Annotated in this window: 115 protein-coding genes, 5 tRNA genes and 4 pseudogenes (2 of these 124 only partly in view); 46 read left to right on the top strand and 78 right to left on the bottom strand. The window is 60.4% G+C overall.

Annotation, left to right across the window (positions count from 1 at the left end; genetic code table 11):
- On the bottom strand, window positions 1-637 hold the 5' portion of the coding sequence (locus AMK00_RS09905) for an MFS transporter (protein ID WP_064810260.1). It extends 551 nt beyond the left edge of the window; the window shows 637 of its 1188 coding nt (coding positions 1-637); its start codon is at window positions 635-637; the stop codon falls past the left edge of the window.
- Between the two features lie 212 nt (window positions 638-849).
- On the opposite strand from AMK00_RS09905, the gene gcvA reads away from it, so the two are divergent.
- The 5 genes and pseudogenes from gcvA to AMK00_RS09880 all read left to right on the top strand — a co-directional run bounded on the left by gcvA (window position 850) and on the right by AMK00_RS09880 (window position 6045).
- Entirely contained in the window at window positions 850-1776 is a 927-nt protein-coding gene (gcvA, locus tag AMK00_RS09900; protein ID WP_064810259.1) for a transcriptional regulator GcvA, read from the top strand.
- A 221-nt stretch (window positions 1777-1997) separates the two neighbouring features.
- A pseudogene (locus AMK00_RS33415) lies at window positions 1998-3127 on the top strand (flavin monoamine oxidase family protein).
- Window positions 3128-3144: 17 nt separating this feature from the next.
- Window positions 3145-4182: an alcohol dehydrogenase gene (locus AMK00_RS09890; protein WP_064810258.1), complete on the top strand. Its 1038-nt coding sequence runs from the start codon at window positions 3145-3147 to the stop codon at window positions 4180-4182.
- The gene (locus AMK00_RS09885) at window positions 4169-4843 is read left to right on the top strand and encodes a cupin domain-containing protein (RefSeq protein ID WP_064802344.1); all 675 of its coding nucleotides are present in this window, start codon (window positions 4169-4171) and stop codon (window positions 4841-4843) included. Before AMK00_RS09890 ends, AMK00_RS09885 begins: the two co-directional genes overlap by 14 nt.
- Before the next feature lie 107 nt (window positions 4844-4950).
- Window positions 4951-6045, top strand: a complete 1095-nt coding sequence (locus tag AMK00_RS09880) for a flavin monoamine oxidase family protein (RefSeq protein WP_064811684.1) — start codon at window positions 4951-4953, stop codon at window positions 6043-6045.
- 369 nt (window positions 6046-6414) lie between these two features.
- Here AMK00_RS09880 and ntrC read toward each other — a convergent pair whose 3' ends face one another.
- Genes ntrC through dusB form a run of 3 tightly spaced genes read right to left on the bottom strand, consistent with a single transcriptional unit; the run spans window position 6415 to window position 10033 of the window.
- Window positions 6415-7866, bottom strand: a complete 1452-nt coding sequence (gene ntrC / locus AMK00_RS09875; RefSeq protein ID WP_064802342.1) for a nitrogen regulation protein NR(I) — start codon at window positions 7864-7866, stop codon at window positions 6415-6417.
- Window positions 7863-9017 (bottom strand): two-component system sensor histidine kinase NtrB, encoded by a 1155-nt coding sequence (locus AMK00_RS09870; protein WP_064802337.1) that lies wholly within the window; start codon window positions 9015-9017, stop codon window positions 7863-7865. Before AMK00_RS09870 ends, ntrC begins: the two co-directional genes overlap by 4 nt.
- Window positions 9014-10033, bottom strand: a complete 1020-nt coding sequence (gene dusB / locus AMK00_RS09865) for a tRNA dihydrouridine synthase DusB (protein WP_064810257.1) — start codon at window positions 10031-10033, stop codon at window positions 9014-9016. The genes AMK00_RS09870 and dusB overlap by 4 nt, the downstream gene beginning before the upstream one ends.
- A gap of 144 nt (window positions 10034-10177) precedes the next feature.
- Here dusB and AMK00_RS09860 point away from each other — a divergent pair, with 144 nt between their 5' ends.
- Entirely contained in the window at window positions 10178-11398 is a 1221-nt protein-coding gene (locus AMK00_RS09860) for a bifunctional 2-C-methyl-D-erythritol 4-phosphate cytidylyltransferase/2-C-methyl-D-erythritol 2,4-cyclodiphosphate synthase (RefSeq protein ID WP_064810256.1), read from the top strand.
- Window positions 11395-11895 (top strand): CinA family protein, encoded by a 501-nt coding sequence (locus AMK00_RS09855; RefSeq protein WP_064810255.1) that lies wholly within the window; start codon window positions 11395-11397, stop codon window positions 11893-11895. The genes AMK00_RS09860 and AMK00_RS09855 overlap by 4 nt, the downstream gene beginning before the upstream one ends.
- Before the next feature lie 19 nt (window positions 11896-11914).
- Here AMK00_RS09855 and AMK00_RS09850 read toward each other — a convergent pair whose 3' ends face one another.
- The 15 genes from AMK00_RS09850 to AMK00_RS09780 all read right to left on the bottom strand — a co-directional run bounded on the left by AMK00_RS09850 (window position 11915) and on the right by AMK00_RS09780 (window position 25102).
- A complete protein-coding gene (locus tag AMK00_RS09850) occupies window positions 11915-12367 on the bottom strand; it encodes a type II toxin-antitoxin system RatA family toxin (protein ID WP_064802328.1) in 453 nt (150 codons plus the stop codon).
- A gap of 9 nt (window positions 12368-12376) precedes the next feature.
- The gene (locus tag AMK00_RS09845) at window positions 12377-12955 is read right to left on the bottom strand and encodes an AAA family ATPase (RefSeq protein WP_064810254.1); all 579 of its coding nucleotides are present in this window, start codon (window positions 12953-12955) and stop codon (window positions 12377-12379) included.
- Window positions 12956-13193: 238 nt separating this feature from the next.
- Entirely contained in the window at window positions 13194-14165 is a 972-nt protein-coding gene (lipA, locus tag AMK00_RS09840) for a lipoyl synthase (RefSeq protein WP_064810253.1), read from the bottom strand.
- A gap of 47 nt (window positions 14166-14212) precedes the next feature.
- A complete protein-coding gene (locus AMK00_RS09835; protein WP_064810252.1) occupies window positions 14213-14461 on the bottom strand; it encodes a GlsB/YeaQ/YmgE family stress response membrane protein in 249 nt (82 codons plus the stop codon).
- A gap of 23 nt (window positions 14462-14484) precedes the next feature.
- The gene (locus AMK00_RS09830) at window positions 14485-14739 is read right to left on the bottom strand and encodes a GlsB/YeaQ/YmgE family stress response membrane protein (RefSeq protein ID WP_011425215.1); all 255 of its coding nucleotides are present in this window, start codon (window positions 14737-14739) and stop codon (window positions 14485-14487) included.
- A gap of 76 nt (window positions 14740-14815) precedes the next feature.
- A complete protein-coding gene (lpdA, locus tag AMK00_RS09825) occupies window positions 14816-16261 on the bottom strand; it encodes a dihydrolipoyl dehydrogenase (protein ID WP_064810251.1) in 1446 nt (481 codons plus the stop codon).
- Window positions 16262-16279: 18 nt separating this feature from the next.
- Window positions 16280-16861: a GNAT family N-acetyltransferase gene (locus AMK00_RS09820; RefSeq protein WP_064810250.1), complete on the bottom strand. Its 582-nt coding sequence runs from the start codon at window positions 16859-16861 to the stop codon at window positions 16280-16282.
- Between the two features lie 2 nt (window positions 16862-16863).
- Complete coding sequence (locus tag AMK00_RS09815; RefSeq protein ID WP_064802314.1) at window positions 16864-17505, bottom strand: SGNH/GDSL hydrolase family protein; 642 nt, start codon at window positions 17503-17505, stop codon at window positions 16864-16866.
- A gap of 19 nt (window positions 17506-17524) precedes the next feature.
- Complete coding sequence (locus AMK00_RS09810; protein WP_064810249.1) at window positions 17525-18871, bottom strand: pyruvate dehydrogenase complex dihydrolipoamide acetyltransferase; 1347 nt, start codon at window positions 18869-18871, stop codon at window positions 17525-17527.
- Between the two features lie 15 nt (window positions 18872-18886).
- Window positions 18887-20284, bottom strand: a complete 1398-nt coding sequence (locus tag AMK00_RS09805; protein ID WP_064810248.1) for a pyruvate dehydrogenase complex E1 component subunit beta — start codon at window positions 20282-20284, stop codon at window positions 18887-18889.
- A 16-nt stretch (window positions 20285-20300) separates the two neighbouring features.
- Complete coding sequence (gene pdhA, locus AMK00_RS09800; RefSeq protein ID WP_011425209.1) at window positions 20301-21347, bottom strand: pyruvate dehydrogenase (acetyl-transferring) E1 component subunit alpha; 1047 nt, start codon at window positions 21345-21347, stop codon at window positions 20301-20303.
- 145 nt (window positions 21348-21492) lie between these two features.
- Entirely contained in the window at window positions 21493-21813 is a 321-nt protein-coding gene (locus AMK00_RS09795; protein WP_064802306.1) for an FtsB family cell division protein, read from the bottom strand.
- Window positions 21814-21947: 134 nt separating this feature from the next.
- Window positions 21948-23222, bottom strand: a complete 1275-nt coding sequence (eno, locus tag AMK00_RS09790; RefSeq protein WP_064802304.1) for a phosphopyruvate hydratase — start codon at window positions 23220-23222, stop codon at window positions 21948-21950.
- A 141-nt stretch (window positions 23223-23363) separates the two neighbouring features.
- A complete protein-coding gene (kdsA, locus tag AMK00_RS09785) occupies window positions 23364-24209 on the bottom strand; it encodes a 3-deoxy-8-phosphooctulonate synthase (RefSeq protein ID WP_064810247.1) in 846 nt (281 codons plus the stop codon).
- On the bottom strand, window positions 24206-25102 hold the full coding sequence (locus AMK00_RS09780) for a VOC family protein (RefSeq protein WP_064810246.1): 897 nt from the start codon (window positions 25100-25102) through the stop codon (window positions 24206-24208). The genes kdsA and AMK00_RS09780 overlap by 4 nt, the downstream gene beginning before the upstream one ends.
- Before the next feature lie 198 nt (window positions 25103-25300).
- Between AMK00_RS09780 and lexA the strand changes: the two genes are divergently transcribed.
- Complete coding sequence (lexA, locus tag AMK00_RS09775; RefSeq protein WP_064806107.1) at window positions 25301-26020, top strand: transcriptional repressor LexA; 720 nt, start codon at window positions 25301-25303, stop codon at window positions 26018-26020.
- Here the strand turns inward: lexA and AMK00_RS09770 are convergent.
- Window positions 26001-28256, bottom strand: a complete 2256-nt coding sequence (locus AMK00_RS09770; protein WP_237350461.1) for a ComEC/Rec2 family competence protein — start codon at window positions 28254-28256, stop codon at window positions 26001-26003. The two genes, lexA and AMK00_RS09770, sit on opposite strands and share 20 nt — an antisense overlap.
- On the opposite strand from AMK00_RS09770, the gene AMK00_RS32955 reads away from it, so the two are divergent.
- Together AMK00_RS32955 and gltA are read left to right on the top strand one after the other, a co-directional pair.
- Window positions 28233-28454, top strand: a complete 222-nt coding sequence (locus AMK00_RS32955; RefSeq protein WP_237350460.1) for a hypothetical protein — start codon at window positions 28233-28235, stop codon at window positions 28452-28454. The two genes, AMK00_RS09770 and AMK00_RS32955, sit on opposite strands and share 24 nt — an antisense overlap.
- Window positions 28455-28720: 266 nt before the next feature.
- Entirely contained in the window at window positions 28721-30010 is a 1290-nt protein-coding gene (gene gltA, locus AMK00_RS09765) for a citrate synthase (RefSeq protein ID WP_038688692.1), read from the top strand.
- A 27-nt stretch (window positions 30011-30037) separates the two neighbouring features.
- Here gltA and lpxB read toward each other — a convergent pair whose 3' ends face one another.
- The 18 genes from lpxB to AMK00_RS09675 form a co-directional block, all read right to left on the bottom strand.
- Window positions 30038-31207 (bottom strand): lipid-A-disaccharide synthase, encoded by a 1170-nt coding sequence (gene lpxB / locus AMK00_RS09760; RefSeq protein ID WP_064810244.1) that lies wholly within the window; start codon window positions 31205-31207, stop codon window positions 30038-30040.
- On the bottom strand, window positions 31204-32085 hold the full coding sequence (locus AMK00_RS09755) for an LpxI family protein (protein ID WP_064802294.1): 882 nt from the start codon (window positions 32083-32085) through the stop codon (window positions 31204-31206). Before AMK00_RS09755 ends, lpxB begins: the two co-directional genes overlap by 4 nt.
- Window positions 32086-32088: 3 nt before the next feature.
- The gene (gene lpxA, locus AMK00_RS09750) at window positions 32089-32907 is read right to left on the bottom strand and encodes an acyl-ACP--UDP-N-acetylglucosamine O-acyltransferase (protein ID WP_064802292.1); all 819 of its coding nucleotides are present in this window, start codon (window positions 32905-32907) and stop codon (window positions 32089-32091) included.
- Window positions 32904-33371, bottom strand: coding sequence for a 3-hydroxyacyl-ACP dehydratase FabZ (gene fabZ, locus AMK00_RS09745; protein ID WP_064802290.1), 468 nt, complete (start codon window positions 33369-33371; stop codon window positions 32904-32906). The genes lpxA and fabZ overlap by 4 nt, the downstream gene beginning before the upstream one ends.
- Window positions 33364-34428, bottom strand: a complete 1065-nt coding sequence (lpxD, locus tag AMK00_RS09740; protein ID WP_064810243.1) for a UDP-3-O-(3-hydroxymyristoyl)glucosamine N-acyltransferase — start codon at window positions 34426-34428, stop codon at window positions 33364-33366. The genes fabZ and lpxD overlap by 8 nt, the downstream gene beginning before the upstream one ends.
- 50 nt (window positions 34429-34478) lie before the next feature.
- Window positions 34479-36818: an outer membrane protein assembly factor BamA gene (bamA, locus tag AMK00_RS09735; protein ID WP_064810242.1), complete on the bottom strand. Its 2340-nt coding sequence runs from the start codon at window positions 36816-36818 to the stop codon at window positions 34479-34481.
- 202 nt (window positions 36819-37020) lie between these two features.
- Window positions 37021-38148 carry an RIP metalloprotease RseP gene (gene rseP / locus AMK00_RS09730; RefSeq protein ID WP_064802281.1) on the bottom strand — a complete coding sequence of 376 codons (1128 nt, stop codon included), beginning with the start codon at window positions 38146-38148 and terminating at the stop codon, window positions 37021-37023.
- A gap of 27 nt (window positions 38149-38175) precedes the next feature.
- Complete coding sequence (locus AMK00_RS09725) at window positions 38176-39006, bottom strand: phosphatidate cytidylyltransferase (protein ID WP_064810241.1); 831 nt, start codon at window positions 39004-39006, stop codon at window positions 38176-38178.
- Window positions 39006-39749 carry an isoprenyl transferase gene (locus AMK00_RS09720; RefSeq protein WP_064802274.1) on the bottom strand — a complete coding sequence of 248 codons (744 nt, stop codon included), beginning with the start codon at window positions 39747-39749 and terminating at the stop codon, window positions 39006-39008. The genes AMK00_RS09725 and AMK00_RS09720 overlap by 1 nt, the downstream gene beginning before the upstream one ends.
- A gap of 37 nt (window positions 39750-39786) precedes the next feature.
- Complete coding sequence (frr, locus tag AMK00_RS09715; RefSeq protein ID WP_004678618.1) at window positions 39787-40347, bottom strand: ribosome recycling factor; 561 nt, start codon at window positions 40345-40347, stop codon at window positions 39787-39789.
- A gap of 163 nt (window positions 40348-40510) precedes the next feature.
- On the bottom strand, window positions 40511-41233 hold the full coding sequence (gene pyrH, locus AMK00_RS09710) for a UMP kinase (protein ID WP_011425194.1): 723 nt from the start codon (window positions 41231-41233) through the stop codon (window positions 40511-40513).
- 95 nt (window positions 41234-41328) lie between these two features.
- Window positions 41329-42255, bottom strand: a complete 927-nt coding sequence (gene tsf / locus AMK00_RS09705; protein WP_064810240.1) for a translation elongation factor Ts — start codon at window positions 42253-42255, stop codon at window positions 41329-41331.
- Window positions 42256-42492: 237 nt separating this feature from the next.
- Window positions 42493-43260, bottom strand: a complete 768-nt coding sequence (gene rpsB, locus AMK00_RS09700; RefSeq protein ID WP_003573382.1) for a 30S ribosomal protein S2 — start codon at window positions 43258-43260, stop codon at window positions 42493-42495.
- Window positions 43261-43492: 232 nt separating this feature from the next.
- Window positions 43493-44599 (bottom strand): substrate-binding domain-containing protein, encoded by a 1107-nt coding sequence (locus AMK00_RS09695; RefSeq protein ID WP_064810239.1) that lies wholly within the window; start codon window positions 44597-44599, stop codon window positions 43493-43495.
- Window positions 44599-45216 carry a 5-bromo-4-chloroindolyl phosphate hydrolysis family protein gene (locus AMK00_RS09690; RefSeq protein ID WP_064810238.1) on the bottom strand — a complete coding sequence of 206 codons (618 nt, stop codon included), beginning with the start codon at window positions 45214-45216 and terminating at the stop codon, window positions 44599-44601. Before AMK00_RS09690 ends, AMK00_RS09695 begins: the two co-directional genes overlap by 1 nt.
- Before the next feature lie 7 nt (window positions 45217-45223).
- Window positions 45224-46792 (bottom strand): substrate-binding domain-containing protein, encoded by a 1569-nt coding sequence (locus tag AMK00_RS09685; protein ID WP_064811683.1) that lies wholly within the window; start codon window positions 46790-46792, stop codon window positions 45224-45226.
- Window positions 46793-46806: 14 nt separating this feature from the next.
- Complete coding sequence (locus AMK00_RS09680) at window positions 46807-47883, bottom strand: toxic anion resistance protein (protein ID WP_064802266.1); 1077 nt, start codon at window positions 47881-47883, stop codon at window positions 46807-46809.
- Window positions 47884-48080: 197 nt separating this feature from the next.
- Window positions 48081-48917: a cell envelope integrity EipB family protein gene (locus AMK00_RS09675; protein WP_064802264.1), complete on the bottom strand. Its 837-nt coding sequence runs from the start codon at window positions 48915-48917 to the stop codon at window positions 48081-48083.
- 136 nt (window positions 48918-49053) lie between these two features.
- Between AMK00_RS09675 and AMK00_RS09670 the strand changes: the two genes are divergently transcribed.
- The 4 genes from AMK00_RS09670 to AMK00_RS09655 all read left to right on the top strand — a co-directional run bounded on the left by AMK00_RS09670 (window position 49054) and on the right by AMK00_RS09655 (window position 51986).
- The gene (locus AMK00_RS09670; RefSeq protein ID WP_064810237.1) at window positions 49054-49524 is read left to right on the top strand and encodes a RidA family protein; all 471 of its coding nucleotides are present in this window, start codon (window positions 49054-49056) and stop codon (window positions 49522-49524) included.
- Window positions 49521-50237 carry a glycerophosphodiester phosphodiesterase gene (locus tag AMK00_RS09665; RefSeq protein ID WP_064802261.1) on the top strand — a complete coding sequence of 239 codons (717 nt, stop codon included), beginning with the start codon at window positions 49521-49523 and terminating at the stop codon, window positions 50235-50237. The genes AMK00_RS09670 and AMK00_RS09665 overlap by 4 nt, the downstream gene beginning before the upstream one ends.
- 78 nt (window positions 50238-50315) lie before the next feature.
- The gene (locus AMK00_RS09660) at window positions 50316-51506 is read left to right on the top strand and encodes a GNAT family N-acetyltransferase (protein WP_064810236.1); all 1191 of its coding nucleotides are present in this window, start codon (window positions 50316-50318) and stop codon (window positions 51504-51506) included.
- A 54-nt stretch (window positions 51507-51560) separates the two neighbouring features.
- On the top strand, window positions 51561-51986 hold the full coding sequence (locus AMK00_RS09655) for an HIT family protein (protein ID WP_064802258.1): 426 nt from the start codon (window positions 51561-51563) through the stop codon (window positions 51984-51986).
- A 75-nt stretch (window positions 51987-52061) separates the two neighbouring features.
- Here AMK00_RS09655 and clpA read toward each other — a convergent pair whose 3' ends face one another.
- From clpA to AMK00_RS09625, 6 genes are all read right to left on the bottom strand, one after another.
- Window positions 52062-54551 (bottom strand): ATP-dependent Clp protease ATP-binding subunit ClpA, encoded by a 2490-nt coding sequence (clpA, locus tag AMK00_RS09650; RefSeq protein WP_064802257.1) that lies wholly within the window; start codon window positions 54549-54551, stop codon window positions 52062-52064.
- 10 nt (window positions 54552-54561) lie between these two features.
- Window positions 54562-54915, bottom strand: coding sequence for an ATP-dependent Clp protease adapter ClpS (gene clpS / locus AMK00_RS09645; protein WP_008526939.1), 354 nt, complete (start codon window positions 54913-54915; stop codon window positions 54562-54564).
- A 277-nt stretch (window positions 54916-55192) separates the two neighbouring features.
- Window positions 55193-55564, bottom strand: coding sequence for a phasin family protein (locus tag AMK00_RS09640; protein ID WP_064802255.1), 372 nt, complete (start codon window positions 55562-55564; stop codon window positions 55193-55195).
- Between the two features lie 272 nt (window positions 55565-55836).
- Entirely contained in the window at window positions 55837-56040 is a 204-nt protein-coding gene (locus tag AMK00_RS09635) for a DUF3126 family protein (RefSeq protein ID WP_011425185.1), read from the bottom strand.
- A gap of 136 nt (window positions 56041-56176) precedes the next feature.
- Window positions 56177-57010, bottom strand: coding sequence for a serine O-acetyltransferase (gene cysE, locus AMK00_RS09630; RefSeq protein ID WP_064709189.1), 834 nt, complete (start codon window positions 57008-57010; stop codon window positions 56177-56179).
- 128 nt (window positions 57011-57138) lie between these two features.
- A complete protein-coding gene (locus tag AMK00_RS09625) occupies window positions 57139-57924 on the bottom strand; it encodes an alpha/beta fold hydrolase (RefSeq protein WP_064802253.1) in 786 nt (261 codons plus the stop codon).
- Window positions 57925-58079: 155 nt separating this feature from the next.
- Between AMK00_RS09625 and AMK00_RS09620 the strand changes: the two genes are divergently transcribed.
- Window positions 58080-58325 carry a zinc-finger domain-containing protein gene (locus AMK00_RS09620; protein ID WP_064802251.1) on the top strand — a complete coding sequence of 82 codons (246 nt, stop codon included), beginning with the start codon at window positions 58080-58082 and terminating at the stop codon, window positions 58323-58325.
- A 29-nt stretch (window positions 58326-58354) separates the two neighbouring features.
- Window positions 58355-59509, top strand: coding sequence for an FAD-dependent monooxygenase (locus AMK00_RS09615; RefSeq protein WP_064810235.1), 1155 nt, complete (start codon window positions 58355-58357; stop codon window positions 59507-59509).
- Window positions 59510-59648: 139 nt separating this feature from the next.
- Here AMK00_RS09615 and AMK00_RS09610 read toward each other — a convergent pair whose 3' ends face one another.
- A complete protein-coding gene (locus AMK00_RS09610; protein WP_064810234.1) occupies window positions 59649-60839 on the bottom strand; it encodes a cystathionine beta-lyase in 1191 nt (396 codons plus the stop codon).
- A 348-nt stretch (window positions 60840-61187) separates the two neighbouring features.
- On the opposite strand from AMK00_RS09610, the gene AMK00_RS09605 reads away from it, so the two are divergent.
- The 5 genes from AMK00_RS09605 (at window position 61188) to AMK00_RS30675 (ending at window position 66151) form a co-directional block, all read left to right on the top strand.
- Entirely contained in the window at window positions 61188-62213 is a 1026-nt protein-coding gene (locus AMK00_RS09605; RefSeq protein ID WP_064802245.1) for an amino acid ABC transporter substrate-binding protein, read from the top strand.
- A 94-nt stretch (window positions 62214-62307) separates the two neighbouring features.
- Window positions 62308-63510 (top strand): amino acid ABC transporter permease, encoded by a 1203-nt coding sequence (locus AMK00_RS09600; protein ID WP_064802243.1) that lies wholly within the window; start codon window positions 62308-62310, stop codon window positions 63508-63510.
- A 1-nt stretch (window position 63511) separates the two neighbouring features.
- Entirely contained in the window at window positions 63512-64657 is a 1146-nt protein-coding gene (locus tag AMK00_RS09595) for an amino acid ABC transporter permease (protein ID WP_064810233.1), read from the top strand.
- 17 nt (window positions 64658-64674) lie between these two features.
- Complete coding sequence (locus tag AMK00_RS09590; protein ID WP_038688615.1) at window positions 64675-65448, top strand: amino acid ABC transporter ATP-binding protein; 774 nt, start codon at window positions 64675-64677, stop codon at window positions 65446-65448.
- 391 nt (window positions 65449-65839) lie between these two features.
- Window positions 65840-66151 carry a hypothetical protein gene (locus tag AMK00_RS30675; protein WP_082240290.1) on the top strand — a complete coding sequence of 104 codons (312 nt, stop codon included), beginning with the start codon at window positions 65840-65842 and terminating at the stop codon, window positions 66149-66151.
- 251 nt (window positions 66152-66402) lie between these two features.
- Here the strand turns inward: AMK00_RS30675 and AMK00_RS09585 are convergent, their stop codons facing one another.
- The gene (locus AMK00_RS09585) at window positions 66403-66795 is read right to left on the bottom strand and encodes a hypothetical protein (protein ID WP_041678636.1); all 393 of its coding nucleotides are present in this window, start codon (window positions 66793-66795) and stop codon (window positions 66403-66405) included.
- A 748-nt stretch (window positions 66796-67543) separates the two neighbouring features.
- Here AMK00_RS09585 and AMK00_RS31870 point away from each other — a divergent pair.
- Both AMK00_RS31870 and AMK00_RS09580 read left to right on the top strand, forming a co-directional pair.
- Window positions 67544-67747, top strand: coding sequence for a hypothetical protein (locus AMK00_RS31870; RefSeq protein ID WP_123876194.1), 204 nt, complete (start codon window positions 67544-67546; stop codon window positions 67745-67747).
- Window positions 67748-67982: 235 nt separating this feature from the next.
- Window positions 67983-70103, top strand: coding sequence for a right-handed parallel beta-helix repeat-containing protein (locus tag AMK00_RS09580; protein WP_064810232.1), 2121 nt, complete (start codon window positions 67983-67985; stop codon window positions 70101-70103).
- A 281-nt stretch (window positions 70104-70384) separates the two neighbouring features.
- Here the strand turns inward: AMK00_RS09580 and AMK00_RS31865 are convergent.
- The 4 genes and pseudogenes from AMK00_RS31865 to AMK00_RS09565 all read right to left on the bottom strand — a co-directional run.
- Window positions 70385-70486 (bottom strand): annotated as a pseudogene (locus tag AMK00_RS31865) (IS66 family transposase); the annotation flags it as partial.
- Between the two features lie 24 nt (window positions 70487-70510).
- Window positions 70511-70822, bottom strand: a complete 312-nt coding sequence (locus AMK00_RS09575; protein WP_064810231.1) for a hypothetical protein — start codon at window positions 70820-70822, stop codon at window positions 70511-70513.
- Between the two features lie 202 nt (window positions 70823-71024).
- A tRNA-Arg gene (locus AMK00_RS09570) sits at window positions 71025-71101 on the bottom strand.
- 57 nt (window positions 71102-71158) lie between these two features.
- The gene (locus tag AMK00_RS09565; protein WP_008526983.1) at window positions 71159-71464 is read right to left on the bottom strand and encodes an ETC complex I subunit; all 306 of its coding nucleotides are present in this window, start codon (window positions 71462-71464) and stop codon (window positions 71159-71161) included.
- 669 nt (window positions 71465-72133) lie between these two features.
- On the opposite strand from AMK00_RS09565, the gene AMK00_RS09560 reads away from it, so the two are divergent.
- Window positions 72134-72210, top strand: a tRNA-Pro gene (locus AMK00_RS09560).
- Window positions 72211-72282: 72 nt separating this feature from the next.
- On the opposite strand, the gene AMK00_RS09555 is transcribed toward AMK00_RS09560, so the two are convergent.
- The gene (locus tag AMK00_RS09555) at window positions 72283-72768 is read right to left on the bottom strand and encodes a DUF192 domain-containing protein (RefSeq protein ID WP_064802234.1); all 486 of its coding nucleotides are present in this window, start codon (window positions 72766-72768) and stop codon (window positions 72283-72285) included.
- Between the two features lies 1 nt (window position 72769).
- A complete protein-coding gene (locus tag AMK00_RS09550; RefSeq protein WP_064802232.1) occupies window positions 72770-73348 on the bottom strand; it encodes a cold-shock protein in 579 nt (192 codons plus the stop codon).
- Window positions 73349-73542: 194 nt separating this feature from the next.
- On the opposite strand from AMK00_RS09550, the gene gloA reads away from it, so the two are divergent.
- The 5 genes from gloA (at window position 73543) to AMK00_RS09525 (ending at window position 75900) form a co-directional block, all read left to right on the top strand.
- Complete coding sequence (gene gloA / locus AMK00_RS09545) at window positions 73543-73983, top strand: lactoylglutathione lyase (RefSeq protein WP_064810230.1); 441 nt, start codon at window positions 73543-73545, stop codon at window positions 73981-73983.
- A gap of 187 nt (window positions 73984-74170) precedes the next feature.
- Window positions 74171-75226 (top strand): YcbK family protein, encoded by a 1056-nt coding sequence (locus AMK00_RS09540; RefSeq protein ID WP_406869902.1) that lies wholly within the window; start codon window positions 74171-74173, stop codon window positions 75224-75226.
- A 198-nt stretch (window positions 75227-75424) separates the two neighbouring features.
- Window positions 75425-75499 (top strand) — tRNA-Glu (locus AMK00_RS09535).
- A 75-nt stretch (window positions 75500-75574) separates the two neighbouring features.
- Window positions 75575-75649: transfer RNA gene (locus tag AMK00_RS09530), tRNA-Glu, on the top strand.
- 176 nt (window positions 75650-75825) lie between these two features.
- Window positions 75826-75900, top strand: a tRNA-Glu gene (locus AMK00_RS09525).
- A 48-nt stretch (window positions 75901-75948) separates the two neighbouring features.
- Here AMK00_RS09525 and recJ read toward each other — a convergent pair.
- The 5 genes from recJ to AMK00_RS09500 form a co-directional block, all read right to left on the bottom strand.
- Window positions 75949-77751 carry a single-stranded-DNA-specific exonuclease RecJ gene (recJ, locus tag AMK00_RS09520; RefSeq protein ID WP_064810228.1) on the bottom strand — a complete coding sequence of 601 codons (1803 nt, stop codon included), beginning with the start codon at window positions 77749-77751 and terminating at the stop codon, window positions 75949-75951.
- 80 nt (window positions 77752-77831) lie between these two features.
- Window positions 77832-78077 (bottom strand): hypothetical protein, encoded by a 246-nt coding sequence (locus AMK00_RS09515; RefSeq protein WP_064810227.1) that lies wholly within the window; start codon window positions 78075-78077, stop codon window positions 77832-77834.
- A gap of 155 nt (window positions 78078-78232) precedes the next feature.
- Window positions 78233-79558, bottom strand: coding sequence for a homoserine dehydrogenase (locus tag AMK00_RS09510; RefSeq protein WP_064810226.1), 1326 nt, complete (start codon window positions 79556-79558; stop codon window positions 78233-78235).
- A 62-nt stretch (window positions 79559-79620) separates the two neighbouring features.
- Complete coding sequence (locus AMK00_RS09505; protein WP_064802220.1) at window positions 79621-80838, bottom strand: LL-diaminopimelate aminotransferase; 1218 nt, start codon at window positions 80836-80838, stop codon at window positions 79621-79623.
- A gap of 222 nt (window positions 80839-81060) precedes the next feature.
- A complete protein-coding gene (locus tag AMK00_RS09500; protein ID WP_064802219.1) occupies window positions 81061-81474 on the bottom strand; it encodes a hypothetical protein in 414 nt (137 codons plus the stop codon).
- A 146-nt stretch (window positions 81475-81620) separates the two neighbouring features.
- Here AMK00_RS09500 and AMK00_RS09495 point away from each other — a divergent pair, with 146 nt between their 5' ends.
- Both AMK00_RS09495 and AMK00_RS09490 read left to right on the top strand, forming a co-directional pair.
- The gene (locus AMK00_RS09495) at window positions 81621-83471 is read left to right on the top strand and encodes a PHA/PHB synthase family protein (RefSeq protein ID WP_237350471.1); all 1851 of its coding nucleotides are present in this window, start codon (window positions 81621-81623) and stop codon (window positions 83469-83471) included.
- Between the two features lie 207 nt (window positions 83472-83678).
- A complete protein-coding gene (locus tag AMK00_RS09490; protein WP_064810225.1) occupies window positions 83679-85013 on the top strand; it encodes a DUF2778 domain-containing protein in 1335 nt (444 codons plus the stop codon).
- A gap of 43 nt (window positions 85014-85056) precedes the next feature.
- On the opposite strand, the gene AMK00_RS09485 is transcribed toward AMK00_RS09490, so the two are convergent.
- Window positions 85057-86214: a pyridoxal phosphate-dependent aminotransferase gene (locus AMK00_RS09485; protein ID WP_064810224.1), complete on the bottom strand. Its 1158-nt coding sequence runs from the start codon at window positions 86212-86214 to the stop codon at window positions 85057-85059.
- 204 nt (window positions 86215-86418) lie between these two features.
- Here AMK00_RS09485 and AMK00_RS09480 point away from each other — a divergent pair, with 204 nt between their 5' ends.
- The 6 genes from AMK00_RS09480 to AMK00_RS09455 all read left to right on the top strand — a co-directional run bounded on the left by AMK00_RS09480 (window position 86419) and on the right by AMK00_RS09455 (window position 91256).
- Window positions 86419-87177: a DsbA family protein gene (locus AMK00_RS09480; RefSeq protein WP_064802212.1), complete on the top strand. Its 759-nt coding sequence runs from the start codon at window positions 86419-86421 to the stop codon at window positions 87175-87177.
- A gap of 160 nt (window positions 87178-87337) precedes the next feature.
- Window positions 87338-87775 (top strand): type II 3-dehydroquinate dehydratase, encoded by a 438-nt coding sequence (gene aroQ / locus AMK00_RS09475; protein ID WP_064810223.1) that lies wholly within the window; start codon window positions 87338-87340, stop codon window positions 87773-87775.
- Between the two features lie 20 nt (window positions 87776-87795).
- Complete coding sequence (gene accB, locus AMK00_RS09470) at window positions 87796-88272, top strand: acetyl-CoA carboxylase biotin carboxyl carrier protein (protein WP_064810222.1); 477 nt, start codon at window positions 87796-87798, stop codon at window positions 88270-88272.
- Window positions 88273-88282: 10 nt separating this feature from the next.
- A complete protein-coding gene (accC, locus tag AMK00_RS09465) occupies window positions 88283-89632 on the top strand; it encodes an acetyl-CoA carboxylase biotin carboxylase subunit (RefSeq protein ID WP_064802207.1) in 1350 nt (449 codons plus the stop codon).
- Between the two features lie 7 nt (window positions 89633-89639).
- Window positions 89640-90254: a leucyl/phenylalanyl-tRNA--protein transferase gene (aat, locus tag AMK00_RS09460; RefSeq protein WP_064802205.1), complete on the top strand. Its 615-nt coding sequence runs from the start codon at window positions 89640-89642 to the stop codon at window positions 90252-90254.
- A gap of 75 nt (window positions 90255-90329) precedes the next feature.
- A complete protein-coding gene (locus AMK00_RS09455; protein WP_064810221.1) occupies window positions 90330-91256 on the top strand; it encodes a DUF2167 domain-containing protein in 927 nt (308 codons plus the stop codon).
- Window positions 91257-91326: 70 nt separating this feature from the next.
- Here the strand turns inward: AMK00_RS09455 and AMK00_RS09450 are convergent, their stop codons facing one another.
- The 5 genes from AMK00_RS09450 to gatB all read right to left on the bottom strand — a co-directional run bounded on the left by AMK00_RS09450 (window position 91327) and on the right by gatB (window position 94870).
- Window positions 91327-91767, bottom strand: coding sequence for a DUF2155 domain-containing protein (locus AMK00_RS09450; protein ID WP_064802201.1), 441 nt, complete (start codon window positions 91765-91767; stop codon window positions 91327-91329).
- Between the two features lie 114 nt (window positions 91768-91881).
- Window positions 91882-92280: an NADH:ubiquinone oxidoreductase subunit NDUFA12 gene (locus AMK00_RS09445; protein WP_064810220.1), complete on the bottom strand. Its 399-nt coding sequence runs from the start codon at window positions 92278-92280 to the stop codon at window positions 91882-91884.
- 102 nt (window positions 92281-92382) lie between these two features.
- Window positions 92383-92856, bottom strand: a complete 474-nt coding sequence (locus AMK00_RS09440) for a GNAT family N-acetyltransferase (RefSeq protein WP_064802197.1) — start codon at window positions 92854-92856, stop codon at window positions 92383-92385.
- Between the two features lie 4 nt (window positions 92857-92860).
- Entirely contained in the window at window positions 92861-93364 is a 504-nt protein-coding gene (locus tag AMK00_RS09435) for a GNAT family N-acetyltransferase (protein WP_064810219.1), read from the bottom strand.
- A gap of 3 nt (window positions 93365-93367) precedes the next feature.
- Entirely contained in the window at window positions 93368-94870 is a 1503-nt protein-coding gene (gatB, locus tag AMK00_RS09430; RefSeq protein ID WP_064802192.1) for an Asp-tRNA(Asn)/Glu-tRNA(Gln) amidotransferase subunit GatB, read from the bottom strand.
- A gap of 145 nt (window positions 94871-95015) precedes the next feature.
- On the opposite strand from gatB, the gene AMK00_RS09425 reads away from it, so the two are divergent.
- On the top strand, window positions 95016-95327 hold the full coding sequence (locus AMK00_RS09425) for a DUF1294 domain-containing protein (RefSeq protein ID WP_064810218.1): 312 nt from the start codon (window positions 95016-95018) through the stop codon (window positions 95325-95327).
- 2 nt (window positions 95328-95329) lie between these two features.
- Here AMK00_RS09425 and AMK00_RS09420 read toward each other — a convergent pair whose 3' ends face one another.
- The gene (locus AMK00_RS09420; RefSeq protein ID WP_064810217.1) at window positions 95330-95839 is read right to left on the bottom strand and encodes a GNAT family N-acetyltransferase; all 510 of its coding nucleotides are present in this window, start codon (window positions 95837-95839) and stop codon (window positions 95330-95332) included.
- 313 nt (window positions 95840-96152) lie between these two features.
- Between AMK00_RS09420 and AMK00_RS30665 the strand changes: the two genes are divergently transcribed.
- Window positions 96153-96260: a BBE domain-containing protein gene (locus tag AMK00_RS30665; protein WP_082240350.1), complete on the top strand. Its 108-nt coding sequence runs from the start codon at window positions 96153-96155 to the stop codon at window positions 96258-96260.
- Between the two features lie 58 nt (window positions 96261-96318).
- Here AMK00_RS30665 and AMK00_RS30660 read toward each other — a convergent pair.
- From AMK00_RS30660 to AMK00_RS09375, 11 genes and pseudogenes are all read right to left on the bottom strand, one after another.
- Window positions 96319-96486: pseudogene (locus AMK00_RS30660) on the bottom strand (NADP-dependent phosphogluconate dehydrogenase); the annotation flags it as partial.
- A 127-nt stretch (window positions 96487-96613) separates the two neighbouring features.
- The gene (locus AMK00_RS32950) at window positions 96614-96799 is read right to left on the bottom strand and encodes an ankyrin repeat domain-containing protein (RefSeq protein ID WP_237350459.1); all 186 of its coding nucleotides are present in this window, start codon (window positions 96797-96799) and stop codon (window positions 96614-96616) included.
- Between the two features lie 20 nt (window positions 96800-96819).
- On the bottom strand, window positions 96820-96984 hold the full coding sequence (locus tag AMK00_RS32945; RefSeq protein WP_237350458.1) for an ankyrin repeat domain-containing protein: 165 nt from the start codon (window positions 96982-96984) through the stop codon (window positions 96820-96822).
- Window positions 96985-97666: 682 nt separating this feature from the next.
- Window positions 97667-98293: an Imm52 family immunity protein gene (locus AMK00_RS09410; protein WP_123876192.1), complete on the bottom strand. Its 627-nt coding sequence runs from the start codon at window positions 98291-98293 to the stop codon at window positions 97667-97669.
- Window position 98294: 1 nt separating this feature from the next.
- Window positions 98295-100310, bottom strand: coding sequence for an RHS repeat-associated core domain-containing protein (locus AMK00_RS09405; protein WP_064810215.1), 2016 nt, complete (start codon window positions 100308-100310; stop codon window positions 98295-98297).
- 357 nt (window positions 100311-100667) lie between these two features.
- Entirely contained in the window at window positions 100668-101141 is a 474-nt protein-coding gene (locus AMK00_RS31860) for a hypothetical protein (RefSeq protein ID WP_123876191.1), read from the bottom strand.
- A gap of 279 nt (window positions 101142-101420) precedes the next feature.
- Window positions 101421-101696, bottom strand: a complete 276-nt coding sequence (locus AMK00_RS09395) for a hypothetical protein (protein WP_064810213.1) — start codon at window positions 101694-101696, stop codon at window positions 101421-101423.
- A 26-nt stretch (window positions 101697-101722) separates the two neighbouring features.
- Window positions 101723-102217 (bottom strand): GNAT family N-acetyltransferase, encoded by a 495-nt coding sequence (locus AMK00_RS09390; RefSeq protein ID WP_064810212.1) that lies wholly within the window; start codon window positions 102215-102217, stop codon window positions 101723-101725.
- Complete coding sequence (gene gatA, locus AMK00_RS09385; protein WP_064810211.1) at window positions 102208-103689, bottom strand: Asp-tRNA(Asn)/Glu-tRNA(Gln) amidotransferase subunit GatA; 1482 nt, start codon at window positions 103687-103689, stop codon at window positions 102208-102210. The genes AMK00_RS09390 and gatA overlap by 10 nt, the downstream gene beginning before the upstream one ends.
- 59 nt (window positions 103690-103748) lie before the next feature.
- Window positions 103749-104036, bottom strand: coding sequence for an Asp-tRNA(Asn)/Glu-tRNA(Gln) amidotransferase subunit GatC (gatC, locus tag AMK00_RS09380; protein ID WP_009992749.1), 288 nt, complete (start codon window positions 104034-104036; stop codon window positions 103749-103751).
- A gap of 69 nt (window positions 104037-104105) precedes the next feature.
- Window positions 104106-104810 (bottom strand): metal-dependent hydrolase, encoded by a 705-nt coding sequence (locus AMK00_RS09375; protein WP_064810210.1) that lies wholly within the window; start codon window positions 104808-104810, stop codon window positions 104106-104108.
- Between the two features lie 112 nt (window positions 104811-104922).
- Here AMK00_RS09375 and ruvX point away from each other — a divergent pair, with 112 nt between their 5' ends.
- A complete protein-coding gene (ruvX, locus tag AMK00_RS09370) occupies window positions 104923-105417 on the top strand; it encodes a Holliday junction resolvase RuvX (RefSeq protein ID WP_064802172.1) in 495 nt (164 codons plus the stop codon).
- Here ruvX and AMK00_RS09365 read toward each other — a convergent pair.
- The 3 genes from AMK00_RS09365 to AMK00_RS09360 all read right to left on the bottom strand — a co-directional run bounded on the left by AMK00_RS09365 (window position 105354) and on the right by AMK00_RS09360 (window position 106663).
- Window positions 105354-105686: a DUF6105 family protein gene (locus AMK00_RS09365; RefSeq protein WP_064810209.1), complete on the bottom strand. Its 333-nt coding sequence runs from the start codon at window positions 105684-105686 to the stop codon at window positions 105354-105356. The genes ruvX and AMK00_RS09365 overlap by 64 nt on opposite strands.
- A complete protein-coding gene (locus AMK00_RS32515) occupies window positions 105683-105856 on the bottom strand; it encodes a hypothetical protein (protein ID WP_164517783.1) in 174 nt (57 codons plus the stop codon). The genes AMK00_RS09365 and AMK00_RS32515 overlap by 4 nt, the downstream gene beginning before the upstream one ends.
- A 147-nt stretch (window positions 105857-106003) precedes the next feature.
- A complete protein-coding gene (locus AMK00_RS09360; protein WP_064810208.1) occupies window positions 106004-106663 on the bottom strand; it encodes a TetR/AcrR family transcriptional regulator in 660 nt (219 codons plus the stop codon).
- A gap of 237 nt (window positions 106664-106900) precedes the next feature.
- Between AMK00_RS09360 and map the strand changes: the two genes are divergently transcribed.
- The 6 genes and pseudogenes from map to sthA form a co-directional block, all read left to right on the top strand.
- Window positions 106901-107737 (top strand): type I methionyl aminopeptidase, encoded by an 837-nt coding sequence (gene map, locus AMK00_RS09355; protein WP_064802166.1) that lies wholly within the window; start codon window positions 106901-106903, stop codon window positions 107735-107737.
- A gap of 7 nt (window positions 107738-107744) precedes the next feature.
- Entirely contained in the window at window positions 107745-108569 is an 825-nt protein-coding gene (gene radC, locus AMK00_RS09350) for a RadC family protein (protein WP_064811682.1), read from the top strand.
- Window positions 108570-108634: 65 nt separating this feature from the next.
- On the top strand, window positions 108635-109996 hold the full coding sequence (locus AMK00_RS09345; RefSeq protein ID WP_064810207.1) for a hypothetical protein: 1362 nt from the start codon (window positions 108635-108637) through the stop codon (window positions 109994-109996).
- Between the two features lie 262 nt (window positions 109997-110258).
- Window positions 110259-111446, top strand: coding sequence for an alpha-hydroxy acid oxidase (locus AMK00_RS09340; protein WP_064810206.1), 1188 nt, complete (start codon window positions 110259-110261; stop codon window positions 111444-111446).
- A 4-nt stretch (window positions 111447-111450) separates the two neighbouring features.
- Window positions 111451-111582: pseudogene (locus tag AMK00_RS30650) on the top strand (JAB domain-containing protein); the annotation flags it as partial.
- 117 nt (window positions 111583-111699) lie between these two features.
- On the top strand, window positions 111700-111834 hold the start of the coding sequence (gene sthA, locus AMK00_RS09335; RefSeq protein ID WP_064802151.1) for a Si-specific NAD(P)(+) transhydrogenase. It continues 1272 nt past the right edge of the window; the window shows 135 of its 1407 coding nt (coding positions 1-135); the start codon lies at window positions 111700-111702; its stop codon lies beyond the right edge, outside the window.

Genomic DNA, 111834 nt, shown 5'->3' with positions numbered 1-111834 from the left:
GCGCGGTGAGGATTTCGGATAATTTACGTCCGCCATCGCCTCGACCGGCCCTCGCGGCAGGGCTCGTGCTGCGGTAGGTCAGAAGCAGTGGGATTGCGAGGAGCGCCAGACCTGCCTGGCTGATAAAACTGCCGGCGAAGGGAAAGCCGGGCAATGAATCACGCGTCCAGATAACGAGCTGAGGCCCAATGATAGCGGCAAGCAGGCCACCCACCATCACCCGGGAAATGGCCTTGTCGCGCTGCGCCCCCGACATCTCATCGCCGGCTGCGAACCTGTAGCTTTGAACATAAGAGCCGTAGAAGCCGGCCGCCATTGTTCCCAGGCAAAACATCAAGAACAGCTTTGCGACGATCCCCACTGCGGCAATCAGACCGCCGGCGATACCCAGAAAGGCTCCCAATATATATGCATTGCGTCGGCCAAGACGGCGCATGAAGTAAGCGGCTGGAAGAGTGCCGAGCGCCAGACCGACATTGTAGAGACTGACGGGAAGCGTCGCGAGCGCCGGGTTGGACGACAGATGCTGTCCGACCAATCCACCCAGGGAAATCACAATCGGACCATTGGCGCCACCAAACACCTGGCTTGCCCCCAGGATGTACGTGTTTCGGTTCTTGGCGCGGTCATCGATCATGGTTCACCTGCAATTCGTTAGGCCAGGCAGCTTATTGCGACGCATTTGCCGGGCTTGTCTGGAATAGAAAAACTGACCCATAATGCAAGGAGGGGCGACACCTCCTCAGCCGACAATGCGGCCCGCCGCCATGGGACGGCCGAGGCAATTTAAAGTTTCACTCCACGCTGACAACATCGAAAAACTCCGCTCGCGGCAAAGAAAAGGTTTCCATGAAATCGCCCGTTTATCTCAATGCTCTGCGCGCGTTCGAGGCCAGCGCCAGACATGGCAGCTTCGTCGAAGCCGCCGCCGAGCTCCACGTGACGGCGCCTGCCGTCGGGCAGCTCGTGCGCGGCCTTGAAGAATGGATAGGGGCGCCCCTCTTTTATCGAACGGCGACCGGCAAAACCCGGCTGATGCCGACGGAAGCAGCAAATCGAGCCTTGCCTGACATCCGGGAAGGATTGGATCGACTGAGCCTCGGACTTGAGCGCCTGAAGGAAGGATCAGTTGGCCGGGTTCTCACGGTCACGGTCAGTCCCGCTTTTGCGGCAAAGTGGCTGCTTCCGAGGCTCGAGCGGTTTCAAGCGAAAGTGCCGGACGTCGATATTCGCCTGGACACCAGCCTGAAGCTCGCCGACTATGCTGCGCAGGGCATCGATATCGGGGTCCGGTACGGCGCCGGCGACTGGCCCGGGCTGGTTTCGGAAAAGTTGATGGAGGAAGAGGTTTTTCCGGTATGCTCTCCAGCGCTGAAGGCTTCCCTGACATTGTGGCGGCCGGACGAACTGGCTGCCTGCACGCTTATCCACGACGTCTCGGTCGATCCGAATTCCGGGTTCATGACATGGGATTTGTGGTTCAAGACGATGGGCCTCAGTCAAACGGCGCAGTCGAGGGGCTTAACGATCAACAATTCGGCTGCCGTACTCCAAGCCGCGATCGATGGACGCGGCGTCGCTTTGGCCCGGAGCATCCTGGCTCATGATGACCTGGCGGCCGGGCGGCTGGTCAGGTTGTTTCCCGACCGATCCGTCGCTTCGTCACTGGCCTACTACGTCACTTATCGCCCTGATTTTGCCGCACTGCCGCGTCTTGCCGCATTCCGGGACTGGCTTTTCGAAGAAGCGCTCAGCGAGCGTTCCTTACCTGAATAGTTTTTCTTTCCCATAGACGAAGAACTTCGCGTTTGCGAGTTGGTGAGCTTCAGTCAATCCTGACATCGAAGGCGTGTCTCCCACGGGCATAAGGCGTTGCGTCTTGGCAGTTGCGATTTGCGGAGACCGAAAGTTTTTCTTTCGATCAAACCCTCCCCTTGCGCGGCGGGTTTCGGGAAAGCGGATATGTTGAACAAAGAGACCTATCTTCGAGGCGGCCGATGAGCCTTCCAGTCATGATTGTCGGCGGAGGTATTTCGGGGCTGACGCTTGCTCATGCCATGCATTCGGCCGGCATCGAGTTCGTTCTCATCGAAGGGCGCGACCGACTGGGAGGCCGGATCTTTTCGGCGGGGATCGATGGACTGCCATCCGAAGACGGATTCGATCTCGGCCCATACTGGGTTTGGCCGGAGATGCAGCCTGTCCTCTGTTCTCTGGCGGAGAGTTTGGGCGTCCAGCTTTTTCCGCAGAACGAAGAGGGCGACATCGTCTTTGAACGGTCGGCAAGCGTCGCGCCTCAACGCTTTCCAGCCTTTCAACGCGAACCGCGTTCCATGCGGATTGCGGGTGGCACGGCCTCCGTGATCGCGGCGTTGAAAAGCCGAATTGCCGCTGAACATATGCGGCTCGGCACTGGAGTGACCGGGCTTGCGCGTAGGGGCGGCTTGGTGTCGGCAACGGTTGCGAGGCCGGATGGAACGGCCGAGACGATGGAGGCGGCGATCGTGGTGCTCGCAATGCCGCCCCGCCTCATCGATCGTTCGATCAAGTTCGAACCGCCCGTCGATCCTGCGCTGGCCCGGCGATGGCGTTCGACGCCGACCTGGATGGCTCCGCATGCCAAGTTTTTCGCAATCTACGACGAAGCATTTTGGCAAAGAGATGGGCTCTCCGGTGCGGCGCAGAGTATGATTGGCCCCCTCGGGAAATACATGACGCGACGACATCGTCCGGCAAGGCAGCTCTGTTCGGCTTCATCGGCATAAATGCCGCAGAGCGTCGACGGATTGGGCCGGAACCAATCATTCAAGCAGCGGTTCAACAGATCGTCCGGCTGTTCGGAGACAAGGCTCGGACACCCGTGGCGACCTTATACAAAGATTGGGCCGCCGACGCGTTGACGGCAACCGAGGACGACTTGATTGCCACCGGCCACCCCCTCCCCGATAGCCGACCATGGGTATCGGGAGACTGGGCGCCAGTGCTGATGCTGGCTGGTTCCGAAACCAGCATGACGAACCCGGGTTATTTGGAAGGCGGAGCTGAAGCGGCTCTGCGTGTTGCGGCAGACATCGAACGCATGTGGCCAAGCTTTTCCAAGCGCTCGGCATCGGGATCCCACTTGTGAAATCCCTGGAGGTTCAAATGAAACGGACATATCGCGCGATGCAGGTGACGAGTCCAGGCGCGCTTGAGCTGGTGGAAAGAGCTATTCCGACGCCGGGCGATGGCGAGGTGCTGATCGAAGTCGATGCCTGCGGAATCTGCGGTGCGGACGCCAAAGACATTGAGGGGCCGGACACCAATGGCCGTTTGCCTCGGGTCCCGGGTCACGAGGTGGTCGGCAGGATTGCGGCCATAGGACGGGGGACACCCGGACGATGGAAAATCGGCCAAAGAGTTGGAGTCGGCCGCCTTGGCGGTCACTGCAACGAATGCGACCAGTGCCGACGCGGCCAATTTCAGCTGTGCACGAACCAGCCGATCGTCGGCGCGACCTGTGACGGCGGCTATGCCGAGATGATGATCGCCCGCAATACCGGGCTTGTGGCGATCCCCGACGAACTCACGGCCGAGGAGGCAGCGCCGATCCTGTGCGCGGGGCTGGCGACCTTCAACGCACTGAAGAAATGCGGCGCGGAAGCCGGCGACGTCGTGGCCATTGTCGGCATAGGCGGTCTTGGCCACATGGCGCTGCAGTATGCCCGCAAGATGGGTTTCAAGGTGATTGCCATCGGACGGGGCGACGACATTGCCGACGACGCCAGATCGCTCGGAGCTCATGATTATATCGATACGGCGAGGGAAAACGCAGTAGAATGTCTGCAGCGCCTGGGTGGTGCGAAGGCCGTTATTTCCACCATTGGAGATCTCCAGGCGGTTTCGGCACTCATGCCAGGTGTCGCGGCTCAAGGCCGGCTTGTCGTCCTTGGAATCGGAAAGGACCCTTTGGCGGTGTCATCAGGACCGTTGGTCGGCGGTGAGCGCAGCGTGTTGGGTTCGATCACCGGGACGCCTTTCGAGAACGAAAAAACCTTGGACTTTTCCGTCCTCGTTGGCGTGCGTCCCCAGTTCGAGACGATGCCGTTCGAACAGGCCACGAGCGCCTTCGAAAAGATGAAGTCCGGTGGCGTCAAGTTTCGGGTGGTGTTGACCATGGAGAAAACCGATGCGTCTGAATGATGATTTCACCAAGCCGACGGTCGTGCACGCCGCGAAACTGGATTGGGTCGCCAGTCCGGCTCGCGGGGTCGATCGCCGGATGCTTTATCGCGTCGGCGAGGAAGTGGCTCGGGCGACGTCGATTGTCCGCTATGCCGCAGGCAGCGTATTTCCGTCTCATACACACACGGGCGGTGAGGAAATATTGGTGCTCGATGGCATATTCGAGGACGAACACGGTCGCTTCCCGGCCGGATCATACTTCCGCAATCCGCCGGGTACGTCGCATGCGCCTGCATCCGCTGACGGGTGCACCATCTTCGTCAAGCTCTGGCAGTTTCGCGAGGGCGACGAGGCTCAAATCGTGCGCAGACCGGGTGAAGGAGAACCTGGATTTCAAAACGATGCCGTTACCGCAACAATCCTGTTCGATGACGGCCATGAGCAGGTCTATCTGCAAAGGTGGGCCAGCAGCGCCTCGATCAATCTTTCGAATCATCGTGGATTGGAGCTGCTGGTTCTCGAAGGCGAGCTGTCCGTCGGCACGCAACGGCTTGTATCCCAGAGCTGGATGCGGCTGCCCGCAGGCGAAAACCTGATGACAAACGCCGGGGTACAGGGCGCCTATGCTTGGATCAAGGACGCGCCATTGCAGCATGCCGATGTTTTGAAACTCCCCTAGCAAGGCAACCTCTTTCTTTGACTAGACGCCGGCCCGTGGGGCCCTGTAATAAGCCCGAGCTGAATTCGCCCGCATCCGCATTCTGCCGGCAAGCCAGAGGTATGTTGATGAAAAGATGCCAAGTCGCGATCGTCGGTGGAGGGCTCGCTGGGCTCTGCGCCGCACGGGCCTTGAATTCGAAGGGCGTCGACTTCCTTTTGTTTGAAGCGAGAGATCGACTTGGCGGTCGCATCCTGACGACAGATGAACATGGGATTCCCTCCGACAACGGGTTCGATCTCGGTCCGTCCTGGTTCTGGCCGATGATGCAACCGGAGCTTGCCGACCTGGTGCTGGAACTTGGGCTTTTGTCGTTCGCGCAAGCCAACGACGGCGATGTGATCTTCGAGCGAATGTCGCGTGAAGGACCGCAGAGGTATCGCCCTGTCGAACAGCAAGGAAAATCTCTTCGCTTGATCGGCGGGTCGGCGGCGCTGGTGCGTGCTTTGGAACGAGACATTCCTGCCGGCAGAATTCGACTCAATACCCATGTGTCGGCGATGGCGCTTACCGGTGACGGTGTCGAGATTACCTCGAAGGCTGCCGACGGCACGGCCGCAGTGATCAACGCGCAGCAGGTCATTTGCGCCCTGCCGCCTCGACTGCTTGAGGCGAATGTGACTTTCACGCCGCAGCAGGACCAATCCACCTTGGCTCGCTGGCGGGATACGCCGACCTGGATGGCGCCGCACGCCAAGTTTTTCGCGATCTATGATCGGCCTTTCTGGCGCGACGGCGGGTTATCGGGAACCGCCCAGAGCATGGTTGGCCCCATGGTCGAAATGCATGACGCGACCCTCGCGGATGGAAAGTCAGCCCTCTTCGGCTTCATCGGCACCGGCGCGGATCAGCGAGCGGCACTCGGCGAGGAGGTGTTGAACAAGGCCTGCATTGCTCAGTTCGGGCGAATTTTCGGCGCTGGCGCATTGGAGCCGCTCAGCACTATTTTGAAAGACTGGGCAGCCGATCCATTGACTGCCACAAGCCGTGACCGCGTCGCGGCGGGACACCTATCGGCCGAGGATACGAATTGGGTGTCGGGACCGTGGAGCCGGCGGCTGGCCATGGCCGGCAGCGAGACGAGCGCGATTGAACCCGGCTTCCTTGCCGGGGCCGTAGCCGCTGCGAAACGGGCGGTTTCAGCGGTTGTCACGTCACGCTGATCGCGAAGAACTACATCCTCAATGGCCTAAGCCGACGGAAGCAACGGCGATGACGCGACTTGGAACGGATTAGCAACATCCGGGCGAAATCGGACCGCCTTCGCCCGCTGACCGGCCCATGTCATCCACCTGTTATCCACAGCTTATCCACAGGCGTGGTGGCGGCGACCGCAGCAACTTCAATGACATTGCCCGGCGGCAAACAATAGCTCGCAAATACTATGTGACTATCAAATGACACTGCGCTTTTGTTTGCGGGCGCAGATACAAACCGCGATCGGGCTCGGATAGATTTACTCTGTTCCCGACCGTGGCGGCGGATACTGGGAGGAGGAGGCGGTGGGCCAACGAGGGGCTCACCGCCTTTTTTCAGGCGGTGCGGGAGCTTCTGTAAACAGAGACGCCGAGTTCCCTGATCTTCTTGCGCAAGGTGTTGCGGTTGAGGCCGAGAAGATCGGCCGCCTTGATCTGGTTGCCGCGCGTTGCCGTGAGCGCCGCGAGGATCAGCGGATATTCCATTTCGGTCAGAACCCGGTCATAGAGGCCCGGCGGCGGCAGGTTTTCGCCGAAGCTGGCGAAGTAGGTGCGCATGTTCTCCTCGACGGCTTGCGCGATCGTCATCGAGCCGTTGCGGATCGGCCCCTTGTCGATCGGGCTGTCGGGCACGTCGGAACGCAGCTCTGCATCAATGATCTCGCGGGTGATGACATCCTGCGGATAGAGCGCCATCAGGCGGCGGATGAGATTTTCCAGCTCGCGGACATTGCCCGGCCAGGCATAGGCCTTCATCAGCTCCAGCGCTTCCTGATCGAAGCGTTTGGAGCCGAGCCCCTCCTTTTCGGCCTGCTGGATGAAGTGGCGCACAAGATCTGGAATGTCCTCGGCACGGTCGCGCAGCGGCGGCAGGCGCAGCGGCACCACGTTGAGCCGATAATAGAGATCCTCGCGGAACAGGCCTTGATTGATCGCCTGCTTCAGATCCTTGTTGGTGGCGGCAACGATGCGCACGTCGGTACGGATCGGCGTGCGGCCGCCGACGGTGGTGTATTCGCCCTGCTGCAGCACGCGCAGAAGCCGCGTCTGGGCGTCCATCGGCATGTCACCGATTTCGTCGAGGAAGAGCGTGCCGCCTTCGGCCTGCTCGAAGCGACCGGTCGAGCGGGTCTGCGCGCCGGTGAAGGCGCCCTTCTCATGGCCGAAGAGTTCGGATTCGATCAGATCGCGCGGGATCGCCGCCATGTTGATTGCGACGAACGGGCCGTTGCGGCGCTTGCCGTAATCATGCAGGGCGCGGGCGACGAGCTCCTTACCGGTGCCGGACTCGCCGGTGATCATCAGCGTCAGATCGGTCTGCATCAGGCGGGCGAGCACGCGATAGATTTCCTGCATCGCCGCCGAGCGGCCGACCAGCGGCATGCCGTCCTGCATGTCCTCTTCGAGTTTGGCGGGCTTGCGCTTCGGCTCGGCGAGCGCCCGGCCGATGATGCCGATCAGTTCGGTCAGGTCGAAGGGCTTCGGCAGATAATCATAGGCGCCCTTCTCGGACGCCTTGATGGCGGTCATGAAGGTGTTCTGCGCGCTCATGACCAGGACCGGGAGATCGGGACGGGCCTTCTTGATGCGCGGCAGGAGGTCGAAGGCGTTCTCGTCGGGCATCACCACGTCGGTGACGACAAGATCGCCCTCGCCCGCCGAAATCCAACGCCAGAGGGTTGCGGCGTTGGAGGTGATGCGAACGTCATAGCCGGCGCGGCTCAAGGCCTGGTTGAGCACGGTCCGGATGGCCGCATCATCATCTGCAACGAGGATCGTGGCTGTCATCGAGAAGGTCCTGTCGAGCTTACGGAAGAGGCATCCTCGAGCGAGGCGTCCTTCGACGCCGGCATGAGAACGCGGAAAGTCGTGCGGCTGTTCTGGCTGTCGCATTCGATGATGCCGCCGTGATCGCCGATGATCTTGGCGACCAACGCCAGGCCGAGACCGCTGCCGTTCGTCTTGGTGGTGATGAACGGATCGAAGAGGTGCGGCAACAGATCGGCGGGAACGCCGGGGCCATTGTCGTGGACGCAGAACTCCAGCGGCAGCGAGATCTTTTCACGCGTGCCGGCGACCGAGAGACGAATGCCCGGACGATAGGCCGTCGTCAGCATGATCTCGCCATCCGGCCGGTCGCCGACTGCTTCGGCGGCGTTCTTCACCAGGTTGAGGAACACCTGAACGAGCTGGTCGCGATTGGCATAGACGGCCGGCAGCGACGGATCGTAACTCTCGGTGATGCGGATATTGCGGGCAAATCCCGCCTTGGCGACCGCCTTCACATGATCGAGTACGGAATGGATATTGACCGGCATGCGGTCGACCGGCCGTTCGTCGGAAAAGACTTCCATGCGATCGACCAGCGAGACGATGCGGTCGGTCTCGTCGCAGATCAGCCGAGTCAGCGCCCGGTCGTCATCGATCGCCGATTGTTCGAGCAGCTGGGCGGCGCCACGGATGCCGGAGAGCGGGTTCTTGATCTCATGCGCCAGCATGGAGGCAAGCCCGGTGACGGAACGGGCGGCGGCGCGATGCGTCAACTGCCGGTCGATCTTGTCGGCCATCGAGCGTTCCTGGAAAACGATGACGACGGCGCCGGGTTCACTCAGCACCGGAGCGACATAGAGATCGACGAGCTTGTCCTGGCCGAGGCGCGGCGAACTCAGGTCGACACGGTATTCGTTGACCGGCGCCTTGCGCTCACGCACCTGGTCGATCAGGGCGAGCAGCGGACTGCCGAAGGGGATGAAAGTCGAGATCCGGTATCGCGCCAGATGCGAGGCGCTGGCGCCGAAAAAGGCCTCCGCCTCCCAGTTGGCGAAGGCGACGAAACCGGATTCGTCGACCATGACGACGGGGTTCTGGATGGCGTTCAGCACGGCCATGGCGACGGTTCCGCCGGCGTGGTCGGGCGGAGATGTCATATCTTTCGTCATGCCGCCTCCCGGCTGTCGACAGTGGCTGTATCGAGTGCATCGTGAAGGCGCGCAGCCACCTCGCTCGGGTCGCGCGAGGTCATGATGTCAGCCTTCTCGCCGCCGGCAAGGCCGGGAGCAAACCGCTCGAGATACCAGCCGAGATGCTTGCGGGCATGGCGGATCGCCACCGCCTCGCCGTAAAAATCGAGCATCATCCGATAATGTTCGACGGCGATATCGGCAATATCTTCGCGTCGCGGTTCCGCTGCTCCGGCGAGGACGCCGGCATGCCACGGCCTGCCCTGGCAGCCTCGGCCGATCATGACGGCATCGGCGCCGGAGCGGCGCAGGATTTCCTGCGCGTCGTGCGCGCTCTCGACATCGCCATTGGCGATCAGCGGAACGGAGATCACCTCGCGGACCGCACGGATCGCGTCCCAATCGGCGCGGCCTTCATAAAATTGCATGCGGGTGCGGCCATGAATGGTCACGAGCTGGATGCCGGCCGCCTCGGCGCGGCGCGCAATGTCGGGCGCGTTGATGGAATTCTCATCCCAGCCGAGGCGCATCTTCAGCGTCACCGGAATGTCGACGGCGTTGACCGTTGCCTCAATCAGACCGAGCGCATGATCGGGATCGCGCATCAGCGCCGAGCCGGAATAACCGCCGATCACCTTCTTTGCCGGACAGCCCATGTTGATGTCGATGATATCGGCGCCATGATCGGCCGCGATCTTCGCCGCTTCCGCCATCCAATGCGCCTCGCGCCCGGCGAGCTGCACCATATGCGGCCGAAAGCCGGCAGCCTTGAGCCGCGACCAGGATTCGGCGGTGTCGTTGACCAGCTCGCGGCTCGCCACCATCTCGGTGACGACGAGGCCGGCGCCGAAGCGCCAGGCAAGCTCACGGAAGGGCATGTCCGTGACGCCGGACATCGGCGCCAGCACAACGCGGTTCCGCACGGACACGGGTCCGATTCGGAAAGACGCTGCGAGATTCTTGCAAATCAAATGATTATCTTTCAGGCACACCATAGAACTGCATTATTTTTAGCCATAGATCCATGCCTTTGCCAAGGGGGCTCGGATCGGAATCGATATTTTTCGGGGCAGACGCTGGAAAAGGCCAAAGCAAGAGGTTAGAGCACTCCGGTCAATTCCGCATAATTTAGGGGATTTATGCTGCAAATGCCGTCCAAGCAACCGATATCGGCTGGAATTGTCATCGTTGCCGCCGGTCGCGGCGAGCGCGCCGGATCCTCCACGGAAGGCCCCAAGCAATATCGCATGATCGGCGGCAAGCCGGTTATCGTTCATACGCTTGAAAACTTGATGACATGGGAAGCCGCCAAACAGATCGTCGTCGTCATTCATCCCGACGACGAGGCGCTGTTTGCGAGGGCGTTTCGCCATATCATTTCGGCAACGCCGATCGAAACGGTACATGGCGGTGCGACAAGGCAGGAGTCCGTGCTTGCCGGCCTGAGACACCTCAAGGACAAGCATGTCAGCCATGTGCTGATCCACGACGCAGTGCGGCCGTTCTTCGACCATGTTCTTCTCGACCGCATTGCCGAGCGCCTTGGCGACGGCGCGCCGGCGGTGCTGCCGGCGATGCCGGTCACGGATACGCTGAAACGCGCCGACAGCGCCGGCACAGTACTGACAACGGTCTCGCGCGAGCACCTCTACGCGGCGCAGACGCCGCAATCCTTCGCCTTCGCAACAATCCTTGACGCGCATGAGAAGGCGGCGGCGAGCGGGCGAAGCGATTTTACTGACGACGCCTCGATCGCCGAGTGGTCGGGCATTCCGGTGACGATCGTCGAGGGCACGCCCGATAACGTCAAGCTGACGGTCAAGCGCGATATCGCCATGGCCGACGACAAACTCTCGGCTTCGCTGCTGCCCGACGTGCGCACCGGCAACGGCTATGACGTGCACCAGCTCGAGCCGGGCGACGGCGTGACACTCTGCGGCGTGTTCATTCCGCACGATCAGAAGCTCAAGGGCCATTCCGATGCCGACGTGGCGCTGCATGCGCTGACAGACGCGCTGCTTGCCACCTGCGGCGCCGGCGATATCGGCGATCATTTCCCGCCGTCCGATCCGCAATGGAAGGGAGCGGCTTCGAAGATATTCATCGAGCATGCCGCTCGGATCGTACGGGAACGCGGCGGCACGATCATGAATGCCGACGTCTCGCTGATAGCCGAGGCGCCGAAGGTCGGTCCGCATCGCGAGGCCATGCGGGCGAACCTGTCGGAATATCTCAGCATCGATCTCGAGCGCTGCTCTGTCAAGGCGACGACCAATGAGAAGATCGGCTTCGTCGGGCGGCGCGAAGGCATCGCGGCGATCGCCACGGCGACCGTCGTCTATCGGGGAATGAAGCGATGAGTCTTTTTCCCGCGGATATTCATTCGGCGGCAGAAGCGATTATCCGCGACTTCACGGCTGTCGGGCTGATGATCTCGACGGCCGAATCCTGCACCGGCGGACTGATCGCCGGAGCGCTGACCGAAATATCGGGTTCGTCGGCCGTCGTCGACCGCGGCTTCGTCACCTATACGAACACGGCGAAGATGGAGCTGCTCGGGGTGCAGGAACAAACGCTGCTCGGCTTCGGGGCGGTTTCCGAGGAGACGGCCCGGCAAATGGCGCATGGCGCCCTCTTCCGCTCGCGGGCCGCGATTGCCGTCGCCGTCACCGGCATTGCCGGTCCCGGCGGCGGGTCGGCGGAGAAACCAGTCGGGCTCGTGCATCTTGCGGCCGGATCGCGGACCGGCGCATTCATCCACCGAAAGATGCTATACGGCGATATCGGCCGCAGCGCGGTCAGACTGGCAACGGTGCGGACGGCGCTGGAATTGGTGCATTCTCTGCTGCCCGCCTGACGCCGGTTGCGATCGTCTATCACACCGAGGCGTAGATCCTGTTCGCCCTTGTCTCGAAGGCTTCGGTGAACATGCGGAAAGCGCGATCGAACATCGAGCCCATCAGCGCGCCCAGAATGCGGCTCTTGAACTCATAATCGATGAAAAAATTGATGGTGCAGCCGCCGGCCGGCGTTTCGGCAAAATGCCACCGGTTTTCGAGATATTTGAACGGGCCGTCGATATATTTGACTTCAATGACACGCTCGGCCCGGTTCAACAGCACCTGGGTCGTGAAGGTCTCGCGGATCGCCTTATAACCGACCGTCATATCGGCAAGGAGCAGGATCTTGCCCTCGCGCTCCTTGCGGCTCCTGACCGAAAGCGCTTCGCAGAGCGGCAGGAATTCGGGATAACGCTCGACATCGGCAACGAGATCGAACATCTGGTCGGGCGTATGCGGGACGGAACGGTGCGTTTCGAATTGAGGCATAGGCGGCACTTAAGCGGGCCGATCCAGAAGATCAAGGAGTTCGCGCATCCGGCGGCGGGATTTTAGCTGAAGAACCGGCACATCGGGACCATGTTCGGCGATCCCGGCGGCATAATTGCGAACTGCAGCCTCAATCAAGGGGACGGCGTCCCGCTCGAAATTCCAGATATAAGTGAGTAGTTCCAGCGAAAGGCGTTCAGGGCAGCCGGCAGGCAGCTCTGGACGGCTACGCCCGAAATAACGGAACGTTCTTGAGATGGCTCCGTACAAGCACGCATATCTTGGCAGACGCAGCCAAATGACGGCTTCGGCACGCGGCAGGCGGAGATGGAAGGAACTGAGACCGGTTCCATCCATGATCCAGCGCTCTTCCGTAACGGCTTCGGCGATCAAGCGGTAGATCTCATCGCGCGGCCTCTTTATCCAGCCCGGCAGCCAGTAGAAGTCGCGATCCATGGAGATGTAGCGAAGATCAAGCGATCGCGAGAGCTGTTTTGCGAGCGTGCTCTTGCCGCTGCCGGGGCAGCCGATCACCAGGATACGATCGGCTTCGGCCAGCACCGCTTTCGAACTGGATGTGCCATTCATCGGCGGCAGCCCGTGGAAAAAACCGCGATAAAACCGTTGCGGTCAGTTTGGTAACTAACGTGCTCTCTACTTGGCGTCATCCTCGGCCTTGTGCCGAGGATCTGCTGCCCTCTCGACTAGGAGCAGATGCTCGGGACAAGCCCGAGCATGACAAAAGAGAGGTTGGCAGGCATTGTCTACCAGCGGTCTGACCACAGCGAAAGATCGCCAGAGCCGCTTCCCTAAGCAAACGCCGATCTTACTCAGCAGCCATCAGCAGCTTCTTTTCGCGCGCCGCACGCAGCCGGGCGAAATCGTCGCCAGCATGGTGTGACGAGCGGGTCAGCGGGCTGGAGGCCACCATCAGAAAACCCTTGCTGTAGGCGACCGTCTCATAGGACTTGAACTCTTCGGGCGTGACGAAGCTTTCGACCTTGTGGTGCTTGCGGGTCGGCTGCAGGTATTGGCCGATCGTCAGGAAGTCGACATCGGCGGTGCGCAGGTCGTCCATCAGCTGAAGAACTTCATTCCGCTCTTCGCCAAGGCCGACCATGATGCCCGACTTGGTGAACATGGTGGGATCAAGTTCCTTAACCCGCTGCAAGAGCCGGATGGAATGGAAATAGCGGGCGCCGGGACGGACCGTCAGATAGTTGCCGGGGACCGTTTCCATGTTGTGGTTGAAGACGTCGGGCTTGGCGGCGACGACGCGCTCCAGGGCACCCGGCTTCTTCAGGAAATCAGGCGTCAGGATCTCGATCGTCGTTGCCGGCGAGGCGGCACGGATTGCCCAGATCACCTTTTCGAAATGTTCGGCGCCGCCGTCCTCGAGATCGTCGCGGTCGACCGAGGTGATGACGACGTGGGACAAGCCCATCTCCTTGACCGCCTTGGCGACGTTCTCCGGCTCGGCCATGTCGAGCGCGTTCGGTTTGCCGGTGGCGACATTGCAGAAGGCGCAGGCGCGGGTACAGATCTCGCCCATGATCATGAAGGTGGCGTGCTTCTTGTCCCAGCACTCGCCGATATTCGGGCAGCCGGCCTCCTCGCAGACGGTGACGAGCTTGTGCTCCTTCACGATCGCCCGTGTCTCGGCATAACCCTTGGAGGTCGGCGCCTTGACGCGGATCCAGTCCGGCTTGCGCATGACTTCCGTATCCGGCCGATGCGCCTTTTCGGGATGGCGCACGCGCTTGGCGTCGGGATTGATCGTGTCGAGAATGGTCACCATTGCAGTTTCAGCTTTCCGTCGCCCTTAAAGCGGCATCATCTCTTGATCTAGCGCCGCACCAGCCGCGCAACGAATATCAGCAGGCAGGCGCCAAGGAAACCCGTCACGAAATAACCGAGCCGTCCGCCGGCCAGTTGGACGTGAAACTGGGCGAGGATGGCAGTGGCGACGACCGAGCCGACAATGCCGAGCACGATGTTGAGGAAAATCCCGTATCGTGCATCCATCAGCTTGCCGGCGAGCCAGCCTGCAAGTCCGCCGATGATGATTGCCGAAATCCAGCCCACGCCTTCCATGCCTGTCCTGCCCTCAAACTGCCCTAAGCGACCGCCCTTGCGACCAGCACCACGATGATGGCGCCGACGGTGGCGTGGATGATCTGCACGACCAGCGCATTTTCAATGCCCAGCGAAATGCCCAGCGCGCTGAACAGATAGCCGCCGACGAAGGCGCCGATGATGCCGCTCAGCAGGCATCTGATCAAACCGCCGCCACCGACGACGAGACTTGCCAGGAAGCCCGCAACAAGGCCGATCAGCAAAAACACCAGCAACGCCTGCGTCTCCATAGACATGATGATTTCCTTTCGCTTTTTCCACCCTGCCGGAGTGGCTTTCCATTCCGGGAACAGGGCGGCGCCCCGAAAATTCTCAAGCGTTCAGCACACGACCATAAGCATCGAGCACCGCTTCCTTCATCGTCTCGGATACCGTCGGATGCGGGAAGATCGTATGCATCAGCTCTTCCTCTGTCGTTTCGAGGTTCATCGCGACGACGAAGCCCTGGATGAGTTCGGTGACTTCGGCGCCGACCATGTGGGCGCCGAGCAGCTCGCCGGTCTTCTTGTCGAAGATCACCTTGACCATGCCCTGATCTTCACCGAGAGCGATCGCCTTGCCGTTTGCCGCGAAGGAGAAGCGGCCGACACGGATGTCGCGGCCAAGCTCCTTGGCCTTGGCTTCGGTGAGGCCGACGGAAGCGACCTGCGGATTGCAATAGGTGCAGCCCGGGACCTTGCCCTTGTCGGTGGGATGAACATTCGGCAGGCCGGCGATCTTCTCGACGCAGACGACACCCTCGTGCTCGGCCTTGTGGGCCAGCATCGGCGGGCCGGCAACGTCGCCGATCGCATAGATGCCGGCGACATTGGTCTTGCCGTAACCGTCGGCGACGACGCAGCCGCGGTCGGTCTTGATTCCGAGCGCCTCGAGGCCGAGATTTTCGATGTTGCCCTGAACGCCGACGGCCGAAATCATCCGGTCGGCGGTGATCTGCTGGACCTTTCCATCTGCAGTCTCGACATGGGCGGTGATGCTGCCGGCACCCTTCTCGACCTTCGTGACCTTGGCGCTGGTGAAGATCTTGAGGCCGCGCTTTTCCAGCTGCTTGCGGGCGATGGCGGTGATTTCGGCATCCTCGACCGGCATGATGGTCGGCATGACTTCGACGACCGTGACATCAACACCCATCGAACGATAGAAGCTTGCGAATTCGATGCCGATCGCGCCCGAGCCCATAACGATCAGCGACTTCGGCAGCGCATCCGGCTTCAGCGCCTCGAAATAGGTCCAGATCAGCTTGCCATCGGGCTCGATGCCCGGCAGCGCGCGCGGACGGGCGCCGGTCGCGATGATGATGTGCTTGGCGGTATAGGTGCCCTCGCCCTTGACGTTCTTCGGCAGTGGGTGCTGCGGCTCGACCACCGGTTTCGACGATTTGCCGACGACGATCTCGCCTGGCTTGGTAATTTTTGCTTCGCCCCAGATGATGTCGATCTTGTTTTTCTTCATCAGGAAGCCAACGCCGGCGTTGAGGCGGGCGGAGACAGCGCGCGAGCGGCCAACGACGGCCTTGGCATCCGGCTTGACCGTGCCTTCGAGAACAAGGCCGAAATCCTTGAAGTGATTGGCGTGATCGAGCACCTCGGCCGAACGCAGCAGCGCCTTCGTCGGGATGCAGCCCCAGTTCAGGCAGATGCCGCCCATATGCTCGCGCTCGACGATCGCGGTCTTGAGGCCGAGCTGAGCTGCGCGGATGGCGGCGACATAGCCGCCGGGGCCGGAGCCGATGATGATGACGTCGTAGGATTCAGCCATGTGTTTCCTGCCCTTTTGTTACGCTGCGCTGCGGGTCATGAGCACCCACGCGTGTCTCTTGCTGTTTTCGAAGAGCGGCACGGCATCAGCGCGCGCAGCCTCCAGGAATCCGTTTCTTGCATAAAGCGACAGAGCCGCCTCGTTATCACTTGCGGTAATGAGACTGACGGGGCGGTAACCCGCCCTTTCGATCTGATCGCCCAGCAGCCTGCGGCCGATGCCAATGCCGCGCATATGGCGGTAAACGCCGAGACTGCCGATGAACCAGCTCCCCACAACCGTTTTCTGCAAGGCGAGCATCGGCTCCGTCGCCGCGATCGTCGCCTCGATATCGCTTGTGCCTTCATCCAGCGCATGACCGATCGCGACACCTGCGACCTCGCCATAGGCCTCGGCGATGACCGCATCCCGCCAGCCCCCGACGGCTTCCTCCTCGCTCATCTTCAGCCTGCCCCGCTCCAGCGGCGTATCGCTGACGTCTTTCGCGACATCGGCGAACCAGAGCCAGGAGGCAAAACCGTGCGATGCGATATCCGCCAGGATCGCCAGCTCCGAGGCATCCCGCCGTGAGGCCTGCCGCAGCGCGATGAAGGCGGTCATGCTCAGATCCCCAGCATCATCCGCACGATCGATTCCAGCCCGCGTCCGAGTGCGCGGGTATTTTCCGCATCAAGGTGAATGCCGTCGATCGGCGTGGTCTTGGCGACGGAATTGCCGTCGAAGAAGCCACAACCGAGCTCGTCGGCAAGATCGCGATAGAGTGTCGCAAGCTTTGCCGATTCCTCGATGCCGCCGGGAAAGGATGCGGCGAAGGGCACATTGCCGGTCGCGCAGATCGCCGGCGGCGCCACGATCAGGATCTCCGGCCCGTCGAATTCGAAGGGCCAGGCGTGATTGCGGATCAGTCGCACGAGGCGGCTGATGCCCTGGCAGGCGGCAAACGCGGAGCCGGCCACAACGGGCTTCATGTCGTTGGTGCCGAGCAGCAGGATGACGAGGTCGAGCGGCGCATGCGTCTGCAGGATCGTCGGCAGGACGCGCGCACCGTTGCGGTCACAATCGGCAAGGTGGTCGTCGAAAGCGGTGGTGCGACCGTTCAGCCCTTCGGCGATAACACGCGCCTCGCTGCCGAGCGCTGCCTGAAGCACGCTCGGCCATCGATTCTTGTACTCATGACGGCCGATTGTCTCGGGGTCATGACCCCAGGTCAGCGAGTCGCCATAGCAAAGAACGGTCTTGGTCATTTCCGCCTCCGTTTCGCTATCAGACAAGCATGCCCATCGGGTTTTCGATGTAGCCCTTGAAGGCCTGGAGCAGCTCTGCGCCGAGGGCGCCGTCGACGCAGCGATGGTCGGTCGACAGCGTCACCGACATCACCGTGGCGATGGCCATCTCGCCATTCTTGACCACGACCCGCTGTTCCCCGGCGCCGACGGCCAGGATCGTCGCATGCGGCGGATTGACGACGGCGGCGAAGTTCTTCACGCCCATCATGCCCATGTTCGAAACCGAACTGGTGCCGCCCTGATATTCCTCGGGCTTCAGCTTGCGGTCCTTGGCCCGCTTGCCGAGATCGCGCATCTCGTTGGAGATGACAGACAGCGTCTTCTGCTCGGCCTTGCGGATGATCGGCGTGATCAGGCCGCCGGGGATCGAGACAGCGACGCCGACGTCGGCGTGCTTGTGCTTGACCATGTTATTGTCGGTCCACGACACATTGGCGTCCGGAACATCGCGCAGCGCCAGCGCCATGGCCTTGATGACCATGTCGTTGACCGAGAGCTTGTAGGCCGGAGCGTTGTCCTTGCGCGGAGCCGCATCATTCAGCTGGGCGCGGAGCGCCATCAGAGCATCGAGCTCGCAATCGACGCTGACGTAGAAATGCGGGATCGTCTGCTTGGATTCGACCAGCCGCCGGGCGATCGTCTTGCGCATGCCGTCATGCGGCACAAGCTCGTAGGAGCCCGGCTCGAAGAGCTTGAGCACGGCGTCCTCGGAGGCACCCTTCGCAGCGGCCGGAGCCGGCGCGGCAGCCTGTGAAGCCAAAGCAGCGGCAGGCGCCGGAGCGGGCTTGGCGCCGCCGGCAAGAGCAGCTTCGATATCGCTCTTGATCACGCGGCCATGCGGACCGGAACCGGCGACATTAGAGAGGTCGATACCGGCTTCCCTGGCCAGGCGGCGTGCGAGCGGCGAAGAGAAGGTGCGGTTGCCACCAGCCGAAACGGCCGCGGGTGCGGCAGGCGCCGGTGCCGCGGCCGGAGCGGCCTCAGCCTTCGCCGGTGCAGCGTCGGCCTTCGGCGCAGGTGCGGCCTCTGCCTTGGCCGGAGCGGCGGAACCTGCGGCGCTCGCAGCAGCGGAAACATCTTCGCCATCGGCGGCGAGAACGGCGATCAGCGCATTGACCTTGACACCTTCGGTGCCGGCAGGAACGACGAGCTTGGCGACCGTGCCTTCGTCGACGGCTTCGACTTCCATCGTCGCCTTGTCGGTCTCGATCTCGGCGATCACATCGCCAGACTTGACCTTATCGCCTTCCTTGACCAGCCACTTGGAAAGATTGCCTTCTTCCATGGTCGGAGAGAGGGCGGGCATCGTGATATTGATCGGCATCGAGATACCCTCCCCTTATTTGTAGCAGACAGCCTTCACCGCATCGACGACTTCGCCGACGTTCGGAAGTGCCAGCTTTTCAAGATTGGCGGCGTAAGGCATCGGCACGTCCTTGCCGGCGATCGTCAGGATCGGCGCATCGAGATAATCGAAGGCCTGCTGCATCACGCGGGTGGCGATTTCAGTGCCGACCGAAGACTGCGGATAACCTTCCTCGACGGTTACCAGACGGCCGGTTTTCTTCACCGATTCGATAACCGTCGGCAGGTCCATCGGGCGGATGGTGCGAAGGTCGATCAGTTCGACGTCGATGCCGAGCTGTTCGAGTTCGGCGGCCGCCTTCGTCGCATAAGTCATGCCGATGCCGAAGGACACGACGGTGACGTCCTTACCCGGACGATGGATGCGCGCCTTGCCGATCGGCAGGACGAAGTTATCGAGCTTCGGCACGTCGAAGTGCTGACCGTAGAGAATTTCGTTCTCGAGGAAGATGACCGGGTTCGGGTCGCGGATCGCAGCCTTGAGCAGGCCCTTGGCATCGGATGCCGTGTAGGGCATGACAACTTTGAGGCCGGGGATGGCGCTGTACCAGGCGGCATAGTCCTGGCTGTGCTGGGCGCCGACGCGGGCGGCAGCACCGTTCGGGCCGCGGAAGACGATCGGAGCGCCCATCTGGCCGCCGGACATATAGAGCGTCTTGGCGGCCGAGTTGATGATGTGGTCGATCGCCTGCATGGCGAAGTTGAAGGTCATGAATTCGACAATCGGGCGAAGGCCGGCCATAGCGGCGCCGACGCCGACGCCGGCAAAGCCGTGTTCGGTGATCGGCGTATCGATGACGCGGCGGGGGCCGAATTCCTGCAACAACCCTTGAGTGACCTTGTAGGCGCCCTGATATTCGGCAACTTCCTCGCCCATGACGAAGACGTCGTCACTGGCGCGCATTTCTTCGGCCATGGCGTCGCGGAGCGCTTCGCGCACAGTCATCGACACCATTTCGGTGCCGGCCGGGATTTCCGGGTCGTTCGGAACGGCAGCCTTGGGCTCTGCGGGGACGGGAGCAGCAGCCGAACCGGAATTTGTCGGCTTTTCTTCCTGAGCAACCTGCGGAGCAGCGACCGGAGCCGGCTGAGCAGCAGCAGGAGCGGCAGAAATCGCGTCGGCCGATTCGCCGTCCTGCAGCAGCACGGCGATCTTGGTGTTGACCTTGACGCCTTCGGTGCCGGCATCGACCAGCAGCTTGCCGATGACGCCTTCGTCGACGGCTTCGACTTCCATCGTCGCCTTGTCGGTTTCGATTTCGGCGATCACGTCGCCGGAAGTGACCTTGTCACCTTCCTGCTTCAGCCATTTGGACAGCGTGCCTTCTTCCATCGTCGGAGAGAGGGCGGGCATGAGGATATCGATAGGCATGGGTTCCCTCCCCCGATTAGAGCAGAATGTCGGTGTAGAGCTCGGATGCATCCGGCTCCGGATCGGCCTGGGCGAAGTCGGCGCTGTCGGCGACGATGTCGCGGACATCCTTGTCGATCGCCTTCAGATCGTCTTCGGAGGCCCAGCCCTTTTCGATGAGGCGTGCCTTTACCTGCTCGATCGGGTCCTGCTCGGAGCGCATCTTCTGCACTTCTTCCTTCGTGCGATATTTCGCCGGATCGGACATCGAGTGGCCGCGATAACGATAGGTCAGCATTTCGAGAATGATCGGACCCTTGCCGGAGCGGCAATGTTCGAGCGCCTCATCGGCCGCGGCCTTGACGGCGCGAACATCCATGCCGTCGACCTGAATGCCGGGGATGCCGAAGCCGGATCCGCGCAGCGAGTAGTTCGACTGAGCCGTCGCACGGGCGGTCGAGGTGCCCATGGCGTAACGGTTGTTTTCGACGATATAGACGATCGGCAGCTTCCAGAGAGCCGCCATGTTGAAGCTCTCGTAAACCTGGCCCTGGTTGGCAGCGCCGTCGCCGAAATAGGCGATGGCGACATTGCCGTTGCCGCGGTAATGGTTTGCAAAAGCAAGCCCTGTTCCGAGCGAAACCTGGGCGCCGACGATGCCGTGACCGCCGTAGAAATGCTTCTCTTTCGAGAACATGTGCATCGAGCCGCCCTTCCCGTGGGAATAGCCGCTGCGGCGTCCGGTCAGTTCCGCCATGACGCCGCGCGCCTCCATGCCGGTTGCCAGCATGTGCCCGTGGTCGCGATAGGCGGTGATGACCTGATCGCCTTCCTTCTGTGCCATCTGCATGCCGACGACGACAGCTTCCTGACCGATGTAGAGATGGCAGAAGCCGCCGATGAAGCCCATGCCGTAAAGCTGACCGGCCTTCTCCTCGAAGCGGCGGATCAGTAGCATCTCGCGATAGGCCTTGAGTTCCTCATCCCGATCGAAGTCGGCTACCGGGCCTCCATTCGATGCTTTGGCTGCTGGTTTTGCTGCAGTTTTGCGGCTGGAAACGGTCGCGGTCTTTCGCGGCGCCATTCAACCCTCCCTATGGGTTTGTCGTTTCTCGGTGGCGCGTACCATAGGGAAGAAATATGACCACAGCAATGCCATAATTGCATGGCTCGTATTCGGCGCTAAATTATTGGAAATAAATCAGAAATTCCAATTAACCGAATTCCGGTTAATTGGAATAATGGTTGAATATGACGATCTCGTCCGCACGCGACATATTCAGCTGATATCGCGCCTTTTCGTCCAGCATATCCTTGTCGAGCGAGCCATCACTCAGCAGCGCCACCTGGCTCTCCAGATGTTCGCGCTTCGCCTTCAAGACGGCAAGCTCTCGTTCGCGCGCGACGCGCTGACGCTCGAACGTCTCCGTCGCCCGCAGGCCATAATCGCCATGGATGCAATGATAACCGAAATAGGAAAGGAAGGCGACCGTCATGGCCGGAATGACGAAGCGGCCGAGCTTTCTCTTCTTATGATGCTTTGTCCACATACACGCATGCTCTTGAACGCATTACCAATTCGTTCAGCATAACGCACAGAGATTAACCGTTCATTGACCGTAAAAAGAGCGCAAGAAAAAACCCGCGCCGGGAGGCGCGGGTCGAGCCGTAAAAATCGGAAGGATCAGCCTTTGATGATCGAGCGACCGGCGTACTGCGCCTGAGGGCCGAGGCCTTCCTCGATGCGGATCAGCTGATTGTACTTGGCAAGACGGTCGGAACGCGACAACGAACCGGTCTTGATCTGGCCGCAGTTGGTGGCGACGGCGAGATCGGCGATGGTCGAATCTTCGGTTTCGCCGGAGCGGTGCGACATGACGGCGGTATAGGCCGCCTTGTGCGCCGTGTTGACAGCATCGAGCGTTTCCGTCAGCGAACCGATCTGGTTGACCTTGACGAGGATCGAGTTGGCGACGCCCATGCGGATGCCATCGCGAAGGCGCGCGGAGTTGGTGACGAAGAGATCGTCGCCGACGAGCTGGGTCTTGTTGCCGATCAGATCGGTCAGTGCCTTCCAGCCATCCCAGTCGTCTTCGGCCATGCCGTCTTCGATCGAGATGATCGGGTATTTGCCGGCAAGCTCGGCCAGATATTCGGCCATGGCGCCTGATTCGAGCGTGCGGCCTTCACCTTCGAGAACATACTTGCCGTCCTTGAAGAATTCCGTCGAGGCGCAGTCGAGGCCGAGGCACATGTCGTCGCCCGGCTTGTAGCCGGCTTTCTCGATCGACTTCATGATGAAGTCGAGGGCTTCGGGCGCGCTCTTCAGGCCGGGGGCGAAGCCGCCTTCGTCGCCGACATTGGTGTTGTGGCCCTGCGCGGCAAGCTCCTTGCGGAGCGTATGGAAGACTTCCGAACCCATGCGCACGGCTTCGGCGATCGAATCGGCGCCGACCGGCAGGATCATGAATTCCTGGAAGTCGATCGGGTTGTCGGCATGGGCGCCGCCGTTGATGATGTTCATCATCGGCACTGGCAGGAGGCTCGCGGAAGCGCCGCCGACGTAACGGTAAAGCGGCAGGCCGGATGCCTGGGCGGCAGCCTTGGCGACGGCGAGCGACACGCCGAGGATGGCATTGGCGCCGAGGCGCGACTTGTTCGGCGTGCCGTCGAGCTCGATCATGATGTTGTCGATCTGGATCTGGTTTTCGGCGTCGATGCCGCCGATCGCGTCGAAGATCTCGGTGTTGGCCGCCTCGACCGCCTTTTCGACGCCCTTGCCGAGATAGCGCTTGCCGCCGTCGCGCAGCTCGACCGCCTCATGCGCGCCCGTCGAGGCGCCCGAGGGAACGGCCGCGCGGCCCATGCTGCCGTCTTCGAGATAGACGTCGACTTCGACGGTGGGATTGCCACGGCTATCGAGGATCTCGCGGGCGATGATATCGGTGATTGCAGTCATGGGTTCTTCCTGCTCGGTGGGTGATAAGTCGTTCGAAGCTTGTCATAAGCGAAGGCGTGCAAATTACAATGCCGCAATTACCAGCCTTCGAATCGGCGTTCCCAAGTGGCCTAGACCACGATCATGTCATCCTGTTGAAGGTCAGGCCTTGGCGACCGCATCAAACGCAAGCAATTTCTCAAGCAGCCGCGGCATATCCTTGAGATAGACCATGTTCGGGCCGTCGGATGGTGCGTTGTCAGGGTCCTGGTGTGTTTCGAGGAAGACGCCGGCAATACCCGTCGCCACTGCCGCGCGTGCCAGCGTCTCGACGAATTCGCGCTGACCGCCCGAGGATTCGCCCTGCCCGCCCGGCTGGGCGACGGAGTGGGTCGCATCGAAAATGACGGGCGCGCCCATCGCCGCCATGATCGGCAGCGAGCGCATGTCGGAAACCAGCGTATTGTAGCCGAAGGAGGCGCCGCGCTCGCACAGCAGCACGTTCGGATTGCCGCTGGCATTGAGCTTCTTCAGGACGTTCTTCATATCCCAAGGGGCGAGGAACTGGCCCTTCTTGACATTGACGGCGCGGCCGGTCCTGGCGGCTGCGATCAGAAGGTCGGTCTGACGGCAGAGGAAGGCCGGGATCTGCAGGACATCGGCCACCTTGGCCACCTCGGCGCATTGCTCGGCCGTATGGACGTCGGTTATGACGGGAAAACCGAATTCCTTCTTGAGGTCGGCAAAGACCTCCATGCCTTTCTCCAGGCCGATGCCGCGCTCTGCCGAGAGCGAGGTGCGGTTCGCCTTGTCGAAGGAGCTCTTGTAGACAAGGCCTATGCCGAGCTTGCCGCAAAGCTCCTTCAGCGTGCCGGCGACCATAAAGGCGTGATCGCGGCTCTCCATCTGACATGGGCCGGCAATCAGCGACAGGCGGGCGGTATTGGAAAAGGTGACCTGGCCTTCGCCTTCGCCGATCCTGACTTCGGAATTCGTGTCGGTGCTCATCGTTTTTCCTCGAAGGCGAAGAGCGCACCCTGCCCGGGCGTGGGCTTCACCAGAATGCGGTTGTTCTTGCGCGTGTAGGTCACCCCGTTAGCAGCCAAATGCGCTTCTGTCACGGCAAGATCGGCGACAGTGAAGAGGATTGCCCGGCCGCGCAGGCCACGATCGGCGGAGGAGACGACAAGCTCGAAATAGGCCTCCAGCCCTTCCGGCGTCATCAGGCTGATCTTCGCATTCGATGCCGCGATATTCACGCCGAAACCGGTTTTCTCCGCCGCCGCCTGCCCTATCGCAAGTCCGACGAAAGCGGCGAATGCCGCCGGGTCCGGCGCACAAAGCGCGATCTCGGCAATACCGATCACGCCATTGGCATGCGTCTCCAGCGCGGCGCGATCTGTCGGGAACGAATTGATGCGCTGGCAGGTAAAGAGAAAGAAATCGGGGGCGCGCAAATCAGCTGCAAAGGCCAGCTTGAAGCTGCCGACGCTCTCCGAACCATCCGGCATCCGCATCGGCCGGCTGAATTGCAACATCTCACCGGCGCTCGCGCCGTTGCCGACGAAGCGCTTATGATCGACGCCGGCATCCTCGCTGAGGAAGGCCAGCGCAGAAAGTCCCTCCTCGCCGCAGCGGAAACGAAAGGCGCGATTGCGGGCAATGAAGACATTGCCCTGGCGGGCCGCTGCCTCGCTCTCCTCGATGCTCGCAACGCCAAGCGGCTCCAGATAGGTCTTGTCGGCGAAAAAGACGCAGGCATTCTCCGTTCCGAAGGGATGGCGCGCATCAGCGGCGACGGTGAAACCGAGCTTGCCGAGCCTTTCACGCGCCAGATCGATATTGACCACGGGCAGCACGACATGATCCAGCGGGTGTGATTTGGCGGAATGCGCGTTCATGAATATCCCTCCTGAAACCGGCAAGAGATGTGCGACAGCACCTCGCTCAATGCAAGACATGTGCACCAATCCGGCGAATGAAAATAAAAATCTCGACGAGTTGCCACGAAGTTTTACGGAAATTTAGCTACTTGCGGAACACATATGGAACATATAGTGTCTGTTCTGGATTTGTTTCAATCACGGGGTCTGACGTCGATGCTCACGCGCAAACAACAGGAGCTTCTCCTTTTCATTCATGAGCGCATGAAGGAATCCGGCGTCCCTCCCTCTTTCGACGAAATGAAGGATGCCCTGGATCTCGCCTCGAAATCCGGAATCCACCGGCTGATCACGGCGCTCGAGGAGCGCGGCTTCATTCGCCGCCTACCGAATCGCGCCCGGGCGCTTGAAGTGATCAAACTTCCGGAGGCCTATAACCCCAGCCTTCAACAGCGCCGCGGTTTTTCGCCGAGCGTCATCGAGGGCAGCCTCGGCAAGCCCCAGCCGGTCGCCGCCCCCGCTGCGCCAAAGCCGGTCGCCGACAATGGCAACTCCATCTCCGTGCCGGTCATGGGACGTATCGCCGCCGGCGTTCCGATCTCGGCGATCCAGAACAACACCCACGACATCGTCGTTCCCGCGGATATGCTCGGCTCCGGTGAGCACTATGCGCTGGAGGTCAAGGGCGATTCGATGATCGATGCCGGCATCTTCGACGGCGATACCGTGATCATCCGCAACGGCAGCACCGCAAGTCCCGGCGATATCGTCGTTGCCCTCGTCGACGACGAGGAAGCAACGCTGAAGCGTTTCCGCCGCAAGGGTGCCTCGATCGCGCTCGAGGCCGCCAACCCGGCCTACGAGACCCGCATCTTCGGACCCGACCGCGTCAAGGTGCAGGGCAAGCTCGTCGGCCTCATCCGTCGCTATCACTGACGCCGGATGGGCCGGAATCGGTAAAACGATCGTTGCGCCAATCATAGGCGCGATGGCGCATCCATGGTCGCGACAAAGCATCGAAGGCGGTGGTGACCTCCAGGTCGGCACCGGCGAAGCGCAATTCGACGGAACCGGTCCTGCGCAGCGTCTCGCCGGTGAAAAGCGTGCCGCCTGAACGGCAGCTGTCGAAGCGCAGACGGACCGAGGTCACGACGATATCGGCCGTATCGCAGGCCGGACCGAGATAGGCGGCATTGTCGATGACGGTGACGATATGGCCATTGCCGAGTCTTGATGTGCACCAGGCCTTCTTGACGCAGGAAAAGCGGTTTGCTTCACCGCCTGCTGCGGCTGCCCGCATCGCTGCGCTCGCTTCGTTCTGCTGATCGCGGGAAAGCCTGACACGGCGGTCTTCTCCTTCCGGCGGGATAGCCGGACCATCCAGCATCTTCGGCGGATCATGTGTCGGCAGGACCAGCGCTCGCTGCCACTGGTCGAAGATGAAATCCGGCGGGTTTTCACGGTTGGAAGCTATTGCCTCAGCCGCGACGACCGCAACCAGACTGCCATCCTCCGAAATCACCAGATCCGGCGGCCGGGGAAGCGGCAGAAGCAGCACGATGAGCGTCGAGATGGCGATGATCGATGTGCCGACATGGCGCAGCCGGGTGCGCAGCAGCGTCAGCAGCAGAAAGCCTGCCACCGCCACTGCGAAATACCAGGCGGGCAAGCGGCCGACGCCGATATCACCGCCCCAGCCGGACACCGTCTTGGCGACCGCAATCACCAGATCGAGGCCGAATCCCACCACCTTCCAGAGTGGAGCGTCCACACCGAAAGGCATGAGCAACATCGCCAGCAACCCGGCCGGCATGACGATGAAGGAGATGATCGGCATCGTCGCAAGGTTTGCCGGCAGGCCGTAAGCCGTCAGGCGATGAAAATGCTCGATCGAAAACAGTGCGGTGGAAAAGCCGCCGATCAGCGAGGTCAGGAAGACGCCGCCGAAGAAACCGGCGACGGCAACCACCGGCCTGATGATCGGCAGTTTCAGAAAAGCGCTTTCGCGGACACGCCTGTCCTTCCACAGCTGATAGCCCGATACCAAAGCCAATGTCGCGGCAAAGGACATCTGAAAGCTCGGTCCCAATACTTCAGAAGGTGAAATGGCGATGATGATGAGCGCAGAGAGAACGATATTGCGCAGGCTGATCGACGGCCGATCGAAGAAGACGGCAATCAGCATAATGGCCATCATGATAAAAGCGCGCTCGGCCGAAACCCCGAAACCGGAGATCAGGTAATAGGCGGTGACGGCGATGAGCGCGCCGGCGGCGGCGATCTTCTTTGTCGGATAGGCTTGGGCGACACCGGGAAAGAGACTGAGCAGCATCCGGAAACCGACGAAGAAAATGCCGGCCGACAGCGCCATGTTGAGGCCCGAGATCGCGACGATGTGGGCAAGGCCGGACTGGCGTAGCGCCTCCGTCGTCGTCTTCGAGATGGCGCGCCGTTCATCCGTCACCAGGGCAGCGGCAAAAGCGCCGGTGTCGCCGGGCAGGATCGATCTTATGCGGTCGCCGATGCTACTGCGCAGCCGGTAGAGCCATTCGAGCAGCGCGTCCGTCGACCTGTCCGCCTGCGGGCCTGCCTCCAAGTCGAGTTTCTCCGGCGCACCGTAGAAGAAACCGTTGGCGCCGATGCCGTCGAAATAGGCACCGAAGGAGAAGTCGTTGAGCGCGGGAAGTGCGGGGCCGGCCGGCGGCGTCAGCCGTGCCTTGCCGGTAATGATGTCGCCGATCTCGAAAGGCGCATCGGCGCCCCGGACGATCGCGGTGATGCGTCTCGGCGGCCGTTTCAGCTCCGGCGCCTCGGTGCCGGTGACGGCAAGAATGTAGCGCCAGCGCCCGCGGCCGTCGCCTTCCCGCCGTTCGACACGGCCGGTCACCGTCGTCGTCACGGATGAATCGAGGATCACCGTCGAAGCCCGCCAGCTCTCGAACTGAGCCGAGAGCATGCCGCCGGCGAAAAGTGCCAGCGCCATGAAACTTGCGCGCAAGATCGGCCGGCTGGGACCGGTGAGGAAAACCGCGGCCGCCGACACCAGCAGGCAGAGCAGCGATGCAACGAGGGGAAAATCCGATCTGCCGAGAAACCAGAAGGCCGAGCCGGCTCCGAGGAAGACCGGCGAGAACAGCAGCAGGCGGCCATGATCGGCCTCTTCGCCCAGCATGCAGGCTCCGGCACGCAGCGATTGCCGGGCGGTGGCCAGCAGCCGACGACGCAATGGGGTCTGCGACTGCGTCCTTACCGATTGAGTCACTACCGCAGGCGCAGGAAAATCCGGCGGATCGGCAAGGCCGACGCCCGCTTGCGGCCGCAATTCGGCTGTCGTCAATTCCTGCATGCCCCGCCCAAGATCACCCTGTAAAGTCGCCAGAATGCAACCTTCAAGCAAATCCGGCAAGGATAATCGATTGAAATATGAGGGAAAATCTTAAGCGGCAAAAGACCAGTCGAATCATCGGCTTCCGCTATGCGTGCGGCTCATCGCTGCAGTGCCTAAAAGGTGATGCCGCAATGCACAAAATGCCGTCACGGTAACTTGGCATTAGCGTTGCGATCATATAGCTATCGGAAAGGACGCTTAACCCCTATGGCGCTTTTGTGGCGCCACCGACATTTCGGAGGATCAGCATGACGGATCAAAGCGCTACAATAAAAATCGGTGACAAATCAGTCGACCTCGCCGTTAAAAGCGGCACGATCGGCCCGAGCGTCATCGACATCGGTGCTCTCTACAAGAACACCGCTTCCTTCACTTACGATCCGGGCTTCACCTCGACCGCATCCTGTGAATCGAAAATCACCTATATCGACGGTGACGAAGGTGTGCTGCTGCACCGCGGTTATCCGATCGAGCAGCTCGCAGAGCATGGCGATTTCCTCGAGGTCTGCTACCTCCTGCTCTACGGTGAATTGCCGACGGCCGCGCAGAAGAAGGATTTCGACTATCGCGTCACGCACCATACGATGGTGCATGAGCAGATGAGCCGCTTCTTCACCGGCTTCCGCCGCGATGCGCACCCAATGGCCGTCATGTGCGGCTGCGTCGGCGCCCTGTCGGCCTTCTATCATGACTCCACAGACATCACCGATCCGCACCAGCGCATGGTCGCCAGCCTGCGCATGATCGCCAAGATGCCGACGCTTGCCGCCATGGCCTACAAGTACCATATCGGCCAGCCCTTCGTTTACCCGAAGAACGACCTCGACTATGCCTCGAACTTCCTGCGCATGTGCTTTGCCGTTCCGTGCGAGGAATACGTCGTCAATCCGGTTCTGTCGCGCGCCATGGACCGTATCTTCATCCTGCACGCCGACCACGAGCAGAACGCTTCGACCTCGACAGTCCGCCTCGCCGGCTCGTCGGGCGCCAACCCGTTCGCCTGCATCGCCGCCGGCATCGCCTGCCTCTGGGGCCCCGCTCACGGCGGCGCCAATGAAGCAGCGCTCAACATGCTGACGGAAATCGGCACGGTCGATCACATTCCGGAGTATATTGCCCGCGCCAAGGACAAGAACGACCCGTTCCGTCTGATGGGCTTCGGTCACCGCGTCTACAAGAACTACGATCCGCGCGCCAAGATCATGCAGAAGACGACGCATGAAGTGCTGGGCGAACTCGGCATCAAGGACGATCCGTTGCTCGAAGTGGCGATGGAGCTGGAGCGTATCGCGCTCACCGACGAATATTTCATCGAGAAGAAGCTCTATCCGAACATCGACTTCTACTCCGGCATCACGCTGAAGGCTCTGGGCTTCCCCACCACCATGTTCACCGTGCTCTTCGCGCTTGCCCGCACCGTCGGCTGGATTGCGCAGTGGAACGAGATGATCGAGGATCCGGAACAGCGCATCGGCCGTCCCCGCCAGCTCTATGTCGGCGAGCCCAAGCGCGACTACATCCCGGTTTCGAAGCGCTGATCGCTTCAGAGCTCAAAAGAAACCCGGTCAGGAATGGCCGGGTTTTTTCTTTTTCAAAACGTCGAGAAGGATTTCGGCGGCATGTTCGCCGGGCGGCTTTTCCGTCTGCATGCGCTGCCAGATGAGCTCGTAGCCTTCCTTCATCGCCTTCAGCTGATAGGTGTCGGCCGACAGCCTTTCCATCCAGCGTGCAAGGCTTGCGCCGCGAACGACATCGTTCAAATATTCCGGCACGACCGGGTAATCGGCAATCAGGTTCGGCAGCGCGCCGGTCCAGGTCTTGATGCCCGATGTCAGCATGCGCATGATCCAGTCGACCTTGTAGGCGGAGACGACGGGAACGTCGGCAAGTGCGAGCTCGAGAATAACGGTTCCGGACGCCGCCATGGCTGCATCGGCCTCGGCAAAGGCCTTCCATTTTGCTTGCGCGCCGACGACGATCTCCGGCTTTACCGCCCAGCCCGCCGTGATTTCGCGGACAAGCGCTTGCCTGTGTGTCACCGTCGGCAGAATGAAGCGCATGGACCCGTTGCGGGCGACGAGTTCATTCGTGGCGACCTCGAAGTAAGGCAGAAGCTTCTGGATTTCGGAGGAGCGCGAGCCGGGAAGAAGCAGGATCGGGCCGTTGCCTGGCTGCCTTCCCAGGCGCAGGCGACGTGTCTCCAGCAGTGCTGGGTCGGCGACCAGACGATGCCCGACATAGGTTGTCGCCGGACCATTGAGGTGCTGCATGGCTGCCGGTTCGAAGGGCAGAACGGCAAGCACGTGATCGACATAGCCGAGCATTCGCGTGGCGCGATATTCCTTCCAGGCCCAGACGCTCGGACAGACGTAATTGACGACGGGCAGATCGGGTAACGCCGTGCGCACGCGCTTGGCGACGCGATGGGTGAAATCGGGACTGTCGATGATGACAAGGATATCCGGCTTTGCGGCGATGATCTCAGCCGTGGTTCGACGGATCAGGCCAAACAGCCTTGGCAGCCGGCTCAGCACCTGGGTGACGCCCATGATCGACAGCTCGGAAAAATCGAACAGGGATTTCAATCCCTCCGCCTGCAGCCCCTCGCCGCCAACGCCGACAAGCTCCACCGGTCCGCTGTAATTCCGCTTGAGGGCCGCGATGAGATCGGCGCCGAGCAGATCGCCCGACACTTCCCCGGCAATGACGGCGATCTTCAGCGGCGCCCCATTCATTCGAGCCCCCATGCCGGCAGACCGCGATCGATGCCGCAGACGAACAACCCAGCCTCGTCGGCGGCGCTGATGACTGCGGTCCGATCAAGCACCAGCGAGCGACCGGCTTCGATTGCGATGCCAGCTAGGCCGGCTTTCGCAGCATTCTGGATTGTGGCAACGCCGATCGCCGGCAGGTCGGCGCGAATGTCCTGTTGCGGCTTGCAGAGCTTGACGAGCACGCCGCGGCGGCGCGGCGAGATCCGTCCGGCGGCCCTGAGGCCGGCGACACGGTCCAGCATCTCATCTGTGCCCTCAAGTCCTTCCAGCGCGACGACGCGCTCGCCGATGCTGACGGCACCCTGCCCGACATCCAGCCGGCCAAGCGTCTCGGCGGCATTGGCGGCTTGGCTGATATCGCGTCGGTCTTCCTCGCCGGGCGCGGCGGCACCAAGCGGGCCAACGGAAGCGAGCAGGTCGGGGGCGATCTCGTGGGCGCCGACGACGCGCCGACCGTTCCCCTCGATCAACCGGATCACCATCTGCAGAACGGTATCGTCGCCGCCGGAGAGCAGTGTGCGAATGGCGGCCGGGACCTTCATCAGAATGCGCAGCGTCGGGCGCACCTCGCGCCATTCCGGCCGGCGGCGCACACTTCCCGACATCACCACACGTCCGACGCCATATCGGTTGAAGAGACCCTCAAGGGCGGCGAAATCGCCGATGCCGATAACGGCGTGATCATAGCCTTCCCAGCGTGGATCACTCTCGTCCTTCAGCGCGACGATAACGGGATTTTCGCCAGCCGCGCGCGCGGCTTCGGCGACATAGGAAGGCAGAAGGCCACCGCCGGCGATGATCGCCAACCGGCCCGCAGCGGTGTCGCCTGTTAAAGCCACGGACTAGCCCTTCTGCCCCCGCGTCGGCGAGGACAGTGCGCGGTCGCTCTCGGCTGCAATGAAGTCGAGGATCTGCACGACCTGCTCGCAATCGGCATATTCATCACGGATCGCGGCGGCGTTTTCGCGCACTGAGCCCGTTCCTTCGAAGATCGCCTTGTAGGCGCGGCGCACCCGGTGGATGACGGCGCGGTCGATGCCGGCCCGCGTCATGCCGACGACATTGAGGCCGCCCAGCAGACCGGGATTACCGTTCAGCATGCCATAGGGAATGACATCGTAACTCACCGCCGACAGGCCGCCGACAAAGGCGTGGCGGCCGACGCGGGTGAACTGGTGAACAGCCGAGCCGCCACCCAGGATGACGCGATCCTCGATGACGACATGGCCGGCGAGCATGACGTTGTTCGACATGATCACATGGTTGCCGACCCGGCAGTCATGCGCGACGTGAGAATTGGCAAGGAAAAGGTTGTTGTCGCCAACGATCGTCCGGCCGCCGAAATCGGCGGTGCCGGTGTTCATCGTCACACCTTCACGGATCGTGCAATTGGCGCCGACCGTCAGCGTCGTTTCCTCGCCGCCGTGATGCACGCTCTGAGGATCACCGCCGACGACGGCCATCGGAAAGATGCGCGTGCCCTTGCCGATCACGGTGCGGCCAGTGACGACCGCATGCGCCAGGAGCTCAACATTCGCATGCAGGTCGACATGCGGCCCGACATGGCAGAAAGGACCGATTTTGACGCCCTCGCCGATGGTAGCCCCGTCTTCGACGACAGCCATCGGATGAATACGGGCGCTTTCGGCGATATTGCTCATGCCTGATCCTTACGAACGATCATCGCGCCGATATCAGCTTCGGCGACAAGTGCGCCGTCAACCTTGGCGTCGCAATGGAATTTCCAGATATTGCCGCGTTGCTTGTTCTTCTTGACGTGGAATTCGACGCGGTCGCCGGGCACAACCGGCTTACGGAAGCGCGCATTCTCAATGGTCATGAAATAGACGAGGTTGCCGGTTTGACCTTCCTTCTTGGCGCAGATGGCACCCGCCGTCTGAGCCATACCCTCGATCAGCAAAACCCCGGGCATGATCGGCGCTTCCGGAAAATGGCCGGTGAAATGCGGTTCGTTCACCGTGACGTTCTTGATGCCGATTGCCGTGTTGTCGCCGTCGATCCCGATGATCTTGTCGACCATGAGAAACGGATAGCGATGCGGCAGCAGCTTCATGATCTCGGTAATATCAGCCGAAGAAAGCGTCGTCGTGGCTTCCTCAGTCATTTTGCTTGCCTCCAGGGTTCCTCCCGCGCAACTTGGACTTCGACACCTGTTGCGCGGCCTCTCTCAAATAGTCTTTTAGCGGACGGGCAGGTATACCGCCATATTGTCCGCCCGCGGCAAGGTCAGTCATGATACCGCTTTTGGCAGCTATCTGCACGCCATCGCCGATCGTCACATGTCCCTTGATTCCCACCTGGCCGCCGATCTGCACGCCATTGCCGATCTTCGTGCTGCCGGCGATGCCGACCTGCGAAACAATGGCGCAATGGCGGCCGATCTGGACGTTGTGGCCGATCTGGACCTGATTGTCGATCTTGGTCCCCTCGCCGATTACCGTGTCGTCCATGGCGCCGCGGTCGATGGTGGTGTTGGCGCCGATCTCAACATTGTCCTGGATGATCACCCGGCCGATCTGAACGATCTTGATCATGCCGCGCGGACCCGGTGCATAACCAAAACCGTCCTGGCCGATCCGAACGCCGTTGTGGATGATGACGCCATTGCCGATCAGCGCACAAAGAATGCTTGCTCCAGCCGCAATCGAACAATCCCGGCCGATCTTGACATTCGGGCCGATGACACTGTTCGCGCCGATACGCGTTCCCGCCCCGATCTCGGCATGCGCACCGATGACGGCCAACGGTTCGACGATCACGCCCTTTTCAAGTTTGGCGCTCGGATCGATCACTGCGCTCGCAGCAATCTCGCTTTCACCCGAAAGAGCGATCGGACGCAATGCTGCGGGATAGAACAGGCCGCCCGCGATTGCGAAGGCGGCATGCGGATTGGACGAGAAGATAACCGGAAGATGCGGAGGAATGAGATCGGCAAGCGCCTTGTCGCAGATCACCGCCGAGGCCTCGCAGGTCGCAAACTCCTCGCGATTACGGCGCGACAGGATATAGCAGACATCGCCCGCCCGCGCCCGGCTGATCGGTGCGACGGACCTGACGATGACATTGGCATGATCGGAATTGGCGAGTTCCGCCCCAAGAAACTCTGCCAGCTCAGCGAGCTTCAGACCTTCATGGGGCAGAAAAAAAACGTTTTGCTCCATCGGCAACGCTCCAGAACGGAATTGAGTCTTACAGTTCCGGACTGCCGATATCAGAATTGGTTGTTGATGCCAAACTTGAAGTTTTGCGTCTTGTCGAAGTCTTCCTTGAGGACCGGGATTGCGTAATCCAGACGCAATGAACCGAAAGGAGACTGCCAAACGACACCGACACCGACGGAAGCGCGCAGCGAGGCGTCTTCGCCCTCAATGCCGTCGCCCCTCAGGTCAACGTCATTGCCGAACAACGTGCCGGCGTCGGCGAAGACCGCGCCGCGCAGGTTGAAGTCGCGCGGGAAGCCCGGCATCGGGAAAGTCGCTTCGGCCGATGCGGTGAAGTATGTTGTACCGCCCAGCGGATCGTCGTTGTCACCCCTGACGCGCGGGCCGATACCCTTGTTCTCGAAGCCGCGAATGTCGCCATTGGTCAGCGTGAACTGGTCGAAGACATTCAGGTGCTCACCGAACCCGACGACATAACCTGCCGAAGCCGAAACCGAACCGATGATATCGGCATCGTCGGCGAGCAGGTGGTAGTAGCGGGCCTTGCCGTAGATCTTGTAGAACTGCGAGTCGCCCCCGAGGCCGGCAATTTCCTGCGTCGCCGTCGCATAGATGCCTTCGCGCGGCAGAACCGTGTCATCGAGCGTGTTGTAGGTCAGCGTCTGCGAGACGGAAGAACGTGTCCACGGGCTGTCCTCAACCAGGTGCTGATACGGAGCGGACAGATCGGAAAGATCGCTGTTGTCAGCGTCGTACTTCATCTGCTTGTAGTTATAGCGGAAAGTCGTCGCCAGATCTTCGGTGATCGGCGCCGTGACGCGCAGAACGACGCTGGTTTCCTCATAGTCGTAATTGTCGTTGCTCGACGTCTCGCTGTGGTTGACGTCGAAGCCCGCCGCCAGGCGGTAGCCGAGGAAATAGGGTTCGGTGAAGCTGACGCCATAGGCGCGCGATCCTTCCTGGCCGCCGCCGGCCGAGATGCGGATGTACTGACCGCGACCAAGGAAGTTCTTTTCTTCGATCGATGCTTCGAGCAGCAGACCGTCGCCGCCAGCGGCATAACCCGCGCCGACACCGAACGAACCGGTCGACTGATCCTGCACGTCGACCACCACCACGACGCGGTCCGGGGAGCTGCCCGGCTGCGTGGAGATATTGACGGAAGAGAAGTAACCGAGCGCTTCCAGGCGGCGCTTGGCCTTGGTGATCATCTGCTGATTGAAGGCGTCGCCTTCGCTCATGTCGAATTCGCGGCGGATGACGTAATCGCGCGTACGGCTGTTGCCGCGGATCTCGATGCGCTCAACATAGGCGCGCTCGCCCTGGTCGACGAGATATTCGACGCCGATCGTGTTGTTGTTGAGGTCGCGGTTACCGCGCGGCGTGACGCGCGCAAAGGGATAACCGGCGGAGGCCACCTGATCGGAAATCGCTTCGATCGACTTCTGAACTTCCTTGGCGCTGTAGAGGTGGCCTTCTTTCGTGCGCACCAGCGGCAGCAGCTGATCCGAGCCGACGCCCTCGACGGTGGACTGCACGGTCACCGGTCCGAAATTGTAGCGCTGGCCCTCCTCGATATTGAAGGTGAGCGTGTATTTGTTGGTCGCCTCGTCAAAGCTGGCATCGGAAGAGACGATGCGCATGTCGGCATAGCCGCGATTGTAATAGAACTGGCGCAGCGCTTCTTCGTCTGCGTGGAGCTTGTCTTCGTTGTAGACGTCCTTGCGGGTCAGGAACGAAAGGAAGTTCGAACGCTTTGTCTGAATTACGGCAGCAAGGCGGCCGGCGCTATAGGCGTTGTTGCCGACGAAATTGATCGAATCGATCTTGGTGCGATCGCCCTCGTTGATGACAAAGGCGAGATTGACGCGGCCTTCGCCGAGCGGCACCACCTGCGTCGTCACCTCGACTTCGCTGCGGCCGGTGGCGGCATAGGCATCCTTGATCGCCTGGATGTCGGACTGGATCTGCGTGTCGCTGTAAGGACCGGCAGCATGCGTCTGGACGATCGTCGCGAGCTTGTCGTCCTTGATCTTGCGGTTGCCGTTGAAGACCACCTGATTGACGAGCTGAGCCTCCTGGACGTTGACGACGAGCGTGCCGCCGGAAACCGAAATCTTCACATCGGAGAAGTAGCCCGTGCCGTAAAGCTGTTTGACCGAGTTATCGATATCAGTGTTCGAGAAACTCTTGCCGGGCGTGATGGTGAGGTTCGACCGGACGGCTTCCGCGCCGACGCGGCTTGCGCCACGCACATCAATGCGCTGGATGACCGCGGCCTCGGCGGCCGTAGCGGAAACGAACGTCAAAGCACCTGCGCCCGAAGCAACAACACTAGCAGACAGCGCAACCGCCGATACTGCGTTCAAAAACTTTGAACCAGCCTTCATTTCACCTATTACCTTTTTTCCCTCGTCCCCGTCCCCGGGAGAACCCGATTCCGGTCACGTGTGTCGTTTTACCCGCTTTTGACATACAAGCAAGGGAGGGCGTTAATTTCTGTTTACTTCATTTCCAAGCGTGACCCATTCGCCACTACAGCCTTGAAACATCGTAAATAAATAGTAATTCCCTTGCCTTACGCGTTTACCTTCAGCTCAGGCTGATGTCGTTCCAGGTCGTGAAAACCATCAATGTCAATATCATTGCCAGGCCTATACGAAATGCAATTTCCTGTGCCTTGGCACCCAGCGGTTTTCCTCTGACCGCTTCCACCGCATAGAACATCAGGTGGCCGCCATCAAGTACCGGAACCGGCATCAGGTTAAGCAATCCTATCGAAACCGACAGCACCGCAGCAAGCTGCAACACTGCCCCCAGGCCAAGCTTCGCCATCTGGCCGGTAGCCTGCGCCACACGGATCGGTCCGCCCAGCTGATCGGCCCGCATCGATCCGCTGAAGATGTTGCCGATATATTTGAAGGTGTCCGTGACGATTTGCCCGCTGGCGATCACGCCCTCACGCAGCGCCTGGAGCGGAGTGTAGGTCTGCAGCCGGAAATTGCCGGAGTTCTTGTCGGTAGCGATGCCGATCTGACCGACTTCCATCTTGTTGCCGAACTGATCGGTCTGGTCGACGCGCTGCGGCACCATCGGCACATCAAGCTTCTGGCCGCCGCGCTCGACTGTAACGACAATCCTTTGGCCGGGGCGCATGCCGACATAGCGGCGCACATCTTCAAACGTCTCGACCTTGCCGCCATCGATGGCAACCAGGAGGTCGCCGGGAAGGATGCCGGCGGCGGCCGCCGAGCTCTCCGGCTTGACCTCGGCAACGACCGGGTCGGCGATCATGCGGCCATAGACGGTGAAGAGAACAGTAAAGATGGCGATCGCCAGCAGAAAATTGGCGATCGGACCTGCTGCGACGGTCGCGGCACGTTTCCACAGCTTGGCACCGGCAAAGGAGCGTGCCCTCTCCTCCTCGGACATGGCGGCGAGCTTGTCGCTGTCCGGTTTGCTCGACGCATCCTCGTCGCCGAAGAAGCGGACGTAACCGCCAAGCGGGATTACGGAGATCTTCCAGCGTGTTCCATGGCGGTCGGTGAAGCCGAATAGCTCGGGACCAAAGCCGACCGAAAAGGCAAGGATACGGATTCCGCTCCAGCGCCCGACAAGGTAATGGCCCATCTCATGCACGAAGACGAGCAGCGAGAGCACCAGGATGAAGGTGACGATATTCCCCATCACAAATGCGTATATGCCGGTCATCACGTCCATGGTTCCTTCCGTCGGGCTACCGCGTCATCAGAGGCCAAATAATGCCGCTCCGAGCGACGTCATGCCAGCTCCCTTTATCAGGGAAAATGATACAGCAAGCAAGAACGCAGCAAAACAGGCGAAAATCAGTCCGTCGACGCGGTCCATGACGCCGCCATGGCCCGGAATGAGACGGCTCGAATCCTTGACGCCGAATTTTCGCTTGATGAAGGATTCGAAAAGATCGCCCGACTGGCTGCAGACTGACAGGATGAGCGCCACGCCGGCGGCGACGACTTCGGCGCCCGGAAGGAGGAAATGGGCGAGAAGGACGCCGGCTGCGACCGCGAAAACGGCGCCGCCGATAGCGCCAGACCATGTCTTTCCCGGCGAGATCGACGGGGCAAGCTTCGGTCCGCGGAGCGCCCTGCCGACGAAATAGGCGAGGATATCGGTCGCCCAGACGACGGCAAAGACGAAAAGCATGGCGTAAAGACCGGGCTGGTCGTTGCCTCTGATCGCGGCGAGCGCCAGGCCTGTGGCGCCGGCATAGAAGAGGCCGACCGGCAGCCAGCGACTCGTGCCGTGCAGGATGATCAGGGCTATGCCGACGGCGGTGACGCCGGCCAGCATGCCGGCGGCGAATTCGAAATTGCCGACAAGCACGAGGAAGGCGATCGCCGCTTCGCCGATCCAACCGACCACATTGGCCACCCAATCCCGCGCAATGCCGGTTATCTTAGACCATTCATAGTAGATCAGCAGACCGATCACCACGGCCAAGGTGCGAAAGGCAAGGCCGCCATACCAGGTGGCGACAAGAACGATGACCGCGAGAATCAATCCTGAAACGATGCGGAGCTTCAATTCCCTCTGCATCAGGTGCCGACCGCGGCTGCCTGCGATGACAGGCCACCGAAGCGCCGGTCGCGGGAGGCGAATTTTTCCAGCGCGGAGCGGAAAATCTCCGGACTGAAATCGGGCCAATATTCCGGGATGAAGATGAATTCCGAATAGGCGGCCTGCCAAAGCAGGAAGTTGGAAAGCCGTTCCTCGCCGCTGGTGCGGATGATGAGATCCGGATCCGGGATGCCGGCCGTGTCGAGACGGGCGTTGATCAGCGCGGGGGTGATGTCCTGTGCCCGCAGGCGGCCGGACTCGACATCCCTCGCGAGACTCACCACGGCGCGCGAGATTTCATCACGCGAGCCGTAATTGAAGGCGATGACCAGCGTCAACGCCGTGTTGTTCCTGGTGGTCTCCTCCGCCTCAAGCAGCAGGCCGAGAATGTCGCTGCGCAGGCTGTGGCGGTCGCCGATCACCTTGATGCGTACATTCTGGCGATGAAGCTCGGCAAGGTCGCGACGAATGAAAGCCTTGAGCAGACCGAGCAGATCGGAAACCTCGGCTTCGGGCCGGCGCCAGTTCTCCGAGGAGAAGGCGAAGAGGGTGAGATATTTTATGCCGGCCGCGCCGGCGGCGCGTACTGTCTCGCGGACCGCCTCGACGCCCTTGCGATGGCCCATCGTGCGCGGCAAGCCGCGCTGCTTGGCCCAACGGCCATTGCCGTCCATGATGATGGCAACATGCTCTGGCACAGTCACAAATACAGATTCCGACATTTCCCGTCCGGTCTTTCCAGGCAAAGGCACAGGTCCACTAGACCTGCATGATTTCCTTTTCCTTCTCGCCAAGCAAGCGGTCGATTTCGGAAATCGTCTCGTCCGTCATCTTCTGTACGCGTTCGGATTGCGCACGGCTCTCGTCCTGGCCGATTACACCGTCCTTTTCGGCTTTCTTGAGGCCGTCCATGCCGTCACGGCGGACATGGCGAATCGCGACCTTGCTCTTTTCGGCATAGTCGTGCGCCACCTTGACGAGCGACTTGCGGCGCTCCTCGTTCAATTCCGGCAGCGGAATGCGCAGGCTCTGGCCGTCGACGATCGGGTTGAGGCCGAGATTGGATTCGCGGATGCCGCGTTCGACGGCGCTGACCATCGACTTGTCCCAGACGGAAACCGTCAGCATGCGCGGCTCGGGCACGGTGATGTTGGCGACCTGATTCAAGGGCACGCGCGAACCATAGGCCTCGATCGTGACCGGATCGAGGATGTTGGCCGAAGCACGGCCGGTGCGCAGCGATGCGATGTCGCTCTTGAATGCGGAGACCGCGCCGTCCATCCGGCGCTTCAGTTCCTTGATATCGATACCTTCACTCATGTTGATGCTCCCGTTTAGAGCGATGCCGAAAAGTCAGCGGTTTTCGGAACGTCTCAGGCTCTAATTCTTTAATGTAGAACATGTTTCAGATTTCAGGCCAACCGGACCTAAAGCTCAATCATGTTCTAGCGAGGGCTGCGCCGAAACCGCGGCGCGGCTTGTATCAGTTGTCGGAGACGATGGTCTTGAGGCCACCGCCCGTCAAGATTTCAGCAAAACCACCCTTCTCGTGGATCGAGAAGACGATGATCGGAATGGAATTTTCCCTGGCAAGCGCCACGGCGGCAACGTCCATCACCGCAAGCCCCCTGTCCAGCACTTCCTGGTGCGTCAGGCGGTCGAAGCGGGTCGCATCGGGATATTTCTTCGGGTCGGCGGTGTAGATGCCGTCCACCTGCGTGCCCTTGAAGATCGCTTGCGCGCCCATTTCGGCGGCGCGCAGCGCGGCGGCGGAATCGGTGGTGAAGAAAGGATTGCCGGTGCCGCCGGCAAAGATCACCACGCGTCCCATCGACAGATGATAAAGGGTCGCTCGCTGCGAGAAACTCTCGCAGATTTCCGGCATGGAGATGGCCGAAAGCACCACCGTATCGATGTTCAGCTTGCGCAGCGAGGTTGCGAGCGCCAGCGCGTTGATGATGGTGCCGAGCATGCCCATATGGTCGCCGGTCACCCGGTCACCACCTTTGGATGCGACTGCGACACCACGGAAGATATTGCCGCCACCGACGACGACGCCGACTTCCACGCCCATATGCCTTGCCTCGGCGATATCGGATGCAATGCGATCCGCCACCGTGACATCGATCCCGAAACCCTGGGCACCCATGAGCGCTTCGCCGGAAGCCTTGAGCAGCACGCGTTTATAGACAGGCTCTAAAGACATCTTGGCTCCTCGTAAATTGCCGTGAATGCCCGATACACGAAGGGCACCGCGTTGTCACGCGATGCCCTGGCGTTTTCCCAATTATGGCTGAAAGATCAACCCTTGACGGCAGCCGCAACTTCAGCTGCGAAATCGGTCTCTTCCTTCTCGACGCCTTCGCCGAGCAGGAGACGTGCCATGCCGGCAACTTCGATCGGGGCGCCGACGGCCTTTTCAGCTTCCTTGATAGCGGCTGCAACGGTGAGATCCGGATTGATGACGAAAGACTGCGAGAGAAGAGCGACTTCCTCGAAGAACTTGCGCATGCGGCCGTCGACCATCTTTTCGATGATGTTGTCGGGCTTGCCCGAAGCGCGCGACTGCTCGATGAAGACGTTGCGTTCGCGTTCGGCGACGGCAGCATCGACTTCTTCCGGGCGGATCGCCAGCGGCGCGGTCGCTGCAATGTGCATGGCGACCTGGCGGCCGATTGCGTTCAGGGCTTCTTTGTCACCGGTCGACTTCAGGGCGACGAGAACGCCGAGCTTGCCGAGGCCGTCGGAAACCGCATTGTGGATATAGGTGGCGACGACGCCGTCCTCGACGGAGAGAGCAATCGAACGGCGCAGGTTCATGTTTTCGCCGATCGTTGCGATCGCATCCTTGATCGTGTCGGAAACGGACTTGCCGGATGCCGGATAGGTCGCGGCAGCCACGGCGTCGACCGTGCCGTCAGTGGAAACGGCGACCTTGGCGATGCCGCGGACGAGATCCTGGAAGGCATCGTTACGGGCGACGAAGTCGGTTTCGGAGTTGACTTCGACGACGACGGCCTTCGTGCCTTGGCTCGAAACGCCCACGAGGCCTTCAGCGGCGGTGCGGCCCGACTTCTTGTCGGCCTTGGCGATGCCTTTGGCGCGCAGCCAGTCGATCGCCGCTTCCATGTCGCCGCTGGTTTCAGCAAGAGCCTTCTTGCAGTCCATCATGCCTGCGCCTGTCTTTTCGCGCAGTTCCTTCACCATTGCAGCCGTAATCTCGCTCATTATCTTCCTCTTGTCGGTTCAAACGGTGGACCGCAAAGCGGCGCGACACCGGATTGAGGCACGAAATGTACCTGTATGTATGACAGCGTGATGAAGACGCGCCATAACGAAACTTTACTGGCGGAGCGCCTGACGCCTCCGCCTTGAAACAGGTAAGGCCGCCGAACTTCGATGAGTCGCGAGCGGCCTTCCCAGTCTATGCAAGCTTCGACGGAGTTTTGTCTCCGCCCGCCTTCATCAGCCTTCGGCTGCTTCCTCGAGAGCCGGCTCGACCGGAACTTCGGAAGATGCGCCGAGATCACGGCCGGAAGAGCTCTGCTGGCGCGCAATGCCGTCGATGGCAGCGCGGGAGATCAGCTCGCAGTACAGGGCGATGGCGCGCGATGCGTCGTCGTTGCCCGGGATCGGATAGTCGATCAGGTCCGGATCGCAGTTCGAATCGATGATGGCGACGACCGGGATGCCGAGGCGCTTGGCCTCGTCGATCGCGATCTTTTCCTTGTTGGTGTCGATGATGAACATCAGGTCGGGCGTGCCGCCCATATCGCGAATACCGCCGAGAGCCTTGTCGAGCTTTTCACGCTCGCGCTCGAGGTTGAGGCGTTCCTTCTTGGTGAAGCCCTGGGCTTCGCCGTTGAGGATCTCGTCGAGCTTGCGCAGGCGCTGGATCGAGTTGGAGATCGTCTTCCAGTTCGTCATCATGCCGCCGAGCCAGCGCGAGTTGACGTAGTACTGTGCCGAGCGCTTGGCGCTGTCGGCGATGATCTCGGACGCCTGGCGCTTGGTACCGACGAAGAGAACGCGGCCGCCGCGGGCGACGGTGTCGCTGACGACCTGAAGAGCGCGCGACAGCATCGGAACCGTCTGGGCCAGATCGATGATGTGAATGTTGTTGCGATCGCCGAAGATATACGGCTTCATCTTCGGGTTCCAGCGATGGGTCTGGTGGCCGAAGTGGACGCCTGCTTCAAGAAGCTGACGCATAGAAAAATCAGGCAATGCCATGCCTTGTTACTCCTTTTCCGGTTGAACCTCCGCAAGACGAACAGCACCCTCTTCGAGAATGCCACCGGCGGAACAGCCCGGATTTCTCCCGGACGATCCCAAGCCTTACGTGTGGAATGCCGGTGCCCATACATTCGGTTCGGCATAAAAGCAAGGAAAACATTCCATTTGGCCTAAAAACAAGGATCATGCCGAACTTCCGGCCGACTGCCCTGCCCTTAAAACGCGCCGCTCAGCTTGCCAGCGTCGGCAGCAGCGCCAGCATGACGCCGGCGTCGGGCATCGGCAGGACGGCGTCGATCTCGGCGGGCAGCAGGCTGGCGATTGCGCTGTCGGCGTTTCCGGTCGGCGTCCCCAGCGGACCGCGGAAGCCGTGTCGCGTCCAGGCGAGTTCCTGCAACCGCGGGCTGATCAGCGCCTCGATCAGCCGATTGGCATTTTCATCAACGACGATCAGCGGATGCGAGGAGTAAACGGTCGGGCGCGGATAGAGCACGACCGGCTTCGCGCTTGCGCTCGTCTTGATGCGGTCCCAGCGTTCTGGATCGGCGAGGATCCATTCGACCAGCTGATTCTCGTAGCCGACGATCATCGGTTCGCCGCCGAGGCCGCCTGCCAGATACTGCTCGAAAAGCTTGCCTGATGACGGCGACTTGAAGCCCATATTGCGGAAGATCGCCTGGACCTTGCCGCCTGATGCGGAAAGATCAGCCGATGTCGCGACATTGCCGCTAAAAAGGCTCAGCACGAGGCCGGCAAACATGAAGCAGGAATTGGAGCGGTTGGGATCGGTCGAGACGATGCGGGCGCGGCCATAGAGCGAGTTGACACCCAGTTTCGACCAGTCGGCGCCGGCCAGGATCGCGTCGAGCAGCGCCTTGAGATCGAGCTGATGGTGGCCGTCCTTCGTGACCGTTACCAACCCCGCCTTCGTCAGCCCATCGACCACCGGTTGCCAGGAATAGACGACGATCGGCGTGTTCAGTACGACGCGGTCGTTGCGGACACCGATCCCGTTCTGTCTGGCGATATCGACCATGATCGAGGAGGACGGCCAGAGGAATTGCGGATGCTGCGACAGCAGCGCCTGTTCGCGCACCATCTCGACGGAGCCGGCGACGCGGCTGTCCATCGTCAACCCGTATGCGCCAAGCGCTTTGATCACGTTGAGGTCGGCGACGAAGGCCTCCTTTTCGCCGCCGACGAAGCCGAAGAACGTCGTGCGGGCGCCAAGCAGGCCCTGCAATTCCGGCCGGTCCCGGACAGCGAAATAACCGCCGGTGCCGACGATGCCGGCTCCAAGCAACCCCACTCCGAAGGCGCGACGAGAAAGGGCCATCAGCGTCCAATATCCTCTTTGAGCGATGCCTGGATGAGGCGCAGGTCGGTGTCGAGCGTGCCAAGTTCCTCGTCGACCAAGCTGTCGGCGTAATGAATAAACGCCTCCTCGAGCTTCACCAGAACGCCGCGCACCTCCCCCAATTGCTTCGGATCTGGAACACGCTTGGCTTCTATCACGGCAAAACCTTCCGCCACCTCGGCGGCACGCGGCAGATAATAGGAGAGAAACCGGCGAACGGCGTTGGCGCTTTCGGGCTTGGCCTCGACCTTGCGAAAGACATCGGCGGCGATTTCGGCAAGATGCCGGGCAGCCCCGGCCGCAGGCTTGTCAACGATCGCGTCAGCGGCGGTCTCCAGCCGTTGCGCAAAGGGAACGGCCGTCTCCAACAGATCGCGGGCAAAGGCGACCCGCCCGCTGCCGATGCGCTTGAGATCGACACCTTCGAACAGCCGGCGCGGCGCGAGCAGAATGACGAGCCCGGCAAAGATCAGAAGGGCGATGATGGCGGCGATCCAGAAGGGCATGCCGGCGGCAAGACTCAACAGCGGCACGGTGATCGCCGCGGCCAGTCCCGCCACGATCCAGTTGCCATCATTGCCGAGCCAATTGTGCATGCTCGTCCTAATTATAGCCGCGCGCGGTGCGGAAGGCGGTCGGGAGATCGGAACCGCCGTCGAACACGCGCGCCGAGGTCAGCTTGGCAAGGCTGTCAAGCTGGGTCTTGTCGGCGTCGCCGAATGTGATGCCGAAGATCGGCACGTGCGGCTCGGTCGCGTTCCATTCGCTTATGAAGGCCTGGCTTCGATCGTCTGACTTGCCGTCGGTCATGATGACGATGGCAGGCAGATAAGTCGAGAGCTTGTCGGTTCCGGCGATCTGCTGCAGAGCCCGTTCGGCGCAGGCATACATATCAGTGCCGCCGCCCGCTCTTTGCAGCGAAATCTCCTTCAGCAAGCCTTCCTGCTCCAGCGGGTTTCCGCTTGCCATGAAGGCGTTGCGCACGCTGCCGTCGAAGGGAATGACGATGATCTGGTCGGCGGGTGACCATTGCACCAGCACCTTGCTCGCCTCATCTGGCGTCAGCAGGAAACGCATCGCCTTCTGCAACTGGTCCTCGCCATTACCCTGCATCGAGCCGGAAAAATCGAGGCAGAGCGCCGTCAGAGACGGTTTGCGCAGCGCCGCCTGGTAAAGGGTGAGCGCCTGGCGGATGACGCCGGGCTCCGGCATGCGGATTGCCGTCACCAGCCGGGTGGGATCGAAATTCCACTTCGGCTCCGGCTTGGCGGCAACGCCGGTCAGCGGGATGCGCCGGCCGGTATCGGCGATGCGCTGCTGCACGGGGCCTGAGCTCAAATAGGCAAGCAGATCGTTGAAGAAGCTCTGGACTTCGGGCCCGCGGCCATGATCGACGAAACCGATCGGCGAATCCGCCATGGCGACACCATCGGCCGGATAGATCGCGTAAAGCGGCTCCCGCGACAGGGCGGCCAGCTTGTCGTTGGTTTCCTTCAGCACCGCCTCGTAATTCCACATCGCGTCGTAGACGGTGCCCTTGCCGGCGGAATCGACATAGAGATCGGCAAGCCAGCCCGATGAGCCGGAAGAGCGCACGACGCCTGAAAGCAGCGCCCTGACGCTGTCCTGGACGTTCTTGTCATCGAGATCGCCGGGCTCGATCACCGGCTTGTTACCGAGCGCGCTCGACAGCATGGCGAGATAGGCGCTGGCGCCGGAATTGGATTGCGTCGCCGAAGTCATCAGGAATTTCAGCGATCCGCTCTGAACGGCAGCCAGAATGTCCTTCGTGAACACCTCCCTGCCGACCCAGCCGAGTTCCTCGGCCTTCGACCTGCGCACCCCCAATACCACGGGCGTCTGCGCGATCGAGGTCAAGTTCTTGACGCGGCGCCTGGTGTCGAACATGTCGACCCAGACGCTGGAGGCCGGCCAGACAGCATCCTGTGCGACGCCCTGGTCGCTCTGCAGCGCCAGGCCGATATCGAGCGTGCCTTCGTATTTGAAGGTGCAGGTGGCGTTCTTCTGCTTGCAGAATTCCTCGACGATCGGCTGCAGGACGGTGTTCTCCGAGCCTGATACGATGGAGAACTCCGGCCCTTGGTCGAAGGGATTGCAGCCGGCAAGGGCCAGAGCGGCAAGAAGTGCCAGACCTGAGAGCAGCGCTCGCATCGTCATCCTGTCGATCACGCCTCAGTCATCGCCTTCTTGAGCTCGATCGTCATCTGCTCCATCTGCTGCTCGGCGAGCGCCCGCTTCCGACGTCCCTCCTCCTGAACCCGAAGCACGCCTGAGATAGTATCGATCAGATCCCTGTTCGCCTTGGCGAGGGTGTCGATATCAACGATGCCGCGCTGCGACTGCTGCTCGATTGATATCGCCTGGCCCTTCATCATCTCTGATGCCTGGCGGATCATGTCGTTGGTGGCGTCCGTTACCGCCTTCTGCAGGTCGAGCGCCGATTTCTGCCGCGTCAGGCCAAGCAGAATCACCATCTTCTGCTTCCATGCCGGCACCGTCAGCGCAGACGTCGCCTGCAGGTTCTCGATCAGCGTCTCGTCGCCTGCCTGAACGATGCGGATTTGCGGCAATTGCTGAATGCCGAGCTGACGCGCCTGCTGCAGGTAGAAGACCCGTTTTTCCAGCCGATCAAGCGCCTGCAAGCTGTCCTGATAGGTCTGCGCCTCCAGCATGCCGCCGCCCGGGCCGGTCGTCGCCGCTTCGGCTTGCGCCTTCAGCTTCGGCAGGTCGACGCTGCGGAAACGTTCGGCGAAGGTTTTGCCGGCCTCAACATAAGAATCGAGCCGCGTGATCGATTGCCTGGTTTCCTCATGCAGGTCGTCGAGCAGCGCGATGTCGCGCCTCAGCGTGTCCTTGTGACGGTCGAGCTCCAGGCCGATCCGGTCGATCTGGCCGGCGACGTCCTCGAACTCCTGCTTAAAGCGTTCGAGCCGCGCTTTTGCGGAGAGGAACATGCGGCTGAGGAAGCCCTTGTCTTTCAGCGATGCCGGATCGAGGCTCTTCGACTTGAGGATGATGTCGGTCAGCAGGCGACCGACCTCGCCGAGATCCTTGTTGCGGACCTCGCGCAGGATCCTGTCGGCATAATCGCTGACAGCCTGCTGGGCGCGGTCGCCGTAGACCGAAATGCCGGCTCGATCGGTGATATCGATACTATCGGAAATGCGGGCAACTTCCGCCGGATCGGCGGCGACAACCGGCAGGGCGGCGTTCTGTACAGTCGCGAGATCGGTATCGGCCATAGTGAGGCTTTCCAGGCTTGCGGCGCGTGATGGTCTGGAGGCCTATTTCGCAACTGCAGGCCCCGTCGCATTGGACTGGCCGCTGGAGTCGCACCGATCACAAGAGCAGGACGACAGAAGGCGACTCAATCATCGCTGGTCGCCGACACAATAATGAACTTTATGATACAGTTTTATGACAGCGGAGAAACCGCGGCCTACTTGCAGACCTCAGCCTTGTGATCCAGCAGCTCGAGCTTGGCGAGCTTCCCGGTCAGGACAAAATCGCCATAATCCATCGTCAGGTCGCGGGTGATGCCGTTCTCGTAAAGCTTGAACGACATGCGATAGACCGGCAGCGAATCCGATTTTGCATTCTCGTTGAAATAGGCGATGGTCACCGGCCAGAAGGCCGTCTTCGAGAAGGCGCCGGCATTGCCGGCATCGGCCTCCTCGGCAGCGGGCGTTTCCTGCTTGCCGACGATCGTCGTCGTCACCAGCGACTTATCGCCGTCATCGGAACCATCGAAAACGCGGGCTTCGAAGAAACGTTTTCCCTCCTTGGCGTTCTGGATCACATCGAGCATATGTTCTGTCGGAAAGCGGCTTTCGCCAAGCTGCAGCTCACGGCTCGCCGGCTGCTTGAGATCGACCTTGACGCCATTGGCCTGATTCTCGGCCGCTCCGTTGACCTCCTTGTCGAGCTGGTCGTCGGTGAAGGATTTGGTGTCAAAGGTAAACTTGCGGTCCTTCAGGTTCTCGAAGGTCTTTGTCTGCTGATCGCTGACGCGCACGCTGTCGCCGGTGTCGATCTGCGTCACGAAGCGGAAATTGGTGGTGAAGCCCTGGCAATAGCTGCCGTCGAATTCATAGACCATGCGGCCGTACATCGAGGCGATGCCGGAGCGGTCCGACGCATCCTTCAATTCCAGATCGTAGACCGCGCGATGGGCGACGAGACCGGTCGCGATCGCAGCGCTTGCCGCAGGCGCACCCGCCCATGCATTGGCGGATACGCTGGCAAGAAGCAGAGCGGCAAGCGACGATCGGAACATTCATTCACTCCTGTTGGACTCAGCCGCGATGTTATATGAACTCTTTCGGCCAAATCGAGGCTCGAAGCTGTCATAATAAAGATTCTAGTCTTGATGCATAATTTTTGAAACATTGACAACAAAAGCGGAGACGAAAATGTCCGACAAAATTGCAGAGCGCCTGACTGAGATGGGGATAACCCTGCCCGAAGCCGCAGCACCTGCCGCAAATTACGTTCCCTATGTCATCAGCGGCAATCTTCTCTATATCTCCGGGCAACTGCCGCTCGACGGCGGCAAAGTCGCCGTATCCGGCCATCTCGGCAAAACGGTCGACGTTGCGAGCGGCCAGCGCGGCGCCGAGCTCTGCGCCATCAACATCCTCGCCCAGGCAAAAGCTGCGCTCGGCGGCGACCTCGGCCGCATCCGGCGCGTCATAAAGCTGAACGGATTCGTCGCCTCGGCGCCCGACTTTGTCGAGCAGCATCTCGTCATCAACGGCGCGTCGAACCTGATTGCCGGCGTGCTCGGCGAGGCGGGCAAACATGCTCGCGCCGCCGTCGGCATGGCCGCTCTGCCGCTGAACGCCGCCGTCGAGATCGACGCTATCATGGAAATCGCAGAATGACCAATGCGGACTGGATCAAGGACGTGCCGGTCGCCCATCGCGGCTATCACGACCTGAATAAGCTTGTCTGGGAAAATACGCTTTCGGCCTTCTCGCGCGCTGTCGAAGCCGGCTTTGCGATCGAATGCGACCTGCATTACGCCTCCGACGGCGTGCCGATCATCTTTCACGACGAGGATCTTCAGCGTCTGTGCAATCTGAACGGCGACGTCCGCGAGCGTACCTCCCGGGAACTCGGGCTGATCGCCGTCGGCGGCACGGGAGACAAGGTGCCGACGCTCCGCCAGCTCCTTGACCTCGTCAAGGGCAAGGTTCCGCTGGTGCTGGAGCTGAAGGGCCGTGAGGCCGACGACGAAGGCTTTGCCGAATCCGTGCTCGAAGTGCTCGAAGGCTATGAGGGCAAGGTCGCGCTGATGAGCTTCGACCATTGGCTGTTGCGCGATCTGAAGGCGCTTGGCTCGCCCTACCCGCTCGGGCTGACCGCCAATGGCAACACGCCGGAAGAGTTTGAGACCCATGCCAAGGCAATGGAGATCGGTCTCGACTTCATCTCCTATTATTATGACGACCTGCCGAATGCCTTCATCACGGGCGAACGCGACAAGGGCATTCCGGTGATGACCTGGACGGTGCGTGACGAAGAGGCGCGCCGGCGCACTTTCGCCAATGCAGACCAGATGACCTTTGAAGGTTTCGACCCGCGTGCGGTTTGACGCTCGCTTTTTGGCCAAGATCATGCGCAGACTGAAACAGAGCCGAAACCCTCCTCCCACAGGCTTCGCATCCGCCGCATGACCGATGAATTGTCCATTCGCGTAGAACGCTCCTTCACCGCGATTTCCCCGGAGAGCTGGTCCAGGCTTTCCGGGGCGTCGAAAGCTTGCAGCACGCTCGCCTATAATCCTTTCGTTTCGCACGCCTTTTTATCGTCGCTGGAAGAATCCGGCTCGGCCACGGCCGAAACCGGTTGGCTCGGCCACCATCTGTTACTCGAAACAGATGGTGGCGAGCTGATCGGCGCCCTGCCCGGCTACCTCAAGAGCCACAGCCAGGGCGAATATGTCTTCGACCACGGCTGGGCCGACGCCTTCGAGCGGGCCGGCGGGCGTTATTATCCCAAGCTGCAGTGCTCGATTCCATTTACACCCGCGATCGGCCCGCGTCTTCTCGTCGCCGAAGGGTTGCAGCGGCTGCCGATCCAGAGCGCGATCGCCGAAAGCCTCAAAGAGGTCGTGCGCCGGCTCGGCATCTCCTCGGCGCATATTACCTTCGTGCCTGATGAAGAGATCGGCGTCTTCGAGATGGATGGCTATCTGCACCGCACCGACCAGCAGTTCCATTTCATCAACGACGGCTATGCCAATCATGACGAGTTCCTCGAAACGCTCGCTTCGCGCAAACGCAAGGCATTGCGCAAGGAGCGCCGCGCCGCGCTCGAAAACGGCATCAGCATCGACTGGCTGACGGGGCGCGATCTGACGGAGCGGATCTGGGACCAGTTCTTCAAATTCTACATGGATACCGGCGGCCGCAAATGGGGCCGGCCCTATCTCACCCGCAAATTCTACTCGCTGATCGGCGAGCGCATGGCCGACGATATCCTGCTCGTCATGGCCAAGCGCGACGGGCGCTATATCGCCGGCGCGATCAATTTCATCGGCGGCGATACGCTCTACGGCCGTCACTGGGGCTGCATCGAGGACCACCCGTTTCTGCATTTCGAGGTCTGCTATCACCAGGCGATCGACTTCGCCCTGGCGAAGGGGTTGAAACGGGTCGAGGCCGGCGCCCAGGGCGAACATAAGCTCGCTCGCGGCTACCTGCCGGTGACGACGCATTCCGCCCATTATGTCGCCCATGCCGGGCTGCGCCGCGCGATCGGCGATTATCTCGCGCGCGAGCGCGCCGATGTCGAACAGATGAGTGAATTGCTGAGTGAGCACAGCCCCTTTCGCAAGGGTGAGCGTCAGCAGGAGGATTGACGCGGCCCCGGCGAGCGCGCTACCCGATCAAATGGAACGTGAGGAGATTTTGCGATGACCAGCGCCTATGACGACAACAATATCTTCGCCAAGATCCTGCGCGGCGAAATTCCCTCGCACCGAATCTTCGAGGACCAGCATACGGTGGCGTTCATGGATGTGATGCCGCAAGCGCCGGGCCACGTGCTCGTCGTTCCGAAGGCGCCTTCGCGCAATATCCTCGATGCCGATCCCGCCACCCTCGTCCATGCCATTACCGTCGTTCAAAAGGTCGCCCGGGCGGTCCAGGAAGTTTTCGACGCCGATGGCGTGTTCATCGCCCAGTTCAACGAACCGGCGGCTGGACAAACGGTGTTCCATCTGCATTTCCATATCATTCCCCGCCATGAGGGCGTGGCCCTCAGGCCGCATTCCGGCAAGATGGAAGACGGCGCTGTGCTTGCCGCCCATGCCGAAAAGATCCGGGCGGCCCTGGCGTAACACGGATCTCTGCCGACGAGGGGAAGCAAAAAAGGCCGCGGGTGACGCGGCCTTTTTTAATTCGGTGACGAGGTCTCACTTCTTGCGCGGAACCTTGGGAACCGTGCTTCCCTTCTTGGGGGCGTCGCGGACCTCGGGCTCGGCCTGCGGGACCGTCTTGGCGCGGGTCTTGCGGGCCGTCTTCGTTTTCAGCTCGCCATCATCCTCGTCGTCGGCTTCGGGATGCACGACCTCGGCTTCCGGCTTCGGCTTGATCGGCGCCGTATCCGGAATGGCTTCCAGCAGGATACCGGGCTTGCCGTCTTCCTTCGGGCCGACGGTGACGTTGACGACGCCGCCCTTCTTCAGCTTGCCGAAGAGGATTTCGTTGGCGAGCGGCTTCTTGATCGTGTCCTGGATCACCCGGGCCAGCGGGCGGGCGCCCATCTTCTCGTCGTAACCCTTTTCTGCGAGCCAGGCGATCGCATCCTCGTGCAGGTCGAAGGTGACATTCCTTTCGGAAAGCTGGGCCTCCAGCTGCATGATGAACTTCTGCACGACCTTGTGAATGACCGCCGTCGGCAGCGCCGCGAACGGAATGATCGCGTCGAGACGGTTGCGGAATTCCGGCGTGAAGAGACGGGTCAGCGCTTCCTCGTCCTCGCCGGTGCGCTTGGACGAGCCGAAGCCGATCGCGGCCTTGGCCATTTCGGAGGCGCCCGCATTCGTCGTCATGATCAGGATGACGTTGCGGAAGTCGATCTTCTTGCCGTTATGGTCGGTCAGCGTGCCGTGGTCCATAACCTGCAGCAGGATATTGTAGATATCCGGATGCGCCTTCTCGATTTCGTCGAGCAGGACCACGCAATGGGGATGCTGATCGACGCCATCGGTCAGGAGACCGCCCTGGTCGAAGCCGACATAGCCGGGAGGTGCGCCGAGCAAACGCGAGACCGTGTGCCGCTCCATATATTCCGACATGTCGAAGCGCAGGAGCTCGACGCCGAGCGACGCAGCCAGCTGCTTTGCCACCTCGGTCTTGCCCACACCGGTCGGACCGGAGAAGACATAGGCGCCGATCGGCTTGTTCGGCTCGCGCAGGCCGGCACGCGCCAGCTTGATCGAGGTCGAAAGCGCTTCGATCGCGATGTCCTGTCCGTAGACCACCGAACGCAGTTCCTGCTCGAGATTGGCAAGCACCGCCTCGTCGTCCTTGGAGACGGTCTTCGGCGGAATGCGGGCCATCGTCGCGATCGTCGCCTCGATCTCCTTTTCGGTGATCAGCTTGCGGCGCTTCGACGGCGGCAACAGCATCTGGGCCGCACCCGTTTCGTCGATCACGTCGATCGCCTTATCAGGCAGCTTGCGGTCGGAGATGTAGCGGGCCGAGAGTTCGACGGCCGACTTGATGGCATCGTTCGAATAGCGCAGGTGGTGATACTCTTCGAAATAGGGCTTCAGGCCCTTCATGATCTCGATCGCATCATTGATCGACGGCTCGCTGACGTCGATCTTCTGGAAACGACGCACCAGCGCCCGGTCCTTCTCGAAGAACTGGCGGTATTCCTTGTAGGTGGTCGAACCGATGCAGCGGATGGCGCCCGACGACAGGGCCGGCTTCAAGAGGTTCGATGCATCCATCGCCCCGCCCGAGGTGGCGCCGGCGCCGATCACTGTATGGATCTCGTCGATGAAGAGGACGGCGCCCGGATATTCTTCCAGCTCCTTGACGACCTGCTTCAGACGTTCCTCGAAATCGCCGCGGTAGCGTGTGCCGGCAAGCAGCGTGCCCATGTCGAGCGAGAAGATCGTAGCATCGGCGAGCGCCTCGGGAACCTTGCCTTCGACGATGCGCTTGGCAAGACCTTCGGCGATCGCCGTCTTGCCGACCCCGGGATCACCGACGTAGAGCGGATTATTTTTCGAACGGCGGCACAGGATCTGGATGGTGCGGCTGACCTCGGCATGACGGCCGATCAGCGGGTCGATCTTGCCGCCCTTGGCCTTCTCATTGAGATTGACGCAATAGGCTTTAAGCGCATCCTGCTGCTTCTTGGGCCCGCCCTCTTCCTCGCCGCCGCGCGCCGTCGGCTTGCTCTCGGCCTCTTCCTCGGCGCCGCGCGGAGTGCGGGTCTCCGACGCGCCCGGCCGCTTGCCGATGCCGTGGGAGATGTAGTTGACGGCATCGTAGCGGGTCATCTCCTGCTCCTGCAGGAAATAGGCGGCATGGCTTTCGCGCTCGGCGAAGATCGCAACGAGCACGTTGGCGCCGGTCACTTCCTCGCGGCCAGATGACTGCACATGGATAACGGCCCGCTGGATGACGCGCTGGAAGCCGGAGGTCGGCTTCGAATCCTCGTCGTAACCCGTGATCAGATTGGAAAGTTCGTTATCGACATATTCGACGAGCGTCTTGCGCAGCGCATCGAGATCGACATTGCAGGCGCCCATGACCGCGGCCGCATCGGCGTCGTCGATCAGTGCGAGCAGCAAATGCTCGAGCGTCGCATATTCATGATGCCGCTCGTTGGCAAAGGTCAGTGCCTGATGGAGCGCCTTCTCTAAGCTAGGCGAAAATGTTGGCACGTTCAGATCCTCACTTCTTTTCCATGACGCATTGCAGCGGATGCTGGTGCTGCCGGGCGAAGTCCATCACCTGGCTGACCTTCGTTTCCGCTACCTCGTATGTGAATATTCCGCACTCGCCGACGCCGTGATTGTGGACATGGAGCATGATGCGGGTGGCACTTTCACGGTCCTTCTGAAAAAAACGCTCCAGAATATGAATGACGAATTCCATGGGCGTATAATCGTCATTCAAAAGCAGCACGCGATAGAGGTTGGGCTTCTTGGTCTTTGGCTTGGTGCGCGTGATGACCGAGGTTCCGCGATTTCCGTTGTCCCCGTTCCTTTCGCTGTCGTTCTGCATCCGGATCGGCTTTGCGATCATTGTCATTCATTCCTCGATCAATCCGGCGGAGCATGGGAGGGTGCTTTTCCCGCCGAATATCTGAAACACTAACTTAGTTCATAATGGGCCGATTTTAAGCCCCCTGTCAGACACTGCAATCAAGAAATGCCGGCATGCACGGGAAAGACCAAAAAAGTCCCCGGGGCCGATCCGAGCGGACGCTGTGGCGAAGGTGGAAACAAAAAAGACCGGCTACAGATGCGTAGCCGGTCCCGGTATTTCAATATGTCGCGCAGGTTGCGCCGGCGCAATCAACTCATGCGGCGGCAGGCGTTGCCGCCGGCGCCTGCCTGCCCGTCTTGGCGACGGCAGCGGCGATCGGAGCCTCGTAAGGCTTATAGGCAGACTTGGCGAGATCGGCGTACATTTCGCCGAGCTTGGTGGCTTCGGAAACGAAGCTCTCATAGCTGGACTTGACGTAGCTGGTCTGCAGTTCGAACACGGCCTCGAAGCTCTTTGCCCCGGCCAGCGTTTCGAAATGCGTCACCGCATCCTGAAAGGACTTCTTCGAATAATCAGCAGCTTCGGCGGCGATTGCCTGAAAGCCCCTCGCCGTATCGGAATAGGTTCTCAACGCCGTATCGACGGCTTCCTTGCTCTTCCTGTTTGCTTCGTCAAAGTTGAACATGGCCGTCCTCCGTTGGGCTGTTGGATGGCGGCAGGGTAGCCGCAACGCACAAATAGTCAAGTAGTCTTGTGCGGCGCAAAACATCTCCAGGTTGCGCTACAGTGATAAGACAAAGCGGGCGCGCCTGTGAACGTACCTCTTTAACGGTTTTTGCTAATATATATCACAATGCCACAACCACGCGTTTTAAAAAAAATTTGATTCGGCAGCAAAAAAAACAAAAAAGACCGGGCGGATGCGCCGCCCGGTCCACTTCAAGTTCTCATGCGCGATCAAAGATCGACGTCGAGGATCGCCATCGAAAAGTTGTAGGAGCGATCGCCGTCTTCGTCGTCGACATAGACGACGCCCAGAAATTCTTCGCCGAGATACACTTCCGCGGAATCGTTCTTGCGCGGACGCGCCTTGACGATGATCTGCGGGTTGAACATGCGCTTGAAATAGGCGTCGAGCTTCTTGATTTCTTCAGGCTTCACTCTGTCATCTCCGTAAGCGGTCTTGATTGGCCGCTTCTTGCACAGGAAAAGCAGCGGTGTAAAGGCGGGCTGCTGCTTGGGCAGTGGCTGTCCCCGCTCGGTTCCTGCCGGTTTTCCTTTCCTTTCGAACAGGCGCTCAGATATCGGCGCCGATCACCTGGTCCATGTTGCGCGACGGTTCGGAACAACCGGCCTCGCCGACGACCTTGGCCGGCACGCCTGCGACCGTCTTCTTGGGGGGCACCGCCTTCAGCACGACAGAGCCAGCGGCGACGCGCGAGCAGTAGCCGATCTCGATATTGCCGAGGATCTTGGCGCCGGCGCCGATCATGACGCCGCTGCCGATCTTCGGGTGGCGATCGGCGCCCTCCTTGCCGGTGCCGCCGAGCGTCACGCCGTGCAAGATCGAGACATTGTCGCCGATGACGGCCGTCTCGCCGACGACGAGGCCGGTGGCGTGATCGAGGAAGATGCCCTTGCCGATACGCGCGGCCGGATTGATGTCGGTCTGGAAGACGCTGGAGGAGCGGCTCTGCAGGTACAGCGCGAAATCACGCCGGCCACGGTTCAACAGCCAGTGGGCGAGACGATGCGTCTGCAGCGCATGAAAGCCCTTGAAATAAAGCACCGCTTCCATGAAGCGCAGGCAGGCGGGATCGCGGTCGTAGATTGCCTGGATATCGACGCGCAGGATCGAGCTCCACTCCGGCCAGTCGAGCAGCATTTCCTCGAAGGTCTGACGCAGCAGGTTCGCCTGCATATCCGGATGATCGAGACGTTCGCAGATGCGGTGGATGACGCATTCCTCAAGCGAATGGTAATTGATAACCGTCGAGTAGAGGAAGGCGGCGAGAACCGGATCCTTTTCGGCCGCGATCCGTGCTTCCTCGCGCAGGCTGTCCCAGATGGGATCCATCACTTTCAGCGGATGGCCGGTCTCAAAAGCACGGATATCTGTCTTGGCGACCATCGCCGCTCTCCTCGTTGCCAGCCGGAATGCCGTTTTCGGAATACCGATATATAGAGGAAAACGGCAATAACATAAATGGGTGCCGTCGCCATGGTTTTTTAGCATGGTTTTTCGGCATCACGATGATGTCACCGCTCGGCGACCCTTGCGTAGAAGGCCAGCACCGCCAGCTTGAAAACCTTATCGCCGACGGCGAGCATATGATCGCGGCCGGGAATATCGAGCGCTTCGGCCTCGGGCATCAGGGCAGCCAGTTCCTGCGGCGAGCCGGCGATATCGTCCTTGGTGCCGACGCCGATCAGGGTCGGCATGTCGAGCTTGCCCATATCGGAGCGAGCGACGAGGTCGCGCGAGCCGCGGATGCAGGCGGCAAGCGCAGTGCGGTCGCTCTTAGTCTGTTCGGCGAAGGCGCGGAACATGCGGCCGCGCTCATGCGTCACGACCTCCAGCGACGGAGCCAGCAGCGCATCGGCGATCGGGTCCCAGTCGCCGACCCCGTCGGTCATGCCGATGCCGAGGCCGCCGAGCACCAGCGAGCGGACGCGGTGCGGATTGGCGAGTGCTGCAAAAACGGAAATGCGCGCGCCCATCGAATAGCCCATGAGATTGGCCTCAGGGATGCCGAGATGATCGAGCAAGGCGATCGCATCGCCGGCCATGACCCAGGGGCGATAGGCTTCGGCATCGTGCGGCTTGTCGCTCGCGCCATGGCCGCGATTGTCGATGGCGATCACCCGATAGCCGGCATCTCCCAACGTCTTCAACCAGCCCGGATGCACCCAATTGACGTTCGCCGTCGAGGCAAAACCATGGATCAGCAGGACAGGCACGCCGGACGGGTCGCCCTCATCGAAAAAGGCGATCTCCAATCCGTCATGAGTGAAGCTTGAAAATGCAGGTGTATTCAGGTTCATCGGGCCTTCCTTTTGGCGCGACCATAGTCGAGCCGCCTCTCGGCGTGAAGCCAAAATAGTGGGTAAAAACTGTGTCCGGAGCGGCGCTTTGGCTCTACACATTTGCGGCGAAGGCTTATAAGGTCCGCGCACTTTCAAAGCATTCGGAGAGCGACATGGCCGGCCATAACATTCCCCACTTCCAGAACGACGGCGGTCATCGCGTCATCGAAGTCGGCGTCAAGGAATTCATGTGCACCGGCGCATCGGTTCCGTTCGACCATCCGCATATCTTCATCGACATGGGCGACGACAACGAGAAGGTCTGTTCCTACTGCTCGACGCTTTACCGCTATAATCCTTCTCTCAAGCCGAGCCAGACCAATCCGGCCGGCTGCGTTTTCCACGTGAAGGCGGCGTAAACCGTCCAGAATCCGGATCGGACTTGATAATGCCGGTCGAACATGCCGCCATCATCGGCGCCGGTATTGCCGGGCTGACCGCTGCGCTTTCGCTTTCGCGGCGGGGCATCAGCTCGGAGATTTTCGAGCAGGCGGATGAACTCGCCGAGGTCGGCGCAGGATTGCAGGTTTCGCCGAACGCCTCCCGCATCCTGGCAGAACTCGGCGTCCTCGAGGGACTTTCAAAAGTATGGCTCGAACCGGAGGCGATCCGGCTGATGTCAGGCGGTTCGCTGCGCCAGCTTGCGGCCGTGCCGGCCGGCAAATTCGCGCGGCAGCGCTGGGGGGCACCCTATGGCGTGCTGCACCGCGCCACATTGCAGAATGCGCTTCTCACCGTAGTCGAAGCCGATCCGCTCTGCCGGCTTCATCTCGGCGCGCGAATGGAATCGAATTCGCCACCTGTCGAACGGGCCGCCGATGTGGTCATTGGCGCGGACGGCGTCTGGTCGAAACTCCGGCACTCCATACCCGGCAGCCCCTCACCGCGCTTTTCCGGCAACATCGCCTACCGCTTCACCATTGCCGAAGACGAGGCGCCGGGTTTTCTCGACCGGACAAGCGTTTCGGCCTTTCTCGGCGGATCGGCGCATCTTGTCTGCTATCCGCTGAAAGAGACCGGCAGCATCAACATGGTGGCGATCACCGCCGGCAATGCCGCGCCGCAGGCTTGGGGGAACGAGCCGACGGCAGAGCAGCGCGCGCGGCTCCGGGCGCAGCTTTCCGGTTGGAACAGCGCGATCATGTCGCTGCTCGAAAAACAGCCGAAGCTGACGTTCTGGCCGCTCTTCGAAACCACGTCGGGCGCGTGGCAGGACGGCCGCGAGACGGTTCTGATCGGCGACGCCGCGCATGCGATGATGCCCTTTGCCGCCCAGGGAGCGGCCATGGCGATCGAAGACGCCTACGAACTTGCCGCGGTTCTTTCAAACCGTCCGGTGGCGGAAGCACTGGCGCTCTTTGAAAGGCATCGTGCGCCGCGCATTGCAAAGCTTCGCCAGCGCGGCGCCTTCAACAAATTTGCCTATCATGCGAAGGGGCCGATCCGGATCGGCCGTGATCTGGTGCTCGGCCTCAAGCCGCCGCAAAGCCTGGCGGCCGATCTCGACTGGATCTACGGCTACCGGGCTCGGAGCACGCTGTAAGGCGCCGCAAGCGGCCGCAGCCCCTAAAGCGCATCGCGATCTTTCAGATCCGCTCATTGCGCTTTAGGTATTTGTTCTACGCATTCGTTGCCGCAAAACCGCTGCACATTTTTGCGCGACATACTTTAGCCGCAACTGCTCAGACGGCGCTTGCCGCCGCGAAACCCCGTTCGATATCGGCCTTGAGGTCGGCCACATCTTCTAGGCCGATCTGCAGGCGGATGACCGGCCCCTCCTTCGGCGCCTTGGCGACCTTGCGGTCGTTCAGATTGGCCTGTAGCGCGAGGCTTTCAAAGCCTCCCCAGGAATAGCCGAGACCGAAAATCCTGAGCGCGTCGAGGAAGGCGTGGGCCTTCGCCTTGAATTTCTGGGGGCTCTCCACGGCAAGCACGAAGGAAAAGATACCGCTGGCGCCCGTAAAATCGCGTTTCCAGATAGTGTGAGAGGGGAAACTCGGCAGCGCCGGATGCAGCACGCGGGCGACATCCTCCCTGCCCTCCAGCCATTCGGCGATATCAAGCGCGCTTTGATAATGGCGCTCGAGGCGCAGGCCCATGCTGCGCAGTCCGCGCAGGATCTGATAGGCATCGTCGGGCGCGCCACAGATACCGAGCACGCCGTTCGCCTCCTTCAGCCGCTCCCAGTGCTCGGCATTGGCCGACACCGTTCCGAGCAGGATGTCGGAATGGCCGGATGGATATTTGGTCGCTGCATGGATGGAGATGTCGACGCCGTGATCGAGCGGCCGGAAATAGAGCGGCGTCGCCCAGGTATTGTCCATCATGACGACGGCGCCATGGCGATGGGCGACCGCCGAGATCGCCGGAATATCCTGCATTTCGAAGGTATTGGAACCGGGAGCCTCGGTATGGACGAGCCTGGTGTTCGGCCGGAACAGCGTCTCGATGCCGCTGCCGATCGCCGGATCGTAATATTCCACCTCGACGCCGAGCCGCTTCAGCATCGTATCGCAGAAATGGCGGGTCGGGCCATAAACCGAATCGACGACGAGTGCGTGATCGCCGGCGGCGACGAACCCCAGGAACGGAATGGTGACGGCCGCCAGCCCGGAGGGGACGAGGATCGTGCCGGCAGAACCTTCGAGCGCATCGATCGCCTCGCAGAGCGCGTCCGTCGTCGGTGTGCCGCGCGTTCCATAGGTGTATTTCTGCGAGCGCGTGTCCATCGTCGCCGCATTCGGAAACAGGACCGTCGAGGCATGCACGACCGGCGGATTGACGAAGCCGTGATAGTCGAAGGGGTCGTTGCCGATATGGGTCAGGCGGGTGTTGATGCCGGCGGTCTGCAGCAAGCTGTCTTTGTCTTTCATGTCGGAAATAGCCTTTGGCGAGGGGCGCAAAACCAGACTTTTGGACGCCTCGACCGGTCCGGTCAACCCCTCGAGGAGGGGGACACCAGTCGCGAGGTTTTTCTAAATTCGCGTTATTTTTCCGCAATTGGGCGCTCATTTCCTAGCCAACCGCCTTCGAATGTGGCGCAATCCGGCAAAATGCTGAATTTTGCCGCAATTATTGATGGCGACACTTGACCATGGTGACATTTGCGACTGTGATAGGGTACTCGCGCCGGGAGGGTGTCGAGACGATGGGGGTGGCAGAGTTTTCCGCCGGAACGCCCCACAAGAAAATATAATACAACGGAAAAGGTTGGGAAAAAAATGAAGAACAAGCTTCTGTCCGCCGCGATCGGCGCAGCAGTTTTCGCTCTTGGCGCCTCGGCTGCTTCGGCCACGACTCTCGGTGATGTAAAGGCAAAGGGTTTCATTCAGTGCGGCGTCAACACCGGTCTCGCCGGCTTCGCAGCGCCTGACGCTTCCGGCAACTGGGCGGGCTTCGACGTCGACTTCTGCAAGGCTGTCGCTTCGGCCGTGTTCGGCGACCCCACCAAGGTGAAGTTCACGCCGCTCAGCGCCGCCAATCGCTTCCCTGCCCTGCAGTCGGGCGAAATCGACGTCCTCGCCCGCAATACGACCTGGTCGATCAACCGCGATACGGCACTCGGCCTGAACTTCCGTTTCGTCAACTATTATGACGGCCAGGGCTTCATGGTCCGCAAGAGCCTGAACGTGAAGTCGGCATTGGAACTCTCCGGCGCATCCGTGTGCGTCCAGTCGGGCACGACCACCGAGCTCAACCTCGCCGATTATTTCAAGGCGAACAATCTTCAGTACAATCCGGTCGTCTTCGAAAAGCTGGACGAGGTCAACGCCGCCTATGATGCCGGCCGTTGCGACGTCTACACCACCGACCAGTCCGGTCTGTATTCGCTGCGCCTGACGCTGAAGAACCCGGACGAACACGCGATCCTGCCGGAAATCATCTCCAAGGAACCGCTCGCCCCGGCTGTTCGTCAGGGTGACGACCAGTGGTTCGATATCGTCAGCTGGGTCGGCTATGCCATGATAAATGCTGAAGAATTCGGCATCACGCAGGCCAATGTCGACGACATGAAGAACTCGCCGAACCCTGACATCAAGCGCTTCCTCGGCGTCGAGGCGGATACCAAGATCGGCACCGATCTCGGTCTGACCAACGACTGGGCTTACAACATCGTCAAGAACGTCGGCAATTACGGCGAAGTCTTCGAGCGTAACATCGGCCAGGGCAGCCCGCTCAAGATTGCGCGCGGCCTTAACGCCCTGTGGAACAAGGGCGGCATTCAGTACGCTCCGCCGGTTCGCTGAGCGGCATCACGCATGAAGCCGGAAAGGCGGGCGACCGCCTTTCCCCTCCAATAAAAAAGCTCCGAAAAGGAGCGTAATGGGGAATTGGCCAAGCATGACGCATCAGGCTTTGGATTCAACACGTGTATCCAGGAGCGGCTGGAGCCTTCAGTCCGCCCTCTACGACCCGACAATTCGGGGCATTTTCTTCCAGGTTCTCACCATCGTCCTGCTGGTCGTCTTCGTCTGGTGGGTCGCGCACAACACTGCCGTCAATCTGGCGCGCGCCAACATCGCGTCGGGCTTCGGTTTTCTGAACGGCCGTGCCGGGTTCGAGGTCGGTCAGTCGCTGATCGCTTATTCAAGCGATTCGACCTACGGCCGGGCGCTGGTCGTCGGCCTTCTGAATACGATCCTGATCGCCGTTACCGGCATCATCACCGCCACCATCATCGGCTTCATCATCGGCATCGGCCGCCTGTCGAGGAACTGGCTGATTGCCAAGCTGTGCACGGTCTACGTTGAAGTCTTCCGCAATATCCCGCCACTGCTTGTCATTTTCTTCTGGTATTCGGGCGTTCTGGCGGTTCTCCCGAATGCGCGCGAGTCACTGCATCTGCCGCTCGGGGCGTATCTGAACAACCGTGGGCTTTCTTTCCCCAAACCGATTTTCGGCGAGACTTTCTGGCTCGTCGGCGTCGCCTTCGTCGTCGCGATCATCGCCGTTATCGTCACGGTCCGATGGGCGCATCGCCGGCAGGCAGCGACAGGTCAGCCGTTCCATACGATCTGGGCTTCGATCGGCCTGCTGATCGGCCTGCCGCTGATCGTCTTCCTGGTCGCAGGCGCGCCGCTTTCCTTCGATTATCCGATCGCGGGCAAATTCAACCTCACCGGCGGCTCCGTCGTCGGGCCTGAATTCATGTCGCTCTTCCTGGCACTTTCCTTCTACACCGCTGCCTTCATCGCCGAAATCGTGCGCGCAGGCATTCGCGGTGTGCCGAAGGGACAGACCGAAGCTGCGGCCGCACTCGGGCTTCACCCCTCGTCGATCACCCGGCTGGTCGTCATTCCGCAGGCCTTCCGCATCATCATTCCGCCGCTGAGCAGCCAGTATCTCAATCTGACCAAGAACTCGTCGTTGGCGATCGCCATCGGTTTTGCCGATCTCGTCGCCGTCGGCAGCACGACGCTGAACCAGACCGGTCAGGCTGTCGAGGTGATCCTCATCTGGATGGTCATTTACCTCAGCCTCAGCGTCGTAACTTCGTTGTTGATGAACTGGTTCAATGCCAAGATGGCGCTGGTGGAGAGGTAAGATGAGCAACGCTTTCGTCAGAACCGCCATACTGGCGCCGGAACCGCCGCCCTCGGCAGAGAAAGGCCCGGTCGCTTGGATTCGGCGTAACCTGCTTGCGACGCCCAAGGACATGGTCCTAACCGTCCTGGCGCTGGTCTTTGTCGTTTGGGCCCTCCTGCACGCGCTCGACTGGCTCTTCGTGCAGGCGGTTTGGAGCGGCCCGGACCGCACCTTCTGCGCCACTGCCGTACAGGGTGGCATCCAACCGGATGGCTGGAGCGGTGCATGCTGGGCCTTCGTCAATGCCAAATTCGACCAGTTCATCTTTGGACGTTATCCGCTCGACGAGCGCTGGCGCCCGACGCTGGTCGGCATTCTTTTCGTACTCCTGTTGGTGCCGATGCTCATCCCTTCGGCGCCGCGTAAGGGCGTCAACGCCCTCCTGCTCTTCGGCGTGCTGCCGATCGTTTCCTTCTTTCTGCTTTACGGCGGATTTGGCCTGGAAATCGTCGAGACCCCACTCTGGGGCGGGCTGCTGGTGACGCTGGTGCTCTCTTTCGTCGGCATCGCCGTCTCCTTCCCTCTCGGCATCATCCTGGCGCTCGGAAGGCGCTCGCAGATGCCGGTCATCCGCACGTTCTGCGTCGTTTTCATCGAAGTCGTCCGCGGCGTGCCGCTGATTACCGTCCTGTTCATGGCGAGCGTCATGCTGCCGCTTTTCCTGCCGGCCGGCTGGACGGTAGACAAGCTCTTGCGCGCGATCATCGGGGTATCGATCTTCGCCTCCGCCTATATGGCGGAAGTCATCCGCGGCGGCCTGCAGGCTATTCCCAAGGGCCAGTTCGAGGGCGCGGATTCGCTCGGGTTGGGCTACTGGCAGAAGATGCGGTTGGTGATCATGCCGCAGGCAATCAAGCTGGTGATCCCCGGCATCGTCAACACCTTCATCGGCATGTTCAAGGACACCTCGCTGGTATCGATCATCAGTATGTTCGACCTTCTCGGCATCGTTCGCCTCAACTTCGTCGATCCGAACTGGGCAACCGCAGTAACGCCGCTGACGGGGCTGATATTCGCTGGCTTCGCCTTCTGGCTTTTCTGCTTCGGCATGTCGCGCTATTCAGCATTCATCGAACGTCACCTCGACACCGGCCACAAACGATAAGAATGAGGGAAATAATCATGGCTGAAGCTCCAGCTAAGAAGCTCACCGTTTCCGCAACGGAAGTGGCGATCGAAATCATCAACATGAACAAGTGGTACGGCGATTTCCACGTGCTGCGCGACATCAACCTGAAGGTCATGCGCGGCGAACGCATCGTCATCGCCGGCCCGTCCGGTTCGGGCAAATCGACGATGATCCGCTGCATCAACCGTCTCGAAGAGCACCAGAAGGGCCAGATCATCGTCGACGGCACCGAACTCACCAACGATCTGAAGAAGATCGACGAGGTGCGCCGCGAGGTCGGCATGGTATTCCAGCACTTCAACCTCTTCCCGCACCTGACGATCCTCGAAAATTGCACGCTAGCGCCGATCTGGGTGCGCAAGATGCCGAAGAAGCAGGCGGAAGAAATCGCCATGCACTTCCTGAAGCGGGTCAAGATCCCCGAACAGGCCAACAAATATCCGGGCCAGCTTTCCGGCGGTCAGCAGCAGCGCGTGGCCATCGCCCGGTCGCTCTGCATGAACCCGAAGATCATGCTGTTCGACGAGCCGACTTCGGCGCTCGATCCGGAAATGATCAAGGAGGTGCTCGACACCATGGTCGGCCTCGCGGAGGAAGGAATGACCATGCTCTGCGTCACCCACGAAATGGGTTTTGCCCGCCAGGTCGCCAACCGCGTCATCTTCATGGATCAGGGGCAGATCGTCGAGCAGAATTCGCCAGCCGAATTCTTCGACAATCCGCAGCACGAGCGCACCAAGCTGTTCCTCAGCCAAATCCTGCACTGACCCCGAATGCTGAACTTGTTGGAGGCCCGCCGCACCTTTTGGGTTCGGCGGGTCTTTCATGTTCAGCGGGCGGCGGCGGCCTGCAACAGATTGCAGACACCGGCAGGACGGGAATCGCCGCCGCCCGGCGGAAGGTGCGGGCCGATCTCCTGGATTGATCCATTGAGAGGCCGCCGCGCTGGCGGTCCCGGCCATGCCGAGAGCGGTTCAGCTTTTTCATGGAAGCGCAGAACCGCTCTAAGTTTTTGTTTTTACCCAATTCCGGGACGGAAACCGTTTCACACTTTTCCTGGAATTGCTCCAGCACCCCATCCCTCTTGCCCGCAGGCGTTGAAACAAATAACCTCCCGCTCGATTACTTCGATGATCAACCAGAGGAGAACTAAACCAAATGAGATTGATGGCAGTCGTTGGCGTTGCACTTAGCCTGGGCTGTATTTCGGCCGCAGAATCTCCTTCAAACTATCAATCCTACAGCGGCGTACGGGTCGACACAGACCCTGCCCTCCTCTCTCGATACGACAAAGCTCTTCAGTGGTGCGTGCCGGAGGCAGGCTCATGGCGACGCGGGTCGCCGGATCCGCAGAGCCTGCACTATAACGCGGCGCTCAGAAATTGCCTCTACAGGCGCGGCTTTGTCGATCGAGGCGTCTACGCTTACCCCATCCCCAAGATTTACTTCGATCATTTCCTGGATCGCTGAGAAGAACCGAACGGTTCTAGTTTGCCATAGGACTTCAAAAGCCGGGAACACAAGCCCGGCTGTATCGGTGTGGCTTGTCGACGGCGGCCGCATATCAGCTTTTGGCGCTGTCGGATGGCCGGCCCTTGCCGTCCGGCATTTACCACGGGGATGGTGGAAGCTGCAGCGCGGCTTTCAGGGCAACCGGAGCAGCGGGATTGGACCGAGCTCCATAAGTGCGGGGATCGGGAGCTGCGGGATGGATGCGAACCTCAACCGACGGTCGACACCGCATGTACTTTCATGTCATCTCGAACTTCGTAGAACTTGCTGCCGTCGATATAGATAAAATGGCAGCTTGGCTTTTCGCCTTTGCCGGCAGAACAGGCCTTATCCCCCTTGAAGGTGAGTTTCGTTTTCACGTCGATCGTTTTGCCGCCGACATCGGCCTTGCCGGTAATGGTCCCCTTCTTCCAACTCCAAACGAGTTCGGCGGTCACAGGCTTTTCGAGATCGACAATCTCTACCTTCACATGCTTGCCATCAGCAAAAGCTTTGAACTCGTCCATAGTAGCCTTTTTGGCCCCTGCAGGAAGATCAACCGCGTAGGCATTCATTGCAGTTAGAAATGCAGCGGCGCTGATGCTCACAAAGATCGTTCTCATACTCGCCCCCTAAGAATTGACCAGGGAGGGTATACGTTGTCGACGGCAGCAGCATCCCACCTATTGCGGCTAGAGGCAGTATAGCGCAGATCGAACATATATAATCCCACGATATTTCAACTTTCTGGCGACATCCTCAGAATTTCTGTCTTTGTCTTGGCTGCAACGCACCACACGAAATAACCCACTTGCGATGATTACTTTGCCGTCTTGGGTAATATTATTCACGTCTGCGATGTATCAAAGATGATCTCCATAAAACTGCTTGCCGCCTGCATGACGACGTGACAGCCAAACCGAAATCGTCATGGCTCCGGTATCGGAAAGCCAGCCACGAAGAAGATGGATCTTTCCCTCGCTATACAACAACTGCGAGGCCGAGAGCGTCTGAACATCTCCGTGCCGTTCGATGTGCCGCCAAAGGACCCCGCGCCGCAATTGGGTTCGGCCGCCTCCACGCCAGATGAGGTGTCCGAGCAAATTTCCCTTGTAATCTAGCGATGTGACCCCGAGCCATGGATGAATTGCCCCGCCCACCTTCTCCAAAATGGCGGGGTTCGAGTTCAGGATTGTTCGGGATACGCCACCACCTGAGCGGTGTCTTTCGGCGCGATCACACGCATTCGATGCCGTTGCGCTGAGTATAGGCGTCCGCCAGAGCCTGCGCTTCGAAGGCGAATTTCACCTGCTGGCATGTGTCTGCGGAGGAGCGGTGTGCCCATTATCTAATCAGTCTTGAAAGCGACTCATGATCGAATCGAGCACCCCGGAGAGGGTGCTGGCCTTGCCACGGCCATGTCAATTAGCCCCAATCGTGAAGGCGAAGCTGCCAAAAATTGAAAAATTCAGAAAAAATGTTGATGCCGCCTTGGCGGCAGGATTCCAGTCACGTCCATCAGATTTTCCTAATCTTTTCAATGGGCGGGCGTCGCCCTGGTTGCAGAAAGAATAATTCGCGGGAAGCGAGATATATATTTTGTCCCAATTTGGGCGAATCGGATTTCCGCAAATATTTCAAAATGTAACTTGGGAGTGATCTGGATATTGTGGCAGCAATATGGCTATGTTTCTCAAGTACTTACTGTTTAGATGCTGTTGCGCCCTTCAGAACCTCGTCCTATAAACCCCGCCGCAAGACATGATTAACCACAAAATATTAGACAACGCTGAAGTTGAGGAACAAAACCATGACAACATACTACGTAGCTTCGAGCAGCAGCGGCGGCGGTAACGGCAGTGCCTCCTCTCCTTTTCGCACGATCAGTGAGGCGATGGCTTCGAACCTTAAGCCTGGCGACGAGGTCGTGGTGAAACCGGGGACGTACAACGAGAGCATCAACATCGACAAGGACGGCTCGGCGGCAGCCGACATCACGCTGCGCTCGGAAGTGCCCGGCGGGGCGCTGATCCGGGCCCCCGCGGGCTCCTGGAACGCGATCAGTGTCAACGCCAACCACGTGGTCGTCGACGGCTTTGATATCAGCGGCGCCAGCGGCGACGGCATCGAAGCGAGCGGTGTCCACCACGTCCAGATCCTCAATAACAAGGTCCACGGCAACGGGGAGTCGGGCATCCAGTTCAACCAGTCGGACTTCATCCACGTCGAAGGCAACGAGACCTATAATAACGCGTCGTCGGGCTGGTTCTCGGGCATCTCGCTCTACGAGAACCGGAACATCACCGGTGATACCTCGACGGATGGCTACCGGAACATCGTGCGCAACAACATCTCGCACGACAACGTCACAAAGTCTGGTGAACACACCGACGGCAACGGCATCATCATCGACGATTTCCAGAGCACGCAGGCGAGCGGTAATCCGAACTACACGTTCAAGACCCTGGTCGACAACAACCTCGTCTACGGGAACGGCGGCAAAGGCATTCAGGTTACCTGGAGCGACTCCGTCACCGTGAAGAACAATACCGCCTACCACAACAACCAGGACCCGCAGAACACCGGCACCTGGCGGGGCGAGCTGAGCAACTCGGCGTCGAGCAACAACACCTGGGTCAACAACGTCGCCGTAGCCGACCCGTCGCTGAACAAGAACAATACTGCGATCGATAATACGTCGACCGACGCCTACACCAACAAAAACGTCGTCTGGGCCAACAACATCACCTACAACGGCACGGCCGGCCAGGCCTCGGTTAAAACCGATGGCGGCAACGCGATGCCTAGCTCGGCGGACGGCAACAAGCTCGGCGTTGACCCGAAATTCGTGGGGGCATCGAGCGACGACTTCCACCTCGGCTCCGGCTCGGCGGCGGTTGACAGCGGAACCACCAAGTACGGCGTCAGCTCGGTCGATCTGGACGGCGACGCGCGCGTCGTAGGAACTGTTGATATGGGTGCTTACGAATCCGGCTCCGCCCCGGCATCGGGAACACCGACCGCACCAACGCAACCGACAACGCCAACCACCGGTACGCCGACTACGGAGACGCCCACTACGGAAACGCCCACCACGGGAACGCCCACCACGGGGACGCCGACCACGGGGACGCCGACCACGGGAACGCCAACTACGCCGACTACGGAGACCCCCACCACGGGAACGCCAACCACAACCACGAAGCTGTACACCGGCACCAACGGCAATGACATCATGCCGCACACCGGTCAGTCCAACGGCGGCAACGAAACCTTCAAGGGTCTCGCCGGTAATGACATGTTGAAGGGCGGCGCCGGCGCGGACGTGCTCGACGGCGGCAATGGCAACGACACCGCCAGCTATGCGGGCTCCAGCGCGGGGGTCCACGTCGACTTGGCGACTAAGGTAGCATCGGGCGGGCACGCCACCGGTGACAAGCTCGTCAGCATCGAAAACGTGACCGGCTCCAGCTACGACGACGTGCTGACCGGCGGCAATAACGGCGGCAACGTTCTCAATGGCGGGGCCGGCGCGGACAAGCTGAACGGCGGCGCCGGCGCAGACGTCATCATTGGCGGTGCCGGGAAGGACATCATGACCGGCGGCACCAGCTCGGATACGTTTGCCTTCAAAACGGCGACGGAAACTGGGTCCGGCTCGAACCGCGACGTCATCACCGACTTCCAGCATGGCGTCGATAAGATCGACCTCTCGGCGATCGATGCGAATGGATCTGCGCAGGGCGATGCAGCCTTCCATTTCCAGGCGCAGGAGAATGCCTTGTTCGACAAGAAGGCTGGCGCGCTCGCGTGGCACTACGAGGACGACCATACCGTTATCCAGGCCGACTTGAACGGCGACGGCGTTCACGACTTCGAGATTCAGCTGCAGGGCCACGTCCAGCTGGGGGCAGGCGATTTTCTCCTGTAATCATACCCGTTGCGGCGGTCGCCCGACCGCCGCAACAATCGTGCCAACGAGGGCGGAGTAAAATCCGCCACACAGCACGCAAACTTCGGTTACTTCAGCGCGTGGATGAGCAAGCTGGGAGGGCGTAGCCCGAGCGGCGATCCCCTCCGCGCGCTGTCATTTTCGGCCGGTGTCGGCCGGCCTTTCCGGTGCCGCTTTGCGCGAGGCGATAGCGGTCCCCGTACATCTCGCGATTTTTGACGCGGTCGAGTGGAGCGCCGGTCAGGCGCCCAAGGCGCCGGCCTTGGACCGTCGACGGTATCGCGGAATAGCCAACTGTTTCTGGCTGTGGCAATAACTCGGATGTCGCGTTTCAGAATGTTATTATCGGTCGGCATCCTGCCATGGCAGCCAAATCCGCATGACCGCTACTGATGCTGCCCGTTGTCCATTCCTTCATCCCTGATTTCGCGCCAAATAAAAAATGTTAACAATTTGTTCTTGCGCACGAATTCTCTATTGGCCTTATCCTTGCGAAATTCCGGCCACGACCGCGAAAATAAATAACTCATGAGGCCTGGCAGAAATAGTACAGCAAGAAGTGTCCAAAGAATGTTGTAGGTATATCTGGTGGAGCCATGCATATACTCCACACCGCCGCTGAAAATTCCTAGGGCAATCACGCCTACGAAACAGAGGATGAAACCTACTAGGCAGATGATACTTGCGCGCTTTGTCACCTTCCCTCCATAGAAATTAGTACTAGGGTGTCCGCGAGTTCATGGCCGATAAATGTTAAACAGACTGCGCGCCCATTTCGGTGAGATTTGCCCAAAAGCCGATTACCAGCATTGCCGGATGCATATTAAAAGCGTAGCCCTCAAAACAACTCCGATAAGGGGTTTCTCAAAAACTGCGTAAAAACAGATATCTGAAAGATGGTGGCGACCCCTGCAGGAATCGAACCTGCGACAACCTGCTTAGAAGGCAGGTGCTCTATCCAGCTGAGCTAAGGGGCCGTCCGCTGGCCGCGTTTACGAAGCGCGACCGAATGCGCCATATGTGGACGAGAAATTTCAATGCGTCCAGGGTTGCGTGCGGGTATAGCGGAAATTATCCGGATAGGCCACAACCTGACGGGCTGGGTCCTTCGGCGCGATGACGCGGTATTCGATGCCGTTGCGCTGGGCGTAGGCTTCGGCAAGTGCCTGCGTTTCGAAGGTGAGCTTTACCTGCTGGCGCATGTCACCCGAGGAGGTGTAGCCCATGATCGGATCGATCTTGCGCGGCGACTCCTGATCGAATTCAAGCACCCAGAGATGGGTCTTGGCCTTGCCGGACTGCATGGCGGTCTTAGCAGGACGATAGATCTTGGCAGACATGACTGCGGCATCTCCGAATATGCGAGGACAGAGCGCCCCGCCTTTCATGGTCTCAATCCCGTTGCCGGGCACTTGCTTCGTCGTTTGCGATAACGCGAAGAGTTGAATTTTGCTTATCCGCGAATCCCCGTTTTTTCAAGAAAAAAGCGGATCGCGACGCCGCCGCCACAGCCGCACCGACAATACGCCAATGTGTTGGGGAGCAAGGCTTATCGTTAACTCGGGCGGCTCAGCACATTCATCCCTCATGTCGCTTCCCATCCACCTAAATCCGCAGGAATTCCAGACCATTGCGCAATATTACCAATTGTCTCATGTTGTGATCACAAGCTGATTGCCGCAGCCGGCCATGGGCACTAGTTTGCGGCTCAATCGGCTTCAGTGGATGCACGCATGATGAGACGTTCGACAGAGTTCAATGCCATTATGATAGGAGCTGGCATCACCGCTTTCTTCTATATCGCTATCAGCTATGCCCAATATATCGGCCTGATCGCCCGCGGCTAAGGCTGATCGCCCTGACGTCCAATTGCGCCTCACAGGTAAATTGACGGCCGACCCGAGATTTCCCCCTGCGTCCACAGACATGGTGAGAAATCTCCGGCGACCGCTGGATTTATGGGTTGCGACGGCGAAGCGAACCGTGTATTCCCGCTGCCAATCACGGCACGGAGTGTAGCGCAGTCTGGTAGCGCATCTGGTTTGGGACCAGAGGGTCGGGAGTTCGAATCTCTCCACTCCGACCATTCAATATCCTGATATCCATCAATTTCTTGATACCTGCATCGCAGCTGGTGCACCCGCGAGCTTACGTACCGTCACTTCGCCTTCGTCGTCGTGGCGCTGACGATTCTGTCGCCTGGCTTGATTCCGAGTTTGCCGACGATGCCGGCATTGAGTTCGACGACGTATTTCACCGGGCTCATCGAATCGATGATGTCGCGTGAATAGGGTTTTGCGTTTTCCTTGATGTGGCGGATCGTGCCGGTGTCGTCGGCAAAGAGCATGTCGAGCGGCAGGATGGTGTTCTCCATCCACATGGCAACGCGCCGTGTTTGCCCGAAATCGAAAATCATGCCGGCGTCATCAGCCATCGACTTGCGAAACATCAGCCCGCGGGCGCGCTGATCACCGGTGGCGGCGACCTCGACGGTAAAATGCAGCATCTTGCCCGCGGCTGTCTGGATGAGCAGCGGCTCCTTGTCGAACCGCATCTCCTCCTCAGCCAAAGCCGGCAGGGCGACCAAGAAAAAAAGCGCCATGACGGCGCTTCTGATCGCATGAAACAGGACGATGCCGCGCATGTCAGTGCGACCGGCTTGCCGGGCTCGGAACGTCGGGATGGATCTCTGCGGCCATCAGGCCCTTTTCGCCATCGCCGAAGCGGACGAGGACCACCTGGCCGGGGCGCAGCTCCGTCAGCCCGAAGCGGCGCAGCGTTTCCATGTGCACAAAAATGTCTTCGGTGCCCTCACCGCGCGTCAGGAAACCGAAGCCCTTGGTGCGGTTGAACCACTTGACAAGCGCACGCTCGAGCCCGCTCGTGGCGGTGACCTGCACATGGGTGCGCACCGGCGGCAACTGCGAGGGATGAATGGCAGTCGACTGATCCATCGAGAGGATCTTGAAAGCCTGGTAGCCGCGCTCGCGGCGCTGGACGAGAGCGACGATGCGCGTGCCCTCGAGGATCGTTTGGTAGCCGTCGCGGCGCAGGCAGGTCACGTGCAGGAGAACATCCTGCATGCCGTTATCAGGCACGATGAAGCCGAAGCCCTTGGCGACGTCGAACCACTTGACGACACCGGTGATTTCGACAAGATCGACCGCTTCTGACGACAGCTCGTCGACATCGGTGTATGCGTTCGATGAAATCCTATCAGCCATTATCGCCAGCCCCTCGAATACGCGTCACACTGTTACGGTTAACTGATTCTTGAAATCAAGATTAACATCTTGGTAACGGATAAGCGCAAGTCCTAGTTTTCGGTTATTCCCAGCTGCACATTTTATAAAGATGACTTGCCCGAAGCTGACCTCGGCTCGCCAAAAAGGCCAGCCCCTATAAAGGAGTAGATAGAATGCGTTATCTTCATACGATGGTTCGCGTCAAAGATCTGGACGCTTCGCTTGCCTTCTATACCTCGCTGTTCGGACTGGAGGAGATTCGCCGCCACGAAAACGAGAAGGGCCGCTTTACCCTGGTTTTCCTGGCCGCTCGCGACGATCTCGACCGTGCGCGCAGCGAAAAAGCCCCCTGCCTCGAGCTCACCTACAACTGGGATACGGAGGATTATAGCGGAGGACGCAATTTCGGCCACCTCGCCTATGAGGTGGATGATATTTACGCGATCTGCCAAAAGCTGATGGATAACGGCATTACCATCAACCGGCCGCCGCGCGACGGCAACATGGCCTTCGTGCGCTCGCCCGACGGCATTTCGATCGAAATTCTGCAGAAGGGAAGCCCGCTTCCGGCCGCCGAACCTTGGGCTTCCATGGGCAATACCGGCGCCTGGTAAGGGTTTTGGCCGCAAGGCTTTTGCGAAACTTGCGGCTTTTGCGATTTCGGGTCCGGCCGGCGCCTTGGCGCTTGCCGCGACCCGGCCCCGCAGGCAATCTTCCGGTGAATCGAAGCGGAGGATGGCGATATTTCGCTGTTTTTCGCATCAACCGGAGACAGATTGCTTGGGTAATATTGAGACGCGGATGCCCATTACCGGCGCATTGCTGATCGCCACCTCGATATTGGCGCTGTCGGGCTGCGTATCGAACAAGAAGACGCTCGATTCCGCAGCGGCGACTCCTGCGGTTCCGGCGACGGTGGCTGCAGCGCCACAACTTGGCGCAACGGCGCCGGTGAAATCTGCCCCGCGCTCGGTCTATACCGACCCCCGGCTCGTCAATGTCTCCGGCGCCCAGGCCGCGCCACAGGTCGTGGCAGGGGATGCGAATGCCGCCGTCCCGCCGGCCGATCCGGGAATGGCGGCGCCTGCCAATCTAGGCGGGCTCGTCATGCAGTCGACACGGATCAACGCCCAGGCGATGAGCATCTTTTCGGATCACCAGCCGCCGCCGCAGAACAACAGCACGTCTACCGTCATCCAGCCGCAAGCCTTTGCGCCGACGGAAGGAGTGGCACCCGCAAAAAGCAGCGTCTACAGCCAGCCGATCATGCCCTCGCAGCCGGCAGCGCCGGTGCTGCCGCAGCAATCGTCTGAAAATTCCGGTACGCAGCCTGCGCCCGTACAAACAGCCTCGCTGGCGACGGGCGGTATCCCGGCCTCGACGACAAACGCGCTTTACAGCGCACCGAAGCAGAACCTGCTCGGCAGTCTTTCCGGCCTCCTGCACAAAGCCGCCCTGCCCGGCATGACGCGAGTTGCGCCGAACGGGCTGCACGTCCAGAACGACAATGTCGAGGTCGGCTGCTTCAAGCCGGACCTGCTGAAAGTGATCAAGACGGTCGAGAACCATTTCGGCCGGCCTGTCATCGTCACATCAGGCTATCGCGACGAAGAACATAACCGCCTGGTCGGTGGTGCTGATGAATCGATGCACAAGAGCTGTGAGGCCGCAGACATTCAGATCGACGGCGTGTCCAAGTGGGATATCGCCGCCTATATCCGCTCCTTGCCGGATCGCGGCGGGGTCGGCACCTATTGCCACACCGACTCGGTCCACCTCGACACCGGCAAGACCCGCGACTGGAACTGGGGCTGCGGCGGCAAACGGGCGCCCGTAACCACCGCAAGAGCGATCTAACATCGTCGGCGCGAAGTTCCATCACCTAAGGTCAACTGAACTTCATCTGCTTCTGGGAGGCCGTACAAGCCTTTGATTCGGCAGCAGTAATCTGAAATACCACGGCCGTCGGAATATCTGTCATTTTTTTGAAAAGAATCGAATTTGCCGCTTGCGGCTTTCGAAGGTGCTGACTATAAGGGCGCCACCACGAAGGAAGCGCCCTTCGTCTATCGGTTAGGACACCAGATTTTCATTCTGGGAAGAGGGGTTCGACTCCCCTAGGGCGTGCCACTTTCCCTCCATATAGAAGCCATCACATCCGCTTGCAGAAGCCGGCGCGTACGCCTATTTTAACGAGGCTGGCCTGCGCCCTTCGTCTATCGGTTAGGACGACAGATTCTCATTCTGTAAAGAGGGGTTCGACTCCCCTAGGGCGTACCATCGAGCTTATGATGTGCCGCCAACCACCCGTCGGTTCGATATTTCCAGCCATCCGCCGCCCCGTAGCGCCATGGTTTTCCACAGCTAAAAAAAATCGGCAAAAACTGTGATTTTTTCGCGCCTTGGCGCTTGCGGCTTTCGAAGGTGCTGACTATAAGGGCGCCACCACGAAGGAAGCGCCCTTCGTCTATCGGTTAGGACACCAGATTTTCATTCTGGGAAGAGGGGTTCGACTCCCCTAGGGCGTGCCACTTTACTTCCTTATATTCGTTCATCCGACGGCGGCTTTCGCAAGCGTGCTATCTCGCTGGCGCTGCGTCGCAGACGCGCAGTTGGATGCGGCGCGCGCCTTGATAATGTTCGGCGCCGAGCGAGCCTGCGACATGGAGGCTGGCGCCGCGTGAATTGATGAGAAGATTGCCGAGGCCGGTATCGGCGGCGCGGAAGGCGATTCCATCGAGCCGCGACCCGTCCATCGCCTCCAGCGTCACCTTCACATGTTTCTCGCCGACCAGGCGCGCATCTCGTACCCGATGCGCCGGTACCGCAAAAAGCGGCTGGGCGTGGCCGGAGCCATAGGGGCCGGCGGCTTCCAGGCGGTCAATGAGTTCAAGCGTGGCGCCGCTTGCGCCGATTGCGCCATCGATCTTCAATGTCTCGTTGGCGACGAGGCTCGCCACTGTCCGTGCGGCCTTCTCGGTAAAGAAGGTTCTCAACCTGCCGAGGTCGGCGCGCTCGACCGTCAGCCCCGCCGCCATGGCATGGCCGCCGCCCTTGACCAGGATGCCCTCCTCGACCGCAGCCCGCACCATCCTGCCCATGTCGAAGCCATTGATGGAGCGGCCTGAGCCGGTGCCGCGGCCGGAGGGATCGAAAGCGATCGCGAAGGCGGGCCGTTTGAATTTCTCCTTCAGCCGCGCGGCGATCAGCCCGACGATGCCTGGATGCCACTTCTCATGGGCGGTGACGATGACGGAGGCGCCCTCGCCGTCGCCGTATTCGGCAAGCGCCTCGGCTTCCGCCTCCTGCAGCATCATCGCCTCCATCGCCTGGCGTTCACGGTTGAGCTCGTCGAGGCGCTGCGCGATCACCTCCGCCTCGCCGGCATCATCGAGCGTCAGCAGGCGGCTTCCGAGTGCGGCGTCACCAATCCGTCCACCGGCATTGATGCGCGGGCCGATCAGAAAGCCGAAATGATAAGGCGTCACGGGGCCTGCGAGCCCCGCCTTGCGGAAGAGTGCGGCAAGCCCGGCATTGCTCTGGTGCCGGGCAGCAACCAGCCCCTTGACCACATAGGCGCGATTGAGCCCCTTCAGCGGCACGACATCACAGACCGTCGCAAGCGCCACGATGTCAAGCCATTGCAGCAGGTCGAGCGCCAAGATGTGTTTGTTGCCGGCCGCGCGCAGCAGCCGCAATGTCGCGACCAGCACCATGAAGACGACGCCGGCCGCGCAAAGATGCCCCTGCCCCGACAGATCGTCCTCGCGATTGGGATTGACGAGCGCATGGCAGGGCGGCAGCTCATGTGTCACCTGGTGGTGATCGATGACGACGACATCGATATTGCGCGCAGCAGCGGCGGCAAGCGCGTCGTGACTGGTGGAGCCGCAATCGACGGTGACGATCAGCCGGGCGCCATTGTCGATCAGCTGGTTGATCGCCGCCGGATTGGGGCCATAACCTTCAAAGATGCGGTCGGGAATGTAGATGTTCGCCTTGACCCCGAAATGGCTGAGAAAGCGGAACATCAGCGCCGAGGAGGCCGCCCCGTCGACATCATAATCGCCGAAAATCGCCACGCTCTCGCCGCGCTCGATCGCACGCACGAGGCGGGTTGCCGCCTTCTCGCAATCGGTCAGTGTGTGGGGATCGGGCATCAAGCCGCGGATTGTTGGGTCGAGGAATTCGATCGCTTCGTCAACCGGGACGCCGCGTCCTGCGAGAACCCGGGCGATCAGATCCGGCAGCCCGTGAACCTGCGCCATGGCGAGCGCCCGGTTCTGGCCGGCCTGGTCGAGTCTTGCAACCCAGCGATTGTCGAGTGCGGATTTCTCCACGCCAAGAAACGCGCGCTGTACCGGATCGACGAGATCTGCCATTCCAAACTCCGCTGACTTCATCTGTTCTTTCTACAGGAGCAGCGGAGATAACATAGCGACGGATTTGCAGACACGCATTTTTACCAGAAGATCAGCCAGACGATCACGGCGATGCCACCGATCTGCACCAACAAGACCGAAAACAGCGTCAGCAGAATGGCCCAGTTGCGGCCTTCCGTGTGTTCATCGTCAAGGGCCTCGTCATGGCTGTCGTCCCTAATGTCAGGACGCATCGGCTTGAGGATGTCTGCAAATATATCAGGGCGGGCTGGCGGCACCTTGCTCGGGCTGCCATGCTCCTTTCCGGCGTGGCTGTCCTTGCTCATGAAATACTCCACGCCGGCGACTCACCATCTGTGGTTTTATTTATATCAATATTTCGGCATTTGGTAATATAGACTTCCGCAGGGAGGCTGAACGATTAACAGAAAAAGCCGCCCTGCCAGAGACAGAGCGGCTCATACTCCCAAGCGAAAAATGCTTAAGCTTCTTCTTTCGGCCGTTCGATGCGAATCACCTGCGGCTCGCCGAAGAGATAGCCTTCCGACTTTATCGAGGCGACCGCCTTGCGCACGGACTCTTCCATCGTTGCATGGGTGACGAGGATGATCGTCTGGTGATGCGATGGGGCCAGGTGCTGTGTAGAGCGCTGGACGATCGATTCGAGCGAGATGTGGTTTTCCGCCATGCGGGTGGCGACGCTTGCAAAGACGCCGGTGCGGTCGAGCACAGTCAGGCGGATAAAATATCCGCCCTCGTGGCTCTGCATCTGCGCCTTGCGGTAAGGCTCCAGCGCCTTTGCGGGATGGCCGAGCACCGGCACGCGCTGAGCGCCCGGCTGGCTCTTGGCGATATCGGCGATATCGCCAAGCACGGACGAGGCCGTCGCATTGCCGCCGGCGCCTGGACCGACCATCAGTAGTTCGCCGAGCACGTCGGACTCAATTGCTACCGCATTGGTAACGCCGTCGACTTGCGCGATGACAGAATCGACCGGGACCATGGTCGGGTGTACACGCTGTTCGATGCCGGTCTCGGTGCGCTGGGCAACGCCGAGCAGCTTGATGCGGTAACCGAGTTCGGCGGCGGCGTGGATGTCCTCGATCGAGATATTGGTGATGCCTTCGAGATAGATGTCGTCGGCCGCGATGCGATTGCCGAAGGCAAGCGTCGTCAGGATGGCGAGCTTGTGGGCGGTATCGTTGCCCTCGATATCGAAGGCGGGATCGGCTTCGGCATAACCCAGCCGCTGCGCTTCCTTGAGGCATTCGGCGAAGGAAAGCCCCTCCTTCTCCATCTTGGTCAGGATGTAATTGCAGGTGCCGTTCATGATGCCATAGATGCGCGAGACGGCGTTGCCGGTCAGCGATTCGCGCAGCGCCTTGATGACGGGGATGCCACCGGCGACCGCCGCCTCGAAATTCAACAGCGAGCCCTTCTCTTCCGCGATCGTCGCAAGCTCGACACCGTGATAGGCGAGCAGCGCCTTGTTGGCTGTCACCACATGGAGACCACGCTGAAGTGCGGCGCGCACCGAGACGTTGGCAGCCCCTTCGGCGCCGCCCATCAGCTCGACGAAGACGTCGATATCACCCTTTTCGGCCAGATCCTCGGGCCGATCGAACCAGGTGACGGCAGAAAGATCAACGCCCCGGTCCCGCGTTTTGTCGCGCGCGGAAACCGCGGTGATCGTAATCGGACGTCCGCAGGTGACGGCAAGCTCGTTGCTCTTCTGCTGAATGATGCGGACAAGCGAGGCGCCAACGGTGCCTAAGCCCGCAATGCCGATTTTGAGGGCGTCTGCCATGGATCGATCCTGAAATGTCTGTGTGGCGGCAGCCGCCGAACGCGGCTGCCCAAGAGTTGGAATTAACGGTGGGCGTTGAGCGAGATGACGTTATGCATCGTCTCGTCTGCCGTCGACATGAACTTCTTGATGTTGCGCGCAGCCTGACGGATGCGGTGTTCATTCTCGACAAGCGCCAGACGGACATAGTCGTCGCCCATCTCGCCGAAGCCGATGCCCGGAGCAACGGCGACGTCCGCCTTCTCGACCAGCAGCTTGGAAAATTCCAGCGAACCGAGATGACGGAACTTTTCCGGGATTTTCGCCCAGGCGAACATGGTGGCCGCCGGCGGCGGCACTTCGAAGCCCGATTTACCGAAGCTTTCGACCATGACGTCGCGGCGGCGTTTATAGACATTGCGCACTTCGGCAATGTCGGAGCCGTCGCCGTTCAGGGCATGCGTCGCCGCAACCTGGATCGGCGTGAAGGCGCCGTAATCGAGGTAGGACTTGACGCGGGTGAGTGCAGCGATCAGCCGCTCGTTGCCGACGGCAAAGCCCATGCGCCAGCCAGGCATGGAAAAGGTCTTCGACATTGACGTGAACTCGACCGTCACATCCATTGCGCCCGGCACTTCGAGAACCGACGGCGGCGGAGCGCCGTCGAAGTAGATCTCCGAATAGGCGAGGTCGGAGAGCACGATGATGTCGTGCTTCTTGGCGAAGGCGACGACGTCCTTGTAGAAATCGAGCGTCGCGACAAAGGCCGTCGGGTTCGAGGGATAGTTGAGGATCAGCGCCAAAGGCTTCGGGATCGAATGGCGGACCGCGCGCTCGAGCGGCGGGAAGAAAGTCTCGTCCGGCTCCACCGACATCGAGCGGATCACGCCGCCGGCCATCAGGAAGCCGAAGGCGTGGATCGGATAGGTGGGGTTCGGGCAGAGAATCACGTCGCCGGGAGCGGTGATCGCCTGCGCCATGTTGGCGAAGCCTTCCTTGGAGCCCAGGGTGGCGACCACCTGCGTATCCGGGTTGAGCTTGACGCCGAAACGGCGGGCGTAATAGGCGGCCTGGGCGCGGCGCAGGCCCGGAATGCCCTTGGAGGACGAATAACGGTGCGTGCGCGGGTCCTGCACGACCTCGCACAGCTTGTCGACGATCGCCTGGGGAGTGGGAAGGTCAGGGTTTCCCATGCCGAGATCGATGATATCGGCGCCGCCCGCTCGCGCGCTTGCTTTCAAACGGTTGACCTGTTCGAAAACATAAGGCGGCAAACGCCGGACTTTGTGAAACTCTTCCATTTCATTCCCCATGGAAAGGCGGCATTTCGGGCCGCAGTCGAAGTTCGTTCCGTCTTCCGGCGGCTGCGACACGAACTTCACAATCGCAGCGCCGTATTCATCAGACCCAAGCCAAGCGGCAAATCTTTGACGGAAAGGCCGCACAACCACGCATTATCGGCAAAATCGCATCTTCCGATCCATCCGGAAGGCTTTGCGTCCAATTTGCCTGAAAGGCAAGGCTTATTTGGAGATTTCAGAGAGCGTCTGCGCACCGTGCTCGGCGGCAAGGCGGCGCATTTCGGTGACCTTGGCCTGATATTCGGCTTCCGAGATCGTGCCCGCCTTGCGCCGAGCTGCAAGCGCAGTCAACTGATGCTGCAGTTCGGCCGCCTGCTCATCGCTCATCTGGACATTGGCGGCCGTCAGCGGCGCGCCGAAATTCGGATAGCCGTCCGGTGATTTCATCAGACCGCCTTCAACCGCCTCGCCCTTGGTTGCCGGCATGACGACGGCGGTCGGCGCCGCTCGCTTGGCGGCGGCGGCGGCTTTTTCCTCCGCCGTCAGATTGCATCCGGCAAGGGTCATCGCCGCCGCGGCGCAGATCAATGCGGTGCGGTTGAAGGTTGCGATGCGCCGAATGTCGTTCTCGATCATGCCTCAAAATCCAGTTCTGATTGCTTCGACTGTTAAATTTGTCGCAGCCACAAAGCAATAGCACGAGCCGATGCGGGTGGAACTTGTTTTCTCGTTCGGTCACGATGTACAACAAACGGATAAAAAGAGTGCTGCCGCCGGAGGAAATGGTGACCGACAGCAAGCAAGAGAGTGGCGGCCAGAAGAATGGCGACAAGACCGGTTTCGACGCGACCGATCTCGAACCCTATCTGTTGAAGGATCCCGAGACCATGGCGATGAATTTCGCCCGGGCGCTCGAAAATCTCGGCCAGGCCGCCTCGGCCTGGCTTGCGCCGCGCGAACGCGGCGAGATCACCGAAACCGCCATCGATCCGATGACCGACATGGTCAAAACGCTTTCCAAGGTCAGCGAATACTGGATTTCCGATCCCCGTCGCACCTTCGAGGCGCAGACCCAGCTGATGTCCTCGTTCTTCGGCATCTGGATGCGCTCGATGCAGCGCGTGCAGGGCGAACCCCTGCCGCCCGAGCCCGACACCCGCAAGGACAAGCGCTTTTCGGACGAGGATTGGCAGAAAAATCCGTTCTTCGATTTCCTCCGCCAGGTCTATTTCGTCACGAGCGACTGGGTGGACAAGCTAGTGTCGGAGACCGACGGCCTCGACGAGCATACCAAGCACAAGGCTGGATTCTACGTGAAGCAGATCACGGCAGCCCTTTCGCCGAGCAACTTCATCGCTACCAACCCGCAGCTTTACCGCGAGACGATCGCAAGCAACGGCGAAAACCTGGTGCGCGGCATGAAGATGCTCGCCGAGGACATCGCTGCGGGCAACGGCGAGCTTCGCCTTCGACAGACCGACATGACAAAATTCGCTGTCGGCCGCGACATGGCGCTGACACCGGGCAAAGTCATCGCCCAGAACGATATCTGCCAGATCATCCAGTACGAAGCCTCGACCGAAACAGTTCTGAAGCGGCCGCTGCTGATCTGCCCGCCCTGGATCAACAAGTTCTATATTCTTGATCTCAACCCGCAGAAATCCTTCATCAAATGGTGCGTGGACCAGGGCCAGACCGTCTTCGTCATATCCTGGGTCAACCCGGATGCGCGTCACGCCGAGAAGGACTGGGGCGCCTATGCCCGCGAGGGCGTCGATTTCGCGCTCGATACGATCGAGAAGGCGACCGGCGAGAAGGACGTCAACGCCGTCGGCTACTGCGTCGGCGGCACGCTGCTGGCGGCAACTTTGGCGCTGCACGCCAAGGAGAAAAACCGGCGCATCAAGACCGCCACGCTCTTCACAACGCAGGTTGATTTCACCCATGCCGGCGATCTCAAGGTCTTCGTCGACGAGGAGCAGCTTGCCGCGCTCGAAGAGCATATGAAGGCGGCCGGCTATCTCGACGGCACGAAGATGTCGATGGCCTTCAACATGCTGCGCGCTTCCGAGCTGATCTGGCCTTATTTCGTCAACAGCTACCTCAAGGGTCAGGAGCCCCTGCCCTTCGACCTGTTGTTCTGGAACGCCGATTCGACCCGCATGGCGGCGGCAAACCACGCCTTCTACCTGCGAAACTGCTATCTCCGCAATGCGTTGACGCAGAACGAGATGATCCTCGACGGCAAGCGCGTATCGCTGAAGGATGTGAAGATCCCGATCTATAATCTCGCCACGCGCGAGGACCACATCGCGCCTGCAAAATCGGTCTTCCTCGGCAGTCAGTTCTTCGGCGGCAAGGTGGAATTCGTCCTCACCGGCTCGGGACATATCGCTGGCGTCGTCAACCCGCCCGATAAGAAGAAATACCAGTTCTGGACGGGTGGCCCGGCCAAGGGCGACTACGAGACCTGGCTCGAGCGGGCCACCGAGACGGCGGGGTCGTGGTGGCCGCATTGGCAAGCCTGGATCGAGACGCAGGACGGCAGACGCGTTGCGGCCCGCAAACCCGGCGGCGATGCGCTGAACGCGATCGAAGAAGCACCGGGAAGTTATGTGATGGAACGCACCTGAGACGCCGGCAGGCATCTCTTTTTGAGACATCCCAAGAAACAGCGATATCGCGTAAACAAATTAGAAACCATAATTCGTCATCCTCGCGAAACAGTCGGAAGTCGCAAGCGGCCTAAATTCGGCCCCTTTGCGCCCTTACCGGCCCGGCGAAGTTTTAGTCAGTCAGTGCCGCCGGCCTGCGTAGCGAGTTTGAAAGACGAGTGTAGTATGGCGTTTGCGGTAGGGACGTTGGATCACGTCGCCCCTCTTGGCGGATCTGCTTTGCGTTCGCACAGATCTCGCGGTTTTCTTTACGGTGTCATCGGCGCCGGGCTTTTAACCTCAACATGGCTGATCGCGACCTTGGCAACGATGCATTCGGTCGCGGCGCCCTTTTCTCCAGCCGATAGCCTGGCACAGATCCGGGCCGCCTCGAAGGCGGCGCCGTCAACTCGCCTTGAGAGGTTGATCCATGTCGGCAAGGGTGACCGGCTGACCGCCTTCAACGCGAAGCCGAAGATGCCGCTGACGGCGAGCCTCATCCAGTCTCACGCTGAAAAGACGGCCGCTGCCGCAACGGCATTGGCGGCTCTTACGAAGAACAATCGGCTCGTCATGGCTGCCGAGCAACCGGTCGTCGCCGCGATTTCCGACAGTGCCAAGTTCCGCAAGGATGATGCGATCGCGCCGCCGGTCGAACTCGCCTCGGCAGAGATTGAAGAGGACGACGGCAACCGGATCATCGTTCCGTCAAAGGAGGCCGTCGCCGCGGCCCAACTCCAGGCAATGCTCGCGCTTGCTGATGCCGACCCCCGGCAGATCGCGCCCGCCCCGATCGAGCCGGCCGCGTCTCCTGTCAGGACCGCCTCGGTTCCTGCAACAGAATCCGCACCCGTGGAGGTCGCAGCGGCAGAGGATCAACCCTTCGATCTCGTCCTGTCGCCCGATGCAGGTTCCGTGCCGTTGCCGATGGCGCGTCCGGACGGACTCGTCGGCAAACCGGCGCCGGCCGTCAAGGGTGCACAGCGCTCTGCCGGGCCTGTCCTGGCCTATGCCCAGCCGAACTCGCCGATCGAGGACGATCAGGACGATGCCGTGCCGCGCTACGACAAGCCGGTCTTCTCGCCAAAACTGCGGGCAGGTGTCGCGATCTATGACATCGAAAACAGCACCGTCTATCTGCCGAACGGCGAACGGCTGGAGGCTCATTCCGGTCTCGGCAAGATGCGCGACAATCCGCGTTACGTGGACAAGAAGATGCGCGGACCGACGCCGCCGCATACCTATGTCCTCACGATGCGCGAGGCCCTCTTTCACGGTGTCGAAGCACTGCGCTTGACACCGGTGGAAGGCTCGGATGCCATCTATGACCGCGTCGGCCTGCTTGCCCACACCTATATGCTCGGCAAGAACGGCGATTCCAACGGCTGCGTTTCCTTCAAGGATTACAAACGCTTCCTGACCGCCTACAAACGCGGCGAGATCAAGCAGCTCGTGGTGGTGCCGCGGCTGAACAACAAGCCCGCCTCGACCCTCGCCTCGCTGTTTTCGTCGCGCAGCTAATTTAAGGAGCAGGTGGGCAAGCAGCCGCTTGCCCCCCGCAGCCCTACTTCAGCCAGACTGCTATCCGCTCCACCGCTTCGGCGATCTCTCCTTGCGAACCCGCATAGGAGAGACGCAGGGTTCGGTGTCCCTCCAGAGGATCGAAATCCAGGCCCGGCGTCGCCGCGACGTTGATTTCGGCCAACATGCGTTTGGCAAAGCCCATGCTGTCATTGGTGAAGCGCGAGACATCGACATAGGCGTAGAAGGCGCCGTCCATCGGCGAAGCGGGCGCAAGGCCGATCCTGGGCAGGCGGTCGAGCAGCAGCGCGCGGTTTGCGGCATAGCTCGCCCTGACATGATCGAGCTCTTCGCTTGCGCCAAGCGCAGCCACCGCTGCGATCTGGGAGAGCTCGGGCGGCGAGATATAGAGGCTCTGCGCCACCCGCTCGATCGGCCGCACCAGCCGTTCCGGTAGCACCATCCAGCCGATTCGCCAGCCGGTCATGCAGTAATATTTGGAGAAGGAGTTGATGACGATCGCCTCGTCCGTCAGCTCGAGCGCGCTCGCCTCCTCTCCCGCGAAGGTCAGCCCATGATAGATCTCATCGGAGATGAAGGCGATGGATTGGGCCGCGCAGTAATCCGCAAGCGCCTTCAACCCGTCACGGCCGGTCACGGTGCCGGTCGGATTGGCGGGGCTTGCAAGCAGCACACCTTTGAGCCTGACGCCGCTTTGCTGCTGCACCGCCTCGAGGCTCTCGGGTGTCAGGGTGAAGTGGGTCTCGGCCGTCACCGGCACTTCGAGAACCTTCAGCCCCAGCGCGCCGAGAATGTTGCGATAAGCGGGATAACCCGGTCTTGCGATCGCCACGGCATCGCCGGCATCAAAAAGCGTGAGGAAGGCGAGATTGAACCCTGCCGAGGAGCCTGTGGTTATGGCGATGCGCTTGGGATCGATCTCCAAGCCGTGACGGTCCCTGTAGTGCCAGGCCAGTGCGGATTTCAGCCGCGCCGTCCCCAGCGCATCCGTATAACCGATCCGGCCTTCGACAAGGGCGGCGCGTGCCGCTTGGAGCGCAGCTTGAGGCGCGGGATGCGAGGGCTGGCCGACCGCCATCGAGATGACGACGTGGCCGGCTGCCCGCCGCTTCGTCGCCTCCGCCAACACGTCCATGGCATGAAAAGGCTCGACTTCGCTGCGTTTCGATATGGAAAACAAGATCGCTTCTCGCTCGGCTTCTTCGCTATTGGCCAGACAATTGCCGCATTAATCGGCTCATCACAATCCCGCGAGGGCGGCGCAGGGATGAAAATTCCTGTTTGAACAGAACTCGACACCCCGTACCTTGACGCGACGCGTTCAAGTCCATAACCCGGCGACGGTTTTCTCGACCAAGACCACATCGCCGATGACGAGGATATCATGGCCTTCTTCTCAAAAAGCTTCACCGCACTGGCGCTCGCCGCATCGATCGCGCTCCCGTTTCCGGCGGCAGCGCTCGACGATCAGCAGAAGAAGGAATTCGGCGAATTCATCAAGCAATATCTGATCGAAAACCCGGAGATCATGCTCGACGTCCAGGACGCGCTGCAGAAGAAGCAGGAGGCCGCGCGGCTGGTGAAGGCCAATATGGCGATCGAGGAGAACACCGCAAACATCTTCAATTCAAAGGATGACGTCACGCTCGGCAATCCCAAGGGCGATGTGACCGTCGTCGAATTCTTCGATTATAATTGCACCTACTGCCGCCACGCGCTTCCCGACATGCAGGCGATGCTGAAGAAGGACACGAACGTCCGCTTCGTCCTCAAGGAATTCCCGATCCTCGGGCCGGATTCGGTTGCCGCCCACAAAGTGGCCGACGCCTTCCGCAGGCTGGCGCCTGCCAAATATGCCGATTTCCATGTCGCCCTTCTCAGCAGCGAAGGCCGTGCCTCGGAAGACAGTGCGATCGCTGTCGCAGGCTCTCTCGGCGTCAGCGAAGACAAGATTCGCGCCGAGATGGCGAAGAGCCCGAACGATGGGATCGTTCAGGCGACCTATCAGCTTGCCTCCAGCCTCGGCATCAGCGGCACGCCCTCTTATGTGATCGGCAACGAGCTGGTCCCGGGCGCCGTCGGGCTCGACGATCTCGAAGCCAAGGTCAAGAACATGCGCAGCTGCGGCAAGACCGCCTGCTGAGGAATCAGGCAGCCGACCGGCCGCTCATCAAATCGCCAGAATCGAAGCGTTTCAGCCATGTGGACAAATGTGGCGCGATTCCTGTCGGCCAACCCGTAAGGGCTTTCATTCAGCCCTCGCGGAGTCTATAGGTTGCCGTCGTGCATTTACGGAACATTCGATGACGCAAACGATTTTTGTCCTGAACGGCCCAAACCTGAACATGCTGGGTAAACGAGAGCCCGGCATTTATGGCGGCAAGACGCTCAAGGACATCGAGGCAGACTGCAAGGCAGCCGGGCGCGCACTCGGCTTTGATATCGACTTCCGTCAAAGCAACCACGAAGGCACGCTTGTGGACTGGTTCCACGAGGCCGACGAAAAGGCTGCCGGCGTCGCCATCAATGCAGGCGCCTATACGCATACGTCAGTCGCGCTGCACGACGCGATCCGCGCTATATCAATCCCCGTCATCGAACTCCACATATCCAACGTCCATGCACGGGAAGAATTTCGCCACAAGTCGATGATCGCGCCGGCATGCAAGGGCGTGATCTGCGGCTTCGGGCCTCACAGCTACATCCTGGCGCTCCATGCGCTGAAGAACATCACGGCATAAGAAGAAGACAGGGCAACACCATGGCTGAAAAGAAATCGGGTATCGATCAGGCACTGATCCGCGATCTCGCCAATATTCTCAACGAGACGGATCTGACGGAGATCGAGGTCGAGCAGGACGACTTGCGCATCCGCGTTTCGCGCGGCGGCACGCCGCAATACGTCCAGGCGCCGATTGCTGCACCGGCCTTTGCCGCCCCGGCCGCAGCCGCCGCTCCCGTAGCCGCCGCTGCCGCGCCCGCCGCAGCACCCGGCCGCAACCCGGCGAATGTCGTCAATGCGCCGATGGTCGGCACCGTCTACATGGCGCCGGCTCCGGGCGCACGTCCCTTCATCGAAATCGGCGCCACCGTCAAGGAAGGCCAGACGCTCATCATCATCGAAGCGATGAAGACGATGAACCAAATTCCTTCGCCGAAGTCAGGCAAGGTGACCGAGATCCTCGTCGACGACGGACATCCCGTCGAATACGGCCAAGCCCTCGTCGTCATCGAATAGGCCCAAGCCCATGATTTCGAAAATTCTCATCGCCAATCGCGGGGAAATCGCCCTTCGCGTGCTTAGGGCCTGCAAGGAGCTCGGCATTGCCTGCGTCGTGGTGCATTCCACCGCCGACGCCGATGCCATGCATGTGCGCCTTGCCGACGAAAGCGTCTGCATCGGTCCGCCCTCCTCGCGCGAGAGCTATCTCAATATCCACCAGATCGTCGCCGCCTGCGAGATCACCGGCGCCGACGCCGTGCATCCGGGCTATGGCTTCCTCTCCGAGAATGCCAAGTTCGCCGATATTCTCGACGCCCATGGCATCACCTTCATCGGGCCGACGGCGGATCACATCCGCATCATGGGCGACAAGATCACCGCCAAGACGACGGCGCTCGAACTCGGCATTCCCGTCGTTCCTGGCTCGGATGGCGAAGTGAAGACCGAAGAGGATGCGCTGCGGACAGCGGCCGAAATCGGCTATCCCGTGCTGATAAAGGCAACGGCCGGCGGCGGTGGGCGCGGCATGAAGGTCGCCAAGAGCGAGGCCGATCTGATCGAGGCCTGGTCGACGGCGCGCACGGAAGCGGCAGCCGCCTTCGGCAACGATGCCGTCTACATGGAAAAATACCTCGGCAAGCCGCGCCACATCGAAATCCAGGTCTTCGGTGACGGTGAAGGCAACGCCATTCATCTCGGCGAACGCGACTGTTCGCTGCAGCGCCGCCACCAGAAAGTCTGGGAAGAAGCGAATTCGCCTGCGCTCAATGTCGAGCAGCGCATGAAGATCGGCCAGATCTGCGCCGATGCCATGAAGAAGCTGAAATATCGCGGCGCCGGCACGATCGAATTCCTCTACGAGAACGGCGAGTTCTATTTCATCGAAATGAACACCCGCCTGCAGGTGGAACATCCGATCACCGAAGCGATCACCGGCATCGACCTGGTGCACGAGCAGATCCGCGTCGCCTCCGGCGGCGGTCTTTCCGTGACGCAGGACGAGGTGCATTTTTCCGGCCATGCGATCGAATGCCGGATCAATGCCGAGGACGCGCGCACCTTCGTGCCCTCGCCCGGAACGATCACGCATTTCCATGCGCCGGGCGGCCTTGGCGTGCGCATCGATTCCGGCGCCTATCAGGGTTATAAGATTCCGCCCTATTACGACAGCTTGATCGGCAAGCTGATCGTGCACGGCCGCACCCGTGTCGAATGCATGATGCGCCTGCGCCGCGCGCTCGACGAATTCGTCGTCGACGGCATCAAGACGACGCTGCCGTTGTTCCAGGATCTCGTCTCCAACCAGGATATCGCCAACGGCGACTACGATATCCACTGGCTGGAACATTACCTCGCCAACACGCCGGCGGCATAGGACAGGAATGGCAGGATCGCGCAGGAAGTCACCAGGCATAACCCCTGACATCCTCCTGCGCGCCTATTCCATCGGCCTCTTTCCGATGGCCGAGTCCGCCGATGACCCGGAGATCTTCTGGGTCGAACCGGAATTGCGCGGCGTCCTGCCGCTCGATGATTTCCATATCTCGAAAAGCCTCGCAAAAACGGTGCGCAGGAAACCCTTCGAAATCCGCTTCGATCACGATTTCGACCAGGTGATCGCGGCTTGCGCGGAGGAAACATCGGGACGCCCGAGCACCTGGATCAACCAGACGATCCGATCGCTTTATTCCACGCTGTTCGAAATCGGTCATGCCCATACCGTCGAAGCCTGGGACGGCGATCAACTGGTCGGCGGCCTCTACGGCGTCTCGCTTGGCTCGGCCTTCTTCGGCGAAAGCATGTTTTCACGCCGGACGGACGCCTCGAAAATCTGCCTTGTACACCTGGTCGACCGGCTGAGGGAAAAGGGCTTCACGCTGCTCGATACGCAATTTACCACCGAGCACCTGAAGACGTTCGGAGCGATCGACGTGCCGAAGACCGAATATGCGTTGTTGCTTGCCAACGCGATGGAATCGCCACACCTGAAGTTTTAAATGTGATCGTTTCATCCTTGCGTTGATTTTCGGGCCGATTTGAATAGGCTCGGCCATGCAACGGGGGATAGAATTTTGAAACGATATTTTGCGGCCGCAATCCTTTTCGCCTTGTTCACGGGTCAAGCCGGGGCACGCCCTTACCAGGAGATGTTCTCTGCCAGGGCTTTTTCGGACGCAGAAAAACCACTGCTGCAAAAGCTCGATTTTCAACAGGGTGCAATCAAGCTGCCTGCTGCAAAGGCAATGCTGAACGTGCCCGAAGGCTTCTACTATCTCAATTCCGCAGATACGAAGAAGGTGCTGGTCGATATCTGGGGAAATCCGCCGCAGGCGGCTGAGGGAACGATGGGGATGATCTTCCCGGCGAAATACGCGCCGACCGATATCGCGGCCTGGGGTTCCATTGTCGAATACAGCGCCGACGGCTATGTCTCAGACGCCGATGCCGCCACGACCGATTACGATGAACTGCTGCAGAACATCAAGGATTCCATTCGGGAAAACAACGTCGAGCGCGAAAAGCAGGGTTTTCAAAAGATCACGCTTGTCGGCTGGGCCTCGACGCCGCATTACGACAAATCTGCGCATGCGATGCATTGGGCGCGCGATCTGCTGTTCGGTGATGATGCGCAAGCCCCACATACGCTTAACTACTCCGTGCGCGTTCTTGGTCGCCAGGGCGTATTCGAGTTCGATTTCGTGGCCGGCCTGAACCAGTTGAAGGAGATCGAGCAGGTCATTCCGACCGTCACGACGCTCGTGCAGTTCGACAAGGGAATGGCCTATACCGACTTCGTCGAAGGCGACAAGATCGCGGCCTACGGAATGGCCGGCATGATCGCCGCGGGTGCGGGCGCCAAGATCGCCGCAAAGGTGGGGCTTCTGGCGCTTGCCGCCGCCTTTCTGAAAAAGGCCGGTATCCTTATTGTCATCGTGCTTGGCGGTGCGCTTCGGTTTGCCAAAGGTCTTTTCACGCGAAACAAGACACCCACGGCATAGGCTCGCGGCTTAACCAGGAGACGGCGCCGAAATTGTGAAGCTTTTTTGGCGTCTGCCTAGCTGATATCAATCAGCGAGCCGGCGCCTTGGCGCTGTCGGGTTCCGGGACGTCCGAGCTTGTCTTGCAGTCCTTCAGCCAGACGTCGTAGATCGGATGCTCGACGGCGTTGAGGCCGGGGCTGTCGGCGAACATCCAGCCGGTGAAGATGCGGCGGATCTTGCGGTCGAGGGTGATTTCGTCGACTTCGACAAAGCCGTCGATCTTCTGCGCTTCCGCCTGGTCGCGCGAATAGCAGGCCTTCGGCGTCACCTGCAGGGCGCCGAACTGTACCGTCTCATTGACATAGACATCGAACGTCGTGATGCGACCGGTGATCTTGTCGAGACCGGAGAAGACGGCAACCGGATTGTCAATGCGGGCGGCATGCGCCGCAACCGGTGGAAGCAGAGCCGAGAGCGCCAGCAGCGATCCGGCGCCACGCAGGACCATGTACCGCGTGAAGAGCTTCATATGCACCCGTCTCCAGACATTTTCGGTTCACGGCCGCGGTCAAGCGCGGCCAACCTGCGGGTAAAGGTCAATTGTGGCCAAAAGCCGGGCTTGCGATCGCCCGGTCGGGCCGTCTCAGTTGCCGGGCGTCCAGGCGTCGTAATCGCCGGTGACACGCGGCCGCTCGCCCGGAACCGCGAGCGAGCCCGGCGGACGGTAAGCCTGCGGCGAACCGGTGAGGTTCGGACGGTGCGTCTTCTGCCATTCCTTGGCGACGTAGTTTTCCTTGGACGGCGGAACATCGGTGCGATGATGCATCCAACCATGCCAGCCCGGCGGAATGGCGGAGGCTTCGGCATAACCCTTGTAGATCACCCAGCGCTTCGGCAGGCCATAGGAAGACATGCCGCCTTCATAATAGACGTTGCCGAACTCATCCTCGCCGACGCGCTTGCCAAAACGCCAGGTCGCAAAACGCGTGCCTATCGTCTGACTGTTCCACCAGGTGAAGATTTGAACCAGAAGATTCCGCATGTCTTTTCCTTGTGCCCGCCAGTGCGGGCCAAACCAGAATTTAGCTCCTCGCTTATGCCGTCGCCAAGCCGAATTGTCCAGCGATTCCACGAGAGGCAAGGGTCATTTCAAGGCCATCTTGAAGCCGAGATGCGAAGGCTTGAAGCCAAGCCTTTCATAGAAACGATGGGCATCCTTGCGTATGGCATTCGAGGTCAGCTGTACCAGCCGCACGCCGCGGCCTTTTGCCTCTGATATGGCGAATTCGATCATTCCAGTGCCGATGCCCTGCCCGCGCATGTCGGCCCGCGTCTGCACCGCCTCGATGATCATCGTCGAAGAACCACGGCCTGTCAGCGAGGTCGTGAGCATGGTCTGGAACGTGCCGACCACTTCGCCGCCGCACTCTGCGACATAAAGCGTCTGGTTCAGCGAAGCCTCAATGACGGCGAAGGCCTTGGCATAATCGGCAAAAGCCTCGGCATCCGACGTATCGCCGTGACCGCCGAGAGCATCGGCGGCAAACATCGCCACAAGCGCCGGCAGATCGTCCCCCTGCGCTTGGCGAATGAGAATATCGGATAACTCGACCGCCACGGTCTTAATGCCCTTGCAGCGGTTTTTCGAAAATCAGCGAGGGAATGCCGGATTGTCCGGGTGCGCTGTTCTCGTTGCGGCCGATTTCGGTGAAATCATGCGCCCGGTAGAAGGCGATCGCCGCCGCATTCTGCGGCTCGACTTCCAGACGCATGATCTCAGCATCCGGAAAGCAGGTTTCGAGCTCGGCGAAGATATCGCGGCCGATGCCCTGGCGCTGCAGCGACGGATTGACGTAGAGGAGATGCAGCATGACCGTCTTCGTCAACGCTTGCGACATCGCTGCATACCCCACGCCGCCGATGTTGCGGCCATTATCGGCGACGAGGAACTCGGCATCCTTGCGCGCCAGCCGCGCCTTCAGCGCTGCCGGCGTAAAGAGATGGGCGATCAGATCGTCCACCTTTGTTTTGCCGTGGAGTTCGTCATAGGTGGCGTGAAAGCTCTCCACCAGAAGAGCGCGCACCTTCTCGAGGTCGCGCTCTCCGGCGGTGCGGACGAAATACACGGACTATTCCTCGATGCCGAGCTTCGCCTTGACGAGCGCCTGGACCGCCTGCGGATTGGCCTTGCCGCCGGTCGCCTTCATCACCTGGCCGACGAACCATGCCGCCATGGTCGGCTTCGCCTTGACCTTTTCGACCTGTTCGGGATTGGCGGCGATGATCTCGTCCACGGCCTTTTCGATGGCGCCGGTATCCGTCACCTGCTTCATGCCGCGCGATTCGACGATCTCGGCGGGATCGCCGCCTTCGGTCAGCACGATCTCGAAAAGGTCTTTGGCGATCTTGCCGGAGATGGTTCCGGCCTTGATAAGGTCGATGATCGCGCCGAGCTGAGCCGGCGAGACCGGCGTCTGTTCGATGTCCTTGCCGGTACGGTTGAGCGCACCGAGCAGGTCGTTGATCACCCAGTTTGCCGCCGTCTTGCCGTCGCGGCCGGCGGCCACGGCCTCGAAATAATCGGCGATCGCCTTTTCGGAAACGAGCACGGAGGCATCGTAGACCGACAGGCCGAGTTCACGCACGAAGCGCTCCTTCTTGTCGTCGGGGAGTTCCGGCAGATCGGCTTCGAGCGCCTTGACGAAGGCATCGTCGAATTCGAGCGGCAGCAGATCCGGATCGGGGAAGTAGCGGTAATCATGCGCGTCTTCCTTGGAGCGCATGGAACGCGTCTCGCCCTTGTTCGGGTCGAAGAGGCGTGTCTCCTGATCGATTGTGCCACCGTCTTCCAGAATGCCGATCTGGCGGCGCGCTTCGTATTCGATCGCCTGGCCGATGAAGCGGATCGAATTGACGTTCTTGATTTCGCAGCGCGTGCCGAAAGCCTCGCCCGGACGGCGCACGGAGACGTTGACGTCGGCGCGCATCGAGCCTTCGTCCATGTTGCCGTCGCAGGTTCCGAGATAACGCACGATCGAACGCAGCTTGGTCATATAGGCCTTGGCTTCATCGGACGAGCGCATGTCGGGTTTGGAGACGATCTCCATCAGCGCCACGCCGGAACGGTTCAGATCGACATAGGACATGGTCGCGTGCTGGTCGTGCATCGACTTGCCGGCATCCTGTTCCAGGTGCAGGCGCTCGATGCCAATCTCGATATCCTCGAACTGGCCCTGGCGATCCGGTCCGAGCGAAATGACGATCTTGCCCTCGCCGACGATCGGATCCTTGTACTGCGAGATTTGATAGCCCTGCGGCAGGTCGGGGTAGAAGTAGTTCTTGCGGTCGAAGAGCGAACGTTTGTTGATCTCAGCTTTGAGGCCGAGACCGGTGCGCACGGCCTGCTTGACGCATTCCTCGTTGATGACGGGCAGCATGCCGGGCATGGCGGCATCGACCAGCGATACGTTCGAATTCTGCGGCTTGCCGAATTCCGTCGAAGCGCCGGAAAAGAGCTTCGAATTGGACAGCACCTGGGCGTGGACTTCCATGCCGACAATGACCTCCCAGTCGCCGGTGGCGCCGGGGATGAAGCGTTTCGGATCGGGCGTGCGGACGTCGACAATGGTCATCTGATGCTCTTTGCAGGCTGTTCTTTTCCACTGGTGAGGTAAAGGAAATGGCATTCCGGTGCAAGGCTTTCCCCATCGCACACCGCGGTTTGACGAAGGGCGGCGACATTTGCCTTGGGTTAACCGGGCATGGCAGTGTAGCCGCATGACGATGACCGACATCATCAAATTGGCCGCACTGTTTCTGGCGCAGAACCTGATCGTCTTTTCGGTCTATTTCCTCGACAAGCAGGCGGCGCGCCAAGGCGGGCGGCGCATCAGCGAGCGAACGCTTCTGACCCTTGCGCTGATCGGCGGCAGCCTCGGCGCGGTGGCGGCACAGCAGATCCTGCGCCACAAGACGAGGAAGGAGCCGTTCCGGTCGATCCTGGCGGCGATCCTGATCCTCCACGGCGCCTTGGCCACGGCGCTGGCCTTCGCGCCGCTATGGGCGCCTCACCTTCAGCTGGATTTTTAACTTCAGAATTCCTGCCCATAGCCGCCCTGGCTGTCCGAAACCAGCGGCTTCGTCAGCCCGACAGAGGGCACGTCGCGATCAAGCTTCGGATTATAGGCGACCGACAGCCAGTGAATGCCGTAACCGTGCTTCCGAAAAAAGCCGATTGCCTCGCTATTGCCGGAATGGGTCTGCACCGCCGCCGTCTCGAAGCCCCGGCCGGCGATATCCTTCTCGATGCGTTCGAGAAGGGCTGAGCCGAGTCCCTGCCGGGTGAAGATGGGATCGATCCAGAAATCCGAGATGGTTTCGTCCAATCCCTCGCGTGCAGCCCAGCCTGCGACCTGGCCGTTCTGCTCGATGACCGTGATGGTCAGCCAGTCATTCTCCACGAAGTTGCGAAAGGCGTTGCGCGCCGCGTCGATCATCGCATCCGATTCGCCGATCGACGCCATCGCCTTTTGCCAGGCCCTGAGCCCGATTTCGCTCAATAGCTCCGCTTCCCCGTCTCGGGCATTGCGAATGTGGATCAACGACACCTCCGCGTTACCCCTCTAACTAGATCACTGAGTCGCGGAATTTACCAGTAGCTGCAAAGGGATGATCAACCGAAACCAGGGTTTTCGACCGGTTTTCATCGACAAGGATGCTCTTGACCGCTTTTTCCGGGCCGAATAATAGATCTTATCGAGGTGTTTTATGTTGAGCCTGCCTGAGACCCGGTAAAGGCCCTGCCCGCAAGTTTTCTTGCGCGCATGGGCCCGAAAAAACGAAGCCCTGACGTTCGAATGAGCGCCAACGGGCGCCGTCTATGTCAACAATCTCGGCGAAGAAGGCCAGGAGCGGATCAAGGCAGCCTACGGGCCAAATTATCAGCGGCTTGTTGAACTCAAAAACAAATACGACCCGATGAATATGTTCTGTCTGAACCAGAACATCAAACCGACAGCGTAGCCATCATTGAAAAGCCCGGCGCGACGGCCGGGCTTTTCCTCAATCATTTTGGCAAATCTCAGAAGGTCGCGGCACCGCTGCCCCAGGGGCCGTGGTGGAAATCCTTGCCATCGAGGCGGTCGAAGCCGTGGGCGCCGAAGAAGTCGCGCTGGGCCTGGATGAGGTTGGCCGTTCCCCTGCCCTGGCGGTAGGCGTCGAAATAGGTGAGCGCCGGGACCATCGCCGGACCGGCTCCAACGCCGCAATGAAAGCTTCGCGTTTCCGCCGGTTGCTCATACCGCGCCTCTTCGCGTTCAAAACCGTCGGGCTCTATTCGCAGCTGGATGAAAGTTCAATGGCAGGTCATCAGAAGCCTATTCACTCTTCCGCGACGAGTATGAGTTGATCAGGTCCGCGGTATCGTTCTCACCTTTCTCGCGTGCAATATCGGCGGCTGTTGCACCAGTGCGATCGGTCTTCGTCATGTCCGCATGGTTCTGCAGCAATAGCTCTGCAACTTCGGTGTTTCCCCAGACCGCCGCACAGATCAGCGGGGTCACGCCGTCGGCCGTCTCGGCGTTTACGTCCGCGCCAGGGGTAGAAGGTAGTTTGCAACGGCTGCTTCGCCATTCGCAGATGCTTCGTGTAGTGCCGTCATTTCAGCACGACCAACCGCGTGTACAGAAGCACCCTTCCGCACCAGCGTCTTAACCGCTGCAAGCAAACCTTCAGCTGCCGAGACCATGAGCGGTGTTCGACCATGTAGCCGACATTGTTCAAGTTAAGTTCCTTGGAGTCGATTTCCAGCTGAGCTTGTGAAGCGCCGGCCACGATTCGCTCAATGAAATGCTCGATCTTTGACTAGTCATTCATGGGAGTAGTTGAAGCTGCCGAGTTCAATTCGGTTCAGTAGTCCTGGATACCTTTCTAAGGTCATCGGTGTTGCAGGTGCGACGACAATGGCGGCGACGTCCGCCAAGCTCATGCTTGCATTTTTACGTCGGACTCTGTTGCCACTCTATCCCCTCTTGAATCAGGTCCCGCACCTCCTCAATTGGCCGAAGCATCGGCGCCATTCTGGGTGACGCTCGACAACCGGTTGGCGCCGTCCCAGGTCAGCGTGCGGGCGCCGTCAGACATATTGCGTTGGCGTCATAGTCGATGGCCTTCGCACCGATCTGCCTTGCCGCGTACGGATGGATCGCTGACGCCGTTGTCGGGTAGACATAGGTGCCGATGCGGCGTGCACGACAGCAGGTTACCGTTCGGCGAATAGGTGTAGGTCTCGTCGAGGGTGTTGTTGCCGGCATTGTCGGCCCCGGTCAAACGGCCGAGATCGTTATATCTATAGCTCCAGCCATCGGCCGACGTCCGCTAACGATCTCCGTGATCCGGCCAATTAAAACAGGCTTTATGATTTGCGTACCCTACCGCTTGACGAAAATCTTGCCGCGGCTTGCCAAAATGATTTCATCCGCCTCTTGCGCGAGCCGACTAGAGGCTTGGGGATCAAATCCGTCAGCGAGAAACGCCGCCGTTTCCAAGAACATCTTGCCTACAGAAGGAGGCGCCAAGTCCTCTCTGAATAACAATGCGCGCTCAGCATCAATGCTATCAACAGCAGCGGAAATAATACCAACAGTCGCTTCAATGTTGTTATTTGAATAACCTAGAGATGGAAAATTCAGAACAACGGAATTCGGAACAATGTTACTCGTCAATCCGTTCGCTATGCTTAAGCTTGCCGCGCTCTCGTCTTTTGTTGATCCATTCCAAAAAGAAATTGAGAAACCAAGCTCGGGAATAATACTGTGATCCCCGTCACGCCGATTTGCGCTCTTTAAGACAATATCGCTCAAAAATTCAAAATCATTGGGATCGATGAAGCTATTTTGCATTGCTTTTCGTTTTGACGATCCACGCAGCTTCCAGTGAAAAACCGCTGGGCTGATCTTTGCAAGCCTATTCAGTAATACGCTCAAGTCGGTTGCGCATTGTTCAGGGCTTCTTGGCCTGCTATCACGGTAAGCCAATAATTTGTAACGTGTATTCATATTAATAGCCCCGAGAGTTAAACGTACTGCCAATGGTGGGAACTTGCTGCGTAGGATCCTTCACTTGAATCGATATACCTTTAATGCCCCGGTCTTCAAAAAGGTTCGCTGTCGCCCTGGCAGATTTTGTATCGGAGAATACCCACTCAACTTGTCTCCCCCCTGCCGCTTGCACCTGACGGCTTGCTTGCGCTGCAAGACTGTCCTGTCCGCTGAACCATTCGTAAAATCTTCCGTCCTTTTTAACAAAGTTCCCATATTTGTCCTTCGCCTCCAACAGGACGTCCCGATATTTATCATATCCATCAAATTTAACATTGTTCACGAGGAAACTCTGATCCGCGGTTCTTCCGGTCACCGCCATTTGGTGAGCTGCAGCTCGGGCGCTCATCCTTTCAGAGGTAGTTACCCAGGTTCCTGTCACAGCTTCGGTTTGAGCTAGACGAGACCCTTGCAAGGTCTTGCTAAATACCTGTGCCTCGCGTCCTACAATGCCCGCACCGGCGGCAAGAGGGCGGAACTCTGGATTACCGGCCCCAGTGAGGCCTTCGCCAATGAATTCGACGAAATTTGCCGCCGCCTCTAACATGTTGAGCAGAGCTTCCGGCCCGTCAGCGCTTCTTCCTCGTCCAGGAGCCGCACCCATATGCCCATTTGGATCAGACTTATTGACAGGATCGTTTTCGGAGTAGCTGTAGCGGTTGGTGCCGACGCCTTCCTTGGTCGGGTCCCAATCATCGGGCGAGATGAACCGCCCGAAGGCCGGATCGTAGTATCTGGCATTGAGGTACATCAGCCCGGTTTCGGGATCGAAGCGTTCGCCGATATAGCTTTTCTTGGTCTGGAAGCTGGTGTTGGTGGCTTCGCCATAGGCGGCATAGCCGGTCTGTTCGACCCGATAGCCGCTTTCGTTGGTCACCTGCCGCACCGAGGCGAGATGATCGCGGTGCAGGAAGAACTTGTCCTGCTCGGTGCTGCCTGATGTGACGACGATCTTGGCGTCGGGATGCGGATAGAGCGTGTAGAGGTCCGTGCCCGGCGTCGAGCGGTCGATCTCGACATTGGCGTCGGGATAGAGCGTGGTGCCGAAGGCCCAGCTCTTCTTCACCCGGGCGCCGTCCGGTCCGTAGGCGAAGCTCACCGTGGCGCCGTCCTGGGTGACGCTCGCCAGCCGGTTGGCGCCGTCCCAGCTCAGCGTGCGGCTACCGTCCGAGACCATGTTGCCGTTGGCGTCATAGTCGATCGTCTTGGCACCGATCTGCGTTGCCGCATGCGGGCGGATCGCTGATGCCGTCGTCGGATAGACATAGGCGCCGACCCGAGTGCGGGAGAGAAGATTGTGATTGGTGTCGTAGCTGTAGGTCTCGTCGAGGGTGTTGTCGCCGGCATTGTCGGCGCCGGTCAGGCGAGAGAGATCGTCATAGCTGTAGGTCCAGTTGTCGTTGGCCGCCAAGCCGGTGATCGTCTTGATCCGGCCTAGTTTGTCACGGGTATACTGATTGTCCATCAGCACCGTCGTGCCCTTCGCCGTTGTCACCCGCTCCAGCCAGCGCCGGGTCGGCGAATAGCTGAAGCTGGTCGTCACGCCATTGATGTAGGTGATCGATGTCGTCTGGCCGTCGGCCTCGTAGCTGATGGAATCGATCTGCCCGGGGATCCTGGAAAGCAGGTCGGCGTCGTTATAAAGCCAGGGCAAGGTCCGCTTGCCGACGACAATGTTGGCAGGCTGATAACCTATCGCCGTGGTTTTGCCGGTCGGCCCATGCTCGACGGTGGTCGTGCTCGCCACGCCGTCGATGACCGCCCGGGTGATGACCTTGTCGCCGGCGCCATTATAAATACGGGTGTAGGTCAGCGTCGCATCGGCGTTCTCGGCCGTGGTCAGCATGCCGGCATTGTGCGACTGGAAGGTGGCGGCAGGCTCGTCATAGCTGTTCTCAGCCAGCAGTGTCGGCACCGTCGCACCCGGCTCCGTCACCTCCTTGCGAGTGACCCGGCCCATCTGGTCGTAGGCCATCGTCGTCACCGCGCCACGCGCATCCGTTTGGCGGATCAGCCGGCCGGCATCGTCATAGTCATAGGACCAGTTGCCGAGATCCGGATCACTTGCCGTCAGACGGTTGCCGAGCAGATCGTAGGTGTAGGTCCATTGCGCGCCTTCGGGTCACGCACTCCCAGCAGACGGCCGAGTGGGTCGTAGGCGCGATACTCATACCTCGATCCAAAGGTCAACAGCACATACCGCTACGTGTGTAGTCCCGGAGAGTAACGGCGGTAGACTACGCATGACTTACCACTGAGACAAACAGGTATGAATGGCCAGACCTGAAGCGCGGCCATCCTAATCGGCTTAATTATTGCTTCCCGACAGTTCTCAGCCAGGCGCCTCCAACTTCAGCACGCTCAGCTTCCCACTCTGGCGGAAGATCTGCGATTTGATTAAGCGTCGAGTCGGCATCGAGCAAGACGCCGACGCTAACGTGATATGGTTCAAGCGGATCACTGTGATCAACACCCCCGCATAAAAACTGCCAGTCACCCTCTTCTCTAATAACGAGGCGCGCAGGCCGTTCACGCCGGAACATATGGCCGCAGCAGTAGACGCCCAATCGCGGATCTTCGAACTTTGAACTGCCCATCCCATACTCCTTATCTGTAGCGAGTGGTAACGAGAGAGATCGTCATAGCCATAGGTCCAGTTGTCGTTGCCTGCCAGACCGGTGATCGTCTTGATCCGGCCTAGTTTGTCACGAGTGTACTGATTGTCCATCAGCACCGTCGTGCCCATCGCCGTCGTCACCCGGTCCAGCCAGCGCCGGGTCGGCGGATAGCTGAAGCTGGTCGTCACGCATTGGATGTAGGCGATCGATATCGTCTGGCCGTCGGCTTCGTAGCTGGTGGAGTCGTTCAGTCCCGCATTCCGACCTTTTCTGAATAACGGTAGGTGCCCACGATTTTTAGTCGATATTTAAGCAGGTTGAAGACTGTCGCCCATAGCGCATCCTTTGACGCGGGAGACAAGAAGCCCATAGCAACTGGGGGCAGTCAGGTTGCAGCCGGACATAAATAGGGCCAGGCGACCAACTCACTCTGGCCGCGCCTTAAACCGACACGGTCAGGGCAAAGCTCAAGCCTTTGCGGACAATTCCGCCCGCATCGCCGCCCACTCGTCGGCCATCGTGCCCGAGCCGCGCATCTTGCCGGCGCGGCGATACCAGTAGTCGGAATTCCAGTCGTCGCCCTCGATGCGATGGCAGAGGGCGTGGCCCCAGTCGAACGGCTGTTCGCCTTCGTGGCGCTGACAGATATCGTGGACCGCCTGCCAATCCGCGCCCATGGCGAAGCCGCCGGTGGCAAGGCGATCGATTGCCTCGATCAGGCGCACAAGATCATTGCCTGCCATGTAGCCCTCCCAGTTTCGGCTATTGCTCAGCCTAGCTGCTTCTCCAGATGCACCTTTTCGAGCGGGACGCCCATGCTCCTGGAGAATTCGATACCGTGCCAGATGATGGTGAAACCGCAGCGTTTGTAAAGCCGGATCGCGCCTATGTTCCTGGCATGCGTGTCGATCCGGGCGGTCGTCAGCCCTTCGGCCGCCATCAGCTCGCACAGATGCAACAGCAGAGCCTCGCCCACACCCTTACCCTGATGATCGGGATGCACCCAGAGATCGGACACATAGTTGGGTTCGCCTTCCCGGGCACCCCAGCCGACGATCTCCGCGTGGAGTTCGGCAACGAAGATCTCACCTTTCGTCTCTCGCGGAAACACGGTGAACTCTTGCCTGACTTTAGCAATCACATCGGGATCGCGATAACTGTCGTCGAAGGCGTCGGCTGCGGCCCATGCGGCGAAGCCGACGGCGCCGACCGTTTCGTGGTCGGCGGAGGCTATCTTTCGGATCGTGAGACCCGTTACCACCACTTGGCCGGCGTAAACTTGCCGGCGGCCTGCTCGATGACGTAGGCGGTCTTGAAGAGGGTTTCCTCGTCGAAGGCCTTGCCGATCAGCTGCAGGCCGAGCGGCAGGCCCTTGTGGTCGAGTCCGGCGGGCACGGCGATGCCGGGCAGGCCCGCCATGTTGACCGTCACCGTAAAGATGTCGTTCAGATACATCTTCACCGGATCGGCGGCGAGGTTTTCGTCAGCAATGCCGAAGGCGGAGGACGGCGTCGCCGGCGTCAGGATCGCATCGACGCCGGCATCGAAGGCCAGTTCGAAATCGCGCTTGATCAGCGTGCGGACCTTCTGGGCGCGGATGTAATAGGCGTCGTAGTAGCCGGCCGACAGTACGTAGGTGCCGATCATGATGCGGCGCTTGACTTCCTTGCCGAAGCCGGCGGCGCGCGTCTTTTCGTACATGTCGACGATATCCTTGCCGTCGACGCGCAGGCCGTAGCGCACGCCGTCATATCGCGCGAGGTTCGAGGACGCCTCGGCAGGCGCAACGATATAATAGGCCGGAAGCGCATATTTGGTGTGCGGCAGGGAGATATCGACGATTTCGGCGCCGGCATCCTTCAGCCAGGCGATGCCCTGGCGCCAGAGGGTCTCGATCTCCCCGGGCATGCCGTCGACGCGATATTCGTTCGGGATGCCGATCTTCATGCCCTTCAGCGACTGGCCGAGGGCGGCCTCGTAGTCCGGCACGGGCAGATCGACCGAGGTCGTGTCCTTGGCGTCGACGCTTGCCATCGACTTCAAAAGGATGGCGGCATCGCGCACATCGCGGGCGATCGGACCGGCCTGATCGAGCGAGGAGGCGAAGGCGACGGTGCCCCAGCGCGAGCAGCGGCCATAGGTCGGCTTGATGCCGACGGTGCCGGTGAAGGCGGCCGGCTGACGGATCGAGCCGCCCGTATCGGTCGCGGTGGCGCCGGCGCAAAGATGGGCGGCAACGGCAGCTGCCGAGCCGCCGGAGGAGCCGCCCGGGACGAGTTGCTGGTTGGAGCCTTCTGCCCGCCAGGGATTGATCACCGGGCCGTAGTAGGACGTCTCGTTGGACGAGCCCATGGCGAACTCGTCCATGTTCAGCTTGCCGAGCATGACGGCGCCATCATCCCAGAGGTTCTGCGTCACGGTCGATTCGTAACGCGGCTCGAAACCGTCGAGAATGTGGCTGCAGGCCTGGGTGTGGACGCCGACGGTGGCGAAGAGATCCTTGATCCCCAGCGGGATGCCTTCGAGCTCGCCCGCCGTGCCGGCTGCAATCCGCTCGTCGGACTTCCTGGCCATGACGCGGGCGAGATCCGGCGTTGTTTTTATGTAGGCGTTCAGCCGCTCATTGGCCGCATCGATCGCCGAAATGTACGCTTCAGTCAATTCGATTGCGGTGATTTCCTTGGCGCGCAGCTTCTCGCGGGCTTCGGCAATGGTCAGGCTGGTGAGTTCGCTCATCGTGTTTTCGCTTCAGGTCTTGAAAATGGCAACAGGGTCGGAAAGAGGCTTTCGAAGCCCTATTCGACGACTTTCGGCACCAGGAAGAAATTATGATCGGTGACGGGCGCATTGGCGACGATATCGGCGGCCTTGTTGCCGTCGGTCACCTCGTCGGTCCGCTTCTTCATCGCCATCGGCGTCACCGATGTCATCGCCTCGACGCCATCGACATTGACTTCGGAAAGCTGCTCGACGAAGCCGAGGATGCCGTTCAGCTCGCCGACCATGCGATTTGCCTCATCCTCAGAGACGGCAATACGGGCAAGTTTGGCGACGCGCTTCACGGTGGCAAGATCGACGGACATGGCATTCTCCGGATAGGATTTTTCCTACCCGCTATAAAGGCCATGTCCGCCCGGTGCAACGGGGTTTCGTCAGATCGACAGGCTCTCGGCAGGCTTCAGCGCCCTCGCCTCAGTCTTCGATCCCTCCATGCCGGCAACGAATTTATCGGCCGTCTGGTCGATGATCGGGAAGGTGCCGAAATGGCAAGGGATCGCGGTCTTGAAGCTGAAATAGCGCTGGCAGGCGAGTGCCGCCACCGCGCCGCCCATGGTGAAGCGGTCGCCGATCGGCACGAAGCCGATATCGGGCTGGTGCAACTCGTTGATCAGCGCCATGTCGGAGAAGATGTCGGTGTCGCCCATGGCGAAGATCGAGGCTTCGTCATCGAAATGCAGCATCAGGCCGTTGGCGTTGCCGAGCGCATGCGAGACGCCGTCCTCGGTGATCTGGGCAGAGGAATGCAGCGCATTGGTGAACGTGGCGGAGAAGCCGCCGAACGTGACCGTCCCGCCGGTATTGCCCATCTCGATCCTGTCGACGCCCTTGGAACCGAGCCATGCGGCAAGATCGGCATTCGCAAGAACGACGGCGCCGGTTTCCTTGGCAAGCGCCACGGTATCGCCGACATGGTCGCCATGGCCATGGGTCAGCAGGATATGGGTGATGCCTGCGGACACATCCTTGATGTCCTGGCCGGAAAAGGAGGCGTTATGGCTGAGGAAGGGATCGAGCAGGATCTTCGCCTTTGATGTCTCGATGCGGAAGGCGGAATGGCCAAGCCAGGTGATCTTCATGAAATCTCTCCTTACGTGATGCAAAATCTGATTTCGATGGTAAGGAAATATCTCATGCCCCGGCAAAGGAAAGCGGCGGCGGCTTCAATTTCTTTTGACGGGATGAAACGCAATGACGGTGCTGACGATCGAGGAAATGGCTGAAACCCTTGCTCCCGGGCAGGCGATCGCCGGGCTCGATCTCGGCACCAAAACGATCGGGCTTTCGATGTCCGATCTCGGCCGGCGTTTCGCCACGCCGCGACCGGTGATCCGCCGCGTCAAGTTCACAATCGATGCGCAGGCGCTGCTGGACTTCGCGACGGCGGAAAAGGTTGCCGGCTTCATCATCGGCCTGCCGATGAATATGGACGGATCGGCGGGGCCGCGCGTACAGGCGACGCGCGCTTTCGTGCGCAACATGGAGCAGAAAACGGTGCTGCCCTTCGTCTATTGGGACGAACGGCTTTCGACGGTCGCGGCCGAACGGACGCTCATCGAAATGGACGTCTCTCGTGCCAAGCGAGCCGAACGGATCGATTCGGCCGCGGCAAGCTTCATCCTTCAGGGGGCCCTCGACAGGCTGTCATCGCTCGCAAGGTCTGCGGGAGACGAATTCAGCGCCTGACGCGCCTTCCACCAAGCGGCGATCAACTTACGCTTTCTAAAGCCCAGGATGGCGAAGACGACGAGACTGTCCACCGCAATGGCGCGGGCAACGAGCGGCGGAATGGTTTCCGCCGGAATTCCGAGGGCTTCGCCATAAATTTCGAAGGTCAGGTCATGGACCTGCCGTGTCAGCATGAAGATGCCGAAATTCATGTCGTAATAGGAGAGCCAGTACCATGCGCCCAAAAAGACGATAGGACCGGCCCAGAAGACTAGAAACCACTTCATGCGGCTTCTCCTCCCTGCTTGCGGGCAACGGGCAGATCGAGGGAAACCAGCCAGGTCGACAATGCCATGATGCAAAGCACCAGCGCCGGAATTGCAATATCCAGCGCCAGGACTGCGAAGAACATCATTGCCGTCACCAGAATTGCGGCTTTGGCGATCTTGCTTCCCATGGGCGTCAACTCGGGACTCTCACTCGTACCATCTCTGCTCCCCGCCACACTGTCGGGTTAACCAGCCCCACGCAACGTAAACCATTCGTTAAGGTTAACGCCAGGCCTTCTCCCTGTGGATGAATGGAGCCTATGGATGAAAGGATGTCAGCCGTAGACGCCGCGCACGAGACGCTTCAGTGCCGTCGCGGCCTTCTCCCAGTCCTTCGACGTCTTCAGCGATAGGCCGGCGCACTGGCCGCCGGCTGCGCCGGAAAGCACGAGGTGCTGGATCGCCGCGATCACGACGGCATTGACGGCTGCCGCATCCACGCCCTTCGGCGGCGCCAGCGAACCGCGCATGCGATCCAGCCAAAGGGCAAGAGCCTTCGAACGGGCCTCGGACAGCCGCCTCACCTGCTCGGTATTTTCCGATACTTCCCAGGCGAGGATGCGGCGCATCAGCGGATCATTTCTCAAGGCGTCGAGCAGCAGAAGCGCCAGCCGCTCCATCAGATCGCCGTAGGTGAGCATGAACATGCCGCCGGCATCTTCCGGAATACGATCCCTCACCCATGTGCCGAGATCCGCGCCGATCGCCTCGACCAAACCGTCAAGGCCGCCATAGTAGCGGTAGATCAACTGCTTGTCGCAGCCGGCGCGGCGGGCGACCGCATTGATGCCGAAATTCTGGAAGCCCTCCTGCGCCAGCAGGCTCTTGGCGGCGGCAAGGATGGCGCGCTCGGTGGCGCCGCGATCGCGCACGCGCCGTTCCGGCTCCGCACCAACCCCGGGCGAATTATCGAGATTTTCAACTTCACTCAGCATGACCGACCCTTCCCCGCTGTCACCAATCGGTGAGTAGCGGGGAGACCTTATCTGATCAATCCTATCCCCTTGGGAAGATTGTGGATATTTCTTCCAGCACTCAGAATCCGGCGTCGGATGGGCGCGGGAGACGGCGCGAATCCTTTCAGAAATCTCGTCCCGACGGTTGATCGCGATGGACGAACCCCGCATAGCTGCATTATGAACAAATCTAACAATCTCCGCTAAGGCCCTGCAATGGTGAATTATATCGAAGCCTCCTCCGCGCCGCCGAAGAATACGGGTGCCATCCGGCTTTACGATGGGCAGGCGTTCGAAGGCATGCGCAGGGCGTGCCAGCTGACCGCGCGCTGCCTCGATGCGCTTGCCGATATCGTCAGGCCCGGCCTGCTTACCGACGAGATCGACCGATTCGTATTCGATTTCGGCATGGACCACGGCGCGTATCCGGCGACGCTGAATTATCGCGGCTATACCAAATCCACCTGCACCTCGATCAATCACGTCGTCTGCCACGGCATTCCAAACGACAAGCCGCTGCGCGAGGGCGATATCGTCAATATCGACGTTACCTTCGTGCTCGACGGCTGGCATGGCGATTCGAGCCGGATGTATCCGGTCGGCACGATCAAGCGCGCCGCCGAGCGGCTGCTCGAGGTCACCTATGAATCCCTGATGCGCGGCATATCAGCCGTCAGGCCCGGCGCCCGCACCGGCGCGATCGGCGAGGCGATCCAGGCCTATGCGGAGGCCGAGCGCTGTTCGGTGGTGCGCGATTTCTGCGGCCACGGCGTCGGCCGGCTGTTTCACGATTCGCCGAACATCCTGCATTATGGCCGCGCCAATGAAGGGCCGGAGCTGCGTGAAGGCATGATCTTCACCATCGAGCCGATGATCAATCTCGGCCGGCCGCATGTGAAGGTGCTCGCCGACGGCTGGACGGCCGTGACCCGCGACCGCTCGCTTTCCGCGCAGTATGAACACACGGTCGGCGTCACCGCCGATGGCTGCGAAATCTTCACGCTGTCACCGGGTGGCCTCGACCGGCCCGGACTGCCGCCGCTTGCCAGGTGACGATCTGATGGCGAAGCGGCCTGTTGCGACATCTTCCGACGACAAGCTGCTTTTCGAGACTGAAGAGCCTGTTGTCGACGAACGCTCGTTCTTCGGCGGCCGGCCGCAAAAATCAGCCGCGCCGAACGCCCCGACCGCCCTACCCGCCTCGCTTTCCAGGCCGGAACATTATCACGGTCATCGCGAGCGGCTGCGTGACCGCTTCCGCGAACTCGGCGATACGGCGCTTGCCGATTACGAAATCCTCGAACTCCTACTTTTCCGGCTGATCCCGCGACGCGACACCAAGCCGATCGCCAAGGCGCTCATCGAACGATTCGGCTCTCTCGCCGGCGTCTTTGGCGCGCCGGCGGCGCTACTGACGGAGGTGAAGGGCGTCGGCGAGAATGTCGCCCTCGACCTGAAACTGATCGCCACCGTCGCTCACCGGACCCTGAAGAGCGAGATCAGAAGCAAGCAGGTTCTATCCTCCTGGTCCTCGGTTATCCAGTATTGCCACGCCGCCATGGCGCACGAGACACGCGAACAGTTCCGCATCCTCTTCCTCGACAAGCGCAACGTGCTGATCGCTGATGAGGTGCAGGGCCGCGGCACGGTCGACCATACGCCGGTCTATCCCCGCGAGGTGGTCAAACGCGCGCTCGAGCTTTCGGCAACAGCGATCATCCTCGTCCACAACCACCCCTCCGGCGACCCGACGCCCTCACGCGCCGACATCGACATGACGAAGGTGATCATCGAGGCGGCCAAGGCCCTCGACATCACCGTCCACGACCACATCATCATCGGCAAGGACGGCCATGTCAGCCTCAAGGGGCTGAAGTTAATGTAATCCCGCTGCATTGAGACGTGACTACGTAACCATCGCCCACCCCGAAGCCCTCCACGGAGACGATCATGTCAAATGGTCCCAATGCGGTTCTCACTTCCGATGAGATCGACGCGATAGCGCGTGACGTCGTTGCAGAAGGACAGGCGGGCCGCACGTCGGCGGCATGGCAGAAGATCCAACCATTTCGAAAAGCCCAGCGTCACCAGACTGAGGCCGCGATGGCATTGTTATGGATAGTCGACCAACAAAGCCTTACAAGAGAAGAGGCGACAGACGTTCTTTCCGAGATCGCAGATGCCCACAACGACAATATCGATATCCTTTCGGCGCTCGGGCAATGCCTGGAAGCCGTCCGCGACATCGATGATCTGAACGCGCCACCGCCCGAACACCCCATATTTCAGTCGATGGTCGCGAAGCTGGACCGCTTAGCCAAGCTTCATGAGGGGCGGCCTGAACAGGAGCAGATACTGCGCGGGCTCGCCACGTCGGCGCGAATGATGGCACGCCAGATGGATGCAATCGCCGAGAACAGTCTCCGGAAACTGACGGAAATCGATCCACGGAACAGCGCGCATCAATACAATTTGGGCCTCTTCTACAAGACGCGGGGCAGATTCGCAGAAGGAGTAGCGGCGGGCCTGGCTGCTGCAAGCTTGCAGCGGGAGGTTATCGACAGCACCGAGTGGAACCTTGGAATATGCGCTACGGGCGCAGGGGACACCGAGACCGCTTTGGACGTGTGGAAGCGGATGGGACAGAAGATCGAGCTTGGAAGGTTCGGGTTACCGGAAGGCGGGTATGCGGCCTGCAAGGTGAGACTTGCCCAGCGGCCTCTTGCTGAGCGGACGGCGGACTCAGATGATCCAGGGGAAGAGGAGACAGTATGGATCGAACGTTTAAGTCCGTGTCATGGCATTATTCGCAGCGTCCTGTTCGGCAGTCTCGGCGTCGACTATGGCGATGTTGTCCTCATGGACGGCGCTCCGATTACGTATCATACCTACGGTGAACAAGAGGTTCCGGTCTTCCCGCATCTGGCAACGCTTGCGCGCCGGAACTACCAGTTCTTTGCTTTCGCGGGCACGCAAGAGGCGGCAGGGCAATTGGTTGATCTAAGCGGGGAATTGGACGGGGACGCCGTTATCTATTCACACACCGAGAACTTTAGGATTATGTGCGCAAATTGCTGGCGCAATCCCGACATCGATCACGCCGAGCATGAGAGAATGGAAAAACATGTCGTCATCGGTCGCATTGCCGCGCCGCCCGACATCGCACCTGCGCGACTTCTGGATTTGATCGACAGGGCAATCGAAAAGCGAAGAACTTGCCAGCTCTATGCGCCCGATCTCTGCGCAGCGGCGGGGCAGTTGGCGCGCGAGCGGATCGACAGACGTCGGTTTACTCTATTGACGGACAATTAGCGACATTCCTGCACGGAAAGGTCGCGGCCGAGCGCGCGCTGGACCGGCGGTCCGGTCAGCGGCGCTCTGCTGCTTCTTCCAGGCGGCATGCAGCGGACGCTCATTCTGACGTCGACCCGGAGTGGTCGCAGGCATGCATCCGAGGGAAGCGAAGACTGGGAAAGCTTCAGTTGACAGCAGTCGCTGGCGCGGGATTCTATGCAATCCTGCGCCGCCACTCGCTGAATAATACCCGCCCGAAATACCGAGAAGATAAAGCTTCATGACGATCTCCAGCGGTAACACTGATCGATCGACCCGGCCCTGCCACGACGTGCTCTGCCTCGACGACTTCGAAATCAAGGCGCGGCGACATCTGCCGAAGCCGCTGTTCGGTTATATCGCCGGCGCGACCGAGACCAACGCGTCGCTGCGGCATAACGCAGAGGCCTTCCAGGCCTATGCCTTCCGGCCACGTGTGCTTCGGGACGTCTCGACGCGCAGCACCGCAACGAGCCTCTTCGGCAAGACGCATGCCGTACCGTTCGGCATTGCGCCGATGGGGATCAGCGCGCTGATGGCCTATCGGGGGGACATCGTGCTGGCGCAGGGCGCGGACCAATCGGGAATCCCGATGATCATCAGCGGTTCGTCACTCATCCCCCTGGAAGAGATCGCTGCGGCCTCCCCGCAGGCATGGTTTCAGGCCTATCTGCCCGGCGAACCCGATCGTATCGATGCTCTGATCGATCGCGTCGCGGCGGCCGGCATCGACACGCTTCTGCTGACCGTGGACACGGCGACGCTGCCCAACCGCGAAAACAATGTCAGGGCCGGGTTTTCGACGCCTTTGCGTCCCGGGCTCCGCTTGGCATGGCAGGGCATCTCGCATCCCCGCTGGACCACCGGCACATTCCTGCGCACGATCGTGCGGCACGGCATTCCGCATTTTGAAAATTCCTACGCCACAAGAGGCGCGCCGATCATCTCCTCGAATGTCACGCGCGATTTCGGCAAGCGTGACCATCTCAACTGGAGCCACTTGGAGCGGATACGCAAGCGCTGGTCCGGCAAGCTCGTGGTCAAGGGGATCATGCACCCTGACGACGCGGCACGGGCTGCCGATACCGGGGCGGATGGGGTGATCGTCTCCAATCATGGCGGTCGTCAGCTCGACGGCACCGCATCTCCCCTTCAGGTCCTTCCGGAGATTGCCGCACGTGTTGGAGACAGCATTGCCGTCATGATCGACGGCGGCATCCGGCGTGGAACGGATATCATGAAGGCCCTCGCGCTTGGCGCCTGTTTCGTGTTCGTGGGCAGGCCATTCCTTTATGCTGCAGCCGTCGCGGGGCTACCGGGCGTGCTCAGAGCGGCGGATATCCTGAAGACGGAACTGCATAGCAATATGGCGTTACTCGGGGTCACTGGGGTGAGCGATATTTCCGCGGACTACATCACTCGCGCATGAACAACCGTCGCGCGCTGACATCGATATGACGAAGGTGATCATCGACGCGGCGAAGGCACTTGATATCACTGTCCACGACCCCATCATCATCGGCAAGGACGACAATGTCAGCCTGAAAGGGCTGAAGCTGATCTGAAAAACACAGTCCGGCTGAATCAGCAGCCGTAAAACAATCTGTAACATTGACCGGCTACCGATAGAAGAGCGACATTTTTGTCGCAAAATGATTCCATTTCCAATCCGAGGCTAGAGGATGTTTCAGTACGATCTCGTTGTGGTAGGTAGCGGTCCCGCAGGGCGCCGCGGCGCGATCCAGGCTGCGAAACTCGGCAAGAAAGTGCTTGTCATCGAACAGGGCAAGCGCGTCGGCGGCGTGTCCGTCCATACC

The sequence above is a fragment of the Rhizobium sp. N621 genome (assembly GCF_001664325.1).
In the GTDB taxonomy this organism is placed as follows: Bacteria; Pseudomonadota; Alphaproteobacteria; order Rhizobiales; family Rhizobiaceae; genus Rhizobium; species Rhizobium esperanzae.
Note: the sequence above shows the minus strand (reverse complement) of the source record. Positions and strands in the feature narration are given on the sequence as shown.

What these genes read in the sequence shown, in the direction of transcription:
- gcvA (WP_064810259.1), top strand. Translation starts at nt 850, where the DNA reads ATGAAATCGCCCGTTTATCTCAATGCTCTGCGCGCGTTCGAGGCCAGC.
- AMK00_RS09890 (WP_064810258.1), top strand. Translation starts at nt 3,145, where the DNA reads ATGAAACGGACATATCGCGCGATGCAGGTGACGAGTCCAGGCGCGCTT.
- AMK00_RS09885 (WP_064802344.1), top strand. Translation starts at nt 4,169, where the DNA reads ATGCGTCTGAATGATGATTTCACCAAGCCGACGGTCGTGCACGCCGCG.
- AMK00_RS09880 (WP_064811684.1), top strand. Translation starts at nt 4,951, where the DNA reads ATGAAAAGATGCCAAGTCGCGATCGTCGGTGGAGGGCTCGCTGGGCTC.
- ntrC (WP_064802342.1), bottom strand. Translation starts at nt 7,866, where the DNA reads ATGACAGCCACGATCCTCGTTGCAGATGATGATGCGGCCATCCGGACC.
- AMK00_RS09870 (WP_064802337.1), bottom strand. Translation starts at nt 9,017, where the DNA reads ATGACGAAAGATATGACATCTCCGCCCGACCACGCCGGCGGAACCGTC.
- dusB (WP_064810257.1), bottom strand. Translation starts at nt 10,033, where the DNA reads ATGGTGTGCCTGAAAGATAATCATTTGATTTGCAAGAATCTCGCAGCG.
- AMK00_RS09860 (WP_064810256.1), top strand. Translation starts at nt 10,178, where the DNA reads ATGCTGCAAATGCCGTCCAAGCAACCGATATCGGCTGGAATTGTCATC.
- AMK00_RS09855 (WP_064810255.1), top strand. Translation starts at nt 11,395, where the DNA reads ATGAGTCTTTTTCCCGCGGATATTCATTCGGCGGCAGAAGCGATTATC.
- AMK00_RS09850 (WP_064802328.1), bottom strand. Translation starts at nt 12,367, where the DNA reads ATGCCTCAATTCGAAACGCACCGTTCCGTCCCGCATACGCCCGACCAG.
- AMK00_RS09845 (WP_064810254.1), bottom strand. Translation starts at nt 12,955, where the DNA reads ATGAATGGCACATCCAGTTCGAAAGCGGTGCTGGCCGAAGCCGATCGT.
- lipA (WP_064810253.1), bottom strand. Translation starts at nt 14,165, where the DNA reads ATGGTGACCATTCTCGACACGATCAATCCCGACGCCAAGCGCGTGCGC.
- AMK00_RS09835 (WP_064810252.1), bottom strand. Translation starts at nt 14,461, where the DNA reads ATGGAAGGCGTGGGCTGGATTTCGGCAATCATCATCGGCGGACTTGCA.
- AMK00_RS09830 (WP_011425215.1), bottom strand. Translation starts at nt 14,739, where the DNA reads ATGTCTATGGAGACGCAGGCGTTGCTGGTGTTTTTGCTGATCGGCCTT.
- lpdA (WP_064810251.1), bottom strand. Translation starts at nt 16,261, where the DNA reads ATGGCTGAATCCTACGACGTCATCATCATCGGCTCCGGCCCCGGCGGC.
- AMK00_RS09820 (WP_064810250.1), bottom strand. Translation starts at nt 16,861, where the DNA reads ATGACCGCCTTCATCGCGCTGCGGCAGGCCTCACGGCGGGATGCCTCG.
- AMK00_RS09815 (WP_064802314.1), bottom strand. Translation starts at nt 17,505, where the DNA reads ATGACCAAGACCGTTCTTTGCTATGGCGACTCGCTGACCTGGGGTCAT.
- AMK00_RS09810 (WP_064810249.1), bottom strand. Translation starts at nt 18,871, where the DNA reads ATGCCGATCAATATCACGATGCCCGCCCTCTCTCCGACCATGGAAGAA.
- AMK00_RS09805 (WP_064810248.1), bottom strand. Translation starts at nt 20,284, where the DNA reads ATGCCTATCGATATCCTCATGCCCGCCCTCTCTCCGACGATGGAAGAA.
- pdhA (WP_011425209.1), bottom strand. Translation starts at nt 21,347, where the DNA reads ATGGCGCCGCGAAAGACCGCGACCGTTTCCAGCCGCAAAACTGCAGCA.
- AMK00_RS09795 (WP_064802306.1), bottom strand. Translation starts at nt 21,813, where the DNA reads ATGTGGACAAAGCATCATAAGAAGAGAAAGCTCGGCCGCTTCGTCATT.
- eno (WP_064802304.1), bottom strand. Translation starts at nt 23,222, where the DNA reads ATGACTGCAATCACCGATATCATCGCCCGCGAGATCCTCGATAGCCGT.
- kdsA (WP_064810247.1), bottom strand. Translation starts at nt 24,209, where the DNA reads ATGAGCACCGACACGAATTCCGAAGTCAGGATCGGCGAAGGCGAAGGC.
- AMK00_RS09780 (WP_064810246.1), bottom strand. Translation starts at nt 25,102, where the DNA reads ATGAACGCGCATTCCGCCAAATCACACCCGCTGGATCATGTCGTGCTG.
- lexA (WP_064806107.1), top strand. Translation starts at nt 25,301, where the DNA reads ATGCTCACGCGCAAACAACAGGAGCTTCTCCTTTTCATTCATGAGCGC.
- AMK00_RS32955 (WP_237350460.1), top strand. Translation starts at nt 28,233, where the DNA reads ATGATCGGCCTCTTCGCCCAGCATGCAGGCTCCGGCACGCAGCGATTG.
- AMK00_RS09770 (WP_237350461.1), bottom strand. Translation starts at nt 28,256, where the DNA reads ATGCTGGGCGAAGAGGCCGATCATGGCCGCCTGCTGCTGTTCTCGCCG.
- gltA (WP_038688692.1), top strand. Translation starts at nt 28,721, where the DNA reads ATGACGGATCAAAGCGCTACAATAAAAATCGGTGACAAATCAGTCGAC.
- lpxB (WP_064810244.1), bottom strand. Translation starts at nt 31,207, where the DNA reads ATGAATGGGGCGCCGCTGAAGATCGCCGTCATTGCCGGGGAAGTGTCG.
- lpxA (WP_064802292.1), bottom strand. Translation starts at nt 32,907, where the DNA reads ATGAGCAATATCGCCGAAAGCGCCCGTATTCATCCGATGGCTGTCGTC.
- fabZ (WP_064802290.1), bottom strand. Translation starts at nt 33,371, where the DNA reads ATGACTGAGGAAGCCACGACGACGCTTTCTTCGGCTGATATTACCGAG.
- lpxD (WP_064810243.1), bottom strand. Translation starts at nt 34,428, where the DNA reads ATGGAGCAAAACGTTTTTTTTCTGCCCCATGAAGGTCTGAAGCTCGCT.
- bamA (WP_064810242.1), bottom strand. Translation starts at nt 36,818, where the DNA reads ATGAAGGCTGGTTCAAAGTTTTTGAACGCAGTATCGGCGGTTGCGCTG.
- rseP (WP_064802281.1), bottom strand. Translation starts at nt 38,148, where the DNA reads ATGGACGTGATGACCGGCATATACGCATTTGTGATGGGGAATATCGTC.
- AMK00_RS09725 (WP_064810241.1), bottom strand. Translation starts at nt 39,006, where the DNA reads ATGCAGAGGGAATTGAAGCTCCGCATCGTTTCAGGATTGATTCTCGCG.
- AMK00_RS09720 (WP_064802274.1), bottom strand. Translation starts at nt 39,749, where the DNA reads ATGTCGGAATCTGTATTTGTGACTGTGCCAGAGCATGTTGCCATCATC.
- frr (WP_004678618.1), bottom strand. Translation starts at nt 40,347, where the DNA reads ATGAGTGAAGGTATCGATATCAAGGAACTGAAGCGCCGGATGGACGGC.
- pyrH (WP_011425194.1), bottom strand. Translation starts at nt 41,233, where the DNA reads ATGTCTTTAGAGCCTGTCTATAAACGCGTGCTGCTCAAGGCTTCCGGC.
- tsf (WP_064810240.1), bottom strand. Translation starts at nt 42,255, where the DNA reads ATGAGCGAGATTACGGCTGCAATGGTGAAGGAACTGCGCGAAAAGACA.
- rpsB (WP_003573382.1), bottom strand. Translation starts at nt 43,260, where the DNA reads ATGGCATTGCCTGATTTTTCTATGCGTCAGCTTCTTGAAGCAGGCGTC.
- AMK00_RS09695 (WP_064810239.1), bottom strand. Translation starts at nt 44,599, where the DNA reads ATGGCCCTTTCTCGTCGCGCCTTCGGAGTGGGGTTGCTTGGAGCCGGC.
- AMK00_RS09690 (WP_064810238.1), bottom strand. Translation starts at nt 45,216, where the DNA reads ATGCACAATTGGCTCGGCAATGATGGCAACTGGATCGTGGCGGGACTG.
- AMK00_RS09685 (WP_064811683.1), bottom strand. Translation starts at nt 46,792, where the DNA reads ATGCGAGCGCTGCTCTCAGGTCTGGCACTTCTTGCCGCTCTGGCCCTT.
- AMK00_RS09680 (WP_064802266.1), bottom strand. Translation starts at nt 47,883, where the DNA reads ATGGCCGATACCGATCTCGCGACTGTACAGAACGCCGCCCTGCCGGTT.
- AMK00_RS09675 (WP_064802264.1), bottom strand. Translation starts at nt 48,917, where the DNA reads ATGTTCCGATCGTCGCTTGCCGCTCTGCTTCTTGCCAGCGTATCCGCC.
- AMK00_RS09670 (WP_064810237.1), top strand. Translation starts at nt 49,054, where the DNA reads ATGTCCGACAAAATTGCAGAGCGCCTGACTGAGATGGGGATAACCCTG.
- AMK00_RS09665 (WP_064802261.1), top strand. Translation starts at nt 49,521, where the DNA reads ATGACCAATGCGGACTGGATCAAGGACGTGCCGGTCGCCCATCGCGGC.
- AMK00_RS09660 (WP_064810236.1), top strand. Translation starts at nt 50,316, where the DNA reads ATGACCGATGAATTGTCCATTCGCGTAGAACGCTCCTTCACCGCGATT.
- AMK00_RS09655 (WP_064802258.1), top strand. Translation starts at nt 51,561, where the DNA reads ATGACCAGCGCCTATGACGACAACAATATCTTCGCCAAGATCCTGCGC.
- clpS (WP_008526939.1), bottom strand. Translation starts at nt 54,915, where the DNA reads ATGATCGCAAAGCCGATCCGGATGCAGAACGACAGCGAAAGGAACGGG.
- AMK00_RS09640 (WP_064802255.1), bottom strand. Translation starts at nt 55,564, where the DNA reads ATGTTCAACTTTGACGAAGCAAACAGGAAGAGCAAGGAAGCCGTCGAT.
- cysE (WP_064709189.1), bottom strand. Translation starts at nt 57,010, where the DNA reads ATGGTCGCCAAGACAGATATCCGTGCTTTTGAGACCGGCCATCCGCTG.
- AMK00_RS09625 (WP_064802253.1), bottom strand. Translation starts at nt 57,924, where the DNA reads ATGAACCTGAATACACCTGCATTTTCAAGCTTCACTCATGACGGATTG.
- AMK00_RS09620 (WP_064802251.1), top strand. Translation starts at nt 58,080, where the DNA reads ATGGCCGGCCATAACATTCCCCACTTCCAGAACGACGGCGGTCATCGC.
- AMK00_RS09615 (WP_064810235.1), top strand. Translation starts at nt 58,355, where the DNA reads ATGCCGGTCGAACATGCCGCCATCATCGGCGCCGGTATTGCCGGGCTG.
- AMK00_RS09610 (WP_064810234.1), bottom strand. Translation starts at nt 60,839, where the DNA reads ATGAAAGACAAAGACAGCTTGCTGCAGACCGCCGGCATCAACACCCGC.
- AMK00_RS09605 (WP_064802245.1), top strand. Translation starts at nt 61,188, where the DNA reads ATGAAGAACAAGCTTCTGTCCGCCGCGATCGGCGCAGCAGTTTTCGCT.
- AMK00_RS09600 (WP_064802243.1), top strand. Translation starts at nt 62,308, where the DNA reads ATGACGCATCAGGCTTTGGATTCAACACGTGTATCCAGGAGCGGCTGG.
- AMK00_RS09595 (WP_064810233.1), top strand. Translation starts at nt 63,512, where the DNA reads ATGAGCAACGCTTTCGTCAGAACCGCCATACTGGCGCCGGAACCGCCG.
- AMK00_RS09590 (WP_038688615.1), top strand. Translation starts at nt 64,675, where the DNA reads ATGGCTGAAGCTCCAGCTAAGAAGCTCACCGTTTCCGCAACGGAAGTG.
- AMK00_RS30675 (WP_082240290.1), top strand. Translation starts at nt 65,840, where the DNA reads ATGAGATTGATGGCAGTCGTTGGCGTTGCACTTAGCCTGGGCTGTATT.
- AMK00_RS09585 (WP_041678636.1), bottom strand. Translation starts at nt 66,795, where the DNA reads ATGAGAACGATCTTTGTGAGCATCAGCGCCGCTGCATTTCTAACTGCA.
- AMK00_RS31870 (WP_123876194.1), top strand. Translation starts at nt 67,544, where the DNA reads ATGATCGAATCGAGCACCCCGGAGAGGGTGCTGGCCTTGCCACGGCCA.
- AMK00_RS09580 (WP_064810232.1), top strand. Translation starts at nt 67,983, where the DNA reads ATGACAACATACTACGTAGCTTCGAGCAGCAGCGGCGGCGGTAACGGC.
- AMK00_RS09565 (WP_008526983.1), bottom strand. Translation starts at nt 71,464, where the DNA reads ATGTCTGCCAAGATCTATCGTCCTGCTAAGACCGCCATGCAGTCCGGC.
- AMK00_RS09555 (WP_064802234.1), bottom strand. Translation starts at nt 72,768, where the DNA reads ATGCGCGGCATCGTCCTGTTTCATGCGATCAGAAGCGCCGTCATGGCG.
- AMK00_RS09550 (WP_064802232.1), bottom strand. Translation starts at nt 73,348, where the DNA reads ATGGCTGATAGGATTTCATCGAACGCATACACCGATGTCGACGAGCTG.
- gloA (WP_064810230.1), top strand. Translation starts at nt 73,543, where the DNA reads ATGCGTTATCTTCATACGATGGTTCGCGTCAAAGATCTGGACGCTTCG.
- AMK00_RS09540 (WP_406869902.1), top strand. Translation starts at nt 74,171, where the DNA reads ATGCCCATTACCGGCGCATTGCTGATCGCCACCTCGATATTGGCGCTG.
- recJ (WP_064810228.1), bottom strand. Translation starts at nt 77,751, where the DNA reads ATGGCAGATCTCGTCGATCCGGTACAGCGCGCGTTTCTTGGCGTGGAG.
- AMK00_RS09515 (WP_064810227.1), bottom strand. Translation starts at nt 78,077, where the DNA reads ATGAGCAAGGACAGCCACGCCGGAAAGGAGCATGGCAGCCCGAGCAAG.
- AMK00_RS09510 (WP_064810226.1), bottom strand. Translation starts at nt 79,558, where the DNA reads ATGGCAGACGCCCTCAAAATCGGCATTGCGGGCTTAGGCACCGTTGGC.
- AMK00_RS09505 (WP_064802220.1), bottom strand. Translation starts at nt 80,838, where the DNA reads ATGGAAGAGTTTCACAAAGTCCGGCGTTTGCCGCCTTATGTTTTCGAA.
- AMK00_RS09500 (WP_064802219.1), bottom strand. Translation starts at nt 81,474, where the DNA reads ATGATCGAGAACGACATTCGGCGCATCGCAACCTTCAACCGCACCGCA.
- AMK00_RS09495 (WP_237350471.1), top strand. Translation starts at nt 81,621, where the DNA reads ATGGTGACCGACAGCAAGCAAGAGAGTGGCGGCCAGAAGAATGGCGAC.
- AMK00_RS09490 (WP_064810225.1), top strand. Translation starts at nt 83,679, where the DNA reads ATGGCGTTTGCGGTAGGGACGTTGGATCACGTCGCCCCTCTTGGCGGA.
- AMK00_RS09480 (WP_064802212.1), top strand. Translation starts at nt 86,419, where the DNA reads ATGGCCTTCTTCTCAAAAAGCTTCACCGCACTGGCGCTCGCCGCATCG.
- aroQ (WP_064810223.1), top strand. Translation starts at nt 87,338, where the DNA reads ATGACGCAAACGATTTTTGTCCTGAACGGCCCAAACCTGAACATGCTG.
- accB (WP_064810222.1), top strand. Translation starts at nt 87,796, where the DNA reads ATGGCTGAAAAGAAATCGGGTATCGATCAGGCACTGATCCGCGATCTC.
- accC (WP_064802207.1), top strand. Translation starts at nt 88,283, where the DNA reads ATGATTTCGAAAATTCTCATCGCCAATCGCGGGGAAATCGCCCTTCGC.
- aat (WP_064802205.1), top strand. Translation starts at nt 89,640, where the DNA reads ATGGCAGGATCGCGCAGGAAGTCACCAGGCATAACCCCTGACATCCTC.
- AMK00_RS09450 (WP_064802201.1), bottom strand. Translation starts at nt 91,767, where the DNA reads ATGAAGCTCTTCACGCGGTACATGGTCCTGCGTGGCGCCGGATCGCTG.
- AMK00_RS09445 (WP_064810220.1), bottom strand. Translation starts at nt 92,280, where the DNA reads ATGCGGAATCTTCTGGTTCAAATCTTCACCTGGTGGAACAGTCAGACG.
- gatB (WP_064802192.1), bottom strand. Translation starts at nt 94,870, where the DNA reads ATGACCATTGTCGACGTCCGCACGCCCGATCCGAAACGCTTCATCCCC.
- AMK00_RS09425 (WP_064810218.1), top strand. Translation starts at nt 95,016, where the DNA reads ATGACGATGACCGACATCATCAAATTGGCCGCACTGTTTCTGGCGCAG.
- AMK00_RS32945 (WP_237350458.1), bottom strand. Translation starts at nt 96,984, where the DNA reads ATGGTCTCGGCAGCTGAAGGTTTGCTTGCAGCGGTTAAGACGCTGGTG.
- AMK00_RS09410 (WP_123876192.1), bottom strand. Translation starts at nt 98,293, where the DNA reads ATGAATACACGTTACAAATTATTGGCTTACCGTGATAGCAGGCCAAGA.
- AMK00_RS09405 (WP_064810215.1), bottom strand. Translation starts at nt 100,310, where the DNA reads ATGGCCTACGACCAGATGGGCCGGGTCACTCGCAAGGAGGTGACGGAG.
- AMK00_RS09395 (WP_064810213.1), bottom strand. Translation starts at nt 101,696, where the DNA reads ATGGCAGGCAATGATCTTGTGCGCCTGATCGAGGCAATCGATCGCCTT.
- gatA (WP_064810211.1), bottom strand. Translation starts at nt 103,689, where the DNA reads ATGAGCGAACTCACCAGCCTGACCATTGCCGAAGCCCGCGAGAAGCTG.
- gatC (WP_009992749.1), bottom strand. Translation starts at nt 104,036, where the DNA reads ATGTCCGTCGATCTTGCCACCGTGAAGCGCGTCGCCAAACTTGCCCGT.
- AMK00_RS09375 (WP_064810210.1), bottom strand. Translation starts at nt 104,810, where the DNA reads ATGAAGATCACCTGGCTTGGCCATTCCGCCTTCCGCATCGAGACATCA.
- ruvX (WP_064802172.1), top strand. Translation starts at nt 104,923, where the DNA reads ATGACGGTGCTGACGATCGAGGAAATGGCTGAAACCCTTGCTCCCGGG.
- AMK00_RS09365 (WP_064810209.1), bottom strand. Translation starts at nt 105,686, where the DNA reads ATGAAGTGGTTTCTAGTCTTCTGGGCCGGTCCTATCGTCTTTTTGGGC.
- AMK00_RS32515 (WP_164517783.1), bottom strand. Translation starts at nt 105,856, where the DNA reads ATGGGAAGCAAGATCGCCAAAGCCGCAATTCTGGTGACGGCAATGATG.
- AMK00_RS09360 (WP_064810208.1), bottom strand. Translation starts at nt 106,663, where the DNA reads ATGCTGAGTGAAGTTGAAAATCTCGATAATTCGCCCGGGGTTGGTGCG.
- map (WP_064802166.1), top strand. Translation starts at nt 106,901, where the DNA reads ATGGTGAATTATATCGAAGCCTCCTCCGCGCCGCCGAAGAATACGGGT.
- radC (WP_064811682.1), top strand. Translation starts at nt 107,745, where the DNA reads ATGGCGAAGCGGCCTGTTGCGACATCTTCCGACGACAAGCTGCTTTTC.
- AMK00_RS09345 (WP_064810207.1), top strand. Translation starts at nt 108,635, where the DNA reads ATGTCAAATGGTCCCAATGCGGTTCTCACTTCCGATGAGATCGACGCG.
- AMK00_RS09340 (WP_064810206.1), top strand. Translation starts at nt 110,259, where the DNA reads ATGACGATCTCCAGCGGTAACACTGATCGATCGACCCGGCCCTGCCAC.